We start from the raw sequence: 115,343 nt of genomic DNA, 5'->3' as shown, positions 1-115,343 counted from the left end.
AAGCTTTCTAAAACTTGTGCTACTGCAAACACTACGAAGATTGGCAAAACACCACTGACATCATGCAACTGAAAAACAGACGTAGCGCAGGCCAATACAAGCCCCACAATCAAACCTAGATAAGGCACAAAACTGACCAGCCCGATAATTAAGCTGATTAACAAGGAAAACTCCAGCCCCACTAGACTTAATCCAATATAGTAAATAACTGACTGGCTAGCCATTACTAAAAGTTGTCCCTTGAAAAAAGCGCCAAGAACAGCATCAACTTCGTGCGCAATACCCGTTAACTTATCTTCTAGCCGACGTGGAAACGAATGTTGAATGCGTTCTAATATCGCATTCCAATCGCGTAAAAAGTAAAACGTGACGAGTGGAATCAACAGCAGATTAGTCAGCGCCGACAAGAAAGCCATTCCAGACGAGCTGACAGAGCTCAAGATGCTTGCCACGACACTACCTGCACTGCCAATATTGTCTTGCAGAGTCTGTTGAATTTCATCTACATTCACGGAGCCATAGTGATTTAAACGAACTTGCAGCCACGGCAGCACCGTTTCTTTTACCCAACTGATAATAGCCGGTACTTTTTCAACCAAACTAGCAAACTGTTGTTCTATCAGCGGCACAAGCACAATGGTCACGCCTGCCAAAAGAGTAAAGATTACAACAAACACCAAGCTGACCGCCCATGATCGCTGCCACTTATGTTTTTCCAGCCACGTTGCCAGTGGGTCACCTAAGTAGGCTAATAATGCCGCACAAACAAATGGCATTAAAATGGGCAATAACACGTAAGCCAGACCAATAAAGGCAATGGCAACTAAATAGTACTTAGTGTTATCGTTTTTCATACTACTCCCGAACCTTCGCTTCCCATGCTTTAAACCCCCAGCTCCAAACATACTCTAAACCACTAATGACAGTAGTTGCAGCAACCGAATAAAGCGCAAACTCAATCCAACTGTGCGGTATAGGCACGATGCCTTGGCTGGCTATTAACAACACCAAATAAACGATCTGAAATGTCGTATTTAACTTACTAGAAAATGGTGGCGTGCCTTGAAACGTCTCAATCATCAAGTGATACGCTAGAGCGCCAAAAGACACAATGACGTCACGCAACAAAATCACAATAAATAGCCAAGCAGGCATTAAGCCTGTTAAGACGCACACTAAAAAGCAAGACACTAATAGCAACTTATCAGCTAATGGGTCTAGAAAAGACCCCAACTGGCTCGTCCAGTCATATCGCTTGGCTAAAAAACCATCTAATGCATCTGACAACCCAGCAATAATAAAAAGCGCCAAGGTCATCTGATACTGCTTGTTCCATAACAAATAGATGATTGGTAAAACTAATACAATCCTAATGACACTGATCAGGTTAGGAATATCGCGCCTATTCATTTAGTTGACTCGGTAGTAAAGAACTTTTTCCAATGGTTGAGCAGGCAAGCTATTGATATCGACACTAACCGGGGCAACTATTCTTTGAGAACTACCCGGTGACAAAACATCGTTCAATGCAATGGTCTGTATCAATACCGACTCATCACCTGTGATAACTAGGTTCAGCACCACCTTATTCCCCTGTAATTGCTCCCAGTTTAATTTTTTTACCATATCAAGGGATGATAAATAGCCTGTAGCGCGAGTAAATGCCAGCAGGTCATCAACTCCAATCAGCTCAATTGTCAGCTTTTTTTCCAAGCTGACAATACCCATCGGGGCATAAATATCTGCTAGCTTTTCTGTCATTTCAATAAATACCGGCTGAAAAACAGTACTAACACCGGAGGATTTTTCCACCCCATCGTATTGCCGACCTTCACTTAGCCAGGTCCAGTTAAGCTGCCATATCCCGTTGGTTTTTAACAACCGAGCAAAGATTACCTGATTTGTACTATAACGTTGAGAAGCGAGCGCTATCTGCTCTGAAAAACCTGCCCGTATATCGTTAAAACTAACGGCTCTTTGATCTGCCAAATCTAACAAAGGTAGGGTCACTGCTAAGCCAGCATCTAACGACTCTTGTTTCAGCGCATCAGCCAATTCTTTGCCTGTGCTGCTATTGAGTATATAACGATCATTACCATCATCCACTGCTAACCATAACAACACATCCGGCCTATTAGCGCCCCAAACAGGCACATCAAACTGTTGCAAAGTTCGATCTAATGCAGTTTTTTGAAACCTAACGATCAACCAATATCCGTTATCTTGATCTCTTTTTTTATACTGGAACTGCTCTACATAGGAGCCAACATTCGATAAGGCTTCCAGTAGCGGCGAATTATTCAATGTACTACGACGGCCAGAGACTTTACGTACTACTGTATGAAGCGCCTTTTTAATGGCCTGATTACGCACAGACTGAGACTGGTCATCAACTTCTACTTGCGCCGTGTATAGGCCCTCTAGCTGCACCGCATATGCCGGCACAGATAACAGTAACAATAAAATACTCACTAAAAAACGCATCATTACGCCCACACAACCTTAATTAATAATAAGCTATAGCATAATATAGTTAGCCCTATTACTGCCAACAATTAACTCAACTGATATAATCTAACTTTTTATAACCGAATACAGTTTATTTTGAACGATTCAAAGAATAGCCTAAGCTATAAAGACGCAGGTGTTGATATTGATGCCGGCACACAACTCGTCGAACGAATAAAGCCTATTGCTAAGCGAACCCAGCGCGCAGGCGTCCTGTCAGGGCTGGGCGGCTTTGGCTCTTTATTTGAGCTACCACTCGATCGTTATAAAAAGCCCGTGCTTGTCTCCGGCACCGATGGTGTTGGAACAAAACTTAAATTGGCTATGATGCTGAACAAGCATGACACGATCGGCATAGACCTTGTTGCCATGTGCGTCAATGACATCATCGTAACCGGCGCTGAACCTTTATTCTTTCTCGACTATTACGCAACAGGCAAACTCAATGTAGACGTGGCCAGTGACGTAATTGCAGGCATTGGAAAGGGTTGTGAATTGGCCGGTGCCGCACTGGTTGGCGGTGAAACCGCCGAAATGCCCGGAATGTATCATGGCGAAGATTACGACTTAGCAGGCTTTAGTGTTGGTATTGCTGAAAAAGACAACATCATTGATGGCGCCGAAGTTGCCGTTGGCGATATATTAATTGGCCTTGCCTCATCAGGCGCACATTCAAATGGCTACTCATTAATTCGCAAAGTAATCGAACTACAAGACGACCTAAATCAAACATTGGACAACAAACCTCTTACCGATGTTTTACTCGAACCAACGCGTATTTACGTTAAGACCCTACTTGATTTAATCAGCAAACAACCCATTCATGCCATCGCTCATATTACCGGTGGCGGCATCACCGAGAACTTGCCCCGCGTCTTACCTGACAATACAGTAGCCAATGTAAAACTAGGTAGCTGGCCAACGCTCGCGTTGTTCGATTGGCTTCAAGAAGAAGGTAATATTAGCGATGAGGAAATGCTTAAAACTTTTAATTGCGGCATCGGCATGGTCCTTTGCGTCGCAAAAGACCATGTAGACGCTGTTCTCGCTCAACTTGAATCAAGCGGAGAGTCTGCATTCATCATCGGCGATATTGCCCAAGCCGAGGGCGAACCCAAGGTTAACTACCTTTAATCATAATGAACTCCGACTATCGTATTGTCGTTTTACTATCGGGCTCTGGCACAACGCTCCAATCGATTATAGATACTGGCCTACCCGCCACTATTTCGGCGGTTATCAGTAACAAGCCCGGGGTTATGGGACTTAACCGTGCCAAAGAAGCCAATATTCCAACCCATGTTTTAGATCACACCACTTATTCATCACGTGAAGCCTTCGATCAAGACTTGCAGCAACAAATTGATGAATACAAACCTGATTTAGTGGTTTTAGCTGGGTTCATGCGCATTCTTAGCGATGACTTTGTGAACCATTATTACGGCAGACTCATCAATATTCACCCCTCTTTGCTGCCAAAGTACAAAGGCATGCACACACACCAACGGGTTATGGACGATGGCGAGCCACTTCACGGTAGCAGCGTACACTTTGTTAATACTGAGCTCGATGGCGGCCCTGTGGTTTTGCAAGCACGCTTACCGGTTCTTCCCAACGACAGCCCCGAGAGCCTTGAGCTTCGAATTAAAACGAAGGAACATCTTATTTACCCAACCGCCATTAGCTGGCTTGCCGAGGGGCGAATTGAACTAAAAGGCAACGAAGTCTATATGGATGGAAAAAAAATGAGCGGCCCAGTCGTCATGGATTACATGTAATGTAAGCAGATGAATATATTACTAAAAAAAACCAGCCTATTCATTGTCGTCGTTTTTTTTAGTCTATTATCTACTCATATTTTTGCAGCTGACCAAACCCTTCCCACCTTTAAAGCCGAGTACAAACTAAGCCATAATAATATTGAAATTGGCCACGTTTCATTAAACGTTAAAATGTTAGCCAATGGCCAATATCAGCTTCTCTCATCCACTGAAACAAGCGGCTTGCTTGCCTTCGTACGTGACGATATCGTACTTGAAAGCAGTCGATTTGAGCTCACTGAAAAGCAAGTAAGGCCTTTATCCTACGAATACCAACAAACTCTTGGCGATGACAAGAAAAACATAAAATTGCACTTTGATTGGCAGACAAAAACACTTACAAATTCGTCAAAAGGGCACGATTGGAGGCTAACGCTAAGCAACGGCGTCTTAGATAAAGCGCTTTTACAATTAGCCCTAATGCAGGACTTAAAAAACCCGGCCGAAAAGTCGTTGAGCTACCAAGTTGCCGATGGTGGAAAATTAAAAACCTATTCCTTTACTCAACTAGGCGACGAGCAAATTAAAGTAGCCGGAAAACAATACCAGACCATTAAACTTGCGCGTAAAAAAGACGATAAACCCTTGATTACCTATTATTGGTGCGCAAAGGAATTACATAACCTCCCCATTCTTTTACAGCGTAAAAAAACCTATGGGACTTTTGAAATGCGCCTGCTAAGTGCCCATTTTGACAATTAGCAACACAACGCCTCGTTAAGCTTTAGGTAATGTGACGCCAGTTTGTCCTTGATACTTACCACCGCGATCGCCATATGATGTTTCACATATTTCGTCGGCACCTAAAAACAATATTTGCGCGACGCCTTCATTAGCATAAATTTTGGCTGGCAAAGGTGTGGTATTCGAAAATTCCAAAGTGACATGCCCTTCCCATTCTGGCTCCAATGGGGTGACATTAACGATAATGCCGCAACGCGCATATGTTGATTTACCCAAGCAAATTGTCAATACATCCCGTGGAATCCTTAGGTATTCAACCGTTCTTGCCAAGGCAAATGAATTAGGTGGAATAATGCAAACATCCGACTTAATATCAACAAAGCTATTTTCATCGAAATTTTTAGGGTCAACCACTGCCGAATTAATATTCGTGAAAATTTTAAACTCATCAGAACATCGAATATCGTAACCATAACTCGATGTACCATAAGAAATAACTCGCCCCTCATCTGAGTGTCTCACCTGATGCGACTCAAAAGGCTCGATCATCCCTTTTTCATTCGCCATACGGCGAATCCAGCTGTCTGATTTAATACCCATAGCGAACCTAATTAATTAATAACAATGTTTGGAATTTTGCCACTAAAGTCTTTTGCTTTTACTGACAATGATGCGGCCAGTTTCCTAGCCATTTTTCTATAAATCACAGAAATTTGGCTGTCCGGGTCTAACGCAACGGTGGGGGTTCCAGTATCTGTGCTGGTTCGAATAGAGATATCCAACGGCAGCGCTCCCAAAAATTCAACACCATATTGTTGCGCCATCGCCTCGCCACCGCCTTGCCCGAAAATTGCTTCTTCGTGTTGGCAGTTTGAACAGATATGCAGACTCATATTTTCAATGATTCCGAGCACTGGAATATCCACTTTTTCAAACATTTTTAGGCCTTTCTTAGCATCAATCAAGGCGATATCTTGCGGTGTTGTCACCACGACAGAACCTGTTACAGGAACAGTTTGTGCCAAGGTTAAATGGATATCGCCGGTTCCCGGTGGCATATCAATAATTAAATAGTCAAGATCATCCCAATTTGTATCATTTAACAATTGACCTAAGGCTTGCGTAACCATCGGCCCACGCAAAATCATCGGTGTATCTTCGTCAACTAAAAAACCAACTGACATCACTTGCAGACCATGGCTTTCCATTGGCTGTATGGTTCGGCCATCTGGCGAACTAGGGCGACCACTAATACCTAACATGGTCGGTTGACTTGGGCCATAAATATCCGCATCAAGAATGCCGACACGTGCACCTTCTGCAACAAGCGCCAACGCTAAATTAACCGATGTTGTTGATTTGCCGACCCCTCCTTTTCCAGAAGCCACAGCCACCATATTCTTTACACCATTCATTAATTTAACGCCCTTTTGAACAGCGTGTGGTTTGATGATCCAGCTAATCGTTACCTCAACACTGTTAATGCCATCGAGCTGCTGAAGATGCGCCGTAACCTCAGCCTCTAACTGCTCTTTAACGCCCGCAGCTGGGTACCCCAATATGAGCTCAACTCGAAGCTCACCATTGACCAGTGTTAAGTTTTTCAACGCCTTATTAGACACGATACTGTTACCCGTTAACGGGTCAATAAATTCTTTTAGGTGCTGCTCTATACCTGTTACTGACAATTCACTCATTTGTGCTCCAAATAGCCCTGCAATAAAACACTCTATTCTATACGTTTATTCGCAACTTTTGCGAATTTTAGGCACCGACTAAAAGCGCAAACCAAGCAACCATTTATAAGCCAGCCTCACATCATCGACAAGGGTTGATAAAATTATTAACACCTACACGACTAATTTTAGTAGCATCTCCGTATCTCGTTTTCACAACACGTCTAACATCAACACTTTTAAGGACACCCATGAGCATCATTAAAAAAAGCGCCCTTAGCGCCCTTGTCATCACATTATTCACCCTTACAGCATGTACGCCAGAAGTTGGAAGTGACGCTTGGTGCACAGACATGAAAGAAAAATCTAAAGCTGATTGGACCGCTAACCAAACATCTGATTTTGCAAAAAACTGCGTTTTTAAATAACGTCATTTTAAATTCACAAACCGGACAACTTTTTTCATAAACTTAAAACATACCGTGTAAAGAATAAGCACAATGCCGAAGGCATTGTGCTTATTTTATGGGACAATACAGCCAAATAAACCAACGCCTATACAACACCATTTATTGTTAGGCTTACTTGCTCAACACTATCACCTTTATTTATGTCAAACGAAATAAGAAAAATTCTTGTTACCAGTGCTTTACCTTACGCTAACGGCCCTATTCATATTGGCCATTTAGTTGAATATATCCAAACTGATATCTGGGTGCGTTTTCAAAAACAGCGAGGACATACCTGTCATTATGTTTGCGCCGATGATGCACACGGCACACCCATTATGTTAAGGGCACAACAAGAAGGCATAACACCTGAGCAATTAATTGCAGACACATGGACTCAGCACAACGCCGATTTCCAAGACTTTAATATTGGTTTCGATAATTTTTATACAACCCATTCAGACGAAACACGTGACTTTGCCGAACTGATCTACAACCGCTTACATGAAAAGCAGCATATTCACAGCAAAACCATCACCCAAGCTTATGACCCGGTTAAGGAAATGTTTCTTCCTGATCGTTTTATCAAAGGCGAATGCCCAAAATGTGGTGCCGCCGATCAGTACGGTGATAACTGTGAAGTCTGCAGTGCAACGTATTCCCCTACCGATTTAATTAACCCTGTTTCAGCTGTTTCAGGTGAAAGGCCCATTGATAAAGAGTCAGAGCATTTTTTCTTTAAACTGGGCGAATTTGAAACCATGTTAAAAGACTGGACTCAATCTGGTCATCTACAAGAACAAGTATCTAACAAACTAAACGAATGGTTTGAAGTGGGCTTGCAAGACTGGGATATCTCTCGGGATGCGCCTTACTTCGGTTTTGAAATCCCTAACGCACCAGGCAAATTCTTTTATGTTTGGCTTGATGCGCCGGTTGGCTACATGGGCAGCTTTAAGAATTTATGCGACCAAAATGGGCTTGCTTTTGACGAGTACTGGGGTAAAGACAGTAACACCGAGCTTTATCACTTTATCGGCAAAGACATTGTCTACTTTCATGCCTTATTTTGGCCAGCCATGTTAACAGGTGCTGGGTTTAGAACCCCAACCGCAATATTTTCTCACGGCTTTTTAACCGTTAATGGTGAAAAAATGTCAAAGTCTCGCGGCACCTTTATCAAAGCTCGCACTTATTTAGAGCACTTAAACCCTGAGTATTTACGCTATTACTTTGCAGCAAAATTGAGCAACCGGGTTGAAGATATCGACCTTAACTTCGAAGACTTTAGCCAGCGCGTCAACACTGACCTTGTAAATAAAGTGGTAAACATTGCGAGCCGTTGCAGTGGCTTTATTAAAAAACGGTTTAATAATGAATTATCCGCTACGTGCTCCGAGCCTGAGCTATTTCAATCATTTGTTGAGGAAAACCACACTATTGCTGAACTGTACGAGTCACGCGAATACGGCAAAGCCATGCGCGCCATTTCTGCCTTGGCCGATAAAGCCAACCAGTATATTGACGAAAAACAGCCATGGGTCATTGCTAAGCAAGACAATTGCGATGCTGAATTACACGACATTTGCAGTGTCGGCATTAATTTATTTTATGTTATTGCCAGTTACTTAAAACCCGTTGTACCAACGATGGTTGCTAAAGCTGAAACATTTATCAACGCCGGCGAGTTTGCTTGGCCAGATGGGTTATCGCCTCTAACCGCTCACACCATCAATAAATTCAAACCCTTGATGGCCCGTGTTGACGCAGATAAGCTCAGCGCTTTAATTGAAGCATCGAAAGAAAACTTACTCTCAACCCCTACTGCCGCAAAAAGCCCAGCGACTAAAAAAATTGAAAAGGTAGCCAATACTATCGAGTTTGACGATTTTGCTAATATTGATTTACGCGTTGCCCTTATTGAAAAAGCCGAGCACGTTGAAGAGGCTGACAAATTACTTCGTTTAACACTAAGTTTGGGTGATGAAAGCCGGCAAGTATTAGCAGGGTTAAAATCTGCCTATACGCCTGAGCAACTTGAAGGCCGACTCACTGTTATGGTCGCTAATCTTAAACCACGTAAAATGCGCTTTGGCGTATCCGAAGGCATGGTTCTAGCCGCAGGTCCAGGTGGTGATGAATTATGGATCTTATCGCCAGACAATGGAGCAAAACCCGGAATGCGCATTAAATAAAAACCAGTATGGTGCAAAAAGTTGAGCATTTAATAAAAAGCCCCTATAATTCTTAAATTGAATATTAAATACAATTTTCATTCTATCTGGTTATATGAGGCGCTAACAATCAACCATACGATTTGAACTAATGGCTATATACTAGTCAAAACCCTTTATTTACCCTATGTCTGAATACCTACTCATTTTAGTCAGCACCATACTAGTCAACAACTTTGTGTTGGTGAAATTTCTCGGCTTGTGCCCCTTTATGGGTGTTTCAAACAAGCTGGAAACTGCTATGGGCATGGGATTTGCGACAACATTTGTACTTACCCTAGCGTCCATTTGCAGTTATTTAGCCAATCATTATTTACTGGCTCCTTTAGGCTTAGAATATTTGCGGACCATTACTTTTATTGTTGTTATTGCTGTCGTTGTGCAAATGACCGAAGCTATCGTCCATAAAACAAGCCCCTTACTGCATCAGGTTTTAGGTATTTATCTGCCGCTTATTACCACTAATTGCGCTGTCTTAGGTGTCGCCTTATTAAGCGTTCAAGAAGAGCATAATTTTATAGAATCTGGCTTATATGGCTTTGGTGCCGCTTTAGGGTTTTCTTTGGTGTTGGTATTATTTTCCACCATTCGAGAACGCATTACCGTGTCTGACGTGCCCGAGCCATTTAAAGGTAATGCTATTGCTTTAATCACTGCGGGCTTAATGTCAGTTGCCTTTATGGGCTTTTCAGGCTTGATTAAATTCTAACTCATGTCTTTTTTTATACTCATTATTTTATTCGCCGCACTTGGTATCCTTCTTGGGTATGCCGCTATTCGCTTTAAGGTAGAAGGTGACCCACTGGTTGATAAAATTGATGCTGTCTTACCACAGACTCAATGCGGTCAATGTAACTTCCCTGGCTGCCGACCATACGCACAAGCTATTGCCAATGGTGATGCTGACATCAATCAATGCCCACCCGGTGGCGAAGCAGGCATTATCGCCCTTGCAGACTTATTAGGGGTTGAACCCAAACCACTCAACGAAGAAAACGGCGTTGAGAAAGCAAACTTAGTGGCGGTTATTGATGAAAATACCTGTATTGGTTGCAAACTCTGTATTCAAGCCTGCCCTGTAGACGCTATTCTAGGTGCACCCAAACATATGCATACCGTTATCGAAGCAGAATGCACGGGGTGTGAATTGTGCGTATCCCCTTGCCCTGTTGAGTGCATAACAATGGAGCCTGTGGCAACAACCTTGTCCCTTTGGGAGTGGGAAAAACCTAAATCTTCTGAAGAGAAAAACTCATGAAACTATGGTCATTTAAAGGTGGTCTACCATCGCTTGCCGACCATAAAAATGAGTCGGTCAACTTACCCATTGAAATAGCACCTGTACCAAAGCACTTAATTTACCCTTTAGGCCAGCACATTGGTAATGCTGCAAAACCGCTGGTTAACGTTGGCGACACTGTGCTACGTGGGCAAAAAATAGCCGAAGCGCAAGGCATGATCAGCGCACCGATTCATGCCAGCAGCTCTGGCACTGTAGTAAGCATTGCCGACCACCTAATCCCCCACCCTTCTGGTTTTTCTGCGCCCTCTATAACAATAGAAACTGATGGCCTCGATACCGAAGTAACACCAACACCTCAGGCTGACTTCAAACAGTTATCGGCTGAGAAACTGGTTCAACTGATTCGTGAAGCTGGGATTGTTGGCCTAGGTGGCGCCGCATTTCCTACCGCGATCAAACTTAACACGCAAAGCAAAGCTATCCAAATCGACACTTTAATTTTAAACGGTGCCGAGTGTGAACCTTATATCTCCTGCGATGATCGGCTATTAAAAGAGCGCTCCGATCGCATCGTAGAAGGCATTGAAATTCTGCTACATATGACCGGCGCAAAGCGTGCGATTCTTGCTATTGAAGACAATGTACCCGACACGTTTAAGACCGTTCAACGCACCATAGCCGAGCACCAAAACAGCATTATTAGCGCCGTTCAAATTCCAACTATCTACCCAACAGGTGGCGAAAAACAACTGATTCAAACCCTAACGGGTAAAGAAGTTCCCAGCGGCAAAATTCCTGCGGACATTGGCATTGTATCTATTAATGTTGGTACTGTTTACGCAGTTCAACAGGCGGTTATTGAAGGCAAACCGCTAACATCAAGAATTATCACCGTCACCGGAGAAGGGGTTAATAAGCCTCATAACCTTGAGGTTAGATTAGGCACGCCTATTAAAGCACTCATTGATATTTGCGATGGCTACACAAAATTTGCCGAACGCTTAATTATGGGCGGCCCAATGATGGGCTTTGCGTTGTTAAACGACGATATCCCCATTATCAAAGCAACCAACTGTATTCTAGTTGCCAGCAAACAAGAAGTAGTCACCGAAAAACAAGCCATGCCCTGTATTCGCTGCGGCTTATGCGCCAGCGTATGCCCGGTTTCGCTACTCCCACAACAGCTGTATTGGTATAGCCGTTCTGAGCAGCTAGAAAAGGCTGAAAAACTAAATTTATTTGATTGTATTGAGTGCGGCTGTTGCGATGTCGCGTGCCCAAGCCATATTCCATTGGTACAGCATTTTCGATATGCAAAAAGTGCCTTAAAAGTACAAAAACATGAAAAGCATTTATCCAATGTGGCCCGTGAACGCTTTGAAGCAAGAGAAGAACGTATCGCTCGTGAGAAAGCAGAACGCGCAGAACGTTCTCGCAAAAAGAAAGCAGCGTTAAAAAACAAACCTGCTAAGGAAGAAATTGATGCTGCTGTTAGTCGCTCAAAAGCCAAGAAAAACCCAACACCAGACGAGGGCTAAACTGTGCATTTTTTAACCTCTAACGCGCCCTTTATTGAACCGCAAAATAGTATCCAGAAAATGATGCTCTGGGTTCTTATTGCATTAGTGCCGGGCATCATTACGATGATTTGGCAATTTGGCCTAGGCGTTTTAAGCAATATTATTATCTGTGTTTCCACCGCCGTTATCACTGAGGCGGTCATGTTGAACCTTCGTAACAGGCCTGTACTCCCTTTTCTGTCTGACCTAAGCGCCGTAGTAACTGCCGTGCTTTTAGCACTTGCCTTACCCACCATCGCACCATGGTGGATTCCGTGCATAGGCGCTTTTATTGCTATTGTTATTGCCAAACACTTATACGGCGGGCTCGGTTATAACCCGTTCAATCCAGCAATGGTTGCCTTTGCCGTCTTAATGGTTTCTTTTCCAAAAAGCATGACCGTTTGGATGCTGCCTTATTCAATGCTACCCGCCGATAGCAGCTTTACTGATCTACTACCCATTATTCTAGATCAACAACCTAAACAAGCACTAATTGACGCAATAACCGCCGCAACACCACTCGATGAAATGAAGACGCAGCTCGGCCTGAATCAAACCATCGGTGAAATACGCTCATCATCTATATTTGGTAGTCTGTCCGGTGAAGGCTGGCAATGGGTGTCTATTGCTTACCTTGTGGGCGGCCTTCTATTAGTATTTAAAAAAATCATTAGCTGGCATATTCCTGTCGGTTTGTTAAGTGGCTTGTTCACCATCAGCTTTGCTTTCTACCTACTGGAACCTAGCGTGACACCATCACCGTTGTTTCACTTGCTTAGCGGTGGCGCCATACTCGGTGCTTTCTTTATCGCTACCGATCCGGTTACCGCTGCCGCGACCTTAAAGGGCCGCTTTATTTATGGCGTTTTAATTGGCTTACTCACTTACATTATTCGCACATGGGGTGGTTACCCCGAAGGCATTGCTTTTGCAGTTATCCTTATTAATATGGCCGTTCCACTGATCGACCATTACACGCCTCCACGCGTTTATGGGCACCACTAATATGGCTAATAATAAAACATCAATTCTAAAGTCTGGCTGGGTGCTCGGCTTGTTTTCGCTAATTGGCATTGGGCTTGTCTCGCTCACTTATTCGATAACACATGAAAAAATTGCAGATAATGAGCGCTTATTTATTTTACAAAACCTACGTGAGCTAGTCCCTGAAACGCTTCATGATAACGACCTGCTAACAGATACACTTCAAGTCGTAGACCCAAGCGCCTTTGGAAATAAACACGAAGTCACTATTTATAAAGCCATCAAAAACAACCAACTGATGGCCATCATTGCTTCACCGACTGCAGCGGATGGCTACAATGGCTCTATCAAACTATTGGTGGCTATTCGAGCGAATGGCGAACTAATTGGTGTTCGCGTGGTCTCACATCACGAAACACCGGGGCTAGGCGATGCCATTGATACCAACAAGAGTGATTGGATCTACGGCTTTAATGGACGTTCATTAAACAACCCTGTAAGCCGTTTATGGCAGGTTAAGAAGGACGGAGGTCGTTTTGACCAATTTACTGGCGCTACTATTACACCTAGAGCCGTCGTTAAAGCAGTGTTAAGAACCTTACAATATTATCAAGCCAATCAAGAAACATTAACAACCATTACCCAAGCAACTAACAATGGATAGTTACAAACAAATTTTAAAAAATGGTCTTTGGGATAACAACCAAGCCTTCGTTGCTCTACTAGGGCTATGCCCTCTGCTGGCAGTGAGTAATACCGTTATTAACGGTTTAGGGCTTGGGCTGGCGACCACCCTCACCCTCGTATTATCCAATGCTATTGTGTCTATTATTCGGCGACAAGTGGGTAGCGAAATTAGGTTGCCCGTTTTTGTACTCATTATTGCCTCCATTGTCACCGCCATTGAGCTGCTCATGAATGCCTTCTTTTATGAGCTATACCTCATACTTGGCATCTTTATTCCACTGATTGTGACCAATTGTTCCATTATTGGCCGCGCAGAGGCCTTTGCATCCAAAAACCCTCTTGGTACATCCGTGGTAGATGGTTTAGCTATGGGGCTTGGCTTTACTGCCGCTTTAGTTATTCTAGGCGCCGCACGTGAAATTCTTGGCTCTGGAACTTTATTTGCAAACGCTCATTTAATGTTTGGAGACGCGGCTAAAGACATGGTCATTTATGTCATTCGCGATTACGAAGGCTTCTTGCTCGCTATTTTACCGCCGGGAGCCTTTATTGGTTTAGGCCTACTTATTGCGCTAAAAAATGTTATTGATAAGCGACTTGCAAAACCAAGTACTCAAACAGTCACTTTATCAATGGACCCTGAAAAAGCCTGATTATAATTCGTGAGTAGCGTGGCACAGTCATGGGGGTCGGTTATTTACAAGCCAAAGTCAGTGCTGCTATTTGTCTTTATTTCGTTTATAGCCCATGCCATTGTTGTGGCTCTTGCCTATCAAACCGGTATTTTTTCAAGCGATGATATTGACAGCATTGCCACTAAGAAAATAAGTATTTCTTTGGCTGTGCCAACGCCAATCACTCCGCCAACACCCATTAAACCGCCTGAACCTAAGCCAAAGAAAGTAACACCAAAAAAAATTGTCACAAAGGCAGCTACGGCAAAAAAAGTAAGCCCAAAGCCCAAGAAAGTGGTCAAAAAAAAGGCACCCGCTGCAACGCCTAAAGTAACACCCAAAAAGGTCGCTTCTCCCCTGCCATCGCCGGTTAAAAAACCAGCCCTTTTTATGTCGCCACAGCCAACCTATCAACCTAAGCCAAAATACCCAAGCGTTGCAAGGCGAAGAGGCGTTGAAGGTTCGGTTATTTTTGATCTTTCAGTAGCTAATGATGGGCGTGTTACCCGAGCAATTATTATTCAAAGCTCTGGCTCATCTGCCCTTGACCGATCTGCCTTAAAAACAATTCAAACGTGGCGATTTCCTGCTAGCAAATTCAACTCTCTTTCCACCTATAAGCAAAAAATCGAGTTTCGACTGAACAGTTACTAAGCGCTTACCAGTCTAGCCAAATCGGTTTGCATACCGTTGGAAATGCTGACATTGCACCAATATCACTCCACTGACTCGATTGATGAAAATCCGAGCCACACGAAGCCAGTAAGCCTTTTTCAACACACAGCCTAGCCAATCTGTCCGTTTCTTGCTTGGTTTGCTGGCCAGAGACAACTTCCATCCCTCTACCACCTGCTGCAATAAAATCATCCAATAACGCCGACCGCTTAGTCCATGTCATTTTATACTTCAGTGGGTGCGCTAATACTGCCACCCCGCCTGCCTTTACTATCCAGTCGATAATGTTCGGTAACTCTGCCCAGCATTGTTTTACATCGCCCGGCTTTCCATCTCCCAAGTATTTCTTGAACGCCGTGGAGGTATTCTTAACCACACCGAGTTCAACAAGATGCTGTGCAAAATGGGGCCGCCCAATCTGGCTATGGTTAGCAATTTCACTGACCCGATTAAAATCGATGGGGCCAACCAGTTTAGTTAACCGTTTGGCAATAATCTGTGCTCGATCAGCCCGTGCTTTTTCCTGCCGAGCGACCCCTTCTTTAATCGATGCACTATCGAGGCTTAAGTTCAAACCGACAACATGAACACCCACCCCTCGCCATTGCGTTGACAGTTCAACACCAGGAATAATCTTCAAGCCGTCATAACTGGCTGGCGATAATTGCTCATAAGCATCTACCGTATCATGGTCAGTAATGGCTAACATCTCAACACCCTTTGCTTTCGCCCGTTCAACCAAGTCATTGGGGGTTAATGTCCCATCAGAAATAAGGGTATGCGAATGAAGATCAATTTTTTTCATGCCATGAAGTTTACACCGTGAGGCAAACTTGAATGTTAAAATTGTTATTTATTGACCACAAACTTTTTAACCATGCAGATTACTAAAGACACCGTTGTACGATTTAACTACATCTTAAAAAATGACGAACAAGAAATTATTGAGCGCTCTTCGGCTCAAGAACCCATCGCGTATTTACAAGGTCATGGCGGCATGATTCGTGGTGTTCAATTAGCACTTGAAGGCAAACAAGCAGGTGATAAGTTTAGCGTCAGTGTTGAACCAAAAGATGGTTATGGCGAACGTCTAGATAATTCAATTCAAAGCGTTCCAGTCAAACATTTAATGGGCGCTAAAAAATGGCGTCCAGGCATGATTGCCACCGTGCAAACTGAAAAAGGTCAGCACCAAGTCAACGTCGTAAAAGTGGGGAAATTTATGGCTAAGGTAGACACCAATCACCCCCTAGCAGGGCAAACGCTTCACTTTGACATTGACATTGTTGATGTTCGAGCCGCCACACAAGAAGAAATTTCACACGGGCATGCTCATGGCGCAGGCGGCCACCACCACTAAACGTGACCTCTACAGCCAACACGCCCATTTTATATTCATTTCGTCGCTGCCCCTATGCCATGCGAGCCCGCTTAGCAATAAAGCACGCTGGTATTAAGGTGATCTTGCGTGAAGTTGTCTTGCGCAACAAGCCACCTGCCATGTTAGCGATCTCACCTAAAGGAACTGTGCCTGTGCTTCAGTTACCCACTGGTGAAGTCATTGATGAAAGCTGGGAAATTGTGCACTGGGCAACATCAATAAACGATAGCCAGTCCCTAAGGGGTTCTTCGGCGCGGGTTTTAGACGCTAACCGCCTAGTATCGCTGAATGATAATGAATTTAAACAACACCTCGATCACTATAAATATGCTGATCGATTTCCCGACTTCTCAGCGGAGCACTACCGTACACAAGCTGAGGCTTTTCTTAGCCTTTTAGATCAACGATTAGCAGCGCATTCTTTTCTACTGGACGATGAACCCTCGATTGCAGACATTGGCATTTTTCCCTTTATTCGCCAGTTTGCGCATGTAGACATTGATTGGTTCAAGCAAACCCCTTACCCGTATTTGCAGCGCTGGTTTGAACACTATCTTTCTTCTGAACTGTTTACTAGCATTATGAACAAATACCCAGCTTGGGAAGAAGGCCAAGATACTCTTTTGTTCTAACCCTTTCTTTTAGCTTCTGCCTAGCATAAGATTAAAACCCGCCACGGAGATAACCATGCGTTTCCTTACACACCAACTTCTAGTTCCATTTATAGTTCTACTAACCTTGGCAGGTTGCGCCGGTATTACCTATCATGCACAACCACCGCAAATCAGCCTTAATAATATTCAACTGGTTAACGCACATCTGCTAGAGCAAGAATACGCATTAACCTTACGCATTCAAAATACAAACGACTTCCCGTTTTTCATTAAAGGGCTTAGTTATCAATTAGAAATTAATGGATCAGAATTTGCGCATGGGGTCAGCAGCCAATCGGTCAATATATTGCCTTATCAAGAAGCCTACCTAACGGTCTCTCTGATCAGCAATACATTGGGCGTAATCAGACAACTAGAATCACTCTCTGGCACTAACAAGACTGATTTACACTTTCGTTTAACCGGTAAAGTCAGCCATGGCACCGTTAACATTCCTGCCTCTATGTACAGCTTACCCTTTGTAAAAGAAGGCACCTTAAACCTTAATACGCTCTTAAAGAAATGAACCAACCAGAGATCTTTGTACTCCAACTTACAACAGCCTTTAAAAAAAAGGAGACATCATGAAGCTGCTACTTCCAATCACCTTATCTTTACTATTAATCGCTTGTGCTGGCCCCAACCCATATGGCCCATCCAGCGAAGGCTACACCCGTAGTGAAGCTAATCAAACCTTACACGTCACAAATGGCATCATCCTTGATCTTCAGCCAGTCACCATCGATTCAGAAGGCAACGCCGTCGGTAAAATTGCCGGTGGTTTAATTGGCGGCATTGGTGGCAGCAGTGTTGGTAGCGGTCGAGGCAGTGCTGCCGCAGCCGTGGCGGGCGCAGTTGTCGGTGGTATTGTCGGCAACAAAGCCGAGGCTATGTATAACAAGGCCAATGGCGTGCAAATTACCATTCAGCTCGATAACGGCCAAGTACAATCCGTTGTACAAGAAGTTAACGAAAACGTTATGTTTAGAAAAGGCGATCACGTCAAACTGATTCGCAGCGCCTCGGGCAAAGTTCGCGTTATTCAATAAGCCTTAACGCCCACCCAACATGCCTTTAATTGCTGCCGGCAAATCTGCCGGTAGCAAAATGGTTTTTGCGTTATCTGAATTTGACATATCTTGTATTGCATCGACATATTTCTCACCCAGAATATACATCACCGGCAATTCCTTATCTTGAATCGCTTCAGCCACTTTAGTAATAGCCAACTTACTCGCTTCTGCCAATACTACTTGCGCCTCTGCATCTCGTCTTGATGCATCTAAACGACCTTCCGCTTCCAAAACGGCAGCGGCTTTTTCACCTTCTGCCCGAGTCACCGTTGCGCGACGTTGCCTTTCTGCAGCCGCTTGCTCTTCCATTGCATTTTGCATTGTGCCAGATGGGGTAATATCTTGAATTTCAACGGTTTTAAGCGTAATCCCCCAGTCTGAAATATCATCTGAAATAGCTTCTTTTAAACGTGCTTTAATTAATTCTCTAGAGGTTAATGCATCATCCAACTTCATTTCACCCACAATAGACCTAAGCGACGTTTGTACCAAGGTTCTAATGGCTAGCTCATAGTCTTCCACGCCATACACAGCACGTTCTGGCGCCACAATATTAATGTACGCAACCGCATTAGCAATAATCACTACATTATCTTGCGTAATCACCTCTTGGGAGGGAATATCCAACACAATGTCTTTCGTGGTAACACGATAGGCAACTTGGTCTATGTATGGCACCACCAAATTTAACCCCGGCCCTAATGTTTTATGAAACTTACCAAGGCGTTGCACAACAAACTTAGACCCTTGGGGCACCAATTTAACCCCCATCGCAACCGTTAAGAACACTAGCCCAAAAAATACCGCCGCTACAATAAGTCCTTCCATTGTTAACTCCTTTTTTTAAATTACGTTACTTTGTTAACCACAAGCGTATTGCCCGAGGCTTCTTTAATCATCACTTTATCGCCGACTATTACAGGGTCTTCACAGATAAACTCCCATTCATCATCACCCAAAATAGGGGTCGTAAAACGTACATGCCCACGCGATGCTTCACTGGGCGCTTTAATCACCATTCCCGTTTCACCTGCAATCGCTTCTTGCGTAATACCCGCCTTAGTACGATCGATCATTTTGGGGCGCAAAAATTTAAACCAGCCCGCAGCAAAAACAACCGAAAAAATGGTCCAAATAAACAATTGCCAACCGAGCGTTAACGAGGGTACTAAGGCCAAAAAAGCAGCCACAACAACAGCACCCAAACCAAACCATAGCACTGTAAAACTGGGCACAAAAATCTCAAACCCCACCAGCAACATACCCAGCACTAACCAGTGCCAATAAACCAACTCAAGCTCCATCATCACTGTTCCTTTTATTTATTCGGCTTTACCGTGTTAGCTTAACTGATTTAATAGTACCTGTGGGTCGTTATAGTCATAGCGTAACAACCGGTTCTGTTCGCTCTGCTGTAACACGATACTTGGAAAGCTACTGGCACCCATACTTCTAGCCAATTTTATTTCCATCAATAATTGCTGCTGAGTACTTGAGTGATTCAATAAGGCCGAAAACTCGCTTTCATCAAGCCCTATCTCGCCAGCACATTCAATTAACACCTCGTCATCGGCTGGGTTTTTAGCGTGTAAATAATACGCCTGTTGAATCGCCAATAGCATCGGCTTTTCCGCTGCTCTATCCAGCATTCTTGCAGCAATTAAGGCACGGCATGATGGATACGTTGAGCGACGTGGCTTACACAGCGTCCAAAAATTGTGATTAAACTCGGTACCTGGAACATGCTGCTGAATGCGATACCAGCCATCACTAATTTTCTCTTGCAAGTCGGTAGCCATTGGCTGATCGCTGTCCGGCGCAAGCCCTCCTAATAAATAACGCACCTCAATAGAGCTGGGCAAACTAGACTGTATTACGGCCCATGTTTTATTAAATGCCCAACACCAACTACACATTGGGTCGTGTACGTAATAAAGCACCTTATCCATATAGCATCACCCAGTTGTTAATAATAGTTTGTAGCTGGCGCAAACCATCGGTCAGCGCAGCTGGCCCGGGTTGTAAAATATCCACCGATTTAATCTCAAACAGTTGATTCGTTTTTACCGCAGGAATAACATCCCAGCCCTCGCGCTCAGCCACTCGCTCTGGTCGAAATTTTTTACCACACCATGAACCAATAATAATATCCGGCGCGCGGTCAATCACGGTCTTAGGGTCGGCAATAATTCTATCTTTACCCCCCGCTTGTTTTGATAACTCGGGGAAACAATCCACACCCCCTGCTATTTCAGCCAGCTCAGACACCCATCGAATGCCAGAAATTAATGGATCGTCCCATTCTTCAAAATAAATGCTCGGTTTTTTCTTAAAACCACTAGCTTGCTCAACACACTGTTTAATATTTTGCTGGTATTGGTTCACCAGCACCGCCGCTTTTTCAGGCTCACCAATCAACGCGCCTAAGGTATGTAGCATGGTAAAAATTTCAGCCACTGAACGCTGATTAAACACATGCACCTGCAAACCAGCCCTAACAAGTTCAGCTGCAATATCCGCCTGCATATCCGAAAAACCCAGCACCAAATCCGGCTTTAAGGCCAAAATTTTATCAATTTTAGCCGAAGTAAATGCCGACACTTTAGGTTTTTCCTTACGCGCAATCGCCGGGCGTACAGTAAAGCCCGAAATACCCACAATGCGCTGTTGCTCACCAATTAAATACAAGGCTTCGGTGGTTTCTTCAGTTAGGCACACAATGCGTTGTGCGCCGGTGTTTTTTCTATTCATTCAATCCCTCTAAACGTTCTAAGGGGCTGATCACCCCATCCATGTTTTCTTGCAATACATGGGTGTAAATTTCAGTGGTTTTAACATCTTTATGGCCCAATAATTTTTGCACCACACGAATATTTGTACCGGCTTCCAACAAATGTGTCGCAAACGAATGCCTTAAGGTATGACTCGTTACTCTTTTATTGATATTGGCTTTTTGCTTTGCCTCACGAATAGATTTTTGAATACCCGACTCATTAAGGTGATGACGCCTTATTTCACCATCTCGTGGGTCGACTGATAAATTCTTAGATGGGAATACATATTGCCACTCCCAACTTGAAGCTGCCTTAGGGTATTTTTTAGCCAACGCACCCGGTAAGTAAACATTCGCTTCACCCGCTGCAAGATCTTTCTCAAATAATGACCTGGCTTTTTCTAGCTGTAACTTTAAATCCGTTACAACCGTAGCCGCCAAAGGTGTTTTTCTCTCATTACCACCCTTGCTATCTCTAATCATAAGATAGCCATTAGCAAAATCTATATCTTGTACCCGTAAGCGCGACACCTCCAATACCCTTAAGCCGCCGCCATACATTAAACGAGCCATCAAACCCCTCACTCCCCGCATATGTTTTAAAAGCTCAACCACCTCACCTTTACTCAAAACAACAGGAATTCGCACTGGTTTTTTGGATCGTGCCGCCGAAATATTCTCCGCCACAGGCATATCAAGAACCTTTTTATACAAAAAAACAATCGCATTCATTGCAAGATTCTGAGAAGAGGCCGAATAGTTCTTATTCAGTGCCATATCTGACAAAAATGCCTCAATGTCAGCCTTACCCAATTCGTTAGGGTGCCTTTTATTATTAAAACGGATAAAAGCTAAGATCCATTTGATATACGACTCTTCAGTACGCAAGGCATAATGATGATACCGAAGAACTTCTCGAACCTGATCCATTAAACGTTTGGATTGTGGTCGAAAAATTGACTTATTCTCTGAAGGACTATTGAAATTGGACATAACGTAAATTACCTCCTGTTTTTTCTTGATTATCGCATTACAGGGAATTATATTCCTTATAAGTAAAAGAATTACAGGGAATTTTTATTCCCCTTAATAACTAGTTATGTGCAATAAGCACCAATGAAGGAGAGAAAATAATGCAAGCGTTGTTAGGTGTTGGTGGGTTTATCCTTTTTATGGGTTACGGTATTCTGCAAATAGTCGCAGGATATGTTGGTATTGATTTTCATTTCGGTGCTGTATGGGCTGGCGTAGCTATCGTTGCAGCTTTAATGTTTCGTTTCACACTCCCAATTACTATTGGTGCATTTTTCGGTGCAATGGATGTTTGGGGCTGGCACTGGGGTTTCGCTGCATTATTTGCTGCGCCGGGTTTGGCATTCTTAATACCGGGAGTTATTCTTTCAATTATCGAAGGCGTTAAAAAGTAATTATGCCTAAGCTGCTAATATATATTGCTGCTGGTTTTCTATTTATTGGCGTCTTTCCATTGCCGTATGGCTATTATATGTTATTGCGGTTTATAGCTTGTGGTGTTTTTGCATGGGCGGCATTCATTGCATTTGAGCGTAACGAGGATATATTGCCTTGGATATTTATTGTATTGGCTATTGTATTTAACCCCATACTAAAAATTCATTTCCCAAAAGAAATGTGGGCGGTTATAGATTTTTGTTCAGGTATGTTTTTAATTCTTATTCGCGGAAAAATTCAAGAGAATGAAAGTAAAGCACATAACAAATAGCTCCAGCGGACAGTTTAAAGCGTCACTTTTTTTGCTTTCGCAAAAACGTGCCACTTTAAACTGCCGCTGAGCAAGGCGTTATACCCCATTAACCCTCAAGAAGGATCGAATATAAAAAGTTAAAATCAGCGGCTATCGTTGGAACCTTTGGAATTGGGGTGGTTCTTACAAACACGGCGAGCGCATTCGAGGATTTAGGCAAAGACTGTAAAGCCTATGCAAGAGCTGTTTTTGCAGTTGCGGAAGTGTCCATGCACCGGGGTGAGGCACAAGCCACGATGAATCAATGCACTGGATTTCCAGATCAAGAGAATAATCAACCAAACAGGTGGTTAAAGAAAGATGACATACTCATCAGGTAGTTTAATTAATCAAAAAAAATGGATCTTACTTTTTCATTTTATTATTGGTGCAATAATAGGCGTGCTTCTATTACATCCGTTGACGACAATGGTATTCTGGTACGAATACAAGGGCTTAATCGAATTTCCGGGTAACAGCCCGATAGAGTTTTTGATTCAGCGTTTAATTACTGAATTCAAGTTTGAATTAATGCCTATGAGCTTTGTGTTTGCACTGCTTGGCGGTATTGTTGGTCTATTGTTCGGTCTGTACCATATAAGACTGTCTGGCCAAAAAAATCTTGTCCGCTCTCTGGAACACGAGCTTGCTGAAGAATTACCCTTATTGATTGCCAGAGGCGAAAGTGAGCATCTTGAATTCAAATCCACGTATCGTTGGGATGTAAGACAACAGCGAACGAATCGCGCACTTGAGTCGATTGTCATCAAAACCATCGCCGGTTTTTTAAATCGCGAAGGCGGTACACTGCTAATCGGTGTTGAGGACAACGGCAATATCATTGGAATCGACTCTGACTTCCAGACATTGAAACACAAAAATAGAGACGGCTTCGAACGCGCACTGATGGATACGGTTAAAACCAGTCTAGGAGGAAACGCTTGCGCATTACTTCATTGCCGGTTCCACGATATTGAAAATAAAACCATCTGCCGCGTCATTGTCGAGAGCGCTGTTGAACCTGTTTATTATCATGAGGACAGCGTAGCACGGCTTATGGTACGCACAGGTAATAGTACACGAGAGCTGGATGCGCGGGAAGCACATGCCTATCTTTCCAGTCGAACAACAAAATCTTTTTCTTTATAGGTACACAATGAATACGCATTCGCATAACCACGACACTGAATCAATAGGTGATCGCCGCCTGGGGTTCGCCATCGCTATCAATATGCTCTTGACATTAGCACAGGTCGTCGGTGGTATTCTATCGGGCAGCCTTTCACTTATTGCTGATGCGCTGCATAATTTCAGTGATGCCGCCTCACTGCTCATTGCCTGGGTCGCCAGAAAGATCGGGCGTCAACCGGCGGATCATTTCAGAACCTTTGGTTATAAACGCGCTGAAGTTATCGCCACATTGATTAATTTAGTCACGCTTGTCCTGGTTGGGCTGTACCTGGCCTATGAAGCGCTATGGCGAATCTATGAACCACAGATTATTGAAGGCTGGATGGTTGTGATTGTGGCGGCGATAGCACTTGTGATTGATCTGGCAACCGCGTTTCTTACCTTCACCATGTCTAAGCACAGTATGAATATCCGTGCCGCTTTTTTGCACAATGTATCGGATGCACTGGCTTCACTGGGTGTTATTGTTGCCGGCACACTGATCCTTCTTTATGAGTGGTACTGGAGTGACACCTTAATAACATTATTGATAGCCGCGTATGTTTTGTACCAGGCAGCCACGATGTTACCAAAAACCATTCATATCCTGATGCAGGGAACACCGGAGGGCATTGTTATTGATGATGTCATCACAGCCATGCAGCAGGTAACAAATGTTATCAATGTTCATCACGTACATATCTGGCAACTTGACGAGCATCAGAATGCATTAGAAGCTCATGTTCTACTTTCTGATTATTCACAACTGGATAAAGTGAAGGGTGAATTAAAAACAGCGCTTGCACAAAAATTCTCCATCGGGCATTCAACACTCGAGTTTGAGATTAAAGAATGCAAATATGATCAGTGTTAACTTTTTTATATCGAAGCAAGTTTTAAATGAGTAATTGTGGAAGTGAAGAGTCTGTAATCATTCTTCATGACAGATTGCGTTATGTTCTAGGCATCGTATTTTAATGGCCAATTGTTATCTGATTATAAGAAACAAAAACGTCAGCAGCTCTTAAGGCTGTGATTGCAAAGAAGGACAAGGCATAACAAGGCGCTGCACTCGGACAAAATAAAGCTGCGCCGCTTCGCTTTGCATCTTTATTTTTCCGGTGAGCTTGGTCGTTATAAACAAAGGTGAGCATATGACTCAAGCTGTATGTTTTAATTGCGGAGAACTGAAATTCGGTTCGTTCACAGAGTGCGAAAACTGTCATAGAACACCAGAAAATGATGATGACATGGCGTTTTCAATGGCACTATCAGATCACTATTTTAGCTTGGAACAGCTTAATGAAATCGGTAATAAAATTAAAAATGGTGAAAACATCAAACTAAATGATGCTGATAAACAAAGGTTTATTAGTGAAATGAAAGATGCTCGTAAAAATAATGATCTGGTAAAAGCGTTGGAAGGTATACGACAGTCTAAATCCCAAGCTAAAGAATCGAAAGGATTTTTAAAGAACCTAATAGCCCTATTGGTTCTCATCGCTATGGGCGTTAGTTTTGTATCGGCTGTCGTGGCACTATTTAATGGGAACAAAGGGTCAGGTCTTGCAATCATGCATTTGTGTTGATAGGGTCTGTTTATGGCTAGACCAATAAGAATTGAATATGCGGGTGCACTTTATCATGTGACCTCTCGTGGTGATCGACGTGAAGATATTTTCGTTGACGATGAAGATAGGTTGATTTGGTTAGAGGTTTTTTCTCAGGTTTGTCATCGGTTTAATTGGCGATGCCATGCATGGTGTTTGATGGATAACCACTACCATATTGTTATTGAAACAATTGAGGGGAATTTGTCACAAGGGATGCGCCAACTGAATGGAGTATTTACCCAAAAGTCTAATCGAAGACATGGGCGTGTTGGTCATGTTTTTCAGGGGCGATTTAAGGCTATTCTTGTTCAAAAAGATGCTTACTTACTTGAATTATCACGTTATGTTGTACTAAACCCAATTAGAGCAGGAATGGTAACAGATTTGTCGGACTGGAAATGGAGTAGTTATCAGGCGATGATCGGTGTTGTTTCTAGTTCAGATTGGTTGGAAACGGACTGGATATTAAACCATTTTGGTCATTCTAGAAAAACTGCCACCAATAATTATGGAAACTTTGTCCGTGAGGGCGTTGGCCTGTCGCCAATATGGGCTGCTTTGAAGCGACAAGTTTTTTTAGGTGATGAGGCATTTGTTGATAAGGCGCTAACACGAATTGAAGACATTGCTGGAGAAGGTGACCTTAGAGAAGTTCCAAGAGTACAGCGTAGGGCGCAAGCTAAACCTTTAAACTGGTATATGAAAAATTATTCCTCACGTGACGAGGGAATCGTTAGTGCATATGTCAGTGGTGATTATTTAATGAAAGACATTGCTGATGAGTTTAATGTGCATTATTCAACGGTTAGTCGAGCCATTAAAAAAGCGGAGATGCGTGATTGCAAGACCTGACCCCGTTTCCTTACTTAAGCCGCCGCCATACATTAAACGAGCCATCAAACCCCTCACTCCCCGCATATGTTTTAAAAGCTCAACCACCTCACCTTTACTCAAAACAACAGGAATTCGCACTGGTTTTTTGGATCGTGCCGCCGAAATATTCTCCGCCACAGGCATATCAAGAACCTTTTTATACAAAAAAACAATCGCATTCATTGCAAGATTCTGAGAAGAGGCCGAATAGTTCTTATTCAGTGCCATATCTGACAAAAATGCCTCAATGTCAGCCTTACCCAATTCGTTAGGGTGCCTTTTATTATTAAAACGGATAAAAGCTAAGATCCATTTGATATACGACTCTTCAGTACGCAAGGCATAATGATGATACCGAAGAACTTCTCGAACCTGATCCATTAAACGTTTGGATTGTGGTCGAAAAATTGACTTATTCTCTGAAGGACTATTGAAATTGGACATAACGTAAATTACCTCCTGTTTTTTCTTGATTATCGCATTACAGGGAATTATATTCCTTATAAGTAAAAGAATTACAGGGAATTTTTATTCCCCTTAATAACTAGTTAGGGGTCATAAAGGCATATGGCTACGGTAGCCTAAGCGTCAAAAAGAGTACGCCGCAGTGAAGCAAAACTGCAAGGGTTATCCCGCGTTAAAAGCAAAAGTTAAGCGCTGTGATAGCGGGTAAATTCATCGCTTAGGTTGTGGGGCAACAGGTATTAAAAACTGTACCGTTAATTTAGCATTCTTCGCTTCGTCTTATATGAAAAGCGAAGGGACTGAATAAAATTCTAAGCGCGTTACAAATAAGGTACTTCGGGAGCAGCCATCACCCCCTGAAGTAAATGAATAAAAAAGCACTAGGGGAATGAGCAACTCCGGAGAGACGTATCAAAGTCCGAAGTGAATTAAACCCCTAACAAGAAGCTGCAACGGACTCCGTATATTTGTCACTTTTTATGCAAAGAGCCGCATAAAAACCGCCAAATATACTACGCCGTTGAGCAAGGCGTTAGATTAATAGGATTTTTATGTCAGCATTAAATGAAACACCGACAAACTCCTGGTTAAACTATCCTCCGCTACGCAATCCTCTGATTGCAGGCTGCTTTGCACTACTGGCTTTTATTCTCGAATATATAGAAGTCATTGGTGAAGATATATCAATGTGGGTTTATCTCATTACGATTGGATTCGGTGGTTACATCTGGGCAAAAGAGGGTATAGAAGAAGTTATCTCGGAATATGAGATTGGCATCCCGATATTAATGATAGGGGCCACCATTGGTGCAATGTATCTTGGTATGTGGGATGAGGCTGCGGCACTGGTTGTTCTTTATGGTATTGCAGAAGGTATTGAAGAATACACATTCAATCGAACTCGAAACGCTATTCGCTCACTTCTGGATCTTGCCCCCAAACAGGCAAGAGTCATTCGTGATGGCAAAGAACACCTTATTCCCGCAGAAGAGATGAATAAGGATGATGAGTTTGTCGTTTTACCTGGTGAGTCTGTTCCTACCGATGGCATCATCCTCAAAGGAGCAACAAGTCTGGATGAGGCGCTGGTTACCGGCGAATCGATTCCCGTGAATAAAAAACCGGGGGACAAGGTCTTTCCTGCAACTATTAATGGTCAGGCTACCATAACCGTTAAAGCAACCAGCACTTTTGCAGACAATACATTGTCTCGTATCATTGATCTTGTGGAGAATGCACAGGAACAAAAGGGTCGCGCACAAGCATGGATGGAGCGTTTTGGTCATCGCTATAGTCCGGCTATTTTACTGATCAGCATTACGATGGTTTTGGCACCTCTTTTTATTCAACTTGACGCTGCATACTGGATTGAGAAAGCGGTCATTCTTCTAGTGACAGCGGCTCCTTGTGCTTTGGTGATTTCCCTGCCTATTGCCATGGCATCCGGCATCAGCGGTTCGGCCAGGCGTGGTATTTTGATTAAAGGTGGTGCACATCTCGAGCATCTGGGCACCATAAAAACCATTGCCATGGATAAAACGGGTACCCTGACACATGGTAAACCGAATGTGACCGATGTGATTGCCTTGCAAGGCAGCGAAGATACAATAATCGGTCTCGCTTCTGGTCTGGAACAATATTCCAGTCATCCCCTGGCCCTGGCCATTGTTAAATATGCGAAACAACAACAGATGGAAATTGCCAGCGCTCACGATACTGAAGCGATATTCGGTTCTGGTGTAAAAGGAACGATTGATAGCGACACCTGGTATCTGGGTAACCCGAAATTATTTTTGACCATGGGGATAGAACTCGGCGAACATGAAGTTACTATTGACAAACTTCAGTCTGAAGGCAAAACAGTAGTTCTGTTAGGGAATAATCAGCAGATTACGGGAATTATTGCTATTCAGGATACCATTCGTGAAAACGCGATTGAAGTTATAAAGCGACTACATACTCTGGGGATACGCACTGTTATGCTGACCGGGGACAATCAGCGAACTGCACATCGAATTGCCAGTGAACTCGGTATTGATGATGTCCGTGCCGGACTGAAACCTGAAGATAAAGTAGCAGCCGTTCAAGACTTAATGAAAGATGGCTCTACCCTGATGGTGGGTGATGGCGTTAATGATGCGCCTGCCCTGGCGACAGCAACCTGCGGTATGGCAATGGGTGCCGCCGGCAGCGATGCCGCTATTGAAGCGGCAGATATAGCGTTGATGGCTGATGACCTGAGTAAGATTGAAGAAGCCATGCAAATTGGTCAAAAGGCGAGATATGTCAGTAAACAAAACATACTCTTTTCGATAATTGTTCTGGCTATTTTAATTCCGGCTGGCGTCGGTGGCTTTATTACTATTGCGGTGGCTGTTCTGGTGCATGAAGCCAGTGAGTTAATGGCTGTTGCTAACGGATTAAGAGCCGGGCGTTTTAACAGGTCATAGCGTTACAATAAGATATAATCTAACAATCGCATGCACTCGGACAGTAAAAAGCTCCGCTCCTTCGTCGCTCTGCTTTTTACTGCCGGTGATGCAAGGCGTTAGGCTCTAAGAAGTATGAAGAATGTTCGAACACATTACGATAATTTGAAGGTGGCAAGGAATGCTCCGCCTGAGGTAATTCGTGCTGCCTATAAAACCCTTTCGCAAAAGCATCACCCTGACAGGAATGGGAATTCGACCGAGTCTCAGCGGGTGATGAAAATTATCAACGAGTCATATGCTGTTTTATCTGATCCCGAAGCAAGGCGTAGGCATGATGCCTGGATTCTAGAGCAGGAATCACCAGAAACATACGGGGGTAAGTCTCAACGTCCTCGGCGTGAAGTTGAATTTCCGCCTCCTGTATCTGGCGAGGTCAACTTCTATGGAACAAAGGGTCAGGTCTTGCAATCATGCATTTGTGTTGATAGGGTCTGTTTATGGCTAGACCAATAAGAATTGAATATGCGGGTGCACTTTATCATGTGACCTCTCGTGGTGATCGACGTGAAGATATTTTCGTTGACGATGAAGATAGGTTGATTTGGTTAGAGGTTTTTTCTCAGGTTTGTCATCGGTTTAATTGGCGATGCCATGCATGGTGTTTGATGGATAACCACTACCATATTGTTATTGAAACAATTGAGGGGAATTTGTCACAAGGGATGCGCCAACTGAATGGAGTATTTACCCAAAAGTCTAATCGAAGACATGGGCGTGTTGGTCATGTTTTTCAGGGGCGATTTAAGGCTATTCTTGTTCAAAAAGATGCTTACTTACTTGAATTATCACGTTATGTTGTACTAAACCCAATTAGAGCGGGAATGGTAACAGATTTGTCGGACTGGAAATGGAGTAGTTATCCGGCGATGATCGGTGCTGTTTCTAGTTCAGATTGGTTGGAAACGGACTGGATATTAAACCATTTTGGTCATTCTAGAAAAACTGCCGTCATTAATTATGAAAACTTTGTCCGTGAGGGCGTTGGCCTGTCGCCAATATGGGCTGCTTTGAAGCGACAAGTTTTTTTAGGTGACGATGCATTTGTTGATAAGGCGCTAACACGAATTGAAGACATTGCTGGAGAAGGTGACCTTAGAGAAGTTCCAAGAGTACAGCGTAGGGCGCAAGCTAAACCTTTAAACTGGTATATGAAAAATCATTCCTCACGTGACGAGGGAATAGTTAGTGCATATGTCAGTGGTGATTATTTAATGAAAGACATTGCTGATGAGTTTAATGTGCATTATTCAACGGTTAGTCGAGCCATTAAAAAAGCGGAGATGCGTGATTGCAAGACCTGACCCCGTTTCCTTTGGAGATGCGTGATTGCAAGACCTGACCCCGTTTCCTTCGATGTGAGCTTTTAATTTAGAGTGTTATTGTTATACAGAGTTTGGCCTTTTTGTTAATAAAGGCCCAAGGGTCTCCATACAATCGCATAAAGGACTACATGCCTTTTAGTAAAAAAGTTGAACAGAAAACTCAGAAGTTAGTCGATTCAAAACACATGCTTAAAAGCATTACGTTTGCCTCGTTTTTAGAATCGACGATTGTGCCTATCCCTCTTGAAGCTGTTATGGCGCCATTGATGCAGGCCAGACGAGATTCGCTGTGGAAAATTGCACTGATGGCTACTATTGGCTGTGTTATTGGAGCCTGTTTTGGCTACGCACTAGGCTACTACCTTTTTGATATAGCCGGACAATGGATTATTGATACCTTTTTTAACCAGCAGCAATTCGATAATGTAAAACAACATATGCAAACCCAGGGTTTTTGGTTTGTTATGTCCCTTGGTGTTGCCCCTATTCCGTTTCAAGTGGCCATGCTCGCTGCAGGAGCGATGCAATATTCCCTGGCTTTATTTTTACTAGCCACAGTAATAGCCAGATCGTTACGATATGTTGGTTTAGCCGCCGTTGTTTATTATGCGGGGGATAAAGCTGAAGCGCTTATAAAGGAGGGGGGGGGTCAGGTCTTGCAATCATGCATTTGTGTTGATAGAGTCTGCTTATGGCTAGACCAATAAGAATTGAATATGCGGGTGCGCTTTATCATGTGACCTCTCGTGGTGATCGACTTGAAGATATTTTCGTTGACGATGAAGATAGGTTGATTTGGTTAGAGGTTTTTTCTCAGGTTTGTCATCGGTTTAATTGGCGATGCCATGCATGGTGTTTGATGGATAACCACTACCATATTGTTATTGAAACAATTGAGGGGAATTTGTCACAAGGGATGCGCCAACTGAATGGAGTATTTACCCAAAAGTCTAATCGAAGACATGGGCGTGTTGGTCATGTTTTTCAGGGGCGATTTAAGGCTATTCTTGTTCAAAAAGATGCTTACTTACTTGAATTATCACGTTATGTTGTACTAAACCCAATTAGAGCGGGAATGGTAACAGATTTGTCGGACTGGAAATGGAGTAGTTATCAGGCGATGATCGGTGTTGTTTCTAGTTCAGATTGGTTGGAAACGGACTGGATATTAAACCATTTTGGTCATTCTAGAAAAACTGCCGTCATTAATTATGAAAACTTTGTCCGTGAGGGCGTTGGCCTGTCGCCAATATGGGCTGCTTTGAAGCGACAAGTCTTTTTAGGTGACGAGGCATTTGTTGATAAGGCGCTAACACGAATTGAAGACATTGCTGGTGAAGGTGACCTTAGAGAAGTTCCAAGAGTACAGCGTAGGGCGCAAGCTAAACCTTTAAACTGGTATATGAAAAATCATTCCTCACGTGACGAGGGAATAGTTAGTGCATATGTCAGTGGTGATTATTTAATGAAAGACATTGCTGATGAGTTTAATGTGCATTATTCAACGGTTAGTCGAGCCATTAAAAAAGCGGAGATGCGTGATTGCAAGACCTGACCCCGTTTCCTTTGATGATGATACCGAAGAACTTCTCGAACCTGATCCATTAAACGTTTGGATTGTGGTCGAAAAATTGACTTATTCTCTGAAGGACTATTGAAATTGGACATAACGTAAATTACCTCCTGTTTTTTCTTGATTATCGCATTACAGGGAATTATATTCCTTATAAGTAAAAGAATTACAGGGAATTTTTATTCCCCTTAATAACTAGTTATATGTAAAAATAATCCAATTTTCCCACGTAAACCAAATGAGGTCGCTTTGACCAAACTTTTGAATTTCCCTTCTTCGCTCAACGACGGTAATCGTTGACGCTTAACCAAATGGGAATAAAAGGAAGCAATGCCAAAGTATCTATCCAATTTATGCTAATGGCCTAATGAGGACGATACACCACAGGTTATTACCGTAATATGTGGTTTCTTTTGTACTTAGAAATAAGGCAGGCTATTATAGGTTAAGCCTTGCTTTGCTCAGACCTCACCTTATAGTGAGACACCCTAGTTCAGCTCGCAAGTGAAGGTAATAGCCGCTTCCGCCTTTTATTTTTTAAAAATAGTTGTTTTACCCTCCTTATGTGTTAGAAACTCATATAACAAAAATATCAAGGCGACGCGATAAAGCCGCGCACCTTATATAAGGCGTTATACGTAAATAGGCTAATGGATACAGAGTTAAAACAATCAGCAGTATTGGGAATCTCACTAGGTCTTATCCTTTGGTTTGCTGCCAATCTAGAGCAATCAACTGGCATGTTAGTTTCGTTAATTGCCTGTGTTGTATTTGGGCCTCTTACCGTTTGGCGAATTAAACACAAGCCTAATATTTATGCATTGGTTGTTTGTTTATTAGCAGGCGTATTTTTGGTGCTGGCATATGGCCTTAAATTAGGCGCTATATATTTAGCAGGTGTTGCGGGTTTATATGGTGTTTTTTCAGTTCAACTGTCGATGGCACTGGCAAACTCCTACGACAATATAGTATTTCTTGTAGGCAAGTTCAGGAACCGAAAATGAGAACGTATAACCAGTTTATCAAACATCACTACGGCCACAAAAACACGTGGCCTCCGTTGGACGCGCAAAGACACGCGCGCCGTTTATAAAAGCGTTATGTAAATATACAAATAATTAAGAGTGGGGATATGAGTCAAGATTTAAAATCAATAATTGATGGTTATAAAAGTGATGAGGAGACGGTTTATAATAGCTGGTTCGTAAATAATGACGAACGACTAAAAGCATTTAGAACTATCCGTAGGGGTGTATTTGATGTAATACAGGATATTAAAAATGGAAGTTTTGGGAATGATTTTAAAGGTTCATCTTTAGAATTTGTTTTAAACTGTATCACGGAACAAAAGCAAGTATTTAAAGGAGCATCGCATCCCTTTTACTGGAAGCCAAAATTACGAATACCTGATATTTATGAAAATGAGGAAAATAAAGTTGCATTTGGCCAATTCTTGGAAAAATGCATAAATGCCACAAAAGAAGAACAAATAATTAAGGAAATAATCTTATTAGATCAACGGAAAATTAAAGGATTAGGTCCAGCAGTTGCAAGTATTCTTTATTTTTTACATCCCACTATCATACCTCCATGCAATACTGCTATTGTTAATGGATTCAATACGCTCTTCAAAGATAAAGTAAAGCTCGGGTCGTGGTCAGATTATCTCAGGATGAGAGAAATTATAATAGAGAAAAATGATGAACTAAAGTCTGAGTTATCGAATGACTTGGGTGCTTTTGCAGGGCTTTTATTTGATGTTGGCGAAAAGAAATTACTGATAAGTGACGATCATCTTTCTGATGAAGAACGAACAAAAATAGAAAAGAAAATAAAAAAACGGCACAAAGAAGTTGTAAGTGAAATGGAGGAAGAAGATCTCCACACTGAAATGCAACATCGCATTCTCACTATCGGAAATTCAATTGGTTATGATGTTATTGCCGCAGCAAACGACAAATCAAGATGTCATAATGGTAATAGCTTGTCTTTTATCTGCGTAGATAAGTTTCCAGAAATAGACGTTGATAAAGACACTTATAAAACAATAACACTTATTGATGCAATTTGGTTTGAAAAGGATTCAAATAAAATCACTTGTGCTTTTGAAGTGGAAAAAAGTACATCCATCTATTCTGGGATATTAAGATTAACTGATCTTTATTATTCATTTCCAAATAACCTACCATCTTTGTACCTTATCATTCCTGACAAGCGGGAGAAAGAAGTAATATTGCAGCTACAGAGGCCATCGATTAAAAATAGTGACATTGAAATTCATTACATACTATTCAGTGATTTAAGAAAAGATTGTGATGCAATTTGCAAGTTTGGAGAAGATAAAGATATTCTCAAAAAAATATCAAAGGTGGTAAATTGAAATTATTACATAACAAACTCATCCAGCAGACTGCCAAAAGTGTCGCGAATTTTGCAAAAAACGCAAAAAGTCGCGCCACTTTCGTCAGCGGCTGATGAGGGCGTTAGCTATTAAAATCGTGGCCTTGCAATCAGCAAAGCAAACTAGGAATAATTAATGAAAGTCGAAAAACTTGTAATGGTCAAGTATTCATGGACACATTATTAGGCGCATTGCATTAATTGCATCTCATATTGTACTGGTGAGATGTTGCCCAGCTTATAGTGTCTTCGTTTCTGATTATAAAATGGCTCTATGTAATCAATGATATCGGCTTGTGCTTGATGACGAGTTTGGTAACGACGGTAATTTACGCGCTCTGACTTTAAGCTTCTAAAGAACCGTTCTGTTACTGCATTATCTAAACAATTGCCTGCTCGGCTCATGCTTGATTGCAGCCCTAGTTCTCGTAAGCAGCATTGAAATGTTTCACTGGTGTATTGAGCACCTTGGTCTGAGTGAAATATCACGCCAGTGTTAGGTTGTCGTTTGTTTACTGCCAAGCGGAGTGCTCTTACAGTTAGCTCTGAGTTAGGTTTGTCAGAAAACGCCCAGCTGACTATCTTACGGGAGCATAAATCAACAATCACCGCGAGATACAACCAGCCCTGGCCTGTGCGGATGTAAGTGATATCACCTGACCAGTGAGTGTTAAGTTGCTCAGGATTAAATTGACGGTTTAGGTGGTTAGGCGCAATCACAGATGGCCGGCCACCGTTTGGATATCGATGTAATCGCGGGCGTTTGGCGATGAGCTTATGTTTTCGCATCAAACTTCTGACTTTATAACGACCCACGTTGAACCCTAAATCCTGCAATTCAATCATCATTCTTCTGCTGCCATAGGTTGCATCCATTTCTTGATGAACATGTTTTACAGCCGCCTCTAAACGTACCTGTTGTGGCCGGATTGGTTTCATTTTTGCTCTGGCATAAAAGACACTGCGGCTTAAACTAAAACACCGGCATATATCCCGAACGGTAAACCCAGCCTTCTTCAGCTTTAACGCGACTTGTTGCCGTTGGTCATTTCCATAGCGAAGAAGGCTGACGCCTTTTTTAACAGGGCATTGTCACTTTCTGCTTGTCTAAGTTTTTTCTCTAGCTCTTGGATACGGATTTGGTCTGGGGTTAACGCAGATGTTTTAGGGGTAATACCTAATTGTTCTTTGCGATACTGGCGTACCCATTTTTGTAAACTGGAATAGCCAACATTCATGTCTTGGGCGACTTGTTTAGTTGAATACCCTTTAACAGTGACTAGCTCAACGCATTCAAGCTTTAGATCGTTTGTAAACTTCTTACTCATTATTACCTCATTGGTTTGGTATAGCATACCTCCAATAATGTGTTTTGAATAATTAGACCATTACAATTTAGTAAAAGACCTACGAAAGAAAAAATAAATATAACAATCGGCTAAAAACAATAACGCCCTTGTGTTATTACCCTGCAAAATTATGACTAAACGCGCACAGGATGACAAAAAACATAGTATCTTTACTGTTGAAAAAATAATTAAAGGCCTATGCTGGTAGATATATGACTGAAAATTCTTGTAAAACGAAGGGGGAGAAAACCGTATCTTGTAAATTAAAGCTTATGCAAGACATTGGGTTATGCAGGAATCTATTTAATTAATGCTGAAAATAGATAAAAGCTATCGTGATCATATAATCAATCGACTATACATATAGATGGATTTATTAGATGCTTGTTCACGCCACCTCCTAAGGTGGTAACGACTAACCAATAACTTGAGGAGTACTTTATGTCAGAAAATAAATGTCCCGTCATCCACGGTGGTGCAACAGAGGTCAGCACATCAAATATGAAATGGTGGCCTAATGCCCTTAATCTGGACATATTGCATCAACATGACAGCAAAACAAACCCGTTAGATGAGAGTTTCGATTATGCTCACGAAGTAAAAACTCTTGACTTCGCTGCACTTAAACAAGACATGCTAGCGTTAATGACCGATAGCCAAGAGTGGTGGCCGGCCGACTGGGGGCATTATGGTGGATTGATGATCCGCATGTCATGGCATGCAGCTGGTACATATAGAATAGCTGACGGTCGTGGTGGTTCTGGCACCGGTAATCAACGTTTTGCACCGATCAACTCGTGGCCAGATAATGTTAATTTAGATAAAGCGCGGCGTCTGCTTTGGCCCATCAAAAAGAAATACGGTAACAAATTAAGCTGGGCTGATTTAATCACTTACGCTGGCACTATTGCTTATGAATCGATGGGCCTAAAAACCTTTGGTTTCGCCTTTGGCCGTGAAGATATCTGGCACCCAGAAAAAGATACCTATTGGGGGTCAGAAAAAGAGTGGCTTGCTCCTAGTGACAACGAAAATAGCCGATATTCAGGTGAGCGAGATTTAGAAAACCCATTAGCCGCAGTTATGATGGGCTTAATCTATGTTAACCCTGAAGGTGTCGATGGCAAACCTGACCCGTTAAAAACTGCACACGATGTACGTGTTACTTTTGAGCGGATGGCAATGAATGACGAGGAAACAGTTGCCTTAACAGCCGGTGGTCACACCGTTGGTAAAACCCATGGGAACGGTGATGCAGCCTTGTTGGGCGCGGAACCTGAAGCCGCTGATGTAGACGAGCAAGGTTTAGGCTGGAACAACAAAACAACACGCGGTATTGGGCGTGACACGGTCACAAGTGGTATTGAAGGTGCGTGGACAACCAAGCCAACTGAGTGGGACAACGGTTACTTTTCATTGCTTCTAAAATACGACTGGGAATTGAAAAAAAGCCCAGCCGGTGCATGGCAATGGGAACCGATTGACATTGACGAAGCAGATAAACCTGTTGATGTTGAAGACCCCTCTATTCGACTAAACCCTATTATGACCGATGCCGATATGGCCATGAAAATGGACCCTGAGTATCGCAAAATATCTGAGCGCTTCTACAACGACCCTGCTTACTTTTCCGAGGTCTTTGCTCGTGCTTGGTTTAAGCTAACACACCGTGACATGGGGCCAAAAGCACGCTATATCGGCCCTGAAGTGCCACAAGAAGACTTAATTTGGCAAGACCCTGTTCCTGTTGGTAACAGCAACTACGATGTTGAGGCTGTTAAAGCAAAAATTTCAGATAGCGGCCTAAGTATCAGCGAAATGGTGGCAACAGCATGGGACAGTGCGCGTACTTTCCGCCAATCGGACAAACGTGGCGGTGCCAATGGTGCGCGGATTTGCCTTGCTTCACAAAAAAACTGGGAAGGCAACGAGCCACAGCGGCTTAATAAAGTACTGTCTGTGCTTGAGCCAATTGCTAGCGAAACCGGTGCGAGTATTGCTGACCTAATCGTATTGGCGGGTAATGTGGGTGTTGAACAGGCTGCCAGTGCCGCCGGTGTAGAGGCTTCTGTTCCTTTTACGCCAGGCAGAGGAGACGCAACCGATGAGATGACTGACGCCGATTCATTTGCCGACCTTGAACCTATTCATGACGGTTATCGTAATTGGTTGAAACAAGATTATGCTGTTTCCGCTGAGGAATTGATGCTCGATCGCACTCAATTGATGGGGCTTACCGCACCAGAAATGACCGTGCTATTAGGCGGCATGCGCGTGATGGGCACCAACTACGGCAATAGCCAACATGGTGTGTTTACAGACCGCGTCGGCGCCCTTAGTAACGACTTTTTCGTGAATTTAACGGATATGCGTTATACCTGGAAACCAGCGGGTAAAAACCTGTATGAAATACAGGAACGAAAGTCTGGCGAGGTAAAGTGGACAGCAACACGCGTTGATTTGGTGTTTGGTTCTAACTCAATCCTGCGTGCCTACGCTGAGGTGTATGCGCAAGATGATAACCAGAAAAAGTTTGTTGCTGATTTCATCAAGGCCTGGGTTAAAGTAATGAATGCAGATCGCTTCGACCTAGCGTGATATTTATATTGCGGCTCCCCGTTAAACCCCTTAACGGGGAGCCGTATAAACTATGGAAATAAAAAAGGATTAAAAATATGTCAAATGAAGGCTATCACGAACCTATTAGTGAAATTACAGATGAAACAAGAGATATGCATAGAGCCATCACCTCCCTTATGGAAGAACTTGAGGCGGTAGATTGGTATAACCAACGAGTTGATGCATGCAAAGATGAAGAGTTAAAAGCCATTCTTGCTCACAATCGAGATGAAGAGAAAGAGCATGCTGCCATGGTTCTTGAATGGATTAGAAGAAAAGACCCAAGAATGGATAAAGAGCTAAAAGATTACTTATTTACCGACAAACCCATCGCGCATAAATAGGCAACGCCTAACTAGATGATTTAACTTGGACGGCGCAAAAATGCGCCGTCTGTTATTTAAGGCATTATACGTACAGGAGAGATTTATGACCGTGTCAAATAAAAGTAGCGCCTTGATTCTTGGGGTTTGTCTGATTATTGCTCTTTCCTCTCTTGGATCCCTTCTTGGTGATGCGGCCATTAAGTTTAAGGAATATGAACGAACCGTTACTGTAAAAGGACTATCGGAGAGAGAATACAGTGCAGATATCGTAATCTGGCCTATCCAATTTAGTTCCGCAAGTAATAACCTCGAACAGATGTATGAATCCATAGATGCAAGCACCGAAAAGATAAAAGCATTTCTAGAAAGCGCCGGAATTAACGCCAATGAGATTTCATATTCTTCACCGGCAATTACAGATAAGTCCGCCCAACGATATGGCAACCAGGCAAGAGCTGAGTTCAGATATACAGCCTCCCAAACTGTCACTGTTTACTCCAAAAATATTAGCGTGGTACGCGATGTTATGGGTAAGATGTCTAGTTTAGGCAAGCAAGGAATTGTATTTACTGCTGGCAATTATCATTCTCAAACTGAGTATATTTTTACTCGTTTAAATCAAATAAAGCCCGACATGATTGAAGAGGCAACAAGGAAGGCCCGTGAAGTTGCAGAGAAATTTGCAGCCGACTCTAAAAGTACGTTAGGAACAATTAAATCTGCATCTCAAGGGCAATTTAGTATTAATGCTAGAGATAAAAACAACCCACATATTAAAAAAGTTCGAGTGGTTTCTACCGTTGCCTATTACCTTTCAGATTAATGAAATTAAGACATATCAATTGATGATACCAGGCTTCGATAAACTAAACTTCCCTCAATCAATAATGCTCAGCTAGCTGAGAGCAATCAGGTTAATACAAATATTAATTGAAATGGTACATTACAAGCCCATAGACCAATACATATAAACAAAAAAGGTATCGCTTAGTTTATTTTCCTTGGTGATGCAATCTTGGAAATTCACCATGTAGGTATTACTTACGCAGGGAATTAGCGACAACGTACTTTGCATCTTCCAAACTCAGTTAAGGAAAACTAAGCACGTTATTTAAACACTATAAATTAAAAAGGATAATTATGAGTTGGGGCATCTTAGCAATAATATTATTGGCAGTTGCAGTAGTCTTTTTTTCTAAACTGCCGAAAGATAAGAAATCTAATTCAGCCAATTACCCTTATCAAAAATTGGACGCTTTGTTTACGCCAGCAGAGCGATCTTTTTATGGTGTGCTAGAACAGATAAAAGGCGACAGCGCAATAGTGCTTGGTAAGGTCAGGGTTGCTGATGTTATTAAACCCAATAAAGGGCTTTCAAGAAGTGAGTGGCAAAAAGCGTTTAATAAAATATCTGCTAAGCATTTTGATTTTTTGCTATGTAAAAACGATGACTTATCAGTCCTATGTGCTATAGAACTAGACGACAGCTCTCACCTTTCAAAAAATAGACAACAACGCGACGAATTTCTAAGGGGAGCATGTGAGGCTTCCTCTGTTCCACTCATTCAAGTGCCTGCCAAGGCTGGGTATGTTATTGCTGAGGTTAATGATTTATTAGCTCCTTACCTAAAGATATGCAAAAATGACGTTCAAGTCAGTATGACTACTGAGACAGTAAAGGAGAAAACTTGCCCTAAATGCTCGTCGGTACTTGTCATGCGTACTACAAAAAAAGGAACCCATGCTGGGAAACAATTTTGGGGCTGCAGTTCATACCCCAAATGTAAACATGTAGAGACTCTCAATGCTTAGCAGTCCATTTGAAATGGATGCTGGAATTCTTCGTACCTTTCAAGCCATTTCTTAGTTAATGGACTCTTTACTAACGGTTATTACCTCAACTTTATTCGCTGGGCTAGCGATGGCCTTGGGCGCTGCTATTGCCTGCTTTGAAAAAATTGCAAACAAATGGTTAGAAGAAGAGCTAAGGCACAGTGTGATCGCTTTTGGAGCAGGCGCATTATTATCCGCAGTTGCTTTTGTTTTAGTCCCCGAAAGTATAGAGATACTGTCCCCATTGTCTGCCTGCCTTTGCTTGCTAATGGGTGGCTTCAGTTTTTTATTTCTTGATATTTATCTTAAAAAAACCAACACTTCAGCAAGTCAATTAGCCGCTATGCTGTCTGATTTTATTCCTGAATCCATAGCATTAGGAGCAGCCTTTGCAACGGGCAGTAGCAACGCCCTGTTACTGGCTGGCTTAATCGCTTTACAAAATATGCCAGAAGGCTTTAATGCCTATCGCGAATTAAACGCCACAGCTATTTATAAGCCTTATAAAATTATCATTACCTTTGCTGTGATGGCCTTGCTTGGCCCGATTGCTGGAGTGAGCGGTTATCTTTGGTTGTCTGACGAAATAGTTATTATCGCTGGTATTATGCTTTTCGCCTCTGGGGGCATTCTTTATTCAATATTTCAAGACTTGGCGCCACAAGTGACTTTAGAAAAACATTGGGCACCACCCATGGGAGCCGTTTTGGGCTTTATGTTTGGTATGTTAGGCTTAATAATAACGACATAAACCATGAAGCTACTCTGTAAAAATCGCACCTTGCTGTGTTTATCTAAACGGAGCCTTTTTGCACAATCTGACCATTCGATTTAAAGCAATATAAGCATTATTAAAATGCTAACACATATTTAAATAGTAACTACACTGCGGTATAAATGGGGGCCAACTCACCAATAAATTAATCTGACCAAGCAACATAGCACAGTCACTAAGCGCGGTCGTTAAATGTCATAGGAAGTTTTAAATGAAAAAAGACATCAGCCATATCATGCGTTTTCTTGTTGCAAAACTCTTTACTTTTATATTTTTTGGGATGGCTTTAGCTATCATTTTTTCGCTCGCGCAAACAATTATTCAAGGCATTCTTGCAGGCAAAGATATTATGCAAATATTTTTGAGCGGAGTTAATACAGGGATTATCGCTTTAGCTGTTTTTGAACTCGCCTTGGTCATTAATAAAGAGTATTCCGGCGAAGAAGAACATGAAGATGCTGTTGAAAGTTTACGTAGAACCATTCCAAGATTTATTGGAACGGTTTGTATTGCGCTGTCTTTAGAGGCGTTGATTATGGTGATTAAATATAGCCAGTTAGAACTGGCTGGTAATTTATATTACCCCGTAGCGATTATTACAAGCACCGCTTTATTACTCGCTTCGCTGGGTGTTTTCTTACACTTAACTCGCAAAAATAATGGAACATCACCTGTTCATGCAGATGGATAAGCTCAACGCCCCTTCGCCGTGTTTTTTTCACCCTTATTTAAAGACCTTGGCATAAAAAGGTAAGGAACACCATGCGAGCACATTACTTACAGCACGTTCCATTTGAGCGTTTGGGCAGTATTGCGCCTTGGCTTCAACAGGCGGGTTACAACATATCCAGCACACAGCTTTATAATTCTGAGGCATTACCCGACTTAACAGATATTGACTTTCTTATTGTGATGGGCGGGCCAATGAGTGTAAATGACCATCAACAATACCCTTGGTTAGAAGCGGAACAAAAATTTATACAAAAAGCCGTTAAATCAGACCTTCCTGTTCTTGGTATCTGTTTAGGCGCACAACTTATTGCCAGCGCCATGGGCGCCAAAGTTTATCCACAGCCAGAAAAAGAAATTGGGTGGTTTCCAGTAAAGGCCATACAACCAAAGCTAAGCACCGTTTTCCAATTTCCCGATGACATTAATGCATTTCACTGGCATGGCGAAACCTTTACGCTACCTAAAGGTGCCATTCACATTGCAAAAAGTGAAGCTTGCGAAAACCAAGCTTTTCAAATTGGCACTAAGACCATCGGTTTGCAATTTCACCTAGAAACTACGCTTCAATCTGCACAAGCTCTTGTCGATAACTGTGGTGATGAGCTTGTAGAAGCTAAATACATTCAAACGGAGGATACAATTTTATCCGCACCTGAAGAACGGTTTCTTTCAATCAACCGCTTAATGGGCTGTGTGCTTAACTATTTACACACAAACCATGCTTAACCATTGTATGCTTTAACTTAACCGCACCACTATGCCGTTTGATTTCCACTAAAATTGCATTTAGTACGCCTAGTGCTTCCATGTTAAATTCATTGCTTTCAAGCACATCAACTCAAACAAAAAGATACGAGGGCTATTTAAAATATGATGACAATTAAACCGAGTACAAATGATAGATAAATTACTGCACGACTTTTTAATTATTTGGGCGACAATCGACCCTATAGGCACAATGGCGCTTTTTGCTGCGCTAACCGCAAAACTTTCTAGCAAGGAGCGGATAAAAACGGCCTACAAAACCATTGTCTATACCGTGCTAATTTTAGTCGGCGCCATTTTGGTCGGCCAAGTCTTACTTAGCGCAATGGGAATTAGCCTTATTTCATTTCAGGTTTCTGGCGGGGTCATTCTATTTTTATTTGGTTTACAGATGGTTTTTTCAAATAACACGCTCGAAAAAACAGGTGAGCCTATGCACGACATATCTGTGTTTCCGCTGGCGATTCCTGCCACCGCCTCACCTGGGGCAATTCTGGCGGTTATCCTAATAACTGACAATAATATATACACCGTTCAAGAACAAATGATGACTACAGCAACGGTGCTTGTTGTTTTGGTGATTACGCTGCTTCTACTTCTTTTTTCAGGCAGGATCATCAGAATAATTGGCCACGGCGGCGCCTCTCTTTTAACACGAATCATGGGCATGATATTAGCCGCTTTATCGGTTGAGTTTATTATGGAGGCCATCGGAGTCGCAAATTGGGTACAGACAATGTCATGACAGTTTCGCTCGCCTTATGCCATTGTTTGAGCCACTAACTACACAGGACTTTGAGGATTGATTTCAACGTTACCAAAATGGGTTGAAGTTGGTGCCTTCATTCTGGCACTAGTAGCAGGCTTTGTTAATGCAGTCGGATTACTTAGTTTTGAGCATCAATCAGTCTCGCACTTGTCAGGCACCGCTACCTTATTAGGTACCGGCTTTTTAACATTGCCCTTTCAACATACCCTTCATTTACTGGGTATTTTATTGTCATTTCTATTTGGCTCGTCGATAGCTGGATTTTTATTACATGGTTCAACGCTAAAGCTTGGAAAGCATTACGATACTGCATTATTTTTAGAGTCTGCCTTGTTACTAGTAACCCTATTGCTGCTAACTAAAGGCTCATTTTATGGCCATTTTTTTGCTTCGATGGCTTGCGGTTTACAAAATGCATTGGCAACAACCTATAGTGGAGCGATCATTAGAACCACCCACCTAACAGGAATTTTCACCGATTTAGGCATCATGCTTGGAGAGCTTGTTAAAGGTAACGAACTGGATAAACGTAAAGCAAAACTTTTTTTAACGATCATTATTGGCTTTATATTGGGTGGTACCTTAGGCTCATTACTATTCTTAAAATACCATTTCATGGCATTATTGTTTCCAGCGAGTATCTGCCTGTTAATTTCTTTGGTTTATCGTTTATATTCTAAACAACACCATTAATATTAATAACCACCTGTCTATTTCTTGCTACACGCAAACCCTGCGAAAATAAATTCGATACAAAAAAGGAATCATAATGCAGCTTTCTGAAGTCATCCCATGGGGAAGGTCGTTAAGCGAATACAGGGGCATGTTTTCGTTATCAGAATCTGATCTTAAAAAAAGCATTGTTGGCTGTGGAGATGGCCCAGCCAGCTTTAATGCCGAATTATCACGCACCAATGATCAGGTTGTGTCTATAGACCCTATCTATCAATTTACTGCCGAGCAAATACGCTCAAGAATTAATACGGTTTACCCGCAGGTTATGGAGCAGGTTGCCAACAATACAATTGATTATGTGTGGAAAGACATCGCAAACGTTGAAGCCATGGGTAAAACTAGAATGGGTGCCATGCAAATATTCTTAAACGACTATGAGCACGGTAAAAAATCCGGCCGTTATGTAAATTCTGCACTACCCATGTTGCCTTTTAAAGATCATGCGTTTGAGCTGGCCTTATGTTCGCATTATTTATTTTTATACAGTGGGCATGTCGATCGAGCGCAGCACCTTCTATCGATGAAAGAGCTTTGTCGTATAGCCACCGAGGTTCGGGTTTATCCATTACTTTCATTAGGCGATAATCAAGTTTCACCACATTTAAAACCAGTAATGACTGCTTTAAAAGAATCTGGTTTTGAGGTTTCTCTTAGTGCCGTGCCGTATGAGTTTCAAAAAGGCGCTAGCGAAATGTTGGTAGTTAAACATGTCTAACAAAGAAACCTTTACCATGACTAAAGCGGTCACTTAACTCGACCGTTAAGCCTCATGGACTATTTTTCAGAACTCGGACATCTTGGCCTTTTCATTGCTGCATTTTTAGCCGCCACAGTTTTACCGTTAAGCTCAGAAATTGTTTTAAATGCTTTATTACTAAGCGGTTTATCACCCACTACGCTAGTTATCACTGCGACAATAGGCAATGTGCTCGGATCACTGACAAACTATGCCCTAGGCTACTGGGCTAGCTTGCTTGTAATAAAAAAATGGTTACGAATGTCGGAAGCTGATTTTATTCGAGCAGAACAGCGTTTTACTAAATACGGTTTGTTTTCCTTATGTTTTGCCTGGGTTCCAATCATTGGCGACCCGTTAACCGTTATTGCCGGTGTTTTAAGGGTTCACTTACTCTGGTTTCTTATATTGGTTACGGCAGGTAAACTCCTGCGTTATATCGCCGTTAGTTATATGTTATTACAAGTAAATTGAGCTGATACAATGCTTAACCATCGATTCAATCAAGTGTTATAAAGGCAAAATAAAGGTACCTTAAGTGATCTACTACATAACAAAAATTGTTATCACAACAGTTCTTATTGTAGCTGTCTCAGAGCTAGCAAAGCGAAGCTCTTTAATGGGCGCTTTACTGGCATCTATGCCTCTCATTTCGGTACTAGCAATGATTTGGCTATACATTGACACAAAAGATGTGGATAAGGTCAGCGCATTATCAAGCAGTGTTTTTTAGCTTATTTTGCCATCTTTTGTTTTATTTATAACCCTCCCCTTTTTGTTAAGGTATGGCTTACATTTTTACACCAGCCTTAGCCTTTCTATTGCGCTTACAATTGGCAGTTATTGGCTTATGATGGTGGCTCTAAACCATTATGGCGTTAAGTTATAAATGACCATAAGGGTTGTTAGCTAGGCTCGGCGTGCGAACTCCTCACCATTTAGCTCGCCATTAGACTCACGATATGAATCAGGAGATAACTGTGACTGATGTAACAGAGAAAAAACTATCCATTTTTGAACGTTATTTAAGTCTCTGGGTCGCTCTTTGCATTGGCGGTGGCATATTCTTAGGTAAAGCTGCGCCAGGCGTTGCAACTGTACTTAATGACTTTTCTATTTACCAAGTCTCCATCCCCATTGCTGTGTGCTTGTTTTTTATGATGTACCCCATCATGGTTAAAATAGATTTTGCTCAGGTGCTTAAGTCTGCAAAAACACCAAAACCCGTTTTATTAACCCTATTTATAAACTGGGCTATTAAACCGTTCACGATGTTTGCCATTTCCTATTTCTTTTTAGGCTACTTATTTAGAGATTTTTTACCGGGTACAGAAGTCCTCGTAAATGGTGAGGAGGTGGAGTTATGGCGAAGTTATATCGCTGGGACGATTTTACTGGGGATTGCACCATGTACTGCCATGGTTTTAATGTGGAGCCACTTAGCCAAAGGAAACGGCGGCTTAACATTAGTGATGGTCGCTATCAATTCACTCATGATGCTTTTCCTTTATGGGCCATTAGGCACGGTACTACTGAATGTAAACGCAATGCCAGTCCCTTGGGAAACGATGCTTTTTTCTGTTTCTATCTATGTCGCCTTGCCATTGATCAGTGGTTATTTTTCAAGGCAATTAATCATCAAACATAAGGGCATGGATTGGTTTAATGAAAAGTTTTTACATTGGCTGACACCGGTGAGCATCTTAGCGTTGTTAATGACCCTTGTTTTGCTGTTTTCATTCAAAGGCAAGGTTATTGTTTCAAACCCTTTAACTATTTTATGGATAGCCATCCCCTTATTAGTACAGACGGTATTCATATTTACATTAGGTTATTTTGTCTTGTCTCGATTGTTTAAACTCTCTTATCAAGATGCGGCACCGGTATCACTGATTGGTGCCTCTAACCACTTTGAAGTGGCGATTGCTACCGCAGTTATACTGTTTGGTCTTTCATCTGGAGCAGCCTTAGCCACTGTTGTGGGTGTTTTAATTGAAGTGCCTTTAATGTTAATGTTAGTTGCCTTATGCAAAAGAACGTCTTATTTATTTCAACGTTAAACGGTAATAACCGAATAACAAGATGATAAGTAACACCTGTTATAATCGCCTATTAATAAAACTTGCCTCAAACTAATCATTGAACTCATCTTCGTTAACGACTCCTTTTAAATCGCCTGTTTTCAGGATGATGTGGATCGCTATGACCATCTCAAATGTTGGCACCTGGATGACAGAAATTGGCACCACCTGGCTGATGGCTTCCATGCCAACATCCGACCTTTATATCGCTTTAATCCAAACGGCCATCACCCTACCATTTTTATTTTTAGCCTACCCATCCGGCACGTTGGCTGACTTAATTGACCACCGTCGAATGTTGCTGGGCCTACATATCGCGCTGTTTCTAACAGCAAGCGGCCTTGCGATCAGTACTTATTTTGATGCCGTTACGCCCTTAAGTTTGTTGCTATTTACTTTTGCCTTAGGTGCTGGCAATGCGATGATGAGGCCCGCTTGGGCAGCCAGCGTGCCCGATTTTGCGCCCAGAGCACAGTTGCCAAACGCGATTACTTTAAACACCTTAAGTACCAATGTTACCCGCGCCATTGGTCCGGCCATTGGTGGCTTTATTATTTTTCAATCTGGCCCAACTGGGGTTTTTATCTTTAACGCAGTTTCGTTTACCGGCTTAATTGTGGCCTTAGCTATTTGGAAACCCAAAAAACCAGATAATCAGTCTGCCTTGCCCGTTGAACGATTTATGGGTGCTTTTAAAGCTGGTTTACGCTACACACGAAATGTCCGTTCATTACGTATCGTATTATTCCGTAGTGCGATGTTTTTCTTTTTCGCCAGTGTTTCTTGGGCTTTATTACCCATTATTGTTATTCGTGAAATGAACATGGGCGCTCAAAGTTTCGGTATTTCAATGGCTGTCGTGGGCTTGGGAACAATTTTGGGTGCGTTCTTATTACCGCGGTTTCATCGTTTACTCACACGTAACCAAATTATTTCATTATCCACCGTCATTTTATCTTTACCCTTAGTACTGCTCGCTTATAAACCTAATTTGTATACCTTAGGCTTAACCTTAGTTGCTTTGGGTTGCGCGTGGATTTCTAGTTTTTCATCTTTTATTTTATCTGCTCAAATGGTCGTACCTAACTGGGTACGTGCACGCACCATTTCTCTTGTCATGCTTACCTTTGGCGGCAGCATGGGGTTTGGCAGCTTGGTATGGGGGAGCTTATCTGACCATTATGGCTCTAGCATTTCAATATTCATCGCGTCCACTGGGCTACTACTCACTTTATTGTTAAGCCGCCGTTTTGCCATCGCAAATGATAGCTTAGACCCCTCTCCCACAACTCAATGGCCCATCGCTATTGATGAAGACTCAGTTCCCGGTGATAGAGGCCCCGTTTTGGTGTCTATTCAATACTGTATTCCTCAGGACAAAACAGATGAGTTTCTCTCTCTAATGAAAAAATTACGGGATATTCGCAAAAGGAATGGCGCGTATTTCTGGCAAATATTTCATGATGCGAATGACCACCAGCTTTTTTCTGAAGTGTATATGTCTGAGTCCTGGTTTGAGGTCTTGCGTCAACGAGACCGAATGACCTATTCGGAAATGTCTATTCGTGATCAAGTTATGGCCATGCACGTTGGTGAAAAAGCACCGGCCACTTCCATTCAAATTGCAGGAAAAGCATAACCTCAATGAGTAGCTTAATACCCATGGTTTTAATCCTCGCCACCGGCGTGGCTTGGCATAAATTTGAACCCGGCGGTGTTACAACACAACAACTAAGAAGCACCCTAAGTGCCTTGGTGGTTAACCTGTTAGCACCTACCTTGATTTTATATATCATTCTTACAACGCCACTAAAAGAAGAGCTTTATCAGGTACCCATGACCGGCATTATCACCATCAGCCTGTGCTTGGGTCTAAGCCTAATCCTATTTTCTGGGCTGCTTCGTGCAGGGTATATTTCCCGCCCTCAAGCCGGTGCGTTAGTTTTAGCGGCTAGTTTTGGCAATGGCATGGGGATTTCCTTGCCTGCCGTTGAGGCCTTATTTGGTGCTGAAATGGCCAGCATTCCATTAATTTATGACCTGCTCGCCACCGTCCCTTTTGTTTGGATAATTGCCGTGCTGGTTGCAGCGCACTTTGGAACGCGCATTGCCGGTGGTCATTTAGGTCGTGAATTACTGCTGATGCCGCCCGTTTGGGCAATCGTTATAGCGTTAACCCTTCGGTATTTTCAATGGATCCCGCACGAAAGCATTATTCAGGCATTTAAAATGATGGGGCTGGCAACTGTGCCTATGTTACTTTTAATGGTGGGCGTAAACTTTAAAATAAGCAGCTTTAAATATGTTCTTTTGACAATACCAGCTATGTTCATTAAGCTGATTGTTAGCCCAGCCATCGCGTTTAGTAGTGGGGTTCCTGTTGGCTTAAGCGGTGAGGTGTTAATTATCACCAGCATTACAGCCGCTGCCCCCCCCGTTATCGTTGGTATTGCTTTAGCTGATCGATTTAAACTAGATTCTGCACTTTTTTGTACCGCATTAACCTTAGGCACAGCGGCTTACCTTTTAATAGCCCCTAGCCTTTCAGATTATTTAACACAATTAATATGAACACAGTTACAAAAACCCAATGGGGTGGTGTTTGCTTAAGCTTCCTAACCGGTATAGCGTCGGCCATTACTGTTACCAAAGCTAGCCCTGCTTTATTAGAGATAAAAAAAGAGTTACCGTTGAGTGTTATCCAAATTGGTTGGATTATGTCTTCGGCTGCCTTAGCCAGTGTCCTACTGGGCATATTTGTTGGCGCCTTATCGCATCGCTACGGCCCCAAAAAAGTGTTACAAATCGCATTAAGCCTGATTATTATTACCGCCGGCTTTAGCATCATTATCAATTCTGCTAACGAATTAATATTAAGCCGTATCATTGAAGGCATCGCAGTTATCTTTGTGTCTGTTGCTGCACCAACTTTAATTTCACATTTATCGAAACCTTCCGATATGGGCTTAACAATGGGTGTTTGGGCACTTTGGATGCCCGCGGGAAGTGTGCTAACCTTTTTATTAGCCCCTGTGATTTTAGAGTTTTTTAACTGGCGTTGGCTGTGGGGCGCGGCGTTTTTTCTTGCCCTACCCTTACTTATACTATCAATAAAACTTGTTGACCCAACACGTACCGCCTCTGACACCGTTCATAAGAAACTCTCTCGGTCCGTTGTCTATAAGGCTATTATTATGGGGCTCATTTTTACCTGTTTCACTGGCACCTTCTTTAGCATGCTCACCTATCTTCCCACATACCTCATTGAAACCTATCAAGTTAGCTTGAGCAACGCACTTTTTACTACGACTATTTTGCCCGCTTTTATTATCCCTGGAAATTTAGTCAGCGGCTTTCTCATTCATCGGGGTATCCCTTGGTTTAAAATGCTGACGTTCCCCGCCGTCGCGCTCACTATCGTAATCACTCTACTGCTACATACAAGCTATCCAGACCAATTGGGTTTAATACTATTGGCTTTACTGGGGTTTTTCTTAGGCATGATACCCACTGCTATTTTTGCCCAAAGCCCTCGTTTAGCCGATAAGCCGATTGATACAGGCCGTGTTATAGGCATTGTTATTACTGGCCAAGGCCCAGGGATATTATTTGGCCCTCCACTGGCCGGGTTTTTAATCGGCAATCATCACCATTGGCAAAACCTGTATCCTTTTTACATACTGTTAACGATCAGTATTATTCTCTTCACTCAGCGCTTAAAGACACATCAGCCTGCGCATTAATTACTCTTCATGAAGTGCGTTAATCGGGTTTAAGTTTGCCGCTTGCCCAGCTGGGACAACACCGGCTATTAGGCCAATTACTGCTGACATCACTAATGCCAGCCCTAAGAAAAGTAAATTAAACGTTATCGGTAAGCCCGGTAAAAAAAGCTGTAACAAGCCGGTTAGCATAAACAGCAATACTAAGCCTAACAGGCCGCCTATTAACGCTAACACGGCAGCCTCACCCAAGAATAATATTAATATCGTTTTTTTATCCGCACCAAGCGCTCGGAGCAACCCCACTTCGGCTGTTCTTTCTCTTACCGTTGTTGTCATAATCGCCAAAATACCAACTGCACCAACGAGCAATGAAATAGCGCCTAGCCCACCCACCGATAATTTTAAAATAGAGAGTATTTTGCCCATTGACTCCAACATATCATTTTGTGTGGTTAGCGTGACATCTTCTCGCCCGTGACGCTTAATCATAAGATCCTTAATACGCGTTTCAATGCGCTTTAATGTTACATTTGCTGAAAACACTACATTAATTTCCATCAACGACTCTCTGTTAAACATCTGCAAACCATTTTGCGCTGGAATATAGATCGTATCGTCCATATCGACCCCAAGCATCTGGCCTTTTTTTTCAATAGTGCCAATGACCCGAAACCGCTGACCACCCACACGAATATGCTGGCCGAGTGGGTTTGAGTCACCAAACAATTCTTTTTTCATGGTGTAACCCAATACCGCTGTCGAGCGCGCATCTTCCAAATTACCGGAGAAAAAATTCCCTTGAGCCACTTTAAAGTCCCAGGCATCACTCATATCCGGCCCGACACCCAAAATAACCCCACTGCGCTGCAGATTATTAAACTCTACAACGCCCGAGCCTTGAACCACAGGCACCACCTTTTCAACACCCGTTAACTGCTTTAGCGCTTGTGCATCTCGCAATGTTAACGGTCGCACTGAAGACAGCAGGCCACCAGCGCCATGCGTTTCTTTTAAACCAGGGTTAATGGCAATAATTCGAGCGCCAAACTGTGAAAAACTGTCTAATACATACTGTTGAACCCCTTCGCCGATAGCCGTTAACAAGGTCACCGAGACAATGCCAACGGCCATTCCTAAAGCCGTTAATAAACTTCTCGACCGATAGCTCAATACCGAGCTAAAGATCCAGCGTCCACTATCGACCCAATTCAAGACACTTCCTTTTGCTGCTTACCTTGCAGCGCTTCAACGGGCGAAAGCATTGATGCTCGCTGAGCTGGCAACCATGCAAATATAAGCGCCAGTAATATCGCCAATAATATAGAACCCACTTGCGCCCACCAAGGTGAGTGAAATTGGAGCTCTATAAAATATATATTCGCCAGTAAAACAATCAGCTGACTCAACGCTAAACCCGACATAGAGGCCACTGCTGCTATCAGCCCAGCCTCAGATAAAAACAACACCCGTACTGTTGATGAGGTTGCCCCCAATGCTTTGAGTAAGCCAATTTCCTTAACCCGCTGAGAAACCGTTATCATCATCATATTCATAATCAAAATACCGGCGACTAACATGCTGATAGAGGCAATGCCTGCCACCGCTATTGTTAATATATCCAATATTTCTTGAACCGAGGTCAACATAGCATCTTGAGAAATCACCGTAACGTCTTCTTCACCTTCATGTCGCTCTTTTAACAGCTCTATAATGGCTTGCTTTATATTATCGAGCTGTTGATAAACCCGCACCTCTGCAAATAAACGAAACAGCCCTTCTACATTAAACACAGACTGTGCATTTGCGACCGGAATAATAATCACATCATCCATATCAAAACCAAAACTAGTACCGCCTTGGTTTAATACCCCTATTACTCGAAATCGACTGTCTGCCAGCCGTATCCGTTCGCCAAGCGCCGGCTTATTTTGAAATAGCTCTTGTCGTAATTTATTGCCGATAACGCACACTGCTTCGCCTTTATCGAGGTCTAAAGTCGGTAGCATTTGACCTTGAGATACCTTTAATTGACGAATAAGGAAAAAATCTCGGCTCGTGCCAATCGTTAATACTTCACGAATTTTACCGTCATACGAGGCTTCAATATTACCGACCACTATGGGCGCCACTGCTTTTACACCTGATAGCCGAGAGACTGATATGGCATCTTTCAATGTCAACGGTCTTGGTGATTCACCTGTCAGAGGCGGCATACCACCGGTGGTTTCTTTTTTCCCAGGTAAAACAATTAACGTATTACGGCCGAGTACATTAAACTCTTTAAGGACAAATGATTTGGCCCCTTCGCCCAATGCTGTTAACAAGTTAACTGCAACAACACCAATGGCAATGGCAAGCCATAACGTTATCGTACGAAACCGGTGTCGACTTAAGACATGCGTTATAAACCCCACAATGTCTGACCAAAACATCGTTAAACTATACGCCCATCTAACATATTCAACTGCCTTTTCGCTCGTGCACCCAGTGTGGCGTCATGAGTTACTACCATTAAAGTAATACCTTCTGCGTTTAGTGATTCGAGCAACTGCGTCACACCCTCTCCAGATGTTGAGTCCAAATTACCCGTCGGTTCATCTGCTAATAAAATGCTCGGCTTCATCACTATTGCTCGGCCTATCGCGACACGTTGTCGTTGCCCACCTGATAATTGATTCGGGCTATGATGCGCTCGATCCATTAGGTGCAATTTATCAAGAATATCATCCACTGCCTGCTTACGTTGCTGCGCTGGGATGCCCGATAACATCATCGGCAACTCAATATTTTCTCGTGCCGATAGTCGGGGTACTAAATGATAAGACTGAAAAACAAAACCAATTTTTTGACTTCTTAACGTTGTCCGCTCGGCTTCCTCTAAGGTCGATACATTAATACCATCGAGCATATAATCACCCGAATTAGCCCTATCAAGCAGGCCCAAAATATTCATTAAGGTTGATTTACCTGAGCCTGACGGCCCCATCACAGCTATATACTCGCCTTGTTCAATCTTTAAAGAAACATCGTCCAGAGCATGAACAACTTGATCACCGATTTGAAACTTTTTTTCTAAATGATCTAATTCAATCATCGTCTATGGTCACTAAGGCTCCATCCACAGCGCCTTCTACATCAAGCGATATCAGCACTTGCTCAGTATCCGTTAAGCCCGCCTTAATTTCTGTATAACGCCAGTTACTCAAGCCCGGGGTAAACTCCGTTAAGACCAACTGTTTATTAGATGCCTGATATACCAATACTTTATTGCCATCAATAATCGTTTCTGTCGGTAACCTAAGGGTGTTTTTCTGCTGCTCAATAACCACATCTACATCGGCGCTATAGCCGATAAGCATTTTTTGATAATGTTCTTTATCTACTAAATTAACATCTATATCTACCGTACGCGCTTGTTTTTCAAGCTCTTTTACATACGGTGCAATTCGCGAAACCTTTCCCTCAAACCGTTCCCCACGAAACGCATCTAATGTCACGTGCACAAGCATACCCGGTTGAATTGAGGAGGCATCCACTTCATCGACAGGGGCTTGGACATACAAACAACCTTCGCCAATTAAATCAATGGCCGGCGGCGTTGCCACACCTGATGGAGATGGCGTAATGTACTCGCCCACTTCACCGTTAATTTCAGCAATCACACCCGAAAAGGGCGCTATTAATTCGGTTTTCTCTATCATCGCCTGTTGTAATTTCATACCGGCAATAGCACTGTCCTTACTAGCTTGAGCCTTCTTACAACTTGCCGCTGAGATAGTCTCTTTCGTCTCGGCAGCATCCAAACGTTCCACAGACACCAATTTTTTAGCCGCTAACCCTGTTAATCGCTTATGTTCACGTTTATTAAGGCTCGCCATACGGCAGCTTTCAATTACCGTGAGTTTGGCCGCCTCCACTCTGGCAATCGCCTCTTCAAAACGAGCTTGATGATCTTTATTCCATAGTCGAATAAGCACTTGATCTTTCTTAACGTGGTCACCCTCGTTAACAAACAACTCTGCAATTTGCCCACCGGTGGGTAATGATAAATGTGATCGGTTACAAGCTTTAATGGTACCTGCCCGAGTATTAGAAACCGTTAAATCTACTGGCCCTTTACTAACGGACACTAAGCGTACCGGCACTGGCTCTTCAGCACTGAAATAAAACCATGCCGATATCAGCAACAGCAATAAAATTAAACCCGTTATAACCTTAAGGATTGTCATACAACCCCTCGTAGATAACCATTAAACTTATGTTAACAGCGACGAAACGTAAGTCGCACCAGAGCACTAAGCAAGCCCCGGAAATTGCTCAGGCAGTGCTTTAAGAAAAGAGGACCGGGCGGCACAACGTGCATACCAATCATGCAAGTTTTGGAATGACTCATCGATTGCTAAGCCATGTGTGATGGCCAAACAAAAGCGCGGTATTAAGGCGCATTCTGCCACTGAGAAATGCCCAGCAAAAAACTCACTCTGACCCAATTGCTCCGATAAGATGAGCTGCTCATCAAACCAGGCTAACCGAGTCGATTCCTTAACCTCAGCACTGGCTTCGTGTGTTGGGCTATCTCGTTTTTGCTTGATATAGGGAAATAGAACTTTTCCTAATTTGCTATCACTGTAGTGATGTAGCTGTCTGACCTTCGCACGTGCTTTAGGCGAGCTAGGCATCAGCTGTATTTCTGGACACTGGTCAAGCAGGTATTCAATAATCTGTGCTGACTCAATTATCACCAAATCACCGTCTACCAAAACGGGCACTGTCGCATTTGGGTTTAAAGACACGACATCAGGGTGTTTTTTATCTAATTGAACAACAATTTCTCTAATGGTCAGCTTGGTTTCAAAAGCAACTAACCGTACCTTCCAACAAAAGGGGCAATCTGGCCGTTGATAAAGTGTTATTGACGATTCTGTTGTTACCATTAGATGTTTCTCAATCTCAGGTCATGCAAGTGATCTTTCAACGAATCAATCCGATCATTTCCCCAAAAGATTTGATCGTCAACCGTAAACGATGGCACACCAATAACCCCTTTTGATTGTGCTTCTTGCCAATTCTCATCCATTTTAACGAGATAAGACTCATCACTACTGGCTGCTTCAACACATTCATGTGATAAACCTATTACTTCTGCTACTTCAAACAAAGTATCTATTTCACCGATATTACGGCCTTCTGCCCACTCTTGCCTCATCACTTCAATGATATAAGGCTTCAACAGGCCTTCTTTTTCCGCTGCAAACGAGACTGCGCCTGCCAATGTTGGGTCCGTTTCAATCGGTGGTGGAGAAAATGGTATACCCATTTTCTTGCAACTACGTGCTACGTCTTGGCGTACTAAATGTATTTTCTTCTTTACTCGCTCAGGCGATGATCGACCGGCCCATCCGCCAAAAGGTTTCCATAAAAACTTTACGCGGTATTGATCAACGACAGAAAACATACTTTTAGACGCTAAATAACAATATGGACTTCTAAAATTAAAATAGACATTAACCTTGGTCACTGCCTGCGCATTACTTGCTGTGTTATCGTTCATCCCCTCACCCCTCCATACTTACATTTTTTTATTAGTATAGACCGCTATATGTGCTATTAACATCCCTAAAAATACTGCTCAGGCATGCAGTATTGCAGATATAACGACATTAACCGTTTGTTTTATAGTGCATCGCTATCGCATACATACACTAGCCTAAATGCTAATGCTCGTCTTTATAGTTCAAACGATTCATGCAGCGTTGGTATTCTCACATCTGTTGCTTGAATTTTTGCAGCAAAGCTTTTCATGCTTTTCTCTTCACCATGAACAAGATACGTCGTTTTAGGGTTCCCTGTTTTTGCATGCCATGCGATTAATTCAGTTTGGTCAGCATGCGCAGAAAAACCACCAATCGTATGAATACTGGCTTGAACAGGCATTTCTTCACCAAATATTTTTACTGTTTTTGCACCATCAATAATACGTCTTGCTAACGTTCCCTGAGCTGCGAAGCCAACAAATACAATACTACTGCGCCGATTCCATAGATTATGTTTCAAATGATGTCGCACACGTCCGCCCGTACACATACCCGATCCTGCCATAATAACAGCACCACCACTCACCTGATTGATTGCCATTGACTCGGTCGTTTCACGCGTAAAATGTAGCCCTGGAAACCCAAAAGGGTCTTTGCCTTCATTAAACAGGTTTAGAGCTTCTGTGTTATAGCATTCAGGATGCCGCGCAAAAATTTGCGTTGCAGAAATTGCCATGGGTGAATCAAGAAACACATTAATAAAATGTTTTATCTTTTTACTAAGAATACCTTCTCGTAAAAAATAGAGCACTTCTTGCGCTCTTTCCATCGCAAACGTCGGAATGATGACATTTCCGCCACGGCCTATCGTTTCATTAATCACCCCATAAAGCTCTTCAATAGAGGGTTGTAATTGCTTATGCACCCTATCACCATAGGTTGTTTCCATAATAACCGTGTCTACTTTTGGCGGCCTGTCTGGTGCGTTCAAAATGGCCCGTCCACCGTAACCAAGATCACCTGAAAAGAGCACTCGTCGAACCTCACCCTTCTCTTCAAGCTGCAGAAGAATAGACGCTGACCCCAGAATATGCCCTGCCTCAAAAAAGGTTGCTTGTATCCCCGCTGCTAGCTGTTCAGATTGCCCGTAAATGGCTTGTCTGCCAAAAAACTCTAAACTATTGAGCGCATCTAAAATACTATATAGCGGCTTAATGTCCTTATCACTATTTTGCTGTCGTTTTGCTTTACGTTGTTGGTAGCGTGCCTCTTCTTCTTGTAGGCCAGCAGAATCCAGCATAACCAACCGAGCCAACTCCAATGAGGCTGCCGTGGTGATAACAACCCCTTTAAAACCGCGTTTCACCAACAGAGGGATTCGCCCGCAATGGTCTAAATGAGCATGCGTCAGTAATAAAAAATCTATCGAAGCAGGGTCAAAGCCAAACGGTTCAGCATTTTCTTCAATAATTTCTCGACTGCCTTGATATAGCCCACAATCAATGAGAATGCGCTGACCGGCACATTCAATAAGATGACAGGAGCCGGTTACTCCCTTTGCAGCACCGTGGAATGTAATATTCAACTTGTCTCCTTTAACTTCAAATTTTTCTGAGCACGCCGATAAAAATAAAGTCCTATGCACTTCATCATATCATCTAAAAATACACCGCGTTACGTACCAACTTTCTAAACGATTGGCGAGCTCAGTCAGGCTTGAATGCTTATATCATGCGCCATCATCGAGCAACCCCATTGCCTTGTTTTATCACAAACTTGGGTGCGTAAATATCAGCAAATCGCACCTACTTTAATTGATATCACGTTAACTTGATCCGCATCAGATCTGACTTCATTTCATCATATCAACCCATATTGAAGTGCTATAGTGCCTTGAACATTTGCACATCACTATAGCCTTGGAACAAACCGTAACTTTCGACCTCGACCTTATTCAGCGTTATAACAAAGCTGGGCCACGCTACACCTCGTATCCAACAGCTGTTGAATTTAATGAAAATTTCACAGCTGAAAGTTATCAGCAGCAAGTTGACCTATCCAATCAACGAGGTGGGCCGCTATCTCTATATTTTCACCTGCCTTTTTGTGACACGGTCTGCTTTTATTGTGCCTGCAATAAAATCATTACCAAAAACCGTCAGCATGCTGTTCCCTACTTGAATAATTTACACAAAGAAATCGCCCTACAAGCAGCCTTATTTAATTCTAAACGCATCGTCGAACAACTACATTGGGGCGGTGGCACGCCCACTTTTATTAATCATCAACAAATGCGCGAACTGATGGCTGTTACACGCCAACATTTCACATTAGCAGATGATGATAACGGCGAGTTTTCCATTGAAATAGACCCTCGTGAAGCCGATGAAAAAACCATCGCTTTATTACGAGAGATTGGCTTCAATCGAATCAGTTTAGGGGTTCAAGATTTCAACCCCGTTGTTCAAAAGGCCGTTAATCGCATTCAAAGTGAAACCGAAACATTGGCGGTTGTTGATGCCGCCCGTGCAAATAATTTTCGTTCTATTAGCCTCGACCTAATTTATGGTTTACCCCATCAAACGCCTCGTAGCTTTTCACAAACGCTTGATAAAGTCATCCATGGCGCGAACCCTGACCGGCTGTCTATTTTTAATTATGCACATATGCCTGAGCGCTTTAAAGTTCAACGCCAAATGAACAAGGACGAGTTACCCACGCCCGAAGTAAAACTAGAAATACTGCACCAATCTATTGATCAATTGACCAGCGCTGGGTATGTATACATTGGCATGGATCATTTCGCAAAGCCTGACGATGAGCTGGCTGTTGCCCAACACAATGGCAAACTCTACCGAAATTTTCAAGGCTACTCCACACGTTCAGATTGTGACCTGATTGGCCTTGGCGTTACTTCTATTGGGCGTATTGCAGATTCCTACTCCCAAAACCAACGCACATTAGACGACTATGCAAACAGCTTGAAGCATAATGAACTAGCTATTTATCAGGGCATTACTCTGAATGCCGACGATAAAATTCGCCGTGCTGTGATCACGCAGCTTATTTGCCATTTCACGCTAGATATTAGGACTATTGAAGAAGAACTTAATATTAATTTTGCCACTTACTTTGCTGACGCCTACCCACAGCTCGATCAATTTTCGCGTGATGGGTTGATACGCTACGATACTAATGAAATTAAGGTCTTAGCCTCTGGGCAGTTGTTGATTAGAAATATTTGCATGGCATTTGATTTTTATAGCCAACAAAAAGCTAAACACCTTTTTTCGAGCGTAATTTAGCCCCCTTAAATCCCCTACTAACAAGCCTTATTAAACATTAATTTTTGGCTGATTACCCAGTGGCCTGAAACGAATAATAAGTAATGGCAAGAGCGTCATATTCGCCAGTAAGGCTGCAATCATTGAAAACCCCGTTAAAAGACCAAAATATATAGTGGGTATAAAATTAGAAAATACTAAAATTGAAAAGCCTATCGTAATCGTCAACGATGTGTAATACATTGCTCGACCAATCGAACTATGGCTTCGCTGAGCCGCTAACCAATAATCGTGATGTTGGCTATATTCATCTATAAAACGGTGTACATAGTGAATCGTGTCATCGACGGCTATGCCTATACAAATTGCGGCGATGGTGATTGTCATCATATCCAGTGGAATTGCTAACCAGCCCATTAGCCCAAGCACCATTCCCGCGGCCATTATATTGGGGATGATGGCGATGGCTGCTAAACGTATGTTTTGAAAAAGTATTGCCAGCATTATCAAAATAGCAACAAACACAACGCCTAAGGTTAAAATTTGTGAGCGAAATAAGCTTTGAAGCATATTATTATAGAGAACGACCATGCCGGTAACTTTAATTTGCTCCTCATCTATCCCAAGGTCACGGTTTAGACCCTGTTTAATTTCTGCCAATAACTCTCCGCGTTGTAGTGATGGGTCTGATTCAAAAATTCTGATGCTAAAACGTAATTGATTGCCATCGGCAGACATGTAAGGCTCAATTAACGATTCCTTAATAACAGGGGGCAACTTTTTATAAAGAATCGCCAGCTCAAAATCATTATTTAGAATCTCCTCATTGAGCGTTTTCAGCAAACTTACTGCTGTTGCTATGGAGATTACCTTCCCTGTTTCATCAAAGGCATCAAGGTAATTATGTATCTCCTCAATCTTCCCTAGCATCTGACTGTTAAACCAATAACTTGAGCCGGTTATTCCAACAGCAGCATCACCATACTCATCATCAAAGAACTCATCGTCCTCCTCATATATTTCTTCTTCAGCCTCTTCTTCGTAAAAATAAGCCGGTGCATCAATAACCACATCCATGGGGGTTGTACCGCCTAGCTTTTGGTCTATCAGCTCCATACCCTGATAAATTTCTGTCGACTCTTTATAGTAATCTATAAAACGGTTTTCAACGGTCAGTTGAGCAAGCCCCCAAACACTTAACACCGCCAAGAGAACAAAAGACAACATGATTCCACGACCATATTGCTTATTCTTATCTGCCAAAAACTGTGTCAGCTTCTCGGTAATATCATGTTCTTGCGTCGGCTTTTCCTTATTTAATAACACCACTGCCGCAGGAAATAATGTAAACGTCATCAGCTGCGCGATGCCAATACCTATTACCATCATCCAACCAAAATCAATCACTGGGCGAATACCGCTAACCAGTAGCGAACCGAAGGCCACCATCGTGGTGATCGATGTATACAAGCAGGGAATAAATTTACTTTTTACCGTCTCAAGCACTAATTCTCGCTGATCATAATTTTCCAGTGTTCGATGTAATTCTCTATACCGGACAATTAAATGAACCAATAACGATAACGTTAAGATAAGAAGCAATGAAACAAAGTTTGATGAAACAACCGTCACCGGCCAATTTAAAAGACCCAAGATACCAATCACACTCATTGCTGATGCTGAACAGGTCATCATGGCCAGAATAACCCAGTGTAAGCGTCTAAAAATGACACTTAAAATAATAATGAGAATCACAAAAACAGCAATACCAAACGTTAATAAATCATGCCGAATAAAGTCTATCGAGTCGCTGGCAATCATCGGCACGCCCCCTAAAAACAAGTGCGCGGACTTTCGGTGTTGATCCATGATATTACGTACTGTCTCAATATCTTTACTTTGTTGGACCTGTAACAATGCGTTATAAGCATCAAACTCATCTGAAATTTTTTGCAGTAAGTTAGCCTCTTTTACAGAAAGCTTATTTTCTAACTGCTTGGTACGCAAAGCATCACGACTTTTTAGCAAACTCTCCCACTTTTCATCAAATTTAAACGTTATTTGCAGGGCAGTCGTTTCCCCATCAGGACTGATTAATAGATTACGGTAAAGCGGACTAGAAATTATCTCTTGCTTAGCTAGCTCACGATCAACCATAGGGCTTTCTAACGTAATAACCTCCTCGCTTAACTCATACAACGTCATCGGAGGGCTATTAATTAAAGGCACATCTAATAAAGTAGTTACTGACTCAACTCGATCAATCTTTTTTAATTTTGACCGTAACTGATTTATGTCTTGTAGCACCTCATCTGAAAACATATCCAACTGAGGTGTATAGGTAAGAATTAAACTATCATCTGAACCATAGCGCGCCTTTATTGACCGATAAAGTTCCAATGATTCATCATTTTCTAGGACTAACGAATCAGCAGAGGCATCTAGTCTAAACTTAGTAGCATGAGTCCCCAGAAAAATGACTAAAAGCACCATTACGACCATTGTAAAAATAGGTCGACCTAAAACGGTCCGGTTATAAATGGCTAATAATGTTGTCGACATATTATTTATAGATTCATTAATGAATTGTCTATAAGCATACGGGTAAACAGCATATTACTAAATTTAATTTGTGATTTTTTTCACTTAAAGCTTTTTTAAAAGGCCAGCAACACCTTCTTTTTATCACCCACCCGCTATAGGCTTTATACGGTTACCGAATAAAGTAAATCTAGCGCATTGAAAAACCTTATTTAAATAAAAAAGCCCCAACTCCCTAAACGGGAATTGAGGCTTTTTATATGGTGGGCCTACAAGGACTTGAACCTTGGACAAATGGATTATGAGTCCACTGCTCTAACCAACTGAGCTATAGGCCCATTGTTCTATTCTGACGTATCTATAAAGCTACGTAAATGCTCTGTTCGTGAAGGGTGACGTAATTTACGTAATGCTTTTGCTTCAATTTGGCGTATTCTCTCACGAGTCACATCAAATTGCTTGCCCACTTCTTCCAGTGTGTGATCAGTATTCATATTAATACCGAATCGCATTCTAATCACTTTTGCTTCGCGAGCGGTTAAGCCAGCAAGTACGTCTTGTGTTGACTCTCTCAAGCTTTCAATTGTTGCTGAGTCTACTGGTGACACTGCGTTAGCATCTTCAATAAAGTCACCTAGGCTTGAATCCTCATCATCACCGATCGGTGTACCCATAGAGATAGGCTCTTTTGCAATTTTAAGTACTTTGCGGACTTTGTCTTCTGGCATTTCCATTTCTATCGCTAACTCTTCTGGTAATGCTTCTCGACCTTTTTCTTGCAAAATTTGACGTGAAATACGATTCAATTTATTAATCGTTTCTATCATATGCACTGGTATACGAATCGTTCTTGCTTGGTCGGCTATGGAACGCGTAATGGCCTGACGAATCCACCATGTTGCATAGGTAGAGAACTTATAACCACGACGATATTCAAACTTATCAACCGCTTTCATTAAGCCGATATTGCCTTCTTGAATAAGGTCTAAGAATTGCAGCCCTCGGTTTGTGTATTTTTTAGCAATGGAGATCACCAATCGTAAATTGGCTTCAACCATTTCTTTTTTAGCACGGCGCATTTTGGCTTCGCCAATCGATAAGCGACGGTTAATGTCTTTGATTTCTGTCGTGACTAAAGAGCTTTCGCTTTCTACATTAGCCAGCCTAACTTGTGCTTTTTTAATTTCATGGAAATTTTCTTTAATAACAGCAACAAATGGCTCGTCTGTTTTTAAGTGCTCTTCTAACCATGTTATGTCACTTTCATTTTTAACAAAGCCTGCGATAAATAACTTACGCGGCATTTTTGCTTGTTTAACGCAGATGTCAATAATGGTTTTTTCTTGAGCTCTAACCAACTCAACACATTGTTTCATTTCATTTGAAAGCAATGTAAAGAAACGCGGTGTAAATTTAAGCGCCATAAACAATAAGGCCAACTCATCAAACTCTTTTTGAGTTTTTTCTGAGGCATAACCTTCTTTTTTAATCACCTTAGTACATTCTTTGTACTTAGCCGCAATTTCGTTAATACGAACTTCGACATCTTCGATGGTTAATGCTGGAATTTCAGGCGCACTTTCATCTTTCGCTGCCGCAGGCTGCGTGTAATCATAGTCGTCTTCTAAATCAACAAAATCTGGAATATAGTCTGCTAGGCGAAGCTCATCACTCTTAATTTTTTCGAACACATCAAAAAAGCGATCCACAACAGCTGGGTAACGAACAATCGCCGCCAACATTTCGTTTTGCCCTTCTTCAATACGCTTAGCTATATCAAGCTCACCTTGGCGAGTTAATAAGCCAACCGTGCCCATTTCACGCATGTACATACGGACAGGGTCTGTCGTTCGGCCTAACTCTTTATCAACGGTTGCTAAAGCAACAGCCGCTACTTCAGCCGCAGCAGATTCATCAACCGTTTGAGCAACGGTGCCATCGGATACAGTATCTGACTCTGGCGCCTCTTCGCTGACACTAATGCCCATATCTGAAATCATTGTAATGATTTCTTCAATACGCTCTGGCTCCACGTCTTGTGGTAGGTGATCGTTCACCTCCGCATACGTCAAGTAACCTTGCTCATGCCCTTTACTAATCAATGCTTTGATTTTAGAGGTTTGTTCTTTCTGTTGTTCTTTATCCATTATGTTCCCGTGAACTAAGTACAAATTTTCGCCAACTGAACCGAGTATTTTAGCAGATATTCTTAATTTATCTACGAATGTTCTTTTATTTCATTAATTCTCTAAGCTCATCTCTTTCTTCTTCACTTAAATCTTCTGCTTTTGCCAATAATATTTCATAACGACTCTTTTTTGCCTGCTCTTTCAAGCGCTCAATCGCGCCTAAAAACTCCTGCTCAGTCGACTCCCCTTCGATTAATCGCTCTTCGGCAAACAATGCTCTAATAATTTTTTCATGTTCGTGCCCACGAAACCGTTCTAGCAGCATTGCTGGCGATACCTCTATATGACCATTTAACACCGAAATAATTTCATTTAATACCGGCATTCCTGGCACATTTAATTGTAACCAAGCGTCTTGTGTATTAATTTTTTGCACCAACGCAGGCTCATGAAGAATCAGCATTATTAAATGCCTCATAGCCGAAAGGGGGGCGGCCCCAGTTTTTTTAACAACTTGTCGCGCACCGAATCGAGGTTTGAAGGAAGCGGCCGCACCTTGCTTTTCCATTTTAGTTAGCTGTGCTAATTGTTTCTTCATTAATTCTGCAAAAGCACCCGCAGGTAATGTATCTAGCAATGGTTTCGCTTGCTCCATAAAACCAGCCCGCCCTTCAATTGTCGTCAACGGGTGCTGTTTACCTAAGTAATCAAAAAAATAACTGGACAACGGCGTCGCCTGCTCTACCAACTGCTCAAAGTGTGAGGCCCCTTTTTCACGAATTAAACTATCAGGATCTTCACCCTCAGCTAACAGTAATACTTTTATTTGCCGTCCAGTGCGCAAAGCTGGCAAAGCATTCGTCACAGCACGCCATGCTGCTTTTTGTCCCGCTGTGTCACCATCCATACATATCACCAAGGTGGACACAGAGCGAAATAATAAATCAACGTGCTCGCGAGTGATTGCGGTACCCAAGGCAGCAACAGCATTTGTAACGCCCTGCTGATAAAGCGAAATAACGTCTAAGTAGCCTTCAACCACAATAATTTGCTGTATTTTAGTAGACGATTTTAGCGCTTCATATAAACCATATACTTCACGGCCTTTATGGTAGAGCGGCGTTTCTGGAGAATTTAAATACTTTGGCTCGCCGCCATCTAGAACTCGACCACCAAACCCGATAGTTTGCCCACGTTTATTACGGATAGGGAAAATAATTCGCTCTCTAAAGCGGTCATACGTTTTATTATTTTCATTCGTCACCACAAGCCCTAATTCACCTAACTGATGGAGCGAATCGTTATCTTGGCCCAACGACGACAGCAAATTACTCCAACCTGGTGGTGCAAAACCTAATTGGAAGGTTTTAGCCACTTCGCCTGTCAGCCCTCTATTTTTCAAGTACTCCGTCGCAATATGACTGGCCCCATGCTGTCGCAGTTGCTGCTGGTAAAAGTCACTCACCTTCTCATTCATACGCAGCAGTGGCGATAAATCCCGTTTCGGTTTCTCCGTTTCAAACCCTTGCTCGCGTACAACTTCCACGCCAGCGCGGCTTGCTAATTCTTCAATTGCTTCTACAAAACTAAAGTGGCTGTAATCCATTAAAAAGCCAATCACCGAACCACTCTGGCCACAACCAAAACAATGATAAAACTGCTTGTCTTGGCTGACAGTAAAACTGGGGGTTTTCTCGTTATGAAAAGGGCAGCAAGCAGAGTAGTTTGCACCTTTTTTTTTCAACGGTAGCAAGCTATCAATCACCTCGACAATATCGGTTCTTGCCAATAAGTCATCAATAAAATGCTGGGGGATTCGACCTGCCATGATTATGGTATTTTATTTACCCTATGATTCTTGCTTGAAGCATAGACAACATTAACAAGCGTTAATACTTTTCTATACGAGCCGGAAGTGCCCAGTGAAATTGATGCGCTTCTCCATGCCTACCAATTTGTCATACAGTGATCATGCGGACCACTAAATAAAAACAAATTAAGAAAGCTTGGCTTTTATTTTACCGCTTGCCGCACCAACGTCTGCACGACCTTGTAATTTAGGACGAAGAATACCCATCACTTTACCCATATCTTTCATGCCTTGCGCACCAGATTCGGTAATCGCCTGATCGATCAGTTGATCGACCTCTGATTCAGTTAATTGTTGGGGCAAGTACTGCTGGATAATACTTGTTTCTTTTTGCTCTATCAGTGATAGATCGTCACGACCTGCTTTGTCAAACGCCTCTATTGAATCACGACGCTGTTTGACCATCTTATCGAGCAATTGGAGGACTTGCGTATCATCTAATTCGATACGCTCATCGACTTCTTTTTGCTTAATAGCAGCGAGTATTAAACGAATAACACTCAGCTTTTCTTTTTCTTTAGCCTTCATTGCTAACTTCATATCCTCACGGATACGGTGCAATAAAGGCGTAGCTTGTTCGCTCATTATGTTAACGACGCGAGTAGCAAATATTAGCTACGGCCACGACGAAGGTTGTTCAATGCGCGACGTGTGCGAGACAACCCTTTCAAATGACGTTTAACCGCTGCAGCTGCTTTACGCTTGCGCTCAGCAGTTGGCTTTTCATAAAACTCACGTTTACGTGATTCAGCCAAAACGCCGGCTCTTTCACATGTACGCTTAAAACGACGTAGAGCAAAGTCAAATGGTTCGTTATCTTTAACGCGAACTGAAGGCATGTATTTCTCTCTTCTTAAAAGTTAAATGGTGTAAAAGGATGGCGGATTATACACGCAGCAAAGCCATATGCCAACACCCATACTCTCCTAATAACAACACCTTTAACGAAAATCTATTGTTAATGATTAACGTGAGCTTCATATCGTTTAGGCAGAAAGCGCCTTGTTTGCGTATAATAGCCTGCTTTAAAACCTTGCTAAACCATCGCCATCAATGACTACCCAGCCACCACTTGTTCTTGGTATTGAAACATCCTGTGACGAAACAGGCGTTGCCTTGTATGGCGAACGCGGCTTACTCGCTGATGCGCTGTATAGCCAAATTGACATGCATGCGGAGTACGGAGGCGTTGTGCCTGAACTGGCTTCACGAGACCACGTCCGTAAACTAATTCCACTTATTAAACAATGCTTTGCTAATGCCAGCGTAACTAGTCGTGAGTTGTCCGGCGTTGCCTACACATCTGGGCCGGGACTTGTTGGCGCTCTGTTTGCTGGAGCTAGCGTTGCTCGAAGCTTGGCTTATGCGTGGGACATCCCCTCTATCGGCGTTCACCATATGGAAGGTCATTTATTAGCCCCCATGCTTGAAACAACACCACCTAGCTTTCCTTTTGTTGCCTTATTGGTCTCAGGTGGGCACACACAATTAATTAAGGTCAATCAAATAGGTGACTATCAACTACTCGGCGAATCCTTAGATGATGCTGCCGGCGAAGCCTTTGATAAAACAGCAAAATTACTCAATTTAGGCTACCCAGGGGGACCTGCCTTGGCCGCTTGCGCCAAAAATGGCAATCCGGAAAGGTTTAATTTTCCACGCCCTATGACCAACCGGCCAGGGCTTGATTTTAGCTTTAGCGGGCTCAAAACTTTTGCCTTAACAACCAGCCAGCAACATGCTTTAGACGAGCAAACCTGTGCTGATATCGCCAGAGCCTTCGAAGATGCCGTGGCTGACACATTGGCGATTAAATGCAAACGCGCTTTAACTCAAACCGGGCTCTCTACCCTAGTGGTTGCTGGTGGCGTCAGCGCCAACCAACGTTTACGTAAAACACTGGACCAAATGGCCAAAGAAATCAGCGCCAAGGTATTTTATCCCCGCCATGAATTTTGTACTGACAATGGCGCCATGATCGCTTACGCTGGTTATCAACGTTTATTAGCTGGGGAATTCGACGAGCTCAGCATTAAAGCTCGACCTCGCTGGCCATTATCTGCACTTAATACGCCTCAAACAAAGTAAACAAAGACCTTATGGATATTATTTTTCTACGAAACTTACGAATTGAAGCCATCATTGGCATTTTTGACTGGGAACGCAAAGTAAAACAGCCCGTTTTTTTTGATATCGAAATGGCCGCGGACATAAAAAAAGCTGCTGCTAGTGATCATATTGACGACACTTTAGACTATAAATCTCTATCGAAAGCAGTGATTGATTTTGTCGAAAAAAGTGAGTTTCAGTTAGTTGAAACATTAGCCGAAAAAGTTGCCGAACTGATTATTCATGATTTCAATGTCCCTTGGCTAAAGCTAACCTTGAATAAGAAAGGAGCATTACGCCATGCCGATGACGTTGGCATTATTATTGAGCGTGGATCAAAACCCCAATGACCACTGTTTACCTAAGCATTGGCAGCAACATTGAGCGCGAAAAACATATCCGTGCCGGTATAAATGCCTTAAAAAAACAATTCGGTAACCTCACCTTATCCAGCGTTTATGAGTCCGACGCGGTTGGTTTTGATGGTCAACCCTTTCTAAATTTAATTGCTGCTTTTGAAACAGATCTGTCCGCAATACAAGTAGATACCATTCTTGATACGATTGAAAAAGACAATGGCCGCACCCTTGATCAGAAAAAATTTAACCCGCGAACACTGGATTTAGATTTAATCCTGTATGGCAACTTCATCAGCAAAGACCCTCTTCTCGATATTCCGCGTGGCGAAATAACTCAGTATGCATTCGTCTTAGAGCCACTGGCTGAAATTGCTGGCAACCTACAACACCCTGTTTTACAGACCTCTTACCAGCAGCTCTGGCAACATTTCGACAAATCTAACATCGTACAAAAACGCATTGATTTTAGTTGGGATTAGACAAGGCTTTTACCGCCATCAACCGCAATCACCTGACCGGTAATATAAGCCGCATTTTGGGCTAAAAATAACACTGTTTCGGCAATATCGCTGGGTGCACCTTGTCGCTGCAAAGGAATTTTTTCAACAATGCTGTCGGTCAATTCAGTTGCCTGACTTTCTGGCCATAAAATTGCCCCTGGCGATACGCCATTCACACGCACATCTGGCGCCAACTCCTTAGCTAACGATTCTGTTAACGCATATAACCCCGCTTTTGCGGTGCTATAAATCGGGTAATCTACCAATGAACGTTTAGCATAAATATCAACAATATTAACAATACAACCTTTGGTTTTTTTTAATGCCTTGAACGCCACTTTACTGACAAAAAATGGGGCTTTTAAATTACTCCCCATCAAATCATTCCACTCACTCTCATTAGCATCGCCAACTGGCGTTGGGTAAAATGTAGACGCATTATTAATCAACACGTCCAAACGCCCATGTCTAGTAATCACCTGATCGACCATCTGCTCAATTTTCTGCACCGACTGTAAATCCGCTTTTATAGCCCACGCAGAGTGCTCTCTTTTATTATTTAATAGCTGAACAAGCTCATCCGCTTCGCTGCGTGAATGACGATAGTGAACCACAACACCGTACCCTGCCGCATGAAACGTTTTCGTCATTTGCGCGCCAATTCGCCTTGCCGCACCAGTAATTAACACTATTTTCTGCAATTTGGACACACCACCCTCGAATTAAACTAGACTTTCAATAAGAACATACTACTGAATAACATATGCAAAACCGATTCTTTTTGTTGCTATTTTTGGCCCTTCTATTAAGTGCTTGCGCTCAAGTCCCTGACCAAAAAGGCTACCATTACGAATACTTCAATCTTAACGCCATGGCCAAGACTGATATCGACATGGTCGCTGACACCCACGTAAAACAAACTATCAAACACCTGAGGCTACTAGCAACAAAACTCTACAAACGTAACCCACGAGAATGGAAGAAAACCAATTTAAAATCAAGAGAAGCCGCTGTAGCACGTATTTTTAAACAACCCTTTCCAACCGTAAATGGCAAAAGTAGCGTGGACAGTATTCGACTCGCTTTTAACGAACAATATCAAGGTGACCGTGTACTTGCTTATGTATCGGGCTTAGCTAGCATGCTTACTTTGTCATATAACGGTAAAAGCCAGTTTTATTTATTCGATAGCTTAGATGCTCAAAAAGTGTATAACGGCGCACGCAATATTGAAGTCGCTTCGTGGTTACTGCAAACCAAAAGAAAACAAAATGGAGAACTTTTTTTACTCAGTTCTGGTAAAGGCCTCTCCGCAACAAACCGAAGTTATGATCGGTTATTTGGCAAGCTCATTGGTCAACAGGATCTGCTCGCGCTGGTTATTGCGACTAAAAACCATCGCACTATAAAAAATGTTTTTCAGTCGGCTGCCCGGTTTGTCTTTTTGCCCGTTTAAGCCTCTAAATATGCATACTCAGTATTATAAAATACACACAACAACATCATTGGCAGACTTTATGCCCAACGACTTTAGTCTGCTCTTGCATGCTTTAATTGTTGAATGACTTCAAGCCGCCGTTTATGAATGGCCTCACCAATTTTCTTACCCACTAAACCCTGTTTAACAAACTCTTTAGGGTCAACTTCATTCGCTGCAAAGTAAGCCTGTTTAATCCAATCAGCCTGTGGATAGTCCTTGTTTTCAAAACCCTTTCGACCTCTGGCGTCTGCCTCACAAGCCAATAAAAATGAGGTTAATTTTTGCGGTTGGCGAAAAGCCCCTAATGCCTCCAACACTTTCAATAAGGTCGCTGCTTTTAACTCAAATGCCCGATGACAATGCGTATGATATTTCATCACTTTTTCTGCCAGATCAACAAATTCATTGGGAATTCGCAAACGTGTTGCCATCTTCTTTAAAGCCGTTAACCCCATCTCCTCATGACCATGATGAGACGGCCAGTTATCCGCTTTCGTCAGCCCTTTCCCAAGGTCATGCACCAATGCCGCAAAACGCACGACAGCACTGTCCGATAACTTAGCGGCTTGACGTAGCACCATCATTGTATGAATACCGGTGTCAATTTCAGGATGGTGCTTTGCTGGCTGAGGGACACCGAATAATACGTCCAACTCCGGCAAAATAACCGCTAAGGCGTCACATTGCCTTAATACTTCAAAAAATATATCTGGTGATTGCTCACCCAATGAGCGACTAATTTCTTGCCAAACACGCTCCGCTGTTAACAAGGCAAGCTCACCACTACTAACCATTTCTTGCATCAGTTTCATGGTCTCTGGCGCCACGCTAAAACCCAGATGCGCATAACGTGCAGCAAATCGTGCCACCCGCAAGATGCGTAACGGGTCTTCTGTAAAGTGTGGAGACACGTGACGCAATATTCGAGCTTCTAAATCAACTTTGCCACCATATGGGTCAATCAATTCGTCGGCACGTTGTGCCATCGCATTGATCGTCAAATCACGCCGTTGCAAATCTTCCTTTAATGTTACTTCCGGTGACGCATGCACTTCAAACCCTTTGTAACCACCGCCAATTTTGCGTTCTGTTCTTGCTAAGGCATATTCCGCTTTTGTATCCGGGTGAAGAAAAACAGGAAAATCCTTACCTACTTGCTCAAAGCCTTGTTGTAGCATTTCATCTACCGATGAGCCAACAACAACATAATCCCTATCCTTTGACGGATAGTTAAGCAGCTTATCCCTGACGGCACCGCCTACCAGATATATCTCCATTACCATAGTCTAATATATGTTATGATTTTAAGTTTTTTTTCAACCCAAGGTTTTATTGTGTTAGAGATTTTCATGTACTGTTTGCTGTTTGGATCCTTCACAGGACTGATTTCAGGCCTCTTAGGTATCGGCGGCGGTATTGCTATTGTGCCATTTTTAGCTTGGCTATTACCCCCCCATGGTATGCCAGTAGAAACCAGCATGCAAACTGCGATTGCTACTTCTTTAGCCACTATTATTATCACCTCCCTTTCCGCCATTTATGCGCAAAACAAGCGTGGCGCCATTGACTGGAAAGTTGTTAAATATTTCACCCCAGGTATTGCTATTGGCGCTTATTTTGGCGCCCACTTAGTGCATTACCTGACGACTGAGCTGCTCTCTATGGTGTTTGGTGGGTTTTTATTACTGAATGGCCTTCGTATGGCACTAAAGTTAACACCGAATCCTGAGCGCAAACTGCCTTCTCCACTACCCTTGAGTCTCGCCGGTAGTGTTTTAGGCATACTTTCCACGCTGATTGGTATTGGTGGCGGTACTTTTACTGTTCCGTACATGTTATTGCACAACGTACCGATGAAAAAAGCTATTGCATTTGGAAGCACCTTTGGCCTACCTATTGCCATTTTTGGTGCCATTAGTTTTATTATTCTCGGCCTAAAAAACACTATCCCCATAGAAGGCAATATTGGCTATATTAATATACCTGCCTTTCTGGGCATTAGTGTAGCCAGCTTATTCGCCGCACCGATTGGTGTGCATCTAGCACACACAATCCCTACCGGTGCAATGAAGAAAACGTTTGCCGTCATCATGCTTTTTGTTGGCTTAAAAATGTTTATTAGCGCAATTTTTTAATTATTTAACAGCTGCCTTATAGAGCAACATACCCACCAACATGGATACCACGACCAGCAACGGTTCTTGAAAACCAAACCCTAAACTTGCAACCGCAGGACCTGGGCAATAACCAATAACGCCCCAACCAATACCAAATAACGCCGCGCCTATAATTAACGGACGATCTATTTGTAATAAGGTTGGTAATTGAAAGTCGTCAGCCAAAAGAGGTTTACCTCTTGAAAAAATAAAACGGTAAGCAAGCGTTGTTGTTAAAACAGCGCCCCCTAAAACAAACATTAAACTGGGGTCCCATTGACCGGTGATATCTAAAAAATTGATCACTTTATTGGGGTTTACCATTTGCGATAACGCCAAACCGACGCCAAAAATAACACCGGCAACTAACGCACTGAGTATTTTAAGCATTATTAACCCCCCGTAATTTGTTTGAATACATACACTGTTACAATGCCACTTAACAAAAACGTCGCTGTTGCTACTAATGAGCGCAGAGAAAAACGTGAAATACCACAAATTCCATGCCCACTAGTACAACCACTACCCATTGCTGTGCCTATTCCAACCACCAATCCGCCGGCAATTAATAATATTGTAGACATCGATTCCCTAGCCGCTATTGTGATTGGGAAAAAGTGCATATAAACCGCACCTCCTAAAACAAGGCCCACAACAAAGGCAAAGCGCCATGCCTTTTCTTCAAACGAAGGCGCATTAAAGACACCGGCGACAATGCCACTGATGCCTGCAATACGACCATTTAAGTACATTAAAATACTCGCACTGATACCAATTAACACACCGCCTGCTAACGATAAATAGGGGGTAAAGTTCTCCATAGTGTCACTTCTCTTATGTTATGAATAAATTTATATTATTAAATATTATAAGCATATTATCAAAAACATATTAACCCCCTAGACCCTGCTGAGAAGATAAATCTTGTGTAAAATACACGCCATGAAAAACAAAACCGACCAATGGCATACCTTACATGCCGAAACAGCCAGCATTGAGTGGAAAGACTTAGAGCGTTTTTTTGCTCGCGGTAATTTATTACGTGTTTCCAGTGAGCTTGATCTTGTGGATGCCGCTGTGGAAATAGCTAATGACAATAAACCAGTTATTGAACAATGGATCGCTGAGAACCGTTTATCAGCCGTTTCAAATAAAGAGGCTTTATTATGGTCAAAAGGTGATAGCAACCTTTGGTCTGTTATTGTATTACCTTGGATTCTCGTTCAGCAACGTAAAGGGGCTCGCTAGAAAGCTGCTTTCATTACGCTGGTTAAAACAGGGTGTGGCGTGGCGGCCTGAGTTCAGCTTTCTATCATAAAAACGATTTATCATTAACGTTCTTATCACCCTTAGCGCTCTAGCTTTAGCCCAACATCGCGGCCCACGCCTTTTCCAACCGCTTTTCTGAGATAGGTTCCCTAGTTTTAATTTGCTGGGCAAACAGCGATATTCTGAATTCTTCTAACATCCAGCGGAAAGCTTCATTTTCCGGGTTTGCGTCTGTTGAAGACACCCACAGCCAAAACTTCTTTTCAAAATACTGCGCCTGTTTTGTTTTTTCTTGGTCTTTATGTAATTGCCCGCCTGCTTTTTCCAACCTAAGCTGAATTGCTTTTAAATAACGTGTGTAAAACCTTAACTGGTCTGCCGAAACGTGCCTAACAAACCCGTTGAAACATAAACAAGACAATTGCTTAGAAATGTCCTCATACATAACTTTTTCATTACGCCACTGTTCAAGCTCTTTTACTAGCTTTTGATATTGAGACAAAAGCTGCGAAATAACCTCCGAAAGTTCATAGCCTTTTGCATACAATGAAATATCATTTTTCTGCGCCGCTGCATCAAACTCAGCTTCAGTACGAATATCTTGGTCAGCAAAAAAACTAGCAATCAATTGATAGGCCAAATCATCGAAAACATCCTCCCCATGGCTCCGTTTGCAATGGGGATGCAATGGCAATTGTTGATAACTAAACGCCTGTGCGGTGGTGATGGCTGACTGCCGGCTTAGTTTTTTTAGCTCTTTTGAAAACTTCAAACGAAATAACCGTATCAAGCCATTTCGGTGAGTTTTTTGCGCCTGTTCAGCTGAATCCATTAGCGTGAGCCCCACACTCCCTTGCTCATCAACTAAGGCGGGAAAGCCCTTCAGCTCTTGCCCATCATGTTGAATCGTTTGATGTTCGGGGATATCATCAAATTGCCAGTTTTTTGAACCCGATGACGATAACGCACTGGTTAACGCCGTTTGAAATTGCATACCTGCCTTCTCAGCATACTGCCGCTTTAAGACATTAAAATCTTTAGCTACAGCAATAATTTTAGATTTTTTACCCAAAATATGAAAATTCATTCGCAGGTGGGGTGATAATTTATCTAATTCAAAATCTGCTGCTTTTAAGGTTGAGCCAAATTGTTTATTTAAAAAAGCAGCCAATTTGTCTAACAAACGCCCATTTGCATAATCCATTTCCTCTAAGCAGGCTTCAACAGAATTTGAAATAGGCACAAACTGTTTACGTAAATTTTTTGGCAACCCCTTTATCAATGCTTGTAGTTTTTCCGCGTACAAGCCCGGCACCAACCACTCAAACCCATCATCAGTGAGCTGGTTCAACTGCGCCAATGGGATCTGCGCCGTTACTCCATCTTCATTATGACCTGGTTCAAAACGGTAACTTAATTTTATCGGCACACCATTTATCAGACGCATATCGGGAAACTTATTTGCATCAACCGCTGTTTCATCTTGCGAAGAAACATCCTCTGGCGTTAATTCAAGAATCGCCTGATTTTCATCCTTTTTTATCCACTTATTTAAAGCGGCCAAACTGTTGATTTGCGCTGGCAATTTTTGATCATAAAACTCAAACAAGGCTTGCTCATCTACAAGCAGGTCTACACGGCGGCCTTTTTGCTGTTCATACTCAATCTCCTGCAACAGTTTTTCATTTTTTCTAAAGAAAGCTGCATGACAAACCATATCTCTATCAACCAGCCCATGGCGTATAAACATCTCTCGCGCCTGCTCTGGTTCTGTTCGAGCCAACGGTACTTTCCGCCCTTTGCTAATCGTTAAACCAAACAGTAATAATTGCTCGTGAACCATGCCTTGCGCTGATTTTTTTGACCAATGCGGTTCATAATAATGGTGCTTAATCAAATGCCCAGCGGCTTTTTCAATCCACTCGGGTTTTATTGATGCAACCGTTCGACCATAAACACGCGTTGTTTCTACTTGCTCTGCGGCCATCAACCATTTTGGCGGCTTCTTGAATAACGTAGAGGCGGGATGAATGTAAAATTTTAAATTCCGTGCACCTAAATATTCAGCTTGTTCGTGTTTAAAACCAATCCGAGTCACCAAGCCTGCCAATAAAGACTGATGAATTGCATCATCGTCGGCCTGCGTGTTGTTTATCTTCAACGCCAAGTTTTTTTTCACTAAATCTAATAGCTGACGACGAATATCTTCCCAATCCTTTATTCGCATATACGCAAGAAAGTTTTCTCGACAATATTTACGGAACTGATTATTCGATAGTGTCTTTTTCTGGCGTTGTATTTCACGCCATAACACTAAAAAGGATAGAAAATCCGAGCTCTCATTTTGATACGCTTTATGTTTTTCATCGGCATATTTCGCCTTATTGCTCGGCCGCTCCCTTGGGTCTTGGATCGACAAGGCCGACACTATGGTTAAGGCCTCGTCTAAGCATTGAAATTGCTCAGCGGCTAATAACATCCTGCCAAATTGAGGATCGAGCGGGAAATGCGTTAACCGCCGGCCAATTTGAGTTAATTTTTCATTTTTATCTAGCGCACCTAGTTCATGCAAACTACGCACGCCACTACGAATCATTTTATCCCCAGGCGGCTCTAAAAATGGGAACTGATTAATATCTGCCAGCCTCAACGATTTCATTTGCAAAATAACCGATGCCAGATTGGTACGTAAAATTTCAGGTTCAGTGAATTCAGGCCGTTGGTTAAAATCATCTTCGCTAAACAAGCGAATACAAATTCCCGCCGCTTCTCGCCCACAGCGACCACTTCGTTGATTCGCACTTGCTTGTGAAATAGCTTCTATTGGTAGCTGCTGTATTTTGCTCCGCTGACTAAAGCGACTGATCCGTGCCAAGCCGGTATCTATCACGCAACGGATACCCGGTACTGTTAATGAAGTTTCGGCGACGTTTGTCGCCAGCACAATACGTGGTTTTTTATGCGGCTTAAAAATAGCAGCCTGCTCTTTGGCACTAAGCCGTGAATACAAGGGCAAAATATCATAGCCTGCTGGGTGATGTTTCCTAAGCGCTTCTGCCGCCTCTCTAATTTCCCGCTCACCACTTAAAAACACCAACATATCACCCGCTCTCTCGCGATGTAATTCATCAGCAGCATTAACAATCCCCTGAACGATATCCTCGTCGCCTTGCTGCGAATCGACACCGACCGGCCGATAACGCATTTCAACCGGATAGGTTCTACCGGAAACATTGATAATAGGTGCGCCATCAAAGTGCCTAGAGAAACGCTCGGGGTCAATCGTTGCCGAGGTAACAATTAATTTTAAATCTGGTCGCTTTGGTAGCAGCCATTTCATATAACCTAAGAGAAAATCAATATTTAAACTACGTTCGTGCGCCTCATCTAATATCAAGGTATCGTACTGGCTTAAAAATGGATCAGATTTAATCTCTGCCAACAAAATACCGTCTGTCATTAACTTAACAAGGGTTTGTTGATTCTCCTTACCCTGAAAACGAATTTTGTAACCAACCGCTTGCCCTAGCTCTGACTTCAGCTCATCAGCTATGCGTTGCGCCACGCTAATGGCGGCTAATCGTCGCGGTTGTGTATGGCCAATTTGTCCCTTAAACCCACGACCCAGTTCCAAGCAAATTTTAGGTAATTGGGTGGTTTTTCCTGACCCCGTTTCACCACAAAGAATAATAACTTGGTGCTTATCAATCAGCTTGGAAATTTCCTCCCGTCTCTCACTAATCGGTAAATCAGGAAAGTTCACTGTTGGGCAACTTCCCTCACGCAGCTCTACCTGACTAATAGACACTGCTACTTTTTCAGCCAGCGTGTCTAGCAGCGCTTGCTGTTCTAGCGAGCGTTTTAAACTCGCTCTTTTTAACTGCGTACGAAAGGCATGCCGGTCTTTGGTTAAACAATTAGGGATTAATGCGCGAATCTCGCGAATGGATGAAGGCATGTAAATAAAAACTATCGCTAGGCAAAGTGGCATTATACCTAAAGGGCCTCTAACACGTTTACGTGAGCCCTGTGGTTTTAAAAAAGTTTACTCAACTAGCCACCTTTTTCAGGCCCAGCAGTCGTGCAACATCACTATCTCAACGTTACGCGCTAACTTTAGTCCGCTTTAAATACAAGGTTAAACGAGACGGGAACGGTTGTTGCAATAGAGGGAAGGCTTGCAATCTCCATTAACGCCTTAACCCCTTCCGTTAGGCCAAAATCCATGGCATTCAACATGATTGGCTTAATTGTACTCACCGATATTCCGCCATTCACAGCGATCACTTGTAGCTGTGTTTGCACCGCCACTGACTGCCCATGCAGATTAAGTGTCAACGCCACTGGCATGACAAGCCTTTCACCGATATTTAGGGATGTTATCGCGTCCACCTCTATATTCGTAGACACTTCAGCTGTCGGAAAAGCTGCCGTTTCAAATAATAACGACTTCATACGCTCATCACGAATCTCGATATTCGTTTTAACACTGGCCAAATTAATCGTAACGCTTGCAGCGCCATTGTTATCAACAGAACCACTCAAAGAGTCGAAGCTATGCACTTCGCCAATTGTATTTTTCTTAATGGAAACGAAATAAAGTGATGAGGCGGTATTATCCAGTTGATAACCTGCTTGCGCGGCTAGCGACAAACACAATAATGAAATAAGTAAAATAAGCTGTTTTATTCTCATAACAATATCCACTTGGCATTAAATGTACAACCGATGATAACAAACTTTTAACCCTTTAATGAACCTCATACAATGGTATTGAAAATACCTGCCCAAACAAGCTTTCCAGCTCATAGACACTATTTTTCATAAAGTGCGACGCCTTAGTAGACTAAATTTTATTTCACGCATAAAAAAGCCCCAGCTACATAGTAGCTGGGGCTTTATAACAAATGGTGCCCAGAGACGGATTCGAACCATCGACACGAGGATTTTCAGTCCACTGCTCTACCGACTGAGCTATCTGGGCATCTAAGATGTGGTCGCGTATTAAACAGCGGCAGGCAACTTTAGTCAAGAAAGATGTTAGAAATGACCTTATTTATCGACCGGAACGTACCCTTCTGGTGCTTGAGCGTCATCACTAAATAAAAATTTCTCCATTTCTGCCTTTAATAAAGCACGCGCTTCAGGCTCAAAAGGCGTTAGTCTATTTTCGTTAATAAGCATCGTTTGTTGCGCTAGCCACATCTGCCAGGCTTCTTTTGAGATATTTTGTACGATTTTTTCACCAAGCTCACCCGGAAAAGGCGGCTTTTCTAGCGCATCGGCTTCGCGTTTTAATTTTTGGCAGTACATAGTATTAACCTTCTTATGATTCATTCGTTAGCTGGGAAATTAATTCACTCACCGGCTTTGGGAGACCTATTTTCACACGGCTGTTTATTTCATACCAGCTAGATCTATTATCTTCTGCAACTTTCGAGCTAACCGCTGGCGTCGAGCAAACAATAGGCGTGTAATCCAAATGATAATGAGAAAATGTATGACGTTTTTCCGCTATTGTTTTCGCCCCAGTTATGTCAGTGTCATTTTTTTCACACCACTCAACCAGTTGGTCATACGTTTCAAATTCTGGAAAAGCCCATAGCCCACCCCATAATCCTGTTGGCGGTCGTTGATTGAGTAAAACCGTCTGAGCATTTTTAAAGACTAACCAGTACCGCTTTTTAACCGGTAAACTCATTCGTTTTTTTGGTGTCGGTAATTCTGAAACTAAGTTTTTCTTTAGTGCCAAACAGTCGTCCTTTAATGGGCACTGCGGGCAGTCGGGGTTTGAACGCTTACAAACCGTTGCGCCCAAATCCATCATGGCCTGATTATAGTTACCAGCCTTATGCTTAGGTGTTAACTGCTCTGAAATAGCCCATAGACGCTTTAAAATGGCACTATTCCCAGACCAGCCCTGTATCGCAAAAAAACGACAGAGCACGCGTTTCACATTGCCATCAAGTATCGCTTCTGACTGCCCCATTGATAAGCTTGCTATCGCCCCAGCCGTAGAGCGCCCGATACCCGGCAACTCAACAAGCTCAGCGAGCGTTTGAGGAAAACGCCCCCCATACTGATTAGCAATGATGCCTGCTGTTTTGTGAAGGTTTCTTGCCCGTGCATAATACCCAAGACCTGACCAATAATGCAGCACATCATCTAACGGCGCTTTTGCTAACGCTTCAACGCTTGGGAAGTGCTGAATAAATCGCTCAAAATACGGTATAACCGTTGTTACCTGGGTTTGTTGCAACATGATCTCAGACAACCAAACACGGTAAGGCTCTGGCGGTAATTGCCAAGGCAAACTCTTTCTGCCGTGCAACTCAAACCAACTAAAAACAAGGGCCTGAAAATATTCAGGCCCCACGGACAGTTGCTGAGGTTGCTTTATTAAAATAGGCTTTTTAATAAGTCACCCGCTGGGCCTTTTAATTTCTCGCCAATTTTCTCATCGAGCTTTTCTTTTAGCTCTGTTTTCTTTTCTTCAATTTTTTCTTTTTGCGTCTCGAGTACGATCGCTTTGGTGTCAACCTTAATACTTGGTTTTGCAAATGTTCCAGACACATTCACCGGAATTAACATGTTTTTAAGGTCTTCAGCATCGGCTTGCTCGGCCTCACTAAGTGCCTTTGTCCGCTGTAATGTTAGTCGATAATCCAACACCTCACTGACTAAATTTGCTGTCCCTGCCCCTTTGATATTAATCAAAGGTGAGGCCATCAAGAGGTCTTGGTTGTTAACCAAGCCATTAGTTATTTGCGCAGTACCAGACATATTTGCAAAGGCTGTTTCACCCGTGCCTTGAGCTGCCAGCGCAGATACATCACCTTTCAGCACAGCCTCACCTTGTTTAATTAATGCAGCAACATCAATGCCTTTTACCGTGCCGTCTTCGAAACTAAACTGCGCAGTACCATTTAATGCCGACTTAAACGCAGCAACCGTATTCCCGCGCGTGGTTAACGCTGCTTTAATATTCGCCACGCCAGACACCTTAGACTCTCCCATCAGGTCTACCATCAACGGTTCAATATCAACCCCCGTTACCTGTTCTTTAACGCTAATACGTGGTGTATTTTGGCGCGCATCAACTGTTGTTTTACCCTCATAACTACCGTTATAAAACTTTTTGACGCTCTGCTGTGAATTTAAAACACCATTTTTAGCGACAACTTTTACACTCGCCTCCTGTGCCGTTAAACCATTAACAATGAGCGATTGCACTGCAAACAAACCATTGATATTTAAATCTCGGACTGTTTGAACAGGAATTAACGCAACTGCTGCTGGCGGAGGAACAGAGGTGCTATTACCCGCGCTGCTTTGGCTCCCCTCTGTGGCTTTTTTTGGCAGATAACGATCAATATTTATTGTATCTACCGCTAAATCAAAAGTGACCGCTGGCTTATCAAAATTATTAACAGATGCCTTACCCGATAACGTTGAATCATCGAATTTAATCGTCATAGGATCTAGCGTTAAGCTCCCCGATTTTGCTAAGTCAGCCACCAAGTGAGTGGCTATATCAACTTTCATTGCACCATTTGGAACAGGTTCTCCGGCCGCATCAATTGCTAACGCTAAGTCTTGAAAATCAAATTCATTTAACCCTTCGTTAATCACCACATCACCATCAAGCTTCAAACGTATTGTCGCTTTTGGTTTACTACTTTCTACGGTAAAGGCTAACTCAACACCCATTGGCGACCCTATAGATAACGCATCTGTACTCAAGCCTAAATCAGTCAGGTTGTAGCTTTCACCCTTGCTGGCATCATCCCATGATATGTTTGCATCAACAATTTGCACACCACCAATTGCTATCGCACCTAAGGCAGCCCCTGATGCTTGATCAGCATTCGTATCGCTTGGTTTTTTATCGCCCTCAGCCGATGACTGGATCATATCTTCCCAGTTAGTTTTGCCGCGTTTATCCTTTGCTAGGTTTAACCGCATGCCTTTTAGAACAACTGTGCTCACTTCTACCTGCTTACTTAACAACGGTAGCAGCTTAACTTTAACGTTTGCCTCTTGAATCTCTGCAAAGTATTCGGCGTTAAAACCTGTTGCATTGCTTAAACTCACCTCGTTAATACCCACGCCCACCCAAGGAAAAATAGATAAATTAAGGTCACCATTGATGGACAAATCACGGCCGGTCTTATCTTTAACAACCGCCTGAATCTCTTCTCGGTAATCATTTGGGTCAATCAGCATTGGCGCAACTATAATAGTCACAACCAATAACAATACTAAACCACCCAAAATTTTAAATAATGTTCTCATAACTTTTACTCCCCCTTGAGTATTCGTTTTATATCCTTAGATGATATCAGCCTTTTATTAAAACTGTATGAATGATCGATTTAAGCTAAGCGGCCAACAAGCGTTCTATTTCAGCCAATTCATTTTTTGATTCACTGAGTATTTGCAATGTGTTGTCGGGGCCAAGCTCCCCTAGTTGAAGCTTTTGAAACGCAGGTATTTCAAGTAACGGTGGGCACGCCCTAAACTCAGGTGTGCCAATTGTTGCATGCACACGTGCAATCAACACCAACTCCGCCAAACCAAGCTGTTCCTTATCTAACCACCAATTTTTCCGACTTTCTACAACACCCAGCATTTCGTCTAAGCCCCATTTCTTTATGATCAGCGCACCTACCCTAGGCGCCAATACATCAATACACTTTGTTCTGTTCAGGTCATTTTGCAAAATATTCGGATATTCATCCAATGTCGCTAAAATAGAGGGCACACCAATATCTTGAAAGAGGCCAGCTAGCATTGCATCGCCCGATGCCAATCCTTGAGCTTTACCCGCTAAAAAATAAGATATCACTGCAACCTTAGTAGAAAACCGATATGCCTCTTTTATATACCCTTCAATTTGCTTATTTGACGAATGAAAAACAGATTTTGACAAAAAACTAAGTGATAGATGATAGGTTTCACGCAAACCCATTCGGGCAACTGCCTGCTCAACCCCTGTAGGAGGCACTCGGGTCAAGTACCTTAAACTACGCGAAGTTTTAATAATAAACCCAGATAAGCCCATATCACTTTCGATAATCTTCGCAAACATCTTAACGTTACCATTAGGGTGGTTTAACGCCGATAAAATTTTCAGGCCAACATCTGGTATTGCGGGTAATAAAGACTTATTCGCAAGAATTTTTTCAAAAACCTCATCGTATTCTCCATATTCCTCTTCCATCATTAAGTTTCCCTGTTAATTTGAAAGTATTTAATCTATTTTTGGTCAAGGGGCAGGCAAAATCAACCGATTAGATGTATTATTTCCAGTCTTTTATTAATTTGCTGGTTTAGGCTATCACTAGCATCAGCATGGAACGGACTGATCATGAACTCAATTCAAACAGACGACACAAGAATTCTTGGTATGCAGGAAATTATTTCTCCTGAACAATTACACAAAGATTTGCCCATTACAGATACGGCTGCGGAAACTACTGCCTCAACTCGGAAAGCTATTCATAAAGTATTGCATGGCGAAGATGACCGTTTACTGGTCGTTATTGGCCCTTGCTCAATTCATGATACTACGGCAGCGCTCGGCTACGCTGCTCATTTAAAACCTTACATTAATAGCTTATCTGACGATCTGATCATCGTGATGCGAGTATATTTTGAAAAACCACGCACCACGGTTGGTTGGAAGGGGCTTATTAATGACCCAAACCTTGATAATAGTTTTGACATTAACAAAGGTGTTCATCTTGCACGGGAATTACTACTAAATCTCAACTCTCAAGGTATTGCTGCCGCGACAGAATATTTAGACTTAATCACACCTCAATATGTGTCCGACCTGATTGCTTGGGGCGCTATCGGTGCGAGAACCACAGAAAGCCAAACGCATCGCGAGTTATCATCCGGCCTCTCCTGCCCAGTCGGCTTTAAAAATGGCACTGATGGCACTGTTAAAGTAGCGATTGATGCAATTGGAGCAGCCATTCGCCCACATCACTTTTTATCGGTTACCAAAAAAGGCCAGTCGGCCATTTTTCAAACCGCTGGCAACGACGACTGTCACTTAATTTTACGCGGTGGCAAAACGCCGAATTATGATGCCGACAGTGTTGATGCTGCCGCTAAAGAACTTGCGAAAGCCGGCGTTAACCTACACATGATGATTGACTTTAGCCATGCCAATAGCAACAAACAACACGAGCGCCAAATGCTCGTAGGTAAGGATGTGGCGAAACAAATAGCCGGTGGTGACATGCGTATTAGCGGCGTTATGATTGAAAGCCACTTAGTCGCTGGCCGCCAGGATCAAGTTGACGGCCAAGAACTTGTTTATGGTCAAAGTATTACCGATGCTTGCATTGACTGGGATAGCAGCGTGCAGTTGCTAGAAGAATTAGCGGCCGCTGTGCGCTCAAGGCGCAAAAGCAAACTAGATAGTGCAAACGATTAATCATTGATAACTGCTGATGAAAATTCAACTTAATGGCGAAAATTTTAGCTGTGACGATAAAACAACTTTGGAGCAACTGATCAAACAAATGGGCCTGTTCGGAAAGCGTATTGCTATTGAACTGAATGAAGAAATAAAGCCCGCCGACCAGTTTAATACTATTCAACTTAAAGAAGGAGATACTGTGGAAGTCGTACAAGCCATTGGTGGCGGTCAACCCGATGACCTTGTTGTTGCCGGCCAATCTTTTTCCTCTAGATTACTAGTGGGCACGGGCAAATATAAAGATATGGCAGAAACCCAAACGGCTATCGAAATGAGCGGCGCTGAGATCGTCACGGTAGCCATTCGCCGAACGAATATTGGCCAAAACCCTGGCGAGCCTAATTTGCTCGATGTTATTTCCCCTGATAAATACACTATTTTACCCAATACAGCAGGTTGCTATACCGCTAAAGATGCTCTTAGAACATGCCGCCTTGCACGAGAACTATTAGGTGGGCATAAACTGGTCAAATTAGAAGTATTAGGCGACGAAAAAACCCTATTTCCTGATATTACTGCCACCTTAGAATCTGCTGACATTCTCGTTAAGGAAGGTTTCGACGTAATGGTTTATACCAACGACGACCCTATTATTGCTAAACGGCTAGAGGAGATGGGCTGTGTAGCCGTTATGCCACTTGCCGCTCCAATCGGTTCAGGCTTGGGTATTCGTAACCCATACAATATTCTCACCATCATCGAAAATGCTAAGGTACCCATTATTGTTGATGCTGGCGTCGGTACCGCGTCTGATGCTGCCATTGGTATGGAATTGGGCTGCGATGGCATTCTAATGAACACAGCTATTGCCCACGCAAATAACCCTGTATTAATGGCATCGTCTATGAAAAAAGCCGTGCAGGCCGGACGTGAAGCCTTCTTGGCTGGTCGTATGCCTCGCCGCCGATATGCGTCGGCCTCCTCACCGTTGGATGGTTTAATTTAACCGAGCTTTATTCATGAGCAACGAAACCAACCCCAACTTCTTACGCCGCATTCGCAGTTTTGTAAAACGTGAAGGCCGTTTGACGCCCGGACAAGACAGCGCCATTAAAACAGGCTGGCCATTATATGGCTTGGACCCGGCCCTTCTTATTGAGCCAAATTCACTGTTTGCTAATAACCACCCTGTAACACTAGAGATAGGCTTTGGTAATGGTGAAAGCTTAGCCACCATGGCTGAGAATAACCCAGGCAGAAACTTTATCGGTATTGAAGTGCATCGGCCTGGTGTTGGGCATTTATTGCGTATCGTTTTAGAGAAGAAGCTGACTAATATTCGTCTTTTTGATACCGATGCTATTGAGGTACTTCAGCACGCTATTCCTGACCATAGCCTCAACTGCGTACAACTGTTTTTCCCGGACCCTTGGCACAAAAAAAGGCATCATAAACGCCGCATTGTTCAAACAGGTTTTTTAAACCTTATTCACTCTAAACTGGAAACTGGTGGGTCCTTTCATGCTGCAACAGACTGGAAAAACTATGCCGAACACATGATGGAGACGTTAAACGCTCATCCAGGGTTTATTAATTCAACTGAGCCAAATTATGCCGAACGCCCAGACTCTCGGCCATTAACTAAATTTGAAAACCGAGGTTTACGTTTAGGCCATGCCGTATGGGATATGATTTTTATCACTAAGACTATTAAATAACCTCCTCACTCACACATTTTCGTTCACCTAAAGTCATTGTCGGCACTTTAATCTTCTCCATCATTTGTTGAAGCTGCTCTAGTCGTTCCAATAACTCAGCCTCCAATACTTTATTGTTGGCAATTTTTTCGTCCAGTTTATTTTTACCTGCAGATACATCTCTCAGACTCTCTAATTTGCTATCCATCATCTTTTTTTGCTCACTCACCTCTCGAATCAAACTAGCAAAAGCCATCGATTTCCAACGATTAATATCAGTTTGCGCTTGTTCAAAAATGGACATTGCCTGCGATCCAATCGTGTCAACAAATCGTTTCGTTAATGCATTTTGTTCTGTTAGTGCAACCGCCGAACTACTACTAAATTCTAAGCCATCTCGAAGCAGCTTATTTAATCGTAGTTGATAACCAGTGACATCAAACCTTTCAGCCTGCTCCGCATCAAGGTTATGCTCGTCTTTAAAGCGCTTATAAATCGCATCTAATAACTTAATACTTGCTTGTGTGGTGCTTAAGGTTTCCTTTAACAGTTCATGTAGTCCTTTAAAACTAGTTTGCATGCCTTGACGAATACCAACACTGGTCCAGCTCTTACTCATTTGCTCACGACCTTCTTCAATTAAATATGACACTCGCCGAGTGTTCACCACCTCCAATAAATCAGCTATTTGCGTATAAAAAATATGCTGACTGGTTTGCAAATGCGTTAGGTTTTGCTTGTATACAGTTTGTTCTTTGCGGGTTTCCAATAATAATTCAGCCGTTGCTGCCTCGCTCTTACTGTAAAACCCGTTCAGCTCACTTGTAAGGCTCACGACATGCTGCAACCGGCTCGTGATGGCATTGTCTGCTATTCTCATACTTTCTACGACATCATCAATCACTTTGTGCTGAAGAATCTCTTTTTGTGAACTAAGTATTCTATCTGACAGGAAATTTTCCAAACCTGTTAAACGGCTTGAGGATATCATTTGTTCATTTTTTTTAATGTTACCGATCAACGCTTGCTTGGCCGATAATGGAAAGATAGCTTGCTCATCTAAATTTAATAACCGTGCTGTTTCCAATGTTTGTTTATGAATCGACTCAGCCCACTCTTTATCACTCATCAATTCGTCATTCATCGTATCAATTTTATTCAATACAACAGCTAAGCTATGTGGGTGTTTACGTCTATACCCTTGAAGATGTTGTTTCCACATTGCCATATCGCTTTGCGTCACACCGGTATCTGCCGCTAATACAAAAATCATTGCTTGAGCATTTGGTAACATACTTAAAGTTAATTCCGGCTCGCTACCCAGTGCATTGAGGCCCGGCGTATCTAACACTGTTAAACCTTTTTCTAACAACGGGTGTGGAAAACTCACTAGAGCATGACGCCACATAGGAATTGTCACGTCACCTTCAATATCTTCGCTCACCAACCCCAGCTCTTTCGCACGTCTCGCTGGCACCGTCTTTGTCTTTAATAACTGTAAAAAACTATCTTGCATTTTTTCGGGCGAGTCGCAATCAAGTGCAAAATGCGCCCAGTGTTTTGGGTCTTTTTTATAGTCTTCTATCGATATATCACTAACACGCGTTTCAATATCTAACAACCTAAGGTAAGGTGCCTCTTGGGGGTCATAAAACAGCTCCGTCGGGCACATCGTTGTCCGGCCTGGGCTTGATGGTAATAAACGTATCCCCGCAGACGAGAAAAATAATGCATTAATTAACTCTGTTTTACCTCGCGAGAATTCAGCCGCAAAAGCGATAGTAATCGTGTCTTTTTCTATCAAACGTAAATTTTTAATCAACATCAACTCTGTTTCTGTATCCGTAAGGCTCGCCTTATCTAGCCAATGCTGATAAGCCTGTATAGATTCAGTCATTGACTGCTTCCAGAGGTCGTAACTACGAAGTTGTGCATCAAGATTCATGTATTAGCCACCCATTATTTAACACGCTTATTTCATAAAGCGTTTTCAAAAGTATAGATGATTATTTAAAAAGTTCTGATCGCAAATACGGTGCTGACTCACACTAATGCGTTTGCTTTAGATAGTGACCACTACCTGCGCCTAAAGGTAACATTCAGCTCATGATAAAATTAATCATAAACAATAGACTCAAGCATCCTAGCGAAACAGCCTGAAGTCTCCCGTTACTATATCAAAGCAAAAAGCGGTGGTAGCAGTAACATTTTTAACACTTGCAAGGCTAATAAGGCCACTATCGGGCTAAAGTCGATACCGCCCATTGGTGGAATCAAGCGCTGGAAAGGTGTCAATACGGGCGCTGTTATTCTATATAACAAGCTGACCACCGGATTATGGGCACCCGGGTTTATCCAACTTAAAATAACGGTTGCGAAAATACTATAAATAAAAACATTAATAATGGTGCTAATAAGTTCTGTCAAACTCCAAATAAAAACCACCCAAACATTCGGTTGCCCTCTCATGGCTAAAAAACCTATTAGCATCTGCAAAACCAACATCAACACAATAGCCGATAGGTTAAGCCCTTTAACTGTAGGGAAAATCGGCTTTAGTACTTTCAGCGGTACCTGTGTTGCTTTAATAATAAAGCTCGACACCGGGTTTCTTGAGTCCGCATTCGTGTATTGCAGTAGCACCCTCAGTACTAACACAAAAATATACGCACCTACCAACGAATTTATAATCAGCATCAATGGGTTTGACAAATATCCTTCTGGCATCAGTTATTTCCCAATTCGTCAGATAACTCGATTGAGCGTTCTTTTGCTCCCAACAGCGCAGCCTGCAAAATATCCCTTAGCCCCTGCTCTTCCAAAATACCTATAGCACGCTCCGTTGTGCCTCCGGGTGAGGTCACGCGTTGACGCAATACACTTGTTGGCTCACTCGACTCTAGCGCCATTTTTGCCGCACCTAGAGCTGTTTCTTGTGTTAATAATTGCGCTGTTTTTTGGTTCAAACCCGCCTTTATTCCTGCCGCCTCCAACGCTTCCATGATCATAAAAAAGTAGGCTGGCCCACTACCTGACAAGGCTGTCACCGCATCCAGCTCATGCTCCTCTTCCACCCACACAGTCACTCCAACTGCACGTAACAGGGATTCCACCAAGTCTTTTTGGTTTTCCGTCACCTGAGCATTTGCATAAAGCCCTGTCGCCGCTGTTTTAAGCAGCGCTGGCGTATTAGGCATACAACGAACAATCGGTAAATGGCCGCCTAACCAACGATCAAGGGCCTCAACTCGGATACCGGCTGCAATAGATACCACAACAGGGGATTTATCCTGTATCGCCTGCCCTAAATCTTGTGCAACCGATTGCATATGTTGGGGTTTTATTGCTAATACCAAAACATCTGCTTTAGTGGCTAGCTCTTTGCTGTCTTGTAAGGTATTAACCCCAAATGTTTGGTTTAAATAGCTCAGTTTTTCACTATCTAGGTCAACAACGGTTAGCTTATCGGCTGGGTAACCATTACTAACAAGCCCACCAATTAAGCTGCTGGCCATATTGCCACCGCCAATAAATCCAATCTGTTTTGTATTCATACTCTCACTTAATCTTAAATTTTATAAACGCCATTAAACCGTATTTTTTAGTCTTTCGCCAAAAATAGCGGTGCCTACTCTCACCATTGTTGCTCCTTCTGCAACGGCCACCTGTAAATCGCCGCTCATTCCCATCGAAAGCGTATCCAAGCTAATATCAAATGTTTGCTCAATTTCTTTTTTTGCCTGTGCCATTTTCCTAAACGATGCGTGCTGCTCAGCTATCGGTTTATCTACTTTGGGAATAGCCATAAGCCCTCGTAACCGAACGTTTTCCAATGATAATATTGGTTCAATAACGTCTAACAACTCATCTAAATAAAAACCCGACTTGGTTTCTTCTTCATCAACATTCACTTGCAAACAAATATTAAGCGGTGGCAGATAAGCCGGTCGCTGCTGATTTAAACGAGTCGCTATTTTTAACCGGTCTACACTGTGTACCCAGCTAAAATAGCACGCAATGTCGCGAGTTTTATTTGACTGAATAGGCCCAATAAAGTGCCATGAAATATCTAAATGCGCCAGTACGTGTTGTTTTTTCAGCGCATCCTGTAAATAGTTTTCACCAAAATCACGCTGCCCTGCACAGTACAGCACCGCCACATCGCTTGCTGGACGTGTTTTACTAACTGCTAATAACTTAACAGGTGAAGAGCGTGTTTGCTCTAGATCTTCGATCAACGCTTGTTGTGCAAAGTATCGTTGTAATAAAGGAAGCATTATTTAAAATTCGTGCCTATACTTGGGGTACGTACTAGAATTTACATACGCTAATGATAGTGATATTTTCTAGTTATTTTATTATACAAATAACAGAGCTCTTTGGGGCAAACGGGTTTAACACATGGATATTTCAGATTTACTAACCTTTAGCACAAAAAATAACGCATCGGACTTACATCTTTCAGCCGGCTTACCACCAATGATTCGTGTTAATGGTGATATTCGTCGAATCAATATGCCTGAACTAGAGCATAAAGAAGTTCACTCGATGATTTACGATATCATGAACGATAAACAGCGACGTGATTATGAAGAGTTCCTAGAAGTTGATTTTTCATTTGAATTGCCTGGTACGGCCCGTTTTCGTGTTAATGCATTTAACCAGGATCGTGGAGCAGCTGCTGTATTTAGAACTATTCCCGTTGATATTCTTACCCTAGAAGACTTAAATTGCCCGCAATCTTTTAAGGAGATCATCAATGTTCCACGCGGTCTTGTGCTAGTAACCGGCCCAACTGGGTCAGGTAAATCCACCACGCTAGCAGCGTTGATGGATTATAAAAATGACAATGTATACGAACATATTCTCACTATCGAAGATCCAATTGAATTCGTTCATAAAAGCAAAAAGTGCCTTATTAATCAACGTGAAGTACACAAACATACCCATGGGTTCAGTGAAGCCCTAAGAGTTGCGCTACGTGAAGACCCTGACATTATTCTTGTAGGTGAAATGCGAGACCTTGAGACCATTCGACTTGCGTTAACCGCCGCAGAAACGGGGCACTTAGTTTTCGGTACACTACACACCAGCTCCGCCGCTAAAACCGTTGACCGGATTATTGATGTATTCCCAGAAGGCGAAAAGGGCATGGTGCGTTCCATGTTATCTGAATCACTTCGAGCTGTTATTGCCCAAACCTTGATGAAAAAAATTGGTGGTGGACGAATCGCCGCCTGGGAAATAATGACCGGCACCCCTGCCATACGTAATCTCATTAGAGAGGATAAAATTGCACAAATGTACTCCACAATACAAACCAGTCGTAAAGATGGTATGCAAACACTTGATCAACACTTAACTGAACTCGTTCAAGCTGGGATTGTCTCGAGACAAGACGCCCGCATGAAAGCCGCTGATAAAAGCACGTTCAATTAAATCCCCCCCCTACAGTAAGGAGATTAATCATGGATTTTGATGCCCTATTACAACTCGTTGTTCATAAAAAAGCATCTGACTTGTTTATTACAACTGGCTGGGCGCCCTCTTTGAAAATAAATGGCGAATTACAAGCCATTTCTAAAAGTCGATTAAGCAATTCTCAAACTCTTGAAATAGTCCTAAGCATAATGACCCCCGAACAAAAAGAAGAGTTTAAGACCACTAACGAATGTCAATTTGCGATTCAAAGACATGACATTGGTCGCTTTCGTGTGAGCGCGTTCACCCAAAGAAGCAGTGCGGGCATGGTATTACGACGAATTGAAAGTAAAATACCAACAGCAGAAGAACTGGGCATACCCCCTATATTAAATGAGCTAGCGATGACGAAACGCGGTCTCATTATTTTTGTTGGTGCAACAGGAACCGGCAAGTCCACATCATTAGCGGCCATGGTCGGCCACCGTAACAACAATAGCACCGGCCATATTATTACTATAGAAGACCCTATTGAATATTTACACTCTCATGCTGGCTGTGTCGTTACGCAACGGGAAGTAGGCATTGATACTGAATCCTATGAAGTAGCTTTAAAAAACACCCTAAGACAAGCGCCTGATGTGATTCTAATTGGTGAAATTCGAACACGAGAAACAATGGATCATGCTATCGCGTTTGCCGAAACGGGACATTTATGCTTATCAACCTTGCATGCAAACAATGCGAACCAAGCACTTGATCGCATTATTCATTTTTTCCCCGAAGAAGCACATAACCAATTATTCATGGATTTATCACTCAATCTCAAAGCTGTAATAGCTCAACAATTGATACCCACAATCGATGGCAAAGGCCGAAAAGCTGTTATTGAAATACTCATAAACACGCCTCTTGCCTCAGATTACATTAGAAAAGGCGAAATACATAAGCTAAAAGATTTAATGAAAAAATCAGTTGAACACGGAATGCAAACCTTTGATCAAGCATTATATGAATTGTATAAAAAAGGTGAGATTAGCTATGAAAATGCTCTGATGTATGCTGATTCACAAAATGAAGTAAGGCTGATGATTAAACTTGGCTCTGAAGCTTCTTCAGACTTTAATGACGAATCAATCCATTTAATAGATACGGAATAAACCTACCGTTTATCTGGTATAAAACACCTCTCATCTTTCAAATGCCCCTGTTTATGTGAAATTCTGCTAGGCTCAAAACCATGAAAATTCATCAACAGCATATTAGTTTAAAACCACCACAAGGTTTTACGCTTATTGAGCTTTTAACCACCGTTATTATTGCTGGTATTCTCTTAGCAATTGCAGTACCCAGTTATCAAGAGTTTATTCGAAAAAACCATACTATTACTCAAACAAACAACCTAGTATCTTCACTTAATTTAGCTAGAAGTGAAGCGATCAAGCGAGGCATTCAGGTCACTATTCGTCGTAAAGGTATCGCCAGCCAAGTTTGGGATACTGGCTGGGATGTTTTTACTGACATCAATGGAGACGGAACTCTAACAGACGATGCGGATATTAACTTATGCGAAACGGGCGAAGATTGTCTTTTAAGAACGTATGGCGCACTACCAAACGGCTATACGCTGCGTACAGGGGCCAATTATGATGATTGGGTCGCTTATTTACCCAGCGGCCTATCAACAAGCTCAGGCGGGTTGGCTAATGACACATTTAGAGTATGCGCTGACAATGTTGACACAGCAAAGTCCAAATCCATACGTATCAGTGTTTCTGGCCGCCCTCGAACATCTACTGGAACCGCAACATGCCCGTAATAAAAAAAATAAGAACTCGCCAAAGCGGTTTTTCCTTAATAGAAGTAATGGTAGCAGTATTTGTATTGGCGATTGGTTTATTAGGCCTTGCAGGGTTACAAGTCACTAGCCTTAAAAGCAACCACAGTGCACAGTTACGCACAGAAGCTGTCATTCACGTATATGACATTATAGATCGTATGAGAGTTAATAAACTGGTTGCACAAGCAGGCGGCTATGATATTGCTCTCGCAACACCATCTCCAGTGTCTGCCTCTGTTGTCGATACAGACAGAGTCGCTTGGAAAGCTGCCATCGCAGCCTCTCTCCCTGGTGGGGCTGGCGCCATCGTTACCGCTACTGGTGTCACCACCATTACCATACAGTGGGATGATTCACGTGGTACAGGTGGTAGTAACACCCAACGTTTTTCAATAAGTACAGAGTTATGACACATACCAAAACACAAACAACACAGTACGGTATTACTCTTGTTGAGTTGATGGTCGCTATGGTTATTGGCCTGCTATTAGCTGCTGGCATCAGTCAGGTATTTGTTAGTTCTCAACAAACCTACCGAATAACAGAAGAACAATCAAGATTGCAAGAAAACGCCCGCTTCGCGCTGGAATTCATCACCAGAGACGTTCGTGAGGCAGGCTACACTGGTTGCAGGGCCATAGAAGAAATGAATGTGCAAACTGTTGCTAATGCACCTGTTCCGAACTACACAGAAAACAGTATCATCAATGGTAACGAAGCCACATCAGCTACCGTATGGGCCCCGGCATTAAATGCAAGCATTAGCGGTTCAGTCGTCGGTGGTACCGATACCATTACTATTCAAAAAGGTAGTAGTTGTGGAGCCACCTTGATTACTCCAATGACCATCTCCTCTGCAAATATAAAAGTTTCATCCCCTAATAGTTGCAACCTAACAGCAGGTGACGCATTAATGATATCTGATTGCCAAGATGCTCATATTTTTAGAGCTGGCACTGTTTCCAATGGTACCGGCTCACAAACAATTCCTCACCCAGCCAGTAATAACACTGGCACACACTTTTGCATTAACCAAGCAGGTATTGGTACAGGATCTTGTGGTACCGCTAACGCAAAATTATACGGGGCTGACTCTGAATTACTCCAATTTACCTCACTAACCTATTTTATACGCCAAGGTGCTGGCGGCCGAAATGCTCTATGGGTATTTGATAACACCGAGGCCGCTTCAGCACAAAACCCTATGGAATTAATAGAAGGCGTTGAAGATATGCAAGTAACTTATGGTGTAGACACAACAGGTGATGATATTGTCGATGCTTATCAAACGGCTAACACGGTTAATGCGGCTACAAACTGGATCAATGTGATCAGCGCTGAAATTAGTTTATTGGTTGAGACTCAGGACGACAACCTAACTACTGACAACATGACTTACACCTATAATGGCGCGACAGTTACCTCTGCAGATAATCGATTACGCCGAGTTTTTACAACCGTAATCGGCATTAGAAACCGAGTGCAATAAGTATGAATAATCATTTCAAACTCCATAACAAGCAAAGCGGCGCAGTATTATTTGTCAGCCTTATTATGTTATTAATAATGACTCTACTAGGCATTTCAGGCATGCAAACTACTGTTTTAGAAGAAAGAATGGCGGGGAATTTCAAGGATAGAAGCATGTCATTACAAGCAGGGGAATCTGCACTGCGTGAGGCAGAAGAATACCTGAGAACTACCGCTATATTACCACCGTTTACCGGCAGCTCATTAGGTCACTATCAGCCGACTGGCTCTGGGCCAGCACGTTGGGACGCAAGTGTTACCAATTGGTCTGATACCACTAACGATGTTATTGCGTACACCGGAACACTTAGTAATATAACAACACCACCTGCATACATCATTGAAGAAATGCCTGCCGTGCCTGAGTCTGGAAGTAGTTTAGAAGCTGGGGTGGCCGTTGATACTCGTTATTACCGTATCACGACTAGAGCACTTGGTGGCACTGATACCGCTGTAGTTATGTTACAAAGCACCTATAAACGCTAAATGGATTTGGGGGACACTCACATGTTAAAACTAATCATCCAAAGATTTATTTTCATTGCTTTTGCCGCCTTATATACAGCCGGTTCTGCATATGCAGCCATTGCTCAATCACCCTTATTTTTAACCACCTCGGTAGATCCGAATGTACTCTTTAATATGTCTGTTGAAACCCCAATGGGGGGGGCCGCTTATAATGATCAGCCTAATATATCAACAGGGTGTACTGGTCGGGTGAATGATGGTGGTACTGTAGGTATCTGTTATTCTCCTATTCAAGAATATCTTGGTTATTTTGACCCTAATAAATGCTACACCTATGGGTCTGGGCAATTTAACCCCGCTGGGCCAGTAAATAACACCAACCATGAATGTACCAGCAAATTTAGTGGTAACTTTATGAACTGGGCCACCATGACAGCTATGGATATGTTTGTCTGGACAATGACAGGTGGCAACCGTGTAGTCGATAGTACAACTGAAACAGTTATTCGTAGAACCCGAAAACAAGACAACGACAACTGGTTTCCCCGTAAACTTATTAAGTCTACTCGAAACGTAAACCCATCTACGGTAACGCCTTGGTCTGTTCCTGTATATATTCGTAATGAAGCATTCGGTGTAAAATTTGGTACATCAATTAACGCCAATGATTTAAGTGGCAGCACCTACAACGTACACATCAAAGTGTGTGAAAGTAGCAGTAATTTAGAAGCTAACTGCGTTCCTTATGGAAGCGGCAGTTATTACAAGCCTGAAGGCTTAATACAAAAGAATGCGGACCAAATGCGTTTTGGTGTAACGAGTTACAGCAACACCAATGGTAACGGAATAGATGGGGGCGTTTTACGCTCCAATATGAAATACGTAGGCACAACCATGCCAGATGGCTCTGGCGGGACAATGACTAATCCCCTTGCAGAGATTTTATCAACAGGCATTATTAACACCAATGCAAACACTGCTGATTCGGTAGCAAGTAGTGTTTCCTTATCAGGCGTTATTACCTATTTAAATAAGTTCAGCGACCCTGGTTATAAAGGGAACGACCCTGCTAGCGAACTATTTTATGAGTCTATTCGTTACTTTAAAAACCTTGGTCCAACGGCAGAATACCTTACAGGTGCTAATGGTGGATTCCCTATTTTAGATGGCAGTCGATGGGAAGATCCAATTCAATATGAATGCCAAAATAATTTCATTATCGGCATTAATGATGCCAACCCTTGGAAAGATAAAAAATTGCCTGGCACTCACTTTACGGCCAGTAGTTTTAATGGCACAAATATTAGCGATGATTATGGCGAACCCAGCACGCCTGATTCAGACATCAATGTCACCAACCTTACCAATACTGTTGGCGACTTAGAGGGACTGACCGGTACCGCTCAAGTTGTTGGCTGTACAGCTCTTAATTGCGACATGGCTAATACCGCAAAAATAATTCCAGGTTTAGGTGAAGTAATGGGCACAGCCCCTTATTCACCAAAGGAAAATTCTTACTATATTGCAGGCCTTGCTTACTATGCTAATACAGAAGATATTCGTACCGGCGCCACAGGAAATTTAGGCGCAACAACCGACTTCACAGGTAAACAAACCATATCTACATTTATGGTGGACTCTCAAGAATACAGCTCCAACCCTTTACTAGGGCAAATGAACATGCTGTGGCTTGCTGGAAAGTATGGTGGTTTTGTTGACGATAATGATGATGCAGACCCTAATAATGGTACGCCAGGCACATCAACAACAGAATGGGATGCCGACAGCGATGGCGAACCCGATAATTATGTATTAGCGACTGAACCAGACAAACTTGTATCCGCTCTTAACCAAGCATTTACTAACATTGAGGCACTAACCTCTTCTGCATCATCGGTTGCTACTAATTCTACACGCTTAGATACTAACTCCTATGTCTTCCAGGCTCGCTTTAATAGTGCAACATGGACAGGACAGCTATTAGCGTTTAATTTAAATAATGATGGAAGTATTGGCTCACAAGCGTGGGATGCCTCAACGCTTATACCTGCTGAAAACAGCCGCAATATATTCTCTTACGACTCTACCAGTGGTAGCTCTACGGGCATCATTTTTGAATACGCTAACCTCAATACTACCCAACAACTACTGATGGACACAGATTCATCTGGCACAACAGACACATTAGGATCAAATAGAACCGATTATATTCGAGGTGATACCTCCAACGAACAAAAAAATGGTGGCCCGTTTAGAGACCGTGTGTCTTTATTAGGTGATGTAATTAACTCCGACCCATGGTTTTCAGGTCATGTTGAAGACTTTGGTTACACTCAATTAGCTGACACTACAGAGGCTGCCGCCTACCCTGCTCATTTAACCGCCAAACTTGCTAGAACGCCTGCCGTATACTTTTCAGCTAATGACGGCATGTTACATGCTGTTAATGCAACATCAGAACCTACTGATTCCTCATATTCTTCTAGGGGCGTCGAATTATTTTCCTACGTACCTGATGCAACCATCGGAGCATTAAGTACTTTGACAGACCCTTTTTATGGCTGTGGAGGTGCTGGCTGTATTCCCCACAGGTATTTTGTTGACGGCGCTCCCCGTGGTGGGGACGCTTACTTTGGTAGTGCATGGCGTTCAGTTCTAGTCACCACTCTAGGTGCTGGTGGCAAAGGTCTATTCGCCCTAGACGTTACAAATCCATCCAGCTTTTCGGCTAGTAATGTTTTATGGGAGATTTCAGATGCTCAAGCCCCAAACCCCTCAGATGTAGGTTCTTTTGCTGCCGATCTCGGCTACACATTGCCTCAGGCATCAATAGTTAAAATGCAAGATGGCAGCTGGGCTGCTGTGGTTGCTAACGGTTACGAAAGTGCAAATAACTCCGCCGTTTTATTCTTAATTGATATTCAAACCGGGTATATACTTAAAAAAATTGATACTGGTGTCGGCAGTGCAGGTAACCCTAATGGATTATCTACCCCTATTGCAGTTGATGAAGATGGTGATAAAGTTACTGATAGCATTTATGCTGGTGACTTGCTTGGCAATCTATGGAAATTTGATGTCTCGGGGAACAATACAAGTACGTGGAAAGTAGCTTATGGTACAAACCCTAGTCCTGCTCCACTATATCAAGCTCTTGATGGCTCTGGAACCCCACAACCCATTACCGCCAAACCGCAAGTTGGCAAACACCCTAGCGGTGGTTTAATGGTGTACTTTGGCACTGGTAAATATTATGCCGTTAATGACCAAATTGTTGGCCCATCACCTCAAATACAGACTTTCTTTGGCATTAGAGACCAAGGTTCGGCCGTTGCAAGCCGTACAAATTTACTACAACAAGAAATCCTAACAGAAAAAACATTTGAGGTAACAGCTTCTAACGTTATACAAACACCTTCTAACCCACTTCCAAGTGACTCAACACTTATCGATTTACGTGCAACATCAAATACAACTGTTGACTACACAACAAAAGATGGTTGGTATATGGATCTAAATGTGCCCATTGCCTCCCCATATAATGGCAATGGTCCAGAAGGTGAGCGTGTGATCGCTGCCCCTCTACTAAGAAATGGGCGCATCATATTTGTTACTCTAATACCTGACCCTAACCCATGTAATTCTGGTGGCTCAAGCTGGCTAATGGAACTAGATGCTGTTAATGGGAGTCGCCTTGATACCTCGCCTTTTGATATCAATAATGATGGTGTTATTGACTTACTTGACCTAGTAGCAATGTACGACACTAATGGAGACGGAAACATTGATGCTCTAGATACTATCCCTACCAGCGGTATTCGTAAGGATGGCCTTGGTATTATTAAAACGCCGGGTGTCGTTATTTGCGATGATGGCACAGAATGTAAATACTCGAGTGGCTCTAGCGGTAATTTAGACATGATCAAAGAGTCCTCTGGTAGCCCTACTGGCAGACAATCATGGCGTCAATTAAGATAACCTCTTTTAACAAGTCCAAATTATGAAAACTAGAAACGGCTTTACCCTTATTGAATTAATGATTGTTGTTGCTATTATCGCTATATTGACATCAATAGCATACCCTTCGTATGTGGAAAATACTCGTACCAACAAACGTACAACAGCTCAATCAGACTTGCTGAAATTATCTAATTTTCTTGAGCGCCGCTTCACTGAAAATAACTCGTATTTAATACTAAATGGTACGAGTGACCCTATATCATCCGCTGCCTGTGCAACTGCAGCAGGATGCACCCCAGCCTTAGAGCCAGGTATCATTCATCCTGATTATAATTATTCATTTTCATCAGCACCCACAGCAACTGCTTTTGAACTACAAGCTGTACCACAAAATGCTCAAGCATCGGACAAGTGTGGAACAATGACTTATGACCAAACTGGCGCTAAAACAGCCACATTAACAAACTGCTGGCGATAAAAGGGGAGACCGAAGGGTCTAAGCGAAAGTAATCAAGCTGACTAACTTCTTGCTTTCTTAATTAATTACCTATAGTAAAATTTAGCTACTTGAGCATATGACTGAGTACGATAGTAAAAGCAGTCCTGCGCATGAACAAAGAAATACAACCAAAAGCCCTAACTAGGGCTTTTAACATCTGAATGCCCTAATGGTTTATCAGGAAATAAACAATCACGAATACGTTGCTTAACTTCTTTTGCCTCGGGAAAGCGTTGCTCTTGCTTTCGCGACCAGATATGCTTTGTCGCCTCTTCAGTATGTACATTTATTTCAAAAGTGCCCCCACTCGCTGGTATTAAAGTAACACCACCGAGCTCTTCTTCAAACGTTGTCAGTAACTCCTGTGCTAACCAGGCCGCACGTAACAACCACCTGCATTGTGTGCAATACTGTATTTCTATTCTGGGTTTATCGTCGTAGTCCAATTCAGTCACCCGTCAGTAAACTATAAACCAAAAATAATATTATTGATGGTACGCGGGGCTACTTTGATGTACTTCATCAATCATCGCCTTCACGTGCTCTGGATTAATGTCAGGTAGTATTCCGTGCCCTAGGTTAAAGATATGTTTATGCCCGTGACCATAATCGGCCAATACGTCACGTACTTTTTGACGGATTTTTTCTGGGCTAGCATACAAGCTTGTTGGGTCAAGATTCCCTTGCAGTACAACGCTATCTTTCGTGAGCTCTCGTGCTAGCTTTAAATCTGTTGTCCAATCAACTCCTAAGCCGTTATAGCCAGCATCCGCCATAGTTTCTAGCCAAACACCCGCACCTTTAGTAAATAATAATCGTGGTACGCTTGGGTTTGTTGCTTGTAGGGCGTGTGAAATTTTTCGGCTATAGGCTAAAGAAAATGTTTCATAATCTTTTGTTGATAAGTTACCGCCCCAGGTATCAAACACCATGACTATTTGTGCGCCCGCTTCAATCTGAGCTTGTAGATAGCTTATTACCGATTGACTAACGATGTCGAGCAAACGATGCATCAACTCAGGGGTGTCGTACATCATGCGTTTAATTTTTGCGAAGTTCTTGCTCCCACTTCCTTCAACCATGTAACAAGCTAAGGTCCATGGGCTACCGGAAAAACCAATTAATGGAACAGCACCATTCAACCCTTTTTTAATGGTTGAAACAGCGTTCATTACGTACTGAAGTTCTTGATTCGGATCGGGTACAAATAACTTGTCAATATCCGCTGCCGTTTGCACAGTACGTTCGAACCGAGGGCCTTCGCCTTCTTCAAAATAAAGGCCTAAACCCATAGCATCTGGGATTGTCAGAATATCGGAAAATAGGATCGCTGCATCCATTGGATAACGTTCCAACGGTTGCAAAGTGACTTCACAAGCAAGCTCTGCATTTTTACACAGATCTAAAAAACTACCCGCTTGAGCGCGTGTCGCACGGTATTCAGGCAAATATCGGCCCGCCTGACGCATCATCCAAACAGGCGTACGCTCTGTTTTTTCACCACGCAATGTTCTTAACATTAAATCATTTTTTAACGTGGTCATTATTTAATACTCTTAAGTGTAAAAGCCGTGTATTGGCGTTGCTAAAATAGGGTAATGAAGACTATATGTTTAAGTAATCAAGGATGCCTTGGGCGGCCTCACGACCTTCGTAAACAGCCGTAACAACAAGATCCGACCCCCTAACCATATCGCCGCCAGCAAATACTTTTTCATTGGTGGTCTGATAACCAAATTCATTATGCTCTGGTGCTATCACACGGCCACGCTCATCAAGATCTATACCAAAATCTGCAAACCATGGCATTGGACTTGGCTGAAAACCAAAAGCCACAATAATACTATCAGCCGGTACGATTTCTTCCGTGCCTGGTATTACAACAGGGCTACGTCGGCCGCGTGCATCTGGCTCACCTAACTCGGTGGTCACTAATTTAATGCCTTCAACCTTGTCCTTACCAATAATTTCTACCGGTTGACGATTCCAAAGAAAGTTAACACCTTCTTCTTTTGCGTTTGCTACTTCACGACGAGAGCCCGGCATATTTTCTTCATCACGACGGTAAACACAAGTCACTTCTTGTGCATTTTGACGAATACTTGTACGGTTACAATCCATCGCCGTATCTCCACCACCGAGCACCACAACTCGTTTCCCTTTCATGTCGATGAACTCATCGCCCATGATGGTATTAACGCCTTCTAAGTCCATCAAGCGGTTGATATTAGACACTAAGAATGGAAGTGCCTCATGCACGCCCTCTAAGTTTTCACCCGGAAAACCACCTTTCATAAATTTATAAGTACCCATCCCTAGGAAAACAGCATCGTACTCGTCTAGTAATTGCTGAAATGGCACATCTTTGCCAATTTCTGTCTCTAATATAAATTCAACACCCATACCTTCTAGAATTTCACGACGGTTTTTCACCACGCTTTTTTCTAATTTGAACGGAGGTATCCCAAAAGTTAATAGTCCGCCTACTTCAGGGTAACGGTCATAAACCACCGGCTTTACACCATTACGAGCAAGAATATCGGCACAACCTAAACCGGCCGGTCCTGCACCAATAATCGCTACGCGTTTACCCGTCTGTTTGACCGTTGATAGGTCTGGGCGCCAGCCCTGTTTGAAAGCCTCATCAGAAATATATTTTTCAATAGAGCCAATAGTAACAGCACCAAATTCATCGTTTAGCGTACAGGAGCCTTCACACAACCTATCTTGTGGGCAAATGCGTCCACAAATTTCCGGTAATGAATTAGTTTTATGCGACAACTCGGCCGCTTCAATAACCTTACCTTCTGAAATCAGTTTAAGCCAATTTGGAATGTAATTATGCACGGGGCATTTCCATTCACAATATGGGTTTCCACAGTGTAGGCAACGATCAGCTTGATCGGCTGCTTGCTCTGCATCTAACTCACCATAAATCTCTTTAAACTCTTGTTTTCTTTGATTCGCAGGCACCTTTATTGGGTCAATGCGAGGTACGTCAACAAATTGAAAATTATTAGCCATTTTATCTGTGTTTCTCTACGTTAAACTTCTTATGAGGTTATTGAATCTAATAGCGATTTAACGTCAGCCGCTTTAGGTGCAACCAGCCAGAAGTGTTGTATATAATCAGCAAAATTATCAAGTATATCTTGACCTCTTTTACTGCCTGTTTCGACTGTAAACTCTTCTATTAAACGGCGTAAATAGCCACAATGTGCATCCATTGACTCTGTATACACACGATGAATATCTACCAATTCATGGTTATATCTGTCGACAAACGTACGTGACTCGTCCAATACAAATGCAAAGCCACCCGTCATTCCTGCCCCGAAGTTAATGCCGGCCTCTCCTAAGACAGCAATAACACCACCTGTCATGTATTCACAACCATGGTCTCCAATGCCTTCAACAACCGCTATTGCGCCAGAGTTTCTAACAGCAAAACGCTCTCCTGCTAGGCCAGCTGCAAATAATTTACCATTGGTAGCGCCATATAAGCAGGTGTTACCCATGATGGTTGAATCATGACTATCGAACATGCTATTTGCTGGTGCTTTTAGAACCAGTTTACCACCGGCCATACCTTTACCAACATAATCATTCGCATCGCCTTCAAGTGTCATATTTAGACCACCCGCATTCCACACACCAAAACTTTGGCCTGCTGAACCGCTAAAGTGAATATCAATAGGGGCATCGCTCATGCCATTATTGCCATAACGTTTCGCGATTTCACCTGATACGCGAGCACCAATAGACCGGTGAATATTACTAATCGTATATCTAAACGAACCACCCGCTTTTGCTTCGATTGCTGGCAGCACATCTACCACTATTCCTTCAGCAAATGCGGCATCGTCAAACGGATCATTTTGTGGCGTAATGCAGTGCTGTGCTTTCGTTTCATTGCCCGGAATATAATCCAAGATAGGCTGTAGTTTTAAGCCACTTTGCTTATCTGTTAGTCCCTCAATTTGCTCAAGCAAATCTGTTCGCCCAATGATGTCTTCAAGTTTTTTAAAGCCCAGTTTCGCTAACCATTCGCGCACCTCTTGAGCAAGGAAGCGGAAGTAGTTCATCACATACTCTACTTCTCCGTGATAATGTTTCATGCGAAGTACATTATCTTGTGTCGCAATGCCTGTCGCACAGTTATTAAGATGACAAATACGAAGGTATTTACACCCCATAGCAACCATTGGGCCCGTACCAAAACCAAAGCTTTCGGCACCTAAGATAGCCGCTTTAATAACATCTAGACCAGTTTTTAGCCCCCCATCTGTTTGCAGACGAACTTTGTCTCTTAGATCATTTGCAAGCAATGTTTGATGCGTTTCAGTTAACCCTAACTCCCACGGTGCTCCAGCATAACGTACTGAGGTTAGTGGGCTGGCACCTGTACCGCCGTCATAACCCGCAATCGTAATTAAATCGGCATAGCATTTAGCAACACCTGCGGCGATCGTTCCAACACCCGCTTCTGAAACCAATTTAACCGACACAAGGGCTTCTGGGTTCACTTGTTTCAAATCAAAAATAAGCTGAGCCAAATCTTCAATTGAATAAATATCGTGGTGTGGTGGTGGTGAAATAAGTGAAACGCCTGGCTTAGAGTAGCGCAGCGTTGCAATCATTTTATTAACTTTATCACCCGGCAGCTGCCCACCTTCGCCTGGCTTAGCACCCTGAGCAACCTTAATTTGCAGGACATCGGCATTAACTAAATAATGTGGTGTTACACCAAAGCGCCCTGATGCAATTTGTTTTATTCTTGACAGCTTTTCAGTGCCAAATCTTGCAGGGTCTTCACCCCCTTCACCAGAATTTGAACGGCCACCCAAACGATTCATTGCAATAGCTAATGTTTCGTGCGCCTCAGGTGACAACGCACCCAATGACATTGCAGCTGTATCAAAACGTGTATACAAGCCTTCTGCGGGCTCTACTTCATCGATAGAAATAGCTTTTTTCTCATCTAACTTCAAGCTAAACATATCGCGAATGGAGGCAGGTGCACGGTGATTCACCTCATCAGCATACAGACGGTATTTACTAATATCACCTGAACGGACCGCTTGTTGCAAAGAGTTGACAACATCTGGGTTATAAGCGTGATACTCCCCCCCATGAACATATTTCAACAAACCGCCTTGTTCAGTACTTTTTCGTGGGTTCCAAGCTACTTTAGAGAGTTGTTTTTGCTCATTTTCTAGCGCTTCAAAACCAACCCCTTCAATGCGGCTGGTGGTTCCTTTGAAACAGGTATCAACAACTGCCGATTGCAGCCCAACAATTTCAAATAACTGCGAGCCACGATAGCTAGCAATTGTTGAAATACCCATTTTAGATAGTATTTTGTACAGCCCTTTATTGATACCCTTACGGTAATTCTGAGCCAACACATCTTCTTCAATACCAGTTATATCGCCCGTTTCCAGCATGTCGTTCAGCGTTTCATAGGCAAGATACGGACAAACAGCCGTTGCACCGTAACCAATAAGCGTTGCAAACTGGTGTGGATCTCGGACCGTAGCCGACTCAACAACAATATTTGACTGGCAACGCAAACCAACGTTGACCAAATGATGATGTACAGCACCCGTCGCTAATAAGGCATGTACTGGTAAAAAGCCCGCTGCTAACCCTCTGTCACTTAAGACAATAACAACATTACCTTCACGAACTTTTTCCTCAGCTTGCTGACATATATGCTGAATAGCACTTTCTAAATTAAACACAGACAAGTCATATTGCAAACTTATAACCGCGCTTTTATATGACGAATCTGTCATTGACAGCAGTACATCAAATTTTGATGCTGATAAGACCGGTGAACCCACTTCTAAGCGGTGCGCATGTTCGGCCGACTCTTCAAATAGATTTTTTTCCCGACCAAAGCTTGTCATCAATGACATAACCACTTGCTCACGCAAAGGGTCAATAGGCGGGTTCGTTACTTGTGCAAACTGCTGTCTAAAATAATCATACAAGCTACGAATTTTAGTTGATAAAACAGGCATGGGGATGTCATCACCCATTGAACCAATTGCTTCTTGGCCTGCTTCTGCCAACACTTTAAGTACTTGATCTCGCTCTTCAAAAGTCAACTGGTACTGCTTTTCATGCACCTGTAAAGTTGCTTTATCTAATGGCGCCAAAGTCAGTGGATCATCATCTCTTTCTGTACATAGTTTTTTAGTGTGCTCAGCTAACCATGCTTTGTACGGTTGACGAGCCTTTAAACGGTCATCAATTTCCTTCGGCGTAATCAGTTCGCCTTTTTCTGTATCCACAGCTAACATTTCGCCCGGTTTTAAGCGACCTTTTTGCACAACGTCTTCTGGCTTATAGTCATACACGCCCACCTCAGACGCCAGGGTGATATGACGGTCCTTAGTAATCACATAACGAGCAGGGCGTAGGCCATTTCGATCGAGACAACACGCTACATGACGACCATCTGTCAGCACAATGGCTGCAGGGCCATCCCAAGGCTCCATATGCATGGATGAATATTCATAGAAAGCACGCAGTTCAGGATCCATAGTGTGAACATTTTGCCATGCTGGTGGGACGAGCAGGCGCATAACACGGAAAATATCCATGCCGCCAGCAATCAGACCATCCACCATATTATCCAGACTATTTGAGTCTGAGCCTACGGACGAAACCCAAGGTCGAATATCATCCATATTAGGTATTAAAGGCGTTTCAAACGTATAGCTACGTGCTTGCGCCCAGCTTCTATTACCGCGAATAGTATTAATTTCACCATTATGTGCCAGAAACCTAAACGGTTGAGCTAGACGCCATTGTGGAAATGTGTTCGTTGCAAATCGCTGATGGAAAACACATTGTGAACTTTCCAGCTCTGGATTATTTAAGTCTGGGTAAAAAACCGGTAAAAACTCTGGCATTACCAAGCCTTTGTAAGAAATGACATTTGAAGCCAAACTCGCCACATAAAACATCTCGTCGTTTTGTTCTATCCGCTTTTCAGCACGACGTCTTGCAATATATAGGCAACAATCCATTGCTGCATTATCCATCCCCTCTTTTGCATTGACAAATACCTGCTCAATACAAGGCAATGTTGCTAAGGCTTGTTCACCACATGCTTCTGTATTGGTTGGCACAGTTCGCCAGGCAATAACAGTGAGCCCTTCTTTTTCTATTTCTTCTTTAAGGATTAGTTTTGCTTGCTCAGCCTTAGACGCATCTTGGCTTAAAAAGACCATGCCAACAGCGAACAATTCAGTCGGTGTCGCGCCAAGCTCTTGTGCTTTTGCACGAAAGAATTTTTCTGGCGTTTTAAGGAGCAAACCACAGCCATCACCTGACTTGCCGTCTGCTGCGATGGCGCCACGGTGGGTTAATCGAGCTAACGAATCGATGGACGTCTTAATCAGCCAGTGGCTCGGTTTGTTATCAATGTGCGCAATGAGTCCAAATCCGCAGCTGTCTTTTTCAAACGCAGGGTCATATAAACCCGCTTGAGGGATTGAGGTATGTTTCACTCGGTTAACCTTATGTGCTTAGTTATTGAATAGACAACTTACTTACGCAAGTCGGCTAATAATTATACCAATCAGATAGATTATTTTCAATTTTGAAGAGCATATCTATTAACAAATACCATACTCTTAAGACCTACGCGACACACGCTTAGCTGAATATCAGCTTTTTAGCACCTAGCTCACTCTTTAACTAGAACATCTCTTTGAACGGCGTCAAACGTACGAACCCAAGGTTTTAATGCCGTCAAAGAAGCCGGCATCTTATTCGCTTTTTCTTCTGCTAGCTTTTTATTGTCAAAATCACCATAGATAACCACAAACCATTGCCCAGCATTTCTTTTATGTTGAAAAAAATATAATGGTTTAAGGGTGTTATGTTTAAGAATAAACTTTTTTGCAGACTCTTCTGTGGACACACCCAACAATTGCAAAGTGAAATGTTTTTTATCTCTACTTTCAAGCCATTGGTGATTCAACTGAATAGCTGTTAATGCTGCGGGTGCTTTGGCGCTAGGATTACTATTTTCTTTTATAGATACGACCTCCTTGCTATCGCTACCTGCCTCCTCTGCTTTGATGTTAGCTAGAACCACCGTTTGAGCATTAACGCTCCTCTCTACCTTAACGGCCTCTACCTTAACGGCCTCTATCTTTTCATCTGTATTCCTCAGGCCGCTCACCTTTGTTTTACTCGCCGTCTCTAAAGGAGCGTCTAACGTTGAAGAAGGCGTTTTGACATCTTTTATCTCGCTAAAGCCGCTTACTCTTGGCTGCTCAGTAATCGCTGTTTTAGTAGGAGTTTCTAGCGTTTGGCTATGTATCCGCCCTGCCGACTGAGCCTGCACAACAGTAGAAGGCACCTCCTCACTTTCTTCTTGAGGGTAAAAGATAAAAACTGAAACACCCAGCAATAAAATAGCTAGTGCTATTAACCCTATTACGGATCCTGATTTCACAAGTGTAGGCTTTTCATGCCCCATAGCTGAGGTGCTCATTTGCGCTAAGACATCATTTATTCGCCCTGGCAAACCACCTGTTTCAATAAATAACACCACTTCATCTAGGCCTACCAAATTAGTCAGACCTGGATTGTTTTTTTGTATTATCTTTCGCGCATACTCTGTTGTCTGCCGTTGCGTAAATGGCTCTAGGTCAATCAATTGGCAACGCGACTCAACAGCCTCTCCTAGATTATCCGCGGAGCTTAATAAAACTTGCAAACAATCATAGCTGTCTGCCAATTTAAACAAAAAATCGAACTGCGCCTCGCCTAGTTGATGTGTATCTTCAATACAGATAATGACTTTTTTTTCTGCTTTTGACGCGGCTGCCAATCGCACAAGAAGCTGTTTGTTATTGCCTTCCAATTCATCAAAAGCTTGAGTTAATACCTCCAATGGAGATGTTGTATCCATTAGCGATTTCGCTGGTATTAAGCAAAACTGCCAACGCTTATCCCTTTGTTTGTCAAATTGCCTAAGAAAAAAAGACTTTCCTGATTGTTCTGGCCCTCTTAATAAAATAGCTTGCCTTGTATTTGGAATAAGGTGAAGTATTAGATCAAGCCGCTGCTGCCTTTCTGCTGGGAAAAACTCCTCCAGCGCCACCTCTTCATTTAGGCGATTAAGAGACATCTCTGTCTTTTCCGTCAATCACTTTTTTAATTAACGACTCATCAGTGCAGTCATAAATAACGGCTTCACCAAGGTTTTTTAGCAGCACTAGTCGAATAGAACCTGAGGTGTTCTTTTTATCGACTTTCATATGCTTTATAAAATCGGCACCGTCCATTTCTTCAGGTGCTTTTACTGGCAAGTTAGCTTTTATACATAAGGCCTTTATCCGGGCAGCCTCATCAGAGCTCATCCAACCCAACTGCACAGATAATTCTGCTGCTAAACACATTCCAGCGGCTACCGCCTCACCATGCAACCATTCGCCATATCCCATATGAGTCTCGATGGCATGACCAAATGTATGCCCAAAATTAAGTGTTGCGCGTATTCCAGACTCTTTCTCATCCTTCTCGACGATCTCAGCTTTTTTCTCACACGATCGTTTAATTGCATAAATTAATGCGTCCGCTTTTTGTGCTAATAAATATTCTATATTTTTTTCCAGCCAGACAAAAAAATCCACATCATTTATCGCACCATATTTTATGACTTCCGCCAAACCAGCACTTAGTTCTTTGGCTGGCAATGTTGAGAGCACTGTCGTATCGATCAAAACAGCTTTAGGCTGATAAAACGCCCCAATCATATTTTTACCCAAACGATGATTGACCCCTGTTTTTCCACCCACAGAGGAATCAACCTGAGATAACAAAGTAGTCGGGAGCTGAATAAAACTAACTCCTCTTTGATAGCTTGCAGCTGCAAAGCCGGTCATATCTCCAATCACACCACCACCCAAAGCGATCAACGTGACTTGCCGGTTACATCTGTTTTCTAATAATGAATCAAATATTTTATTTAGGTACTCTAGCGTTTTAAACCGTTCACCATCTGGCAGAATAGCGGTTCTAACGTCTACACCTACTGGTAGCTGATCGACTAACTGGCTTAAATACATCGGTGCAATCGTTTCATTCGTGACAATCAATACTTGGTTAGAGACAATGTGCTTTTCAACGAATGCTGGCTGCGTTAATAAACCCTCACCGATGTAAATAGGGTAGCTTCTATCACCAAGGTCAACATTCAATATCTCTAATTTATTATTCATTTTTTCTTTAGTTGCTCAAGAATACTTAAGATTACTTTCTTACTACTTGTTTTGTTTGTGCTAACAACGATGTCTGCAATTGATTCATAAATCGGCGCTCTAAGTCGCATTAATTCTTCCAGCTTCTTCCGTGGGTTGTCAATTTGCAATAAAGGCCTTTTTGTATCAAATTTTGTTCGGCTTAACTGCTGCTCAACAGAACATTGTAAGTATATAACCCAGCCTGTTTCCGTTAACACTTTACGATTTTCTTCGCTTAAGACAATACCACCACCTGTTGCAATGATAGCGCCATCCAATACCGACAGTAACTTAAGTTTATCGGTTTCTCTAGACCTAAAACCTTCTTCCCCTTCAAGCTCAAAAATTAAGGATATTTCTACCCCTGTACATTTAATAATTTCTGCATCTGTATCATAAAATGCTTTATTTAAACGCCGCGCTAACAGTTTACCAATCGTTGATTTGCCGGCTGCCATTGGGCCCACAAGATAGATATTATTTTTTTCTGGCATGAACTTTATCTTATTCTGAAATTTGCTAGAACTATATCACGAGCATTTCATAGCGCGTGCAATGTATTACTTACAACAAGTACAAGCACATAAAAAAACGGGGCTTAGCCCCGTTTTTTTATCAATCTATCGTTTTTAATTAACCGCTAAATTATCTTTTAATATTTTAGGTGTAATGAAGAATAAAAGCTCTCTGTTATTATCTTGCTTAAAGTCTTTCTTAAATAACACCCCAACACCCGGCAAATCTCCAAAGAAAGGAACTTTACGAACACTGTGATCTTTCGAACGCTCATAGATACCCCCTAAGACAACTGTATCGCCATTATTTACCAGTACTGTCGTATCTACTTCCTGTGTATTAATTGGCACACCACCCGGTTGAACATTTGAGAAATCTGGCGAGTCCTTCGTTATATTTAACTCTAAGTTAATGCGGTCATCTGGTGTAATTCTTGGCGTCACCGATAACTTTAACTCTGCCTCTTCAAAACTCGTTGAAGTAGCGCCCGAAGAGGATGCCTCTTGAAATGGAATTTCAACACCTTGACTGATTTCAGCTTCAATTTGATCAGACGTAATAACACGGGGGCTTGAAATAACTTCACCTTTTGCTTCTGTTTGTAACGCTGACAGTTCTAATTGTAATAAAGAACTTCCAATTTTACCCATTATAAACTGTATCGCACCCGCTGGACTGGCCGCTGGCAAATCAACCATCAAACCTTCGCTGCCACCAACATCAAAAATATTTCCGGCTCCCACCGTTATTCCATTTTCTAATGCTCCACCCACGACTGTTGTTGAATCCCCTGTAGCAACGCCACCACCCGTTCTGCCAGACAAACCGAACCTGACACCTAAGTCACGTGTAAAGTCATCATTCGCAATCACAATTCGCGATTCAATCATCACTTGTCGCACTGGGCGATCTAAACGCTCAATAATTCTACGAATTTCAACCAATTTTTCAGCGGTTTCTTGAACCAATAAAGTATTAGTTCTTTGGTCAACTGAAACCCCGCCTCTATTGGAAATTAACTTTGTATTTGAATTAGCATTTCCACTACGCCCGCCTGTAGATTTTAAAATTGTCACCAAGTCAGAAGCCTTGGCATAACTAACCTCAAAAAACTCCGTTAATAATGGCGACAATTCCACCACTTGCTTTTTGGCTTCAAGTTCTAATTTCTCTTGAGCCGCGACCTCTGCTTGTGGGCCAACCATCATCACATTGCCTGTAATCCGCTTCGCCAAACCTTTGCTTTTAAGAATAATGTCTAATGCCTGATCCCATGGAACATTATTCAATCGCAAAGTCACGCTGCCACCGACAGAATCACTAGCCACTAAATTCATATCTGTGAAATCGGCAAGCAGTTGCAATACAGATCGAACTTCTATACTTTGAAAGTTTAGAGATAACTTTTCACCTGTATAGGGAAATTTATCAGCTACCAATTCTTCTTGCTCTTGTTTTGTTAATGGTTTGAATTCAACCGTTAACAATTCATCCATCTGATATGACAAAAATTCGTAGTGGCCAATTGCTGCAATTGATAACTTTGTATCATTACCAGATGGCATCACATCAATAGTTTTTACAGGTGTTGCAAAATCTAATACATCTAATCTATTAGCAAGCTCTGGGGGTAGCGAAGTGTCTTTAATATCTACAATGACTTTACCACCTTCCTGCTTAACATCTACAACCGAAGAGGTATTTGTAAGGCTCACTAAAACACGCCCTTCACCTTCTTCACCGCGCCTGAAATCCACTGCACTAACTAATTTATCTGCCGCTTTTGCTGGTGCTGTTGTTGCACTAGGACTGCTAATCACAGGAGCACTTGTCACATTACCTAACGTTATAAAGACACTCTGCCCCTCTATTTTTGTTGCATAAGGCGCAGCATCATTAAGGTTAAGCACAACTCGTGTTCTACCACCTGCCTCTAACGCTCTAACGCTGATGGCTTTACCGATATTAATTGGAATAGTTGTTTTACCAACACCATTACTTACCCCCATAAGATCGATGGCTATTCTAGCTGGGTTATCAGTACTAAAACTTTTCAACTGATCTGGCGCAGAATCCAACGATAGTTCAAGCTGTACTTTATTCCCAGGCAAACCGGAAAATTGAATATCCTTCAGAATGGCTGCTTGCGCAGGCATCATTGACATCGAAGCCCAACATGCCATAGCAAATATTCCTTTTATTAGCCGAGCTTTTTGCTTTGCTATGCCCCATCCACTTGCATTTGACTTGTGCATGACTTTTCCCTTATTTACATGTTTCATTATCAATATTCTCTTCTTTATTCAACAAGAGCCAAAGAAGCTTCTCTTTCACGCCACTTACCCGTTGTCGTAGCTACCCATTCTGCAAGATTAATTTGATGGTCTTGTATAGCTGTAATTTTGCCAAAATTTTGACCTAAATAATTGCCGGCCTGAACGCGATGAATAACCCCATCATTCGCCTTCACTAGTGCCCACAACTCATTATTTTTGGAAAGGATGCCAACCATACGTAATGTATCTAACGGGTAAGCCTCTAACTCTTCTTTTGCTCTTTCTAGGTCAGGCCCAGGCCCCTCAACACTTGCCACTACATCAATTGCTTGGGGCTCTTCAAGCTTCTCAAAGGGGTTACGCAAGCCATCAGAAACATAGATGTATGATTCATATGATTTAATAATTGGCATTGGCTCAATTGGGGTTGCCGGCTTTGACTTTACTTGTGCAATATAAGTTTTTAAATCATCAAAATCTTCACTAACACATCCGCCCATCAAGGATATCAATGCAACAGAACTTAGTAGCTTACTCAAATTAAATCGGGCCATTATTTATCACCCTCGTCTAAATAACGATAGGTTTTCGCTATTGCATTCATTGTCATCTGCCCACTTTTCTCTGTAGGCTTTAGAGCCACATTGTGAAGCGTAACAATACGTGGTAATGCCGCTAAATTACTGACGAACTTTCCAAACTCGTGGTAACCACCCACCACTGTTAACTTGATTGGTTTTTCTGCATAGAAGTCTTTTCGTCTCTCAACTGAAGGCTGAAATAAGCTAAATTCCAACCCACTCGCTAAGCCTGCTTGCGAAACATCGACTAACAAATCAGCAATTTGTGTTTTATTAGGCAGCTGTTGCAACATAGCACCAAACTGCTGTTTCATATCAATGAGTTGTTGTTTATAAGCCTCTAAGTTTACTGCCTTCGCTTGTTTTCGCTCGAATGTTTTTTTTAAAACGATCTCTTGTTTCTCAGCTCGCTCCAAATCACTCAGCTGATCAAGCGTGTCATAGTAAATCCACGCAGCAATCAAAATGACGCACATTATTATTATAGACACTACCTTAATGCCAAAAGGCCAATTACCTGCTTCTTTAAAATCCCAGTTTATATCAGCTAAATTCATCTAATTTCCCTCCACGGGTTCCCCAACTTTAGCCTGGACGACTTTTAGGGTAAAACTGTTTGCATCAACGCCTTTTGAACGAATCACATTTAAGTCGGTCCCCTTAAGCCAAGGTGATTGTTCTAAATTTCGCATATAAGCAGACACTCTTGTATTCGATTGGGCACTACCCTCGATGCTTAGTTTTTCTCCACTTTGAGTAAATTTAGTAAGGCGCACACCCTCTGGTACCGTTTTAGCTAACTGATCAAACATATGTACAATTTCAGGCCGACTACTTTGCAAACGTTGAATGACTTCCATCCGAGCAAGCAACTTACTTTTTGTCCTATCAAGCGTTTGAATTTCCTTGATTCTTTTATCTAAAACAGATATCTCATTTTGAACAAAGTGATTACGATTATGTTGCGTCTCTATCAGCCCATCAATCGAAAAATGCACCACTGCCATTACAAAAATTGACACCAACACACCTAAACCCAGGAAAATCAAAAAGTCGACTTGGCGCTGCTTTCGCAGTTCTTCACGCCACGGAAGAAGGTTAATTTTAGCCATTAATCAAAACTCCTTAATGCAAGACCTGTTGCAATCATCATTGCTGGCGCATCATTACTAAGTGCTTGTGTCTTCACTTTCCCAGCCAACGACATCTGAGAAAACGGGTTCGCTACTGTCGCGGGAGTACCTAACTTTTCCTCCAACAATGCATCAACACCTAATAATGAAGAAGTGCCACCAGAAAGAATAATATGGTCTACGCTATGTTGTGCACTAGATGAGAAAAAGAATTGCAATGAACGTCCAATTTGTTGGCACATCACATCTTTAAATGGGTCTAACACCTCTGTTATATAACTGTCTGGCAAACCA

The 115,343-nt window shown here is 42.5% G+C and carries 115 protein-coding genes and 2 tRNA genes (2 of these 117 cut by a window edge); 63 read left to right on the top strand and 54 right to left on the bottom strand.

What is annotated here, in order from left to right:
- The 3 genes in view from CYCME_RS00865 to CYCME_RS00855 are tightly spaced (at most 1 nt apart) and all read right to left on the bottom strand, a layout consistent with a single transcriptional unit that may run on beyond the window.
- Window positions 1–854 carry the 5' portion of an AI-2E family transporter gene (locus CYCME_RS00865; RefSeq protein ID WP_020931849.1) on the bottom strand. It extends 196 nt beyond the left edge of the window, so 854 of the gene's 1,050 nt are visible here — the first part of the coding sequence; it begins with the start codon at window positions 852–854; the stop codon falls past the left edge of the window.
- Window position 855: 1 nt separating this feature from the next.
- Entirely contained in the window at window positions 856–1,410 is a 555-nt protein-coding gene (locus tag CYCME_RS00860; RefSeq protein WP_020931848.1) for a CDP-alcohol phosphatidyltransferase family protein, read from the bottom strand.
- Window positions 1,411–2,487, bottom strand: coding sequence for a DUF2066 domain-containing protein (locus CYCME_RS00855; protein ID WP_020931847.1), 1,077 nt, complete (start codon window positions 2,485–2,487; stop codon window positions 1,411–1,413).
- 117 nt (window positions 2,488–2,604) lie between these two features.
- Between CYCME_RS00855 and purM the strand changes: the two genes are divergently transcribed.
- From purM to CYCME_RS00840, 3 genes are read left to right on the top strand one after another with little or no spacing between them, the layout of a single operon-like run.
- Complete coding sequence (gene purM, locus CYCME_RS00850) at window positions 2,605–3,642, top strand: phosphoribosylformylglycinamidine cyclo-ligase (RefSeq protein WP_015004974.1); 1,038 nt, start codon at window positions 2,605–2,607, stop codon at window positions 3,640–3,642.
- Between the two features lie 5 nt (window positions 3,643–3,647).
- Entirely contained in the window at window positions 3,648–4,286 is a 639-nt protein-coding gene (gene purN, locus CYCME_RS00845) for a phosphoribosylglycinamide formyltransferase (RefSeq protein WP_015004973.1), read from the top strand.
- Between the two features lie 9 nt (window positions 4,287–4,295).
- The gene (locus tag CYCME_RS00840; RefSeq protein ID WP_020931846.1) at window positions 4,296–5,030 is read left to right on the top strand and encodes a DUF3108 domain-containing protein; all 735 of its coding nucleotides are present in this window, start codon (window positions 4,296–4,298) and stop codon (window positions 5,028–5,030) included.
- A 15-nt stretch (window positions 5,031–5,045) separates the two neighbouring features.
- On the opposite strand, the gene dcd is transcribed toward CYCME_RS00840, so the two are convergent.
- Together dcd and apbC are read right to left on the bottom strand one after the other, a co-directional pair.
- Window positions 5,046–5,612, bottom strand: coding sequence for a dCTP deaminase (gene dcd / locus CYCME_RS00835; protein ID WP_015004971.1), 567 nt, complete (start codon window positions 5,610–5,612; stop codon window positions 5,046–5,048).
- An 11-nt stretch (window positions 5,613–5,623) separates the two neighbouring features.
- Complete coding sequence (gene apbC, locus CYCME_RS00830) at window positions 5,624–6,709, bottom strand: iron-sulfur cluster carrier protein ApbC (RefSeq protein ID WP_015004970.1); 1,086 nt, start codon at window positions 6,707–6,709, stop codon at window positions 5,624–5,626.
- A 230-nt stretch (window positions 6,710–6,939) separates the two neighbouring features.
- On the opposite strand from apbC, the gene CYCME_RS12845 reads away from it, so the two are divergent.
- The 9 genes from CYCME_RS12845 to CYCME_RS00790 all read left to right on the top strand — a co-directional run bounded on the left by CYCME_RS12845 (window position 6,940) and on the right by CYCME_RS00790 (window position 15,175).
- Window positions 6,940–7,116, top strand: a complete 177-nt coding sequence (locus tag CYCME_RS12845) for a DUF3012 domain-containing protein (protein WP_020931845.1) — start codon at window positions 6,940–6,942, stop codon at window positions 7,114–7,116.
- Window positions 7,117–7,298: 182 nt separating this feature from the next.
- Window positions 7,299–9,332: a methionine--tRNA ligase gene (metG, locus tag CYCME_RS00825; protein ID WP_020931844.1), complete on the top strand. Its 2,034-nt coding sequence runs from the start codon at window positions 7,299–7,301 to the stop codon at window positions 9,330–9,332.
- 166 nt (window positions 9,333–9,498) lie between these two features.
- Complete coding sequence (gene rsxA, locus CYCME_RS00820; protein ID WP_016390360.1) at window positions 9,499–10,080, top strand: electron transport complex subunit RsxA; 582 nt, start codon at window positions 9,499–9,501, stop codon at window positions 10,078–10,080.
- A gap of 3 nt (window positions 10,081–10,083) precedes the next feature.
- The gene (gene rsxB, locus CYCME_RS00815; protein ID WP_015004967.1) at window positions 10,084–10,629 is read left to right on the top strand and encodes an electron transport complex subunit RsxB; all 546 of its coding nucleotides are present in this window, start codon (window positions 10,084–10,086) and stop codon (window positions 10,627–10,629) included.
- Window positions 10,626–12,152, top strand: coding sequence for an electron transport complex subunit RsxC (gene rsxC / locus CYCME_RS00810; protein ID WP_020931843.1), 1,527 nt, complete (start codon window positions 10,626–10,628; stop codon window positions 12,150–12,152). The genes rsxB and rsxC overlap by 4 nt, the downstream gene beginning before the upstream one ends.
- A gap of 3 nt (window positions 12,153–12,155) precedes the next feature.
- Window positions 12,156–13,181, top strand: coding sequence for an electron transport complex subunit RsxD (rsxD, locus tag CYCME_RS00805; protein WP_041932850.1), 1,026 nt, complete (start codon window positions 12,156–12,158; stop codon window positions 13,179–13,181).
- A gap of 1 nt (window position 13,182) precedes the next feature.
- A complete protein-coding gene (gene rsxG / locus CYCME_RS00800; RefSeq protein WP_020161671.1) occupies window positions 13,183–13,824 on the top strand; it encodes an electron transport complex subunit RsxG in 642 nt (213 codons plus the stop codon).
- Window positions 13,817–14,500 (top strand): electron transport complex subunit E, encoded by a 684-nt coding sequence (locus CYCME_RS00795; protein ID WP_015004963.1) that lies wholly within the window; start codon window positions 13,817–13,819, stop codon window positions 14,498–14,500. The genes rsxG and CYCME_RS00795 overlap by 8 nt, the downstream gene beginning before the upstream one ends.
- 18 nt (window positions 14,501–14,518) lie before the next feature.
- Window positions 14,519–15,175: an energy transducer TonB gene (locus CYCME_RS00790; protein WP_223253206.1), complete on the top strand. Its 657-nt coding sequence runs from the start codon at window positions 14,519–14,521 to the stop codon at window positions 15,173–15,175.
- 4 nt (window positions 15,176–15,179) lie between these two features.
- Here CYCME_RS00790 and CYCME_RS00785 read toward each other — a convergent pair whose 3' ends face one another.
- Window positions 15,180–16,001, bottom strand: coding sequence for a PHP domain-containing protein (locus CYCME_RS00785; RefSeq protein ID WP_020931840.1), 822 nt, complete (start codon window positions 15,999–16,001; stop codon window positions 15,180–15,182).
- A gap of 72 nt (window positions 16,002–16,073) precedes the next feature.
- Between CYCME_RS00785 and CYCME_RS00780 the strand changes: the two genes are divergently transcribed.
- From CYCME_RS00780 to CYCME_RS00765, 4 genes are read left to right on the top strand one after another with little or no spacing between them, the layout of a single operon-like run.
- On the top strand, window positions 16,074–16,556 hold the full coding sequence (locus CYCME_RS00780; RefSeq protein ID WP_015004960.1) for an FKBP-type peptidyl-prolyl cis-trans isomerase: 483 nt from the start codon (window positions 16,074–16,076) through the stop codon (window positions 16,554–16,556).
- A gap of 2 nt (window positions 16,557–16,558) precedes the next feature.
- The gene (locus tag CYCME_RS00775; RefSeq protein ID WP_020161668.1) at window positions 16,559–17,209 is read left to right on the top strand and encodes a glutathione S-transferase; all 651 of its coding nucleotides are present in this window, start codon (window positions 16,559–16,561) and stop codon (window positions 17,207–17,209) included.
- 55 nt (window positions 17,210–17,264) lie between these two features.
- Window positions 17,265–17,756: an LEA type 2 family protein gene (locus CYCME_RS00770; RefSeq protein WP_020931838.1), complete on the top strand. Its 492-nt coding sequence runs from the start codon at window positions 17,265–17,267 to the stop codon at window positions 17,754–17,756.
- Window positions 17,757–17,814: 58 nt separating this feature from the next.
- A complete protein-coding gene (locus tag CYCME_RS00765) occupies window positions 17,815–18,279 on the top strand; it encodes a glycine zipper 2TM domain-containing protein (RefSeq protein ID WP_016390353.1) in 465 nt (154 codons plus the stop codon).
- A gap of 3 nt (window positions 18,280–18,282) precedes the next feature.
- Here CYCME_RS00765 and CYCME_RS00760 read toward each other — a convergent pair whose 3' ends face one another.
- Genes CYCME_RS00760 through CYCME_RS00740 form a run of 5 tightly spaced genes read right to left on the bottom strand, consistent with a single transcriptional unit; the run spans window position 18,283 to window position 22,069 of the window.
- The gene (locus tag CYCME_RS00760) at window positions 18,283–19,131 is read right to left on the bottom strand and encodes an SPFH domain-containing protein (protein WP_015004956.1); all 849 of its coding nucleotides are present in this window, start codon (window positions 19,129–19,131) and stop codon (window positions 18,283–18,285) included.
- Between the two features lie 20 nt (window positions 19,132–19,151).
- Entirely contained in the window at window positions 19,152–19,610 is a 459-nt protein-coding gene (locus tag CYCME_RS00755) for an NfeD family protein (protein ID WP_223253205.1), read from the bottom strand.
- 33 nt (window positions 19,611–19,643) lie between these two features.
- The gene (locus CYCME_RS00750; RefSeq protein WP_015004954.1) at window positions 19,644–20,252 is read right to left on the bottom strand and encodes a DsbA family protein; all 609 of its coding nucleotides are present in this window, start codon (window positions 20,250–20,252) and stop codon (window positions 19,644–19,646) included.
- A complete protein-coding gene (locus tag CYCME_RS00745) occupies window positions 20,245–21,054 on the bottom strand; it encodes a cobalamin-binding protein (RefSeq protein ID WP_015004953.1) in 810 nt (269 codons plus the stop codon). The genes CYCME_RS00750 and CYCME_RS00745 overlap by 8 nt, the downstream gene beginning before the upstream one ends.
- Entirely contained in the window at window positions 21,047–22,069 is a 1,023-nt protein-coding gene (locus CYCME_RS00740; protein ID WP_020161663.1) for an integron integrase, read from the bottom strand. Before CYCME_RS00740 ends, CYCME_RS00745 begins: the two co-directional genes overlap by 8 nt.
- Before the next feature lie 140 nt (window positions 22,070–22,209).
- Here CYCME_RS00740 and CYCME_RS00735 point away from each other — a divergent pair, with 140 nt between their 5' ends.
- The 6 genes from CYCME_RS00735 (at window position 22,210) to CYCME_RS00700 (ending at window position 26,473) form a co-directional block, all read left to right on the top strand.
- Window positions 22,210–22,503 (top strand): hypothetical protein, encoded by a 294-nt coding sequence (locus tag CYCME_RS00735; protein WP_020931836.1) that lies wholly within the window; start codon window positions 22,210–22,212, stop codon window positions 22,501–22,503.
- 2 nt (window positions 22,504–22,505) lie between these two features.
- Window positions 22,506–22,817, top strand: a complete 312-nt coding sequence (locus CYCME_RS00730) for a DUF6804 family protein (RefSeq protein ID WP_020931835.1) — start codon at window positions 22,506–22,508, stop codon at window positions 22,815–22,817.
- A 342-nt stretch (window positions 22,818–23,159) separates the two neighbouring features.
- The gene (locus tag CYCME_RS00720; RefSeq protein WP_020931834.1) at window positions 23,160–23,987 is read left to right on the top strand and encodes a helix-turn-helix domain-containing protein; all 828 of its coding nucleotides are present in this window, start codon (window positions 23,160–23,162) and stop codon (window positions 23,985–23,987) included.
- A gap of 7 nt (window positions 23,988–23,994) precedes the next feature.
- Window positions 23,995–24,882, top strand: a complete 888-nt coding sequence (locus CYCME_RS00715) for a cation diffusion facilitator family transporter (RefSeq protein WP_020931833.1) — start codon at window positions 23,995–23,997, stop codon at window positions 24,880–24,882.
- A gap of 280 nt (window positions 24,883–25,162) precedes the next feature.
- Window positions 25,163–25,597 (top strand): hypothetical protein, encoded by a 435-nt coding sequence (locus CYCME_RS00705; protein ID WP_020931831.1) that lies wholly within the window; start codon window positions 25,163–25,165, stop codon window positions 25,595–25,597.
- Window positions 25,598–25,609: 12 nt separating this feature from the next.
- On the top strand, window positions 25,610–26,473 hold the full coding sequence (locus tag CYCME_RS00700; RefSeq protein WP_020931830.1) for an REP-associated tyrosine transposase: 864 nt from the start codon (window positions 25,610–25,612) through the stop codon (window positions 26,471–26,473).
- Here the strand turns inward: CYCME_RS00700 and CYCME_RS00695 are convergent.
- Window positions 26,420–26,938, bottom strand: coding sequence for a phage integrase N-terminal SAM-like domain-containing protein (locus tag CYCME_RS00695; protein ID WP_020931829.1), 519 nt, complete (start codon window positions 26,936–26,938; stop codon window positions 26,420–26,422). The genes CYCME_RS00700 and CYCME_RS00695 overlap by 54 nt on opposite strands.
- Window positions 26,939–27,510: 572 nt before the next feature.
- Here CYCME_RS00695 and CYCME_RS00690 point away from each other — a divergent pair.
- The 7 genes from CYCME_RS00690 to CYCME_RS00660 all read left to right on the top strand — a co-directional run bounded on the left by CYCME_RS00690 (window position 27,511) and on the right by CYCME_RS00660 (window position 34,726).
- Window positions 27,511–29,409, top strand: a complete 1,899-nt coding sequence (locus CYCME_RS00690) for a heavy metal translocating P-type ATPase (RefSeq protein WP_020931828.1) — start codon at window positions 27,511–27,513, stop codon at window positions 29,407–29,409.
- A gap of 114 nt (window positions 29,410–29,523) precedes the next feature.
- Entirely contained in the window at window positions 29,524–29,904 is a 381-nt protein-coding gene (locus CYCME_RS00685; protein ID WP_020931827.1) for a J domain-containing protein, read from the top strand.
- On the top strand, window positions 29,889–30,752 hold the full coding sequence (locus tag CYCME_RS00680) for an REP-associated tyrosine transposase (RefSeq protein ID WP_020931826.1): 864 nt from the start codon (window positions 29,889–29,891) through the stop codon (window positions 30,750–30,752). Before CYCME_RS00685 ends, CYCME_RS00680 begins: the two co-directional genes overlap by 16 nt.
- Window positions 30,753–30,901: 149 nt before the next feature.
- Window positions 30,902–31,480 carry a YqaA family protein gene (locus CYCME_RS00675; protein WP_020931825.1) on the top strand — a complete coding sequence of 193 codons (579 nt, stop codon included), beginning with the start codon at window positions 30,902–30,904 and terminating at the stop codon, window positions 31,478–31,480.
- Window positions 31,465–32,328, top strand: a complete 864-nt coding sequence (locus CYCME_RS00670; RefSeq protein ID WP_020931824.1) for an REP-associated tyrosine transposase — start codon at window positions 31,465–31,467, stop codon at window positions 32,326–32,328. The genes CYCME_RS00675 and CYCME_RS00670 overlap by 16 nt, the downstream gene beginning before the upstream one ends.
- Window positions 32,329–32,996: 668 nt before the next feature.
- Window positions 32,997–33,350 (top strand): hypothetical protein, encoded by a 354-nt coding sequence (locus tag CYCME_RS00665; RefSeq protein ID WP_020931823.1) that lies wholly within the window; start codon window positions 32,997–32,999, stop codon window positions 33,348–33,350.
- A 128-nt stretch (window positions 33,351–33,478) separates the two neighbouring features.
- Complete coding sequence (locus CYCME_RS00660; RefSeq protein ID WP_008130145.1) at window positions 33,479–34,726, top strand: hypothetical protein; 1,248 nt, start codon at window positions 33,479–33,481, stop codon at window positions 34,724–34,726.
- Window positions 34,727–34,929: 203 nt separating this feature from the next.
- Here CYCME_RS00660 and CYCME_RS00655 read toward each other — a convergent pair whose 3' ends face one another.
- The gene (locus CYCME_RS00655) at window positions 34,930–35,766 is read right to left on the bottom strand and encodes an IS3 family transposase (RefSeq protein WP_041932849.1); all 837 of its coding nucleotides are present in this window, start codon (window positions 35,764–35,766) and stop codon (window positions 34,930–34,932) included.
- A gap of 2 nt (window positions 35,767–35,768) precedes the next feature.
- Window positions 35,769–36,074, bottom strand: a complete 306-nt coding sequence (locus CYCME_RS00650; protein ID WP_020931821.1) for a transposase — start codon at window positions 36,072–36,074, stop codon at window positions 35,769–35,771.
- Window positions 36,075–36,536: 462 nt separating this feature from the next.
- On the opposite strand from CYCME_RS00650, the gene katG reads away from it, so the two are divergent.
- The 16 genes from katG to CYCME_RS00570 all read left to right on the top strand — a co-directional run bounded on the left by katG (window position 36,537) and on the right by CYCME_RS00570 (window position 51,209).
- A complete protein-coding gene (katG, locus tag CYCME_RS00645) occupies window positions 36,537–38,693 on the top strand; it encodes a catalase/peroxidase HPI (protein ID WP_020931820.1) in 2,157 nt (718 codons plus the stop codon).
- A 77-nt stretch (window positions 38,694–38,770) separates the two neighbouring features.
- Complete coding sequence (locus CYCME_RS00640) at window positions 38,771–39,058, top strand: encapsulin-associated ferritin-like protein (protein ID WP_015004937.1); 288 nt, start codon at window positions 38,771–38,773, stop codon at window positions 39,056–39,058.
- An 85-nt stretch (window positions 39,059–39,143) separates the two neighbouring features.
- Window positions 39,144–39,863, top strand: a complete 720-nt coding sequence (locus tag CYCME_RS00635) for an SIMPL domain-containing protein (protein ID WP_020931819.1) — start codon at window positions 39,144–39,146, stop codon at window positions 39,861–39,863.
- 317 nt (window positions 39,864–40,180) lie between these two features.
- Window positions 40,181–40,852 (top strand): DUF2726 domain-containing protein, encoded by a 672-nt coding sequence (locus tag CYCME_RS00630; RefSeq protein ID WP_020931818.1) that lies wholly within the window; start codon window positions 40,181–40,183, stop codon window positions 40,850–40,852.
- 58 nt (window positions 40,853–40,910) lie between these two features.
- A complete protein-coding gene (locus tag CYCME_RS00625) occupies window positions 40,911–41,624 on the top strand; it encodes a ZIP family metal transporter (RefSeq protein ID WP_020931817.1) in 714 nt (237 codons plus the stop codon).
- A gap of 235 nt (window positions 41,625–41,859) precedes the next feature.
- A complete protein-coding gene (locus CYCME_RS00620) occupies window positions 41,860–42,339 on the top strand; it encodes a hypothetical protein (RefSeq protein WP_015004935.1) in 480 nt (159 codons plus the stop codon).
- A 71-nt stretch (window positions 42,340–42,410) separates the two neighbouring features.
- Entirely contained in the window at window positions 42,411–43,106 is a 696-nt protein-coding gene (locus CYCME_RS00615) for a type 1 glutamine amidotransferase (protein WP_020931816.1), read from the top strand.
- 169 nt (window positions 43,107–43,275) lie between these two features.
- Window positions 43,276–43,890 (top strand): MarC family protein, encoded by a 615-nt coding sequence (locus CYCME_RS00610; protein ID WP_020931815.1) that lies wholly within the window; start codon window positions 43,276–43,278, stop codon window positions 43,888–43,890.
- A 57-nt stretch (window positions 43,891–43,947) separates the two neighbouring features.
- The gene (locus tag CYCME_RS00605; RefSeq protein ID WP_015004932.1) at window positions 43,948–44,607 is read left to right on the top strand and encodes a YoaK family protein; all 660 of its coding nucleotides are present in this window, start codon (window positions 43,948–43,950) and stop codon (window positions 44,605–44,607) included.
- Between the two features lie 76 nt (window positions 44,608–44,683).
- A complete protein-coding gene (locus CYCME_RS00600; protein ID WP_020931814.1) occupies window positions 44,684–45,364 on the top strand; it encodes a hypothetical protein in 681 nt (226 codons plus the stop codon).
- 54 nt (window positions 45,365–45,418) lie between these two features.
- Window positions 45,419–45,859 carry a YqaA family protein gene (locus CYCME_RS00595; RefSeq protein WP_015004930.1) on the top strand — a complete coding sequence of 147 codons (441 nt, stop codon included), beginning with the start codon at window positions 45,419–45,421 and terminating at the stop codon, window positions 45,857–45,859.
- Window positions 45,860–45,923: 64 nt separating this feature from the next.
- On the top strand, window positions 45,924–46,118 hold the full coding sequence (locus CYCME_RS13125; protein ID WP_020931813.1) for a DUF3147 family protein: 195 nt from the start codon (window positions 45,924–45,926) through the stop codon (window positions 46,116–46,118).
- Window positions 46,119–46,365: 247 nt separating this feature from the next.
- Window positions 46,366–47,445, top strand: a complete 1,080-nt coding sequence (arsB, locus tag CYCME_RS00585) for an ACR3 family arsenite efflux transporter (protein ID WP_015004928.1) — start codon at window positions 46,366–46,368, stop codon at window positions 47,443–47,445.
- A 142-nt stretch (window positions 47,446–47,587) separates the two neighbouring features.
- Window positions 47,588–49,105, top strand: coding sequence for an MFS transporter (locus CYCME_RS00580; RefSeq protein ID WP_041932983.1), 1,518 nt, complete (start codon window positions 47,588–47,590; stop codon window positions 49,103–49,105).
- 5 nt (window positions 49,106–49,110) lie between these two features.
- Window positions 49,111–50,037, top strand: a complete 927-nt coding sequence (locus tag CYCME_RS00575; protein ID WP_016390320.1) for an AEC family transporter — start codon at window positions 49,111–49,113, stop codon at window positions 50,035–50,037.
- Entirely contained in the window at window positions 50,034–51,209 is a 1,176-nt protein-coding gene (locus tag CYCME_RS00570; protein ID WP_016390319.1) for an MFS transporter, read from the top strand. Before CYCME_RS00575 ends, CYCME_RS00570 begins: the two co-directional genes overlap by 4 nt.
- Here CYCME_RS00570 and CYCME_RS00565 read toward each other — a convergent pair whose 3' ends face one another.
- The 7 genes from CYCME_RS00565 to CYCME_RS00535 form a co-directional block, all read right to left on the bottom strand.
- Window positions 51,210–52,403: an ABC transporter permease gene (locus CYCME_RS00565; RefSeq protein WP_016390318.1), complete on the bottom strand. Its 1,194-nt coding sequence runs from the start codon at window positions 52,401–52,403 to the stop codon at window positions 51,210–51,212.
- Window positions 52,400–53,623 (bottom strand): ABC transporter permease, encoded by a 1,224-nt coding sequence (locus CYCME_RS00560; protein ID WP_015004923.1) that lies wholly within the window; start codon window positions 53,621–53,623, stop codon window positions 52,400–52,402. Before CYCME_RS00560 ends, CYCME_RS00565 begins: the two co-directional genes overlap by 4 nt.
- Window positions 53,624–53,625: 2 nt before the next feature.
- Window positions 53,626–54,285: an ABC transporter ATP-binding protein gene (locus CYCME_RS00555; protein WP_015004922.1), complete on the bottom strand. Its 660-nt coding sequence runs from the start codon at window positions 54,283–54,285 to the stop codon at window positions 53,626–53,628.
- Entirely contained in the window at window positions 54,278–55,420 is a 1,143-nt protein-coding gene (locus CYCME_RS00550) for an efflux RND transporter periplasmic adaptor subunit (RefSeq protein ID WP_020931810.1), read from the bottom strand. The genes CYCME_RS00555 and CYCME_RS00550 overlap by 8 nt, the downstream gene beginning before the upstream one ends.
- A gap of 66 nt (window positions 55,421–55,486) precedes the next feature.
- Window positions 55,487–56,125 (bottom strand): glutathione S-transferase family protein, encoded by a 639-nt coding sequence (locus tag CYCME_RS00545; protein WP_020931809.1) that lies wholly within the window; start codon window positions 56,123–56,125, stop codon window positions 55,487–55,489.
- Window positions 56,125–56,742, bottom strand: a complete 618-nt coding sequence (locus CYCME_RS00540; protein ID WP_041932848.1) for a 2-hydroxychromene-2-carboxylate isomerase — start codon at window positions 56,740–56,742, stop codon at window positions 56,125–56,127. The genes CYCME_RS00545 and CYCME_RS00540 overlap by 1 nt, the downstream gene beginning before the upstream one ends.
- A 176-nt stretch (window positions 56,743–56,918) precedes the next feature.
- Window positions 56,919–58,310 (bottom strand): MBL fold metallo-hydrolase RNA specificity domain-containing protein, encoded by a 1,392-nt coding sequence (locus CYCME_RS00535; protein WP_020931807.1) that lies wholly within the window; start codon window positions 58,308–58,310, stop codon window positions 56,919–56,921.
- A gap of 334 nt (window positions 58,311–58,644) precedes the next feature.
- On the opposite strand from CYCME_RS00535, the gene hemN reads away from it, so the two are divergent.
- Window positions 58,645–60,030 carry an oxygen-independent coproporphyrinogen III oxidase gene (hemN, locus tag CYCME_RS00530; protein WP_020931806.1) on the top strand — a complete coding sequence of 462 codons (1,386 nt, stop codon included), beginning with the start codon at window positions 58,645–58,647 and terminating at the stop codon, window positions 60,028–60,030.
- Window positions 60,031–60,060: 30 nt separating this feature from the next.
- Here hemN and CYCME_RS00525 read toward each other — a convergent pair whose 3' ends face one another.
- From CYCME_RS00525 to rpsU, 6 genes are all read right to left on the bottom strand, one after another.
- Complete coding sequence (locus CYCME_RS00525; RefSeq protein WP_020931805.1) at window positions 60,061–62,571, bottom strand: efflux RND transporter permease subunit; 2,511 nt, start codon at window positions 62,569–62,571, stop codon at window positions 60,061–60,063.
- Between the two features lie 240 nt (window positions 62,572–62,811).
- Window positions 62,812–62,888, bottom strand: a tRNA-Ile gene (locus CYCME_RS00520).
- A 6-nt stretch (window positions 62,889–62,894) separates the two neighbouring features.
- The gene (gene rpoD / locus CYCME_RS00515) at window positions 62,895–64,697 is read right to left on the bottom strand and encodes an RNA polymerase sigma factor RpoD (protein WP_015004915.1); all 1,803 of its coding nucleotides are present in this window, start codon (window positions 64,695–64,697) and stop codon (window positions 62,895–62,897) included.
- Window positions 64,698–64,782: 85 nt separating this feature from the next.
- A complete protein-coding gene (gene dnaG / locus CYCME_RS00510) occupies window positions 64,783–66,507 on the bottom strand; it encodes a DNA primase (protein ID WP_020161636.1) in 1,725 nt (574 codons plus the stop codon).
- 168 nt (window positions 66,508–66,675) lie between these two features.
- Window positions 66,676–67,134 carry a GatB/YqeY domain-containing protein gene (locus tag CYCME_RS00505; RefSeq protein WP_015004913.1) on the bottom strand — a complete coding sequence of 153 codons (459 nt, stop codon included), beginning with the start codon at window positions 67,132–67,134 and terminating at the stop codon, window positions 66,676–66,678.
- A gap of 26 nt (window positions 67,135–67,160) precedes the next feature.
- Complete coding sequence (gene rpsU, locus CYCME_RS00500) at window positions 67,161–67,388, bottom strand: 30S ribosomal protein S21 (protein ID WP_015004912.1); 228 nt, start codon at window positions 67,386–67,388, stop codon at window positions 67,161–67,163.
- A 214-nt stretch (window positions 67,389–67,602) separates the two neighbouring features.
- Between rpsU and tsaD the strand changes: the two genes are divergently transcribed.
- The 3 genes from tsaD to folK are packed head-to-tail and all read left to right on the top strand — an operon-like array spanning window position 67,603 to window position 69,496.
- Window positions 67,603–68,637: a tRNA (adenosine(37)-N6)-threonylcarbamoyltransferase complex transferase subunit TsaD gene (gene tsaD / locus CYCME_RS00495; protein WP_015004911.1), complete on the top strand. Its 1,035-nt coding sequence runs from the start codon at window positions 67,603–67,605 to the stop codon at window positions 68,635–68,637.
- 11 nt (window positions 68,638–68,648) lie between these two features.
- On the top strand, window positions 68,649–69,008 hold the full coding sequence (gene folB, locus CYCME_RS00490) for a dihydroneopterin aldolase (RefSeq protein ID WP_015004910.1): 360 nt from the start codon (window positions 68,649–68,651) through the stop codon (window positions 69,006–69,008).
- Entirely contained in the window at window positions 69,005–69,496 is a 492-nt protein-coding gene (folK, locus tag CYCME_RS00485; protein WP_015004909.1) for a 2-amino-4-hydroxy-6-hydroxymethyldihydropteridine diphosphokinase, read from the top strand. The genes folB and folK overlap by 4 nt, the downstream gene beginning before the upstream one ends.
- Here folK and CYCME_RS00480 read toward each other — a convergent pair.
- Window positions 69,493–70,227: a pteridine reductase gene (locus tag CYCME_RS00480; protein WP_223253203.1), complete on the bottom strand. Its 735-nt coding sequence runs from the start codon at window positions 70,225–70,227 to the stop codon at window positions 69,493–69,495. The genes folK and CYCME_RS00480 overlap by 4 nt on opposite strands.
- A gap of 53 nt (window positions 70,228–70,280) precedes the next feature.
- Between CYCME_RS00480 and CYCME_RS00475 the strand changes: the two genes are divergently transcribed.
- The gene (locus CYCME_RS00475; protein WP_015004907.1) at window positions 70,281–70,973 is read left to right on the top strand and encodes a hypothetical protein; all 693 of its coding nucleotides are present in this window, start codon (window positions 70,281–70,283) and stop codon (window positions 70,971–70,973) included.
- Window positions 70,974–71,047: 74 nt separating this feature from the next.
- On the opposite strand, the gene CYCME_RS00470 is transcribed toward CYCME_RS00475, so the two are convergent.
- Window positions 71,048–72,274, bottom strand: a complete 1,227-nt coding sequence (locus CYCME_RS00470; RefSeq protein WP_041230467.1) for a multifunctional CCA addition/repair protein — start codon at window positions 72,272–72,274, stop codon at window positions 71,048–71,050.
- Window positions 72,275–72,331: 57 nt separating this feature from the next.
- Here CYCME_RS00470 and CYCME_RS00465 point away from each other — a divergent pair, with 57 nt between their 5' ends.
- Window positions 72,332–73,132 carry a sulfite exporter TauE/SafE family protein gene (locus CYCME_RS00465; RefSeq protein WP_223253202.1) on the top strand — a complete coding sequence of 267 codons (801 nt, stop codon included), beginning with the start codon at window positions 72,332–72,334 and terminating at the stop codon, window positions 73,130–73,132.
- On the opposite strand, the gene CYCME_RS00460 is transcribed toward CYCME_RS00465, so the two are convergent.
- Window positions 73,133–73,543: a YeeE/YedE family protein gene (locus CYCME_RS00460; RefSeq protein ID WP_016390305.1), complete on the bottom strand. Its 411-nt coding sequence runs from the start codon at window positions 73,541–73,543 to the stop codon at window positions 73,133–73,135. It lies immediately after the preceding gene.
- 2 nt (window positions 73,544–73,545) lie between these two features.
- Window positions 73,546–73,974 (bottom strand): YeeE/YedE family protein, encoded by a 429-nt coding sequence (locus CYCME_RS00455; RefSeq protein ID WP_020161632.1) that lies wholly within the window; start codon window positions 73,972–73,974, stop codon window positions 73,546–73,548.
- A gap of 121 nt (window positions 73,975–74,095) precedes the next feature.
- On the opposite strand from CYCME_RS00455, the gene CYCME_RS00450 reads away from it, so the two are divergent.
- The gene (locus tag CYCME_RS00450; RefSeq protein WP_020931802.1) at window positions 74,096–74,401 is read left to right on the top strand and encodes a DUF2288 domain-containing protein; all 306 of its coding nucleotides are present in this window, start codon (window positions 74,096–74,098) and stop codon (window positions 74,399–74,401) included.
- Window positions 74,402–74,516: 115 nt separating this feature from the next.
- On the opposite strand, the gene hrpA is transcribed toward CYCME_RS00450, so the two are convergent.
- From hrpA to CYCME_RS00415, 7 genes are all read right to left on the bottom strand, one after another.
- Window positions 74,517–78,380, bottom strand: a complete 3,864-nt coding sequence (hrpA, locus tag CYCME_RS00445; RefSeq protein WP_020931801.1) for an ATP-dependent RNA helicase HrpA — start codon at window positions 78,378–78,380, stop codon at window positions 74,517–74,519.
- 158 nt (window positions 78,381–78,538) lie between these two features.
- Window positions 78,539–79,117 (bottom strand): YceI family protein, encoded by a 579-nt coding sequence (locus CYCME_RS00440; protein ID WP_020931800.1) that lies wholly within the window; start codon window positions 79,115–79,117, stop codon window positions 78,539–78,541.
- A gap of 213 nt (window positions 79,118–79,330) precedes the next feature.
- Window positions 79,331–79,406: transfer RNA gene (locus CYCME_RS00435), tRNA-Phe, on the bottom strand.
- 68 nt (window positions 79,407–79,474) lie between these two features.
- Window positions 79,475–79,735, bottom strand: a complete 261-nt coding sequence (locus tag CYCME_RS00430; RefSeq protein ID WP_015004898.1) for an oxidative damage protection protein — start codon at window positions 79,733–79,735, stop codon at window positions 79,475–79,477.
- A 13-nt stretch (window positions 79,736–79,748) separates the two neighbouring features.
- Window positions 79,749–80,798 carry an A/G-specific adenine glycosylase gene (gene mutY / locus CYCME_RS00425; protein ID WP_020931799.1) on the bottom strand — a complete coding sequence of 350 codons (1,050 nt, stop codon included), beginning with the start codon at window positions 80,796–80,798 and terminating at the stop codon, window positions 79,749–79,751.
- A 23-nt stretch (window positions 80,799–80,821) separates the two neighbouring features.
- Complete coding sequence (locus tag CYCME_RS00420; protein ID WP_020931798.1) at window positions 80,822–82,717, bottom strand: AsmA family protein; 1,896 nt, start codon at window positions 82,715–82,717, stop codon at window positions 80,822–80,824.
- 85 nt (window positions 82,718–82,802) lie between these two features.
- Window positions 82,803–83,648 carry an HDOD domain-containing protein gene (locus tag CYCME_RS00415; RefSeq protein ID WP_223253201.1) on the bottom strand — a complete coding sequence of 282 codons (846 nt, stop codon included), beginning with the start codon at window positions 83,646–83,648 and terminating at the stop codon, window positions 82,803–82,805.
- A gap of 144 nt (window positions 83,649–83,792) precedes the next feature.
- Here CYCME_RS00415 and CYCME_RS00410 point away from each other — a divergent pair, with 144 nt between their 5' ends.
- The 3 genes from CYCME_RS00410 to trmB are packed head-to-tail and all read left to right on the top strand — an operon-like array spanning window position 83,793 to window position 86,575.
- Window positions 83,793–84,872, top strand: a complete 1,080-nt coding sequence (locus tag CYCME_RS00410) for a 3-deoxy-7-phosphoheptulonate synthase (RefSeq protein WP_020931796.1) — start codon at window positions 83,793–83,795, stop codon at window positions 84,870–84,872.
- 16 nt (window positions 84,873–84,888) lie between these two features.
- Entirely contained in the window at window positions 84,889–85,863 is a 975-nt protein-coding gene (gene thiS / locus CYCME_RS00405) for a sulfur carrier protein ThiS (RefSeq protein WP_020931795.1), read from the top strand.
- 13 nt (window positions 85,864–85,876) lie between these two features.
- Window positions 85,877–86,575 (top strand): tRNA (guanosine(46)-N7)-methyltransferase TrmB, encoded by a 699-nt coding sequence (trmB, locus tag CYCME_RS00400; RefSeq protein ID WP_020931794.1) that lies wholly within the window; start codon window positions 85,877–85,879, stop codon window positions 86,573–86,575.
- Here trmB and CYCME_RS00395 read toward each other — a convergent pair.
- From CYCME_RS00395 to CYCME_RS00380, 4 genes are all read right to left on the bottom strand, one after another.
- On the bottom strand, window positions 86,568–88,499 hold the full coding sequence (locus CYCME_RS00395) for a dynamin family protein (RefSeq protein ID WP_020931793.1): 1,932 nt from the start codon (window positions 88,497–88,499) through the stop codon (window positions 86,568–86,570). The genes trmB and CYCME_RS00395 overlap by 8 nt on opposite strands.
- Window positions 88,500–88,726: 227 nt before the next feature.
- On the bottom strand, window positions 88,727–89,281 hold the full coding sequence (locus tag CYCME_RS00390) for a YggT family protein (RefSeq protein WP_020931792.1): 555 nt from the start codon (window positions 89,279–89,281) through the stop codon (window positions 88,727–88,729).
- The gene (gene proC / locus CYCME_RS00385; RefSeq protein WP_020931791.1) at window positions 89,281–90,108 is read right to left on the bottom strand and encodes a pyrroline-5-carboxylate reductase; all 828 of its coding nucleotides are present in this window, start codon (window positions 90,106–90,108) and stop codon (window positions 89,281–89,283) included. Before proC ends, CYCME_RS00390 begins: the two co-directional genes overlap by 1 nt.
- Window positions 90,109–90,141: 33 nt before the next feature.
- Window positions 90,142–90,831 (bottom strand): YggS family pyridoxal phosphate-dependent enzyme, encoded by a 690-nt coding sequence (locus CYCME_RS00380; RefSeq protein WP_020931790.1) that lies wholly within the window; start codon window positions 90,829–90,831, stop codon window positions 90,142–90,144.
- A 124-nt stretch (window positions 90,832–90,955) separates the two neighbouring features.
- Between CYCME_RS00380 and CYCME_RS00375 the strand changes: the two genes are divergently transcribed.
- The 8 genes from CYCME_RS00375 to CYCME_RS00340 all read left to right on the top strand — a co-directional run bounded on the left by CYCME_RS00375 (window position 90,956) and on the right by CYCME_RS00340 (window position 100,251).
- The gene (locus CYCME_RS00375; protein WP_020931789.1) at window positions 90,956–91,993 is read left to right on the top strand and encodes a type IV pilus twitching motility protein PilT; all 1,038 of its coding nucleotides are present in this window, start codon (window positions 90,956–90,958) and stop codon (window positions 91,991–91,993) included.
- A 29-nt stretch (window positions 91,994–92,022) separates the two neighbouring features.
- On the top strand, window positions 92,023–93,135 hold the full coding sequence (locus CYCME_RS00370; protein WP_020931788.1) for a PilT/PilU family type 4a pilus ATPase: 1,113 nt from the start codon (window positions 92,023–92,025) through the stop codon (window positions 93,133–93,135).
- Window positions 93,136–93,215: 80 nt separating this feature from the next.
- Entirely contained in the window at window positions 93,216–93,794 is a 579-nt protein-coding gene (locus tag CYCME_RS00365) for a GspH/FimT family pseudopilin (protein ID WP_020931787.1), read from the top strand.
- The gene (pilV, locus tag CYCME_RS00360) at window positions 93,785–94,225 is read left to right on the top strand and encodes a type IV pilus modification protein PilV (RefSeq protein ID WP_020931786.1); all 441 of its coding nucleotides are present in this window, start codon (window positions 93,785–93,787) and stop codon (window positions 94,223–94,225) included. The genes CYCME_RS00365 and pilV overlap by 10 nt, the downstream gene beginning before the upstream one ends.
- Entirely contained in the window at window positions 94,222–95,304 is a 1,083-nt protein-coding gene (locus CYCME_RS00355; RefSeq protein ID WP_020931785.1) for a PilW family protein, read from the top strand. Before pilV ends, CYCME_RS00355 begins: the two co-directional genes overlap by 4 nt.
- Before the next feature lie 2 nt (window positions 95,305–95,306).
- Window positions 95,307–95,831 carry a pilus assembly PilX family protein gene (locus tag CYCME_RS00350; protein ID WP_041932847.1) on the top strand — a complete coding sequence of 175 codons (525 nt, stop codon included), beginning with the start codon at window positions 95,307–95,309 and terminating at the stop codon, window positions 95,829–95,831.
- Between the two features lie 21 nt (window positions 95,832–95,852).
- A complete protein-coding gene (locus CYCME_RS12800) occupies window positions 95,853–99,791 on the top strand; it encodes a pilus assembly protein (RefSeq protein ID WP_020931783.1) in 3,939 nt (1,312 codons plus the stop codon).
- A gap of 22 nt (window positions 99,792–99,813) precedes the next feature.
- Window positions 99,814–100,251: a type IV pilin protein gene (locus tag CYCME_RS00340; RefSeq protein WP_020931782.1), complete on the top strand. Its 438-nt coding sequence runs from the start codon at window positions 99,814–99,816 to the stop codon at window positions 100,249–100,251.
- Window positions 100,252–100,409: 158 nt separating this feature from the next.
- Here the strand turns inward: CYCME_RS00340 and CYCME_RS00335 are convergent, their stop codons facing one another.
- The 12 genes from CYCME_RS00335 to CYCME_RS00280 all read right to left on the bottom strand — a co-directional run.
- Window positions 100,410–100,718, bottom strand: coding sequence for a SelT/SelW/SelH family protein (locus CYCME_RS00335; RefSeq protein WP_144276117.1), 309 nt, complete (start codon window positions 100,716–100,718; stop codon window positions 100,410–100,412).
- Window positions 100,719–100,757: 39 nt separating this feature from the next.
- Window positions 100,758–101,816: a uroporphyrinogen decarboxylase gene (gene hemE, locus CYCME_RS00330; protein WP_015004875.1), complete on the bottom strand. Its 1,059-nt coding sequence runs from the start codon at window positions 101,814–101,816 to the stop codon at window positions 100,758–100,760.
- Between the two features lie 61 nt (window positions 101,817–101,877).
- A complete protein-coding gene (locus CYCME_RS00325; protein WP_015004874.1) occupies window positions 101,878–103,296 on the bottom strand; it encodes an FAD-dependent oxidoreductase in 1,419 nt (472 codons plus the stop codon).
- 29 nt (window positions 103,297–103,325) lie between these two features.
- Window positions 103,326–107,795: a glutamate synthase large subunit gene (gene gltB, locus CYCME_RS00320; RefSeq protein ID WP_020931780.1), complete on the bottom strand. Its 4,470-nt coding sequence runs from the start codon at window positions 107,793–107,795 to the stop codon at window positions 103,326–103,328.
- A gap of 179 nt (window positions 107,796–107,974) precedes the next feature.
- A complete protein-coding gene (locus CYCME_RS00315) occupies window positions 107,975–109,429 on the bottom strand; it encodes an SPOR domain-containing protein (RefSeq protein ID WP_020931779.1) in 1,455 nt (484 codons plus the stop codon).
- Entirely contained in the window at window positions 109,419–110,522 is a 1,104-nt protein-coding gene (gene aroB / locus CYCME_RS00310; protein WP_020931778.1) for a 3-dehydroquinate synthase, read from the bottom strand. Before aroB ends, CYCME_RS00315 begins: the two co-directional genes overlap by 11 nt.
- The gene (gene aroK / locus CYCME_RS00305) at window positions 110,519–111,037 is read right to left on the bottom strand and encodes a shikimate kinase AroK (RefSeq protein ID WP_016390277.1); all 519 of its coding nucleotides are present in this window, start codon (window positions 111,035–111,037) and stop codon (window positions 110,519–110,521) included. Before aroK ends, aroB begins: the two co-directional genes overlap by 4 nt.
- 135 nt (window positions 111,038–111,172) lie before the next feature.
- Window positions 111,173–113,314 carry a type IV pilus secretin PilQ gene (gene pilQ, locus CYCME_RS00300; RefSeq protein WP_051184127.1) on the bottom strand — a complete coding sequence of 714 codons (2,142 nt, stop codon included), beginning with the start codon at window positions 113,312–113,314 and terminating at the stop codon, window positions 111,173–111,175.
- 44 nt (window positions 113,315–113,358) lie between these two features.
- Window positions 113,359–113,889, bottom strand: coding sequence for a pilus assembly protein PilP (locus CYCME_RS00295; RefSeq protein WP_020931776.1), 531 nt, complete (start codon window positions 113,887–113,889; stop codon window positions 113,359–113,361).
- Window positions 113,889–114,473 (bottom strand): type 4a pilus biogenesis protein PilO, encoded by a 585-nt coding sequence (locus CYCME_RS00290; protein ID WP_020931775.1) that lies wholly within the window; start codon window positions 114,471–114,473, stop codon window positions 113,889–113,891. Before CYCME_RS00290 ends, CYCME_RS00295 begins: the two co-directional genes overlap by 1 nt.
- Entirely contained in the window at window positions 114,474–115,028 is a 555-nt protein-coding gene (locus CYCME_RS00285) for a PilN domain-containing protein (RefSeq protein ID WP_020931774.1), read from the bottom strand.
- Window positions 115,028–115,343, bottom strand: partial view of a pilus assembly protein PilM gene (locus CYCME_RS00280; protein ID WP_020931773.1) — the 3' portion only. Its footprint extends 746 nt past the window's final position; 316 of the gene's 1,062 nt are visible here — the last part of the coding sequence; its start codon lies beyond the right edge, outside the window; the stop codon is at window positions 115,028–115,030. The genes CYCME_RS00285 and CYCME_RS00280 overlap by 1 nt, the downstream gene beginning before the upstream one ends.

Origin of the sequence: Cycloclasticus zancles 78-ME, assembly GCF_000442595.1 — a bacterium.
In the GTDB taxonomy this organism is placed as follows: Bacteria; Pseudomonadota; Gammaproteobacteria; order Methylococcales; family Cycloclasticaceae; genus Cycloclasticus; species Cycloclasticus pugetii.
The sequence above is the reverse complement of the archived record's forward strand: the minus strand, read 5'-3'. Positions and strand labels throughout refer to the sequence as shown.

Coding starts and splice junctions, on each gene's coding strand:
- CYCME_RS00505 (WP_015004913.1), bottom strand. CDS start 67,134: ATGAGCGAACAAGCTACGCCTTTATTGCACCGTATCCGTGAGGATATG.
- purN (WP_015004973.1), top strand. CDS start 3,648: ATGAACTCCGACTATCGTATTGTCGTTTTACTATCGGGCTCTGGCACA.
- CYCME_RS00580 (WP_041932983.1), top strand. CDS start 47,588: ATGACCATCTCAAATGTTGGCACCTGGATGACAGAAATTGGCACCACC.
- CYCME_RS00640 (WP_015004937.1), top strand. CDS start 38,771: ATGTCAAATGAAGGCTATCACGAACCTATTAGTGAAATTACAGATGAA.
- proC (WP_020931791.1), bottom strand. CDS start 90,108: ATGAATACAAAACAGATTGGATTTATTGGCGGTGGCAATATGGCCAGC.
- CYCME_RS00395 (WP_020931793.1), bottom strand. CDS start 88,499: ATGAATCTTGATGCACAACTTCGTAGTTACGACCTCTGGAAGCAGTCA.
- CYCME_RS00750 (WP_015004954.1), bottom strand. CDS start 20,252: ATGGATAAGGTGCTTTATTACGTACACGACCCAATGTGTAGTTGGTGT.
- dnaG (WP_020161636.1), bottom strand. CDS start 66,507: ATGGCAGGTCGAATCCCCCAGCATTTTATTGATGACTTATTGGCAAGA.
- CYCME_RS00595 (WP_015004930.1), top strand. CDS start 45,419: ATGGACTATTTTTCAGAACTCGGACATCTTGGCCTTTTCATTGCTGCA.
- thiS (WP_020931795.1), top strand. CDS start 84,889: ATGAAAATTCAACTTAATGGCGAAAATTTTAGCTGTGACGATAAAACA.
- CYCME_RS12845 (WP_020931845.1), top strand. CDS start 6,940: ATGAGCATCATTAAAAAAAGCGCCCTTAGCGCCCTTGTCATCACATTA.
- CYCME_RS00290 (WP_020931775.1), bottom strand. CDS start 114,473: ATGAATTTAGCTGATATAAACTGGGATTTTAAAGAAGCAGGTAATTGG.
- CYCME_RS00755 (WP_223253205.1), bottom strand. CDS start 19,610: ATGATGGAGCTTGAGTTGGTTTATTGGCACTGGTTAGTGCTGGGTATG.
- metG (WP_020931844.1), top strand. CDS start 7,299: ATGTCAAACGAAATAAGAAAAATTCTTGTTACCAGTGCTTTACCTTAC.
- CYCME_RS00785 (WP_020931840.1), bottom strand. CDS start 16,001: ATGAAAAAAATTGATCTTCATTCGCATACCCTTATTTCTGATGGGACA.
- trmB (WP_020931794.1), top strand. CDS start 85,877: ATGAGCAACGAAACCAACCCCAACTTCTTACGCCGCATTCGCAGTTTT.
- CYCME_RS00720 (WP_020931834.1), top strand. CDS start 23,160: ATGACATACTCATCAGGTAGTTTAATTAATCAAAAAAAATGGATCTTA.
- CYCME_RS00415 (WP_223253201.1), bottom strand. CDS start 83,648: ATGATGGAAGAGGAATATGGAGAATACGATGAGGTTTTTGAAAAAATT.
- CYCME_RS00675 (WP_020931825.1), top strand. CDS start 30,902: ATGCCTTTTAGTAAAAAAGTTGAACAGAAAACTCAGAAGTTAGTCGAT.
- CYCME_RS00860 (WP_020931848.1), bottom strand. CDS start 1,410: ATGAATAGGCGCGATATTCCTAACCTGATCAGTGTCATTAGGATTGTA.
- CYCME_RS00550 (WP_020931810.1), bottom strand. CDS start 55,420: ATGACAATCCTTAAGGTTATAACGGGTTTAATTTTATTGCTGTTGCTG.
- CYCME_RS00685 (WP_020931827.1), top strand. CDS start 29,524: ATGAAGAATGTTCGAACACATTACGATAATTTGAAGGTGGCAAGGAAT.
- CYCME_RS00380 (WP_020931790.1), bottom strand. CDS start 90,831: ATGCTTCCTTTATTACAACGATACTTTGCACAACAAGCGTTGATCGAA.
- CYCME_RS00745 (WP_015004953.1), bottom strand. CDS start 21,054: ATGAATAGAAAAAACACCGGCGCACAACGCATTGTGTGCCTAACTGAA.
- rsxA (WP_016390360.1), top strand. CDS start 9,499: ATGTCTGAATACCTACTCATTTTAGTCAGCACCATACTAGTCAACAAC.
- CYCME_RS00370 (WP_020931788.1), top strand. CDS start 92,023: ATGGATTTTGATGCCCTATTACAACTCGTTGTTCATAAAAAAGCATCT.
- pilV (WP_020931786.1), top strand. CDS start 93,785: ATGCCCGTAATAAAAAAAATAAGAACTCGCCAAAGCGGTTTTTCCTTA.
- CYCME_RS00365 (WP_020931787.1), top strand. CDS start 93,216: ATGAAAATTCATCAACAGCATATTAGTTTAAAACCACCACAAGGTTTT.
- CYCME_RS00570 (WP_016390319.1), top strand. CDS start 50,034: ATGAACACAGTTACAAAAACCCAATGGGGTGGTGTTTGCTTAAGCTTC.
- CYCME_RS00315 (WP_020931779.1), bottom strand. CDS start 109,429: ATGTCTCTTAATCGCCTAAATGAAGAGGTGGCGCTGGAGGAGTTTTTC.
- CYCME_RS00355 (WP_020931785.1), top strand. CDS start 94,222: ATGACACATACCAAAACACAAACAACACAGTACGGTATTACTCTTGTT.
- CYCME_RS00375 (WP_020931789.1), top strand. CDS start 90,956: ATGGATATTTCAGATTTACTAACCTTTAGCACAAAAAATAACGCATCG.
- dcd (WP_015004971.1), bottom strand. CDS start 5,612: ATGGGTATTAAATCAGACAGCTGGATTCGCCGTATGGCGAATGAAAAA.
- CYCME_RS00620 (WP_015004935.1), top strand. CDS start 41,860: ATGAAAAAAGACATCAGCCATATCATGCGTTTTCTTGTTGCAAAACTC.
- apbC (WP_015004970.1), bottom strand. CDS start 6,709: ATGAGTGAATTGTCAGTAACAGGTATAGAGCAGCACCTAAAAGAATTT.
- CYCME_RS00575 (WP_016390320.1), top strand. CDS start 49,111: ATGAGTAGCTTAATACCCATGGTTTTAATCCTCGCCACCGGCGTGGCT.
- CYCME_RS00420 (WP_020931798.1), bottom strand. CDS start 82,717: ATGAGAACATTATTTAAAATTTTGGGTGGTTTAGTATTGTTATTGGTT.
- CYCME_RS00470 (WP_041230467.1), bottom strand. CDS start 72,274: ATGGAGATATATCTGGTAGGCGGTGCCGTCAGGGATAAGCTGCTTAAC.
- CYCME_RS00855 (WP_020931847.1), bottom strand. CDS start 2,487: ATGATGCGTTTTTTAGTGAGTATTTTATTGTTACTGTTATCTGTGCCG.
- CYCME_RS00625 (WP_020931817.1), top strand. CDS start 40,911: ATGGACTCTTTACTAACGGTTATTACCTCAACTTTATTCGCTGGGCTA.
- CYCME_RS00350 (WP_041932847.1), top strand. CDS start 95,307: ATGAATAATCATTTCAAACTCCATAACAAGCAAAGCGGCGCAGTATTA.
- CYCME_RS00455 (WP_020161632.1), bottom strand. CDS start 73,974: ATGGAGAACTTTACCCCCTATTTATCGTTAGCAGGCGGTGTGTTAATT.
- CYCME_RS12800 (WP_020931783.1), top strand. CDS start 95,853: ATGTTAAAACTAATCATCCAAAGATTTATTTTCATTGCTTTTGCCGCC.
- CYCME_RS00690 (WP_020931828.1), top strand. CDS start 27,511: ATGTCAGCATTAAATGAAACACCGACAAACTCCTGGTTAAACTATCCT.
- CYCME_RS00780 (WP_015004960.1), top strand. CDS start 16,074: ATGCAGATTACTAAAGACACCGTTGTACGATTTAACTACATCTTAAAA.
- CYCME_RS00765 (WP_016390353.1), top strand. CDS start 17,815: ATGAAGCTGCTACTTCCAATCACCTTATCTTTACTATTAATCGCTTGT.
- CYCME_RS00555 (WP_015004922.1), bottom strand. CDS start 54,285: ATGATTGAATTAGATCATTTAGAAAAAAAGTTTCAAATCGGTGATCAA.
- CYCME_RS00610 (WP_020931815.1), top strand. CDS start 43,276: ATGATAGATAAATTACTGCACGACTTTTTAATTATTTGGGCGACAATC.
- CYCME_RS00695 (WP_020931829.1), bottom strand. CDS start 26,938: ATGTCCAATTTCAATAGTCCTTCAGAGAATAAGTCAATTTTTCGACCA.
- CYCME_RS00635 (WP_020931819.1), top strand. CDS start 39,144: ATGACCGTGTCAAATAAAAGTAGCGCCTTGATTCTTGGGGTTTGTCTG.
- rsxC (WP_020931843.1), top strand. CDS start 10,626: ATGAAACTATGGTCATTTAAAGGTGGTCTACCATCGCTTGCCGACCAT.
- rsxB (WP_015004967.1), top strand. CDS start 10,084: ATGTCTTTTTTTATACTCATTATTTTATTCGCCGCACTTGGTATCCTT.
- rpoD (WP_015004915.1), bottom strand. CDS start 64,697: ATGGATAAAGAACAACAGAAAGAACAAACCTCTAAAATCAAAGCATTG.
- CYCME_RS00700 (WP_020931830.1), top strand. CDS start 25,610: ATGGCTAGACCAATAAGAATTGAATATGCGGGTGCACTTTATCATGTG.
- CYCME_RS00390 (WP_020931792.1), bottom strand. CDS start 89,281: ATGCCAGAAGGATATTTGTCAAACCCATTGATGCTGATTATAAATTCG.
- CYCME_RS00660 (WP_008130145.1), top strand. CDS start 33,479: ATGAGTCAAGATTTAAAATCAATAATTGATGGTTATAAAAGTGATGAG.
- CYCME_RS00410 (WP_020931796.1), top strand. CDS start 83,793: ATGAACTCAATTCAAACAGACGACACAAGAATTCTTGGTATGCAGGAA.
- CYCME_RS00840 (WP_020931846.1), top strand. CDS start 4,296: ATGAATATATTACTAAAAAAAACCAGCCTATTCATTGTCGTCGTTTTT.
- aroB (WP_020931778.1), bottom strand. CDS start 110,522: ATGAATAATAAATTAGAGATATTGAATGTTGACCTTGGTGATAGAAGC.
- CYCME_RS00560 (WP_015004923.1), bottom strand. CDS start 53,623: ATGTTTTGGTCAGACATTGTGGGGTTTATAACGCATGTCTTAAGTCGA.
- CYCME_RS00730 (WP_020931835.1), top strand. CDS start 22,506: ATGCCTAAGCTGCTAATATATATTGCTGCTGGTTTTCTATTTATTGGC.
- katG (WP_020931820.1), top strand. CDS start 36,537: ATGTCAGAAAATAAATGTCCCGTCATCCACGGTGGTGCAACAGAGGTC.
- pilQ (WP_051184127.1), bottom strand. CDS start 113,314: ATGCACAAGTCAAATGCAAGTGGATGGGGCATAGCAAAGCAAAAAGCT.
- CYCME_RS00735 (WP_020931836.1), top strand. CDS start 22,210: ATGCAAGCGTTGTTAGGTGTTGGTGGGTTTATCCTTTTTATGGGTTAC.
- CYCME_RS00450 (WP_020931802.1), top strand. CDS start 74,096: ATGAAAAACAAAACCGACCAATGGCATACCTTACATGCCGAAACAGCC.
- folK (WP_015004909.1), top strand. CDS start 69,005: ATGACCACTGTTTACCTAAGCATTGGCAGCAACATTGAGCGCGAAAAA.
- CYCME_RS00525 (WP_020931805.1), bottom strand. CDS start 62,571: ATGTCGACAACATTATTAGCCATTTATAACCGGACCGTTTTAGGTCGA.
- CYCME_RS00670 (WP_020931824.1), top strand. CDS start 31,465: ATGGCTAGACCAATAAGAATTGAATATGCGGGTGCGCTTTATCATGTG.
- rsxG (WP_020161671.1), top strand. CDS start 13,183: ATGGCTAATAATAAAACATCAATTCTAAAGTCTGGCTGGGTGCTCGGC.
- CYCME_RS00680 (WP_020931826.1), top strand. CDS start 29,889: ATGGCTAGACCAATAAGAATTGAATATGCGGGTGCACTTTATCATGTG.
- aroK (WP_016390277.1), bottom strand. CDS start 111,037: ATGCCAGAAAAAAATAATATCTATCTTGTGGGCCCAATGGCAGCCGGC.
- CYCME_RS00325 (WP_015004874.1), bottom strand. CDS start 103,296: ATGGCTAATAATTTTCAATTTGTTGACGTACCTCGCATTGACCCAATA.
- CYCME_RS00705 (WP_020931831.1), top strand. CDS start 25,163: ATGACTCAAGCTGTATGTTTTAATTGCGGAGAACTGAAATTCGGTTCG.
- CYCME_RS00540 (WP_041932848.1), bottom strand. CDS start 56,742: ATGAACGATAACACAGCAAGTAATGCGCAGGCAGTGACCAAGGTTAAT.
- CYCME_RS00440 (WP_020931800.1), bottom strand. CDS start 79,117: ATGAGAATAAAACAGCTTATTTTACTTATTTCATTATTGTGTTTGTCG.
- CYCME_RS00795 (WP_015004963.1), top strand. CDS start 13,817: ATGGATAGTTACAAACAAATTTTAAAAAATGGTCTTTGGGATAACAAC.
- CYCME_RS00340 (WP_020931782.1), top strand. CDS start 99,814: ATGAAAACTAGAAACGGCTTTACCCTTATTGAATTAATGATTGTTGTT.
- CYCME_RS00475 (WP_015004907.1), top strand. CDS start 70,281: ATGCAAAACCGATTCTTTTTGTTGCTATTTTTGGCCCTTCTATTAAGT.
- CYCME_RS00760 (WP_015004956.1), bottom strand. CDS start 19,131: ATGGAAGGACTTATTGTAGCGGCGGTATTTTTTGGGCTAGTGTTCTTA.
- CYCME_RS00600 (WP_020931814.1), top strand. CDS start 44,684: ATGCAGCTTTCTGAAGTCATCCCATGGGGAAGGTCGTTAAGCGAATAC.
- CYCME_RS00430 (WP_015004898.1), bottom strand. CDS start 79,735: ATGTACTGCCAAAAATTAAAACGCGAAGCCGATGCGCTAGAAAAGCCG.
- CYCME_RS00715 (WP_020931833.1), top strand. CDS start 23,995: ATGAATACGCATTCGCATAACCACGACACTGAATCAATAGGTGATCGC.
- CYCME_RS00770 (WP_020931838.1), top strand. CDS start 17,265: ATGCGTTTCCTTACACACCAACTTCTAGTTCCATTTATAGTTCTACTA.
- folB (WP_015004910.1), top strand. CDS start 68,649: ATGGATATTATTTTTCTACGAAACTTACGAATTGAAGCCATCATTGGC.
- CYCME_RS00740 (WP_020161663.1), bottom strand. CDS start 22,069: ATGTCCAATTTCAATAGTCCTTCAGAGAATAAGTCAATTTTTCGACCA.
- tsaD (WP_015004911.1), top strand. CDS start 67,603: ATGACTACCCAGCCACCACTTGTTCTTGGTATTGAAACATCCTGTGAC.
- CYCME_RS00285 (WP_020931774.1), bottom strand. CDS start 115,028: ATGGCTAAAATTAACCTTCTTCCGTGGCGTGAAGAACTGCGAAAGCAG.
- CYCME_RS00615 (WP_020931816.1), top strand. CDS start 42,411: ATGCGAGCACATTACTTACAGCACGTTCCATTTGAGCGTTTGGGCAGT.
- CYCME_RS00545 (WP_020931809.1), bottom strand. CDS start 56,125: ATGGTAACAACAGAATCGTCAATAACACTTTATCAACGGCCAGATTGC.
- CYCME_RS00665 (WP_020931823.1), top strand. CDS start 32,997: ATGGATACAGAGTTAAAACAATCAGCAGTATTGGGAATCTCACTAGGT.
- rpsU (WP_015004912.1), bottom strand. CDS start 67,388: ATGCCTTCAGTTCGCGTTAAAGATAACGAACCATTTGACTTTGCTCTA.
- CYCME_RS00630 (WP_020931818.1), top strand. CDS start 40,181: ATGAGTTGGGGCATCTTAGCAATAATATTATTGGCAGTTGCAGTAGTC.
- hemE (WP_015004875.1), bottom strand. CDS start 101,816: ATGACCACGTTAAAAAATGATTTAATGTTAAGAACATTGCGTGGTGAA.
- CYCME_RS00650 (WP_020931821.1), bottom strand. CDS start 36,074: ATGAGTAAGAAGTTTACAAACGATCTAAAGCTTGAATGCGTTGAGCTA.
- CYCME_RS00295 (WP_020931776.1), bottom strand. CDS start 113,889: ATGGCCCGATTTAATTTGAGTAAGCTACTAAGTTCTGTTGCATTGATA.
- hrpA (WP_020931801.1), bottom strand. CDS start 78,380: ATGCCTTCATCCATTCGCGAGATTCGCGCATTAATCCCTAATTGTTTA.
- CYCME_RS00460 (WP_016390305.1), bottom strand. CDS start 73,543: ATGCTTAAAATACTCAGTGCGTTAGTTGCCGGTGTTATTTTTGGCGTC.